Source organism: Capnocytophaga sp. oral taxon 336 str. F0502 (genome assembly GCF_000411575.1).
Classification (GTDB): domain Bacteria; phylum Bacteroidota; class Bacteroidia; order Flavobacteriales; family Flavobacteriaceae; genus Capnocytophaga; species Capnocytophaga ochracea.
In genome coordinates this window covers 293,358-408,700 of record NZ_KE150488.1, presented here as the reverse complement: position 1 = coordinate 408,700, position 115,343 = coordinate 293,358, and the positions used below count along the sequence as shown (strand labels likewise).

The following is a 115,343-nucleotide window of genomic DNA, read 5'->3' as shown; positions in this document are numbered from 1 at the left end:
TCCAACAGTTTTAGTCAAGTACCCATTCCAGTGCCTACCGGTACGAACTACACCTACCGCAACGTCTATCAAATTACCAAAGATTGGGATAATTCCTTTTGGCTTGCTACCGAGTTGGGGGCAATTAACTACCAGCCCGCTACGGGTGTTTTTACCCCGCTATTTGAAAGTAAAAACATCATCTACCCCGAAGATAAAACCCACGTAATTCACCGCGACCAAGACCTCCTTTTGTGGGTAGGTACCGAAAAAGGCTTGCGTTGTTACACCCGCGACCTAAAACTCAAACACACTTATACAGCCCTGAAAAACAACACACACGCCCTGAGCAACGACTTTATTACGGCTATCCACGAGAGCAAGGACGGCACCTTGTGGATAGGCACCAAAGGAGGGCTACACAAGTTCGACAAGAAAACCCAACGCTTTGAACTCATTCGCCGTAAAGGCACCGACTATGGCGACCCTATTTTCGGTTTGGCAGAAGACGATAAGGGCAATCTGTGGATGAGTACCCCTTCGGCAGTACTGAAATACACCCCAAAAAGCCAACAATTTCAAGTGTTCAACGAGTACGACGGATTGCAAAATTCGGGCTTTCAATTAGGAGCTTTTGCACAAGCCAAAGACGGCGAGTTGCTCATTGGAGGAAAAGACGGTTTTAATACTTTCTATCCTCAACAGCTTACCCTTAACCAAACCCAACCCAAAGTAGTAATTTCCGATTTTCAAATATTCAACAAATCGGTACGACCAGAAGAAGGCGGGGTGCTCACCGAGGTAATAGACGAGACCCAAAGCATTCACCTAAAACATTGGCAATCAGTAATATCGTTCCGTTTTTCGGCATTGAACTACCGCGCTTCTTTCAAAAACCAATACGCCTATATGCTCGAAGGTTTCGACAGCGATTGGATTTACGATGCTTCCGAGCGCATCGCTACCTATACAAACCTTAACCCAGGTACTTACATTTTCAAAGTAAAAGCCACTAACAACGACGGGGTGTGGAGCGAAAAACCTACTACGATTAAGATAATAGTAGCCCCTCCGCTTTGGCGAACAACTTGGGCTTATATCCTCTATACCTTGCTGGGGGTGGGCTTGCTCGTGCTTATTGTGAAGTATTACACCATCAAGGAAAGAGACAAGCAGAACCTGCGTATCTCGCAATTGGAAGCCCAGCGTATGTACGAAATCAACGAGATGAAAACCAACTTTTTCTCTAACATCTCTCACGAGTTCAAAACACCGCTTTCACTGATTGTAGGTCCGCTAAACCAAATGGTAGATGATGAGAATTCTCCTAAGCAGCACAAAGAGAAATATACAATGATGTTGCGCAACGCCCAAAAACTGATGCGCCTCATCAACCAATTACTCGATTTTAGAAAGTTAGAAAAGAACAAATTAGAGCTGAATTTACAATACGACGATGTAGTGAAATTTGTAAAAGGAGTGAGCGAAACCTTTGCTTATCTGGCTTTAGAAAAACAAATACAATACACTATCAAGAGTACAATGCCCAGCTTGTGGATGCCTTTTGATGCCGATAAATTAGACAAAATTCTCTACAATCTCATCGGAAATGCCTTCCAATACACCCCTGAAAAAGGTGCAATCACCGTGCTCATTGCTACTGTGGTGCAAAATCAGCAGAAGTTTTTGCAAATCAAGATAGCCGATACAGGCATTGGCATCTCCAAAGAAGAACAAAAACAGCTCTTTACCGCTTTCTTGCAAGGCAAACGCCAAAAAGAAATCCACAACGAGGGGGCTGGCTTAGGGCTCGCCTTCACCAAAGACCTCGTCGACCTACACCAAGGACATATAGAGGTGGAAAGTGAAGAAAAACAAGGGGCTACCTTCACGGTATTGTTGCCTATTTTAGATGTGCCACAACTCCACGACGAGGCGTCTATCACCTTGCAACAGATAGACACTACCCAAGCGGTAAAAGAAATAGCTCCACAAGAAAATGCAACCGACAAGGAAGAGACTATTTTGGTAGTGGAAGACAACGACGATATGCGCGATTATATACAGCACATTCTCAACGAGCATTTCCACGTACTATTGGCACGCGATGGTGAAGAGGGCTTAGAATTGGCTATTACCCATATCCCCGACCTTATCGTATCGGATATTATGATGCCCAAACGCGATGGCATTTCAATGGTAAAAGAACTGCGCGCTAACGAAAAAACAAACCATATTCCTATCATTCTGCTCACCGCCTTAGACAAGGAATCACAAGTGGTAGAGGGCTACAGTTTGGGTGTGGAAGACTATATCACCAAACCTTTTTCGGCTAAAATACTCAGCAAACGCATCGAAAATATACTGCTTTCTCGCAAGAAGCTGTGGGAACAGTACAGCTCTTCATCTGACCTGAATGTGTACCGCGAAAAACTCATCGGGCAACCTTGGAAAAAAGAGTTTGTAGATAAAGTGAACAACATTGTAATGGAACACCTCAGCGACCCTGAGTTTGGTATCGATGCCCTCGCCGATGCCCTAAATATGAGCACTAACCAACTCTTCAAAAAGGTAAAAGCCATTATGAACACCACCCCTTACAACGTGATTGTACAAATACGTATGACCGCCGCTGCCCAACTGATGAAGCAAGGCAATTTGAACATCTCAGAAGTAGCCTATAAGGTGGGTTACCAAGAGCTATCAAATTTCAGTCGCTCGTTTAAGAAGTTCTACAATGTCTCACCGAGAGAGTATTTAAAAGGGGAAAGTGAAAAGTGAAGTGTATAAGCTAATTTGATAAGTTTTCTAAAAGAAAAGATAAGTGGATAAATACTTTATTGCCTTACCTTTGCAACACAAAATGTACCACCAAAAAAGTATTTGTATGTTTTTAAGAAGTTATATATGGCTTTTATTAGTTGGGATTGCCTCCATCACTACCACTGTGAAAGCGCAACCCTATGTATCACCCATTGGTGCACAGGTGTTCATAGAGCCTGGTCAAAGTGATGAGGAGATAAATACTTGGTTCAAACTCCTCAGCGAGCACCAAATGAACTGTTGTCGCATTCGTATGTTTGAGAACTATATGAAGCGCCCCGACGGTACTTGGGATTTCTCGCTGTTCGACAAGGCTTTTAAAGCAGCAGAGCGGTACAATGTGAAGATTGTAGGCACGCTCTTCCCTGCTGCCCCCGACAATTCATTAGGCGGCTTTAAGCACCCTTATTCGCAGGCACATCTACAAGAAATTGCTACCTATATCAAGCAAGTAGTAACCCATTTCAAAACCTCACCTGCCCTCTATGGTTGGGTGCTGATGAACGAACCTGGAACAGGGAGTTGGGTGCCTGACGACGCTTTTGCCAATACCCAAAAAAGTGAATGGCTCAAAACACTACAACCTACTGCCTACAACAGCAAAGGCTACCCACAAATAGTAGATTTTACCCCTCAACAATTCTTGCTACATTACAACACTTGGTACCTGCAATGGATTGCCAACGAGGTAAAAAAATACGACCCTAATGCCTATTTGCACGTCAATTCTCACCAAATATTCAGCAATATTGCCGAATACAACTTCCCCGCTTGGCGCAACTTCCTCAATTCGTTAGGCGCTTCTGCTCACCCCAGTTGGCATTACACAATGTTTCACAGAAATCAGTACGCTACAGCTTTGGGAGCGAATTGCGCTATCATACGTTCGGGAGCAGATGAATTGCCTTTTTGGGTAACCGAATTGCAAGGAGGCAACAACACTTACAGCGGTTATAAAGCCTTCTGTCCTACCAAAGAAGAAATCACCCAATGGCTGTGGACGAGCATTGGCAATGGTGCTGAACACATCTTGTTTTGGTGCTTAAACCCGCGTGCTGTGGGTGATGAAGCAGGCGAATGGGCACTCGTAGATTTCCAAAACCAACCTACCAACCGACTCATAGCTGCCTCCGAAGTTGCCAAAACACTCCGAAAAATCAACAGCAGCAAATTTAAACCCGTAGTAGCCAACATTCACATCCTTTATACCCGCGAAACACTTTGGGTAGAAAAGAAAGCGCAACTAAATGATAATACCAACAATGATTACGAGGGCAGAAACACGGGAGGTGCTATGAAATCGGCGTTTGCAATGTACGAAACCCTACTTGAAAACGGTATCAATAGTCAGTTTCAGTGCTTTGATGAGTTCAATTGGAACAAACCCTCTTACAAAGGCGAAACCATTATTTTATCAGGACAAATAAGCCTCCCATCGCGTTATTGGGAACCCCTGCGCAACTTTGTACGCAATGGTGGCAAACTGATAATGGAAGGACTCAGCGCGTTCTACGACGAAAATATGTTTGCCCTACATCACACAGGATTTCCGCTACAAGATGTATTAGGGGGAGCGCTGAAAGAAGTAAAATGCCTCCCTACCGATTTCAGTGTAAATTACCAAAACGCACCCCTGCCTGCCCACCTTTGGAAAGGAAGCATCTACAATACTCAAGGGAAAATCGTTGCCCAAGAGGGGAATAGTGTGTTGGCAACGCGACATCGCTTTGTGAAGGGAGAGACCTTTTGGTTTCCATCGCTATTGGGGTTGGGCGCTTTGCGAAGTGACAAAGGGGAAGCGCTTTCGCGTTTGCTACTCGCCGAAGCGCAAGCTACAGTGCCTTTTCAGTTTGAAACTTACCAAAAAGGAGTGCAAATGTATACAATGCAAAAAGGCAATCAATACCTTACGATCCTCATCAACAAACGCCCACAAGCTACCACAGTGGCATTGCGTTGCCCCAAAGGAGTAAATCCTTCGGTCGTTTTTGCGGATAAGGGAGGAAGTGCAACAGCCAACACCGCACGCCTATCCTCTGAAGAGACCTTAGTAATTCTTTGGAAATAGATACAAATTAATATTGATGTTTTTTCCTAAAAAAGCTGTACGAGTATAGTTACATCGTACAGCTTTTTTGTTATTCGATGTAAAAAAGTGTAGCTTATGCTACAGAAATCTTACAAATCTTAAAAAAATCAAACAAATGGATAGCTTTGATATTTTAAATGTCTCGCACAGATTTCACGAATTACACGGATTTGACACAGATAAATCTCTATTATTATCAGTTGTGATGCGCACGGATTGGTAGCTTTGCTACTGGAGATTCACACAGATTGTAATACAAATATAATTGTAAATCAATATTGTATATATCGAACTGACGTTATTCAAGATTTTCTTTGATATCGATAAGCATTTGCTTTACACGCTCTAACTTTGTAACCACATCAAGGTTTGTAAGAGGTTTCTGCTTGTCTTCTTTAAGACGCTGACGCGCCCCTTCAAGGGTGTAGCCTTGTTCTTTTACCAAATGATAGATGAGCTGGAGTTTCTTAACATCGTCGGGAGAGAATTTCCTGCTTCCCGAACTCGTCTTTCTCGGGCTGATAATAGAAAATTCCTTTTCCCAAAAGCGAATAAGAGAAGCATTCACATTGAAAGCCTTGGCTATTTCTCCTATGGTGTAATATAGTTTATCGGGTAATACAATATCCATTTCTCTAAGAAATTATCAGTTATCAGTTACATTCACACAGCCCCAGCCGTCGTATTCTCCTTCAAAAGAAGAAGCGAGCTCTATCAGTTCCCATACGATATTATTGATATCTAACGGACTATCCTCACGTGTGGCTTCGACGGTGTAAGGAAAAGTATGACCTTCGGATTTTCGTTCCTCTACTGTTTTCTCATCACTCAAACGCACTTTATAGCCTTTTTCGGCTACTTTCTCGGCAAAACCTTGTTGTTGTGCCTCACTTTTGAAGTAGATAAAATGGTCGATTTCACGAGGCACTTCCATCTTATCTCCTTTCTTCTCAAGTTGCATTAGCACTTTTCTGTTCTGCATCGTTTGATAAGAAAACTCATCAGGATAAAGAAAGTCGAAATAATCTTCCCATTGGGCATCTTCAGCGGTATTATATCCCGATTTATACCCCTCAAAAGCTTGTAACGCTTCTTCGCAAGTCTGTGCTAAAACTTCCGCATTATTACAGTAAAACCAAAGCTCTAAAAAGCCTTCGGATTTTACCACACCTGCCAATACTGCTCCTGTGGCTTCGGCTTTCTCGTTTATGGCATCTTCTATATCACAGAGGATAGGATACTCCTCCTTTGAAGGAAATCCATCAGGAGTAGGATTTTTCATTTTTATATAAAACTGTAAACGTTGCGATAAGCCCTCGAGAGGAGCAAGCTCAAACAAGGCTAAATTGGTGCGTATAGAAGCTGGGACGCCTTCGATATGGCACATAAAGAAGTCCCAATTCTGGGGAAGATTATGGTGAGTCATATGGGTTTAATTAACAAAATACTATTTCCAATCATCTTAGTCAAGCGATTGATTTTCTTGGGTAGAAACGTGTAGCATCTCGGTGTATTCGCTCGGGGTAAGGTTGCCATAATAGAAGTGTATCGGGTTGATGTGTTCGCCGTTCTTTATCACTTCGTAGTGCAGGTGTGGAGCTTCCGAGCGACCGGTACTTCCTACCCTTCCTATGAGGTCGCCACGCTTGACGTGTTGCCCTGCACGCACGTTGTAAGCCGAAAGGTGTCCGTAGAGAGTTACATAGCCATAACCGTGGTCGATGCGAATGTGGTTACCATAACCTGAGGCATTGCTGTCGGCACGTGCTACTACACCATCGCCCGCAGCATATACAGGAGTGCCTTGGGGTGCAGTGAAGTCCATACCATAATGGAACTTACGCGCTTTGGTAAAAGGGTCGATACGCCAACCATATCCCGATGCCATATGCTTTAAATCTTTATTATTAATAGGCTGAATGGCAGGAATAGAAGACAGGAATTTTTCCTTTGCCTTAGAAAGTTTAGCAATCTCATCTAACGATTTCGACTGTACGACCAACTGTTTTCGCAATATGTCTAAGCGTTTGTTTGTATTGGCAACAAGTTTGGAGTTTCCGTATTTTTCGAGGTTTTTATAGCGGTTAGGGTCTTTGAGGCTTTTGCGAACACTATCGGGGATAATAGGAGCATTGAAGTAAAGGCGGTACATATTATTATCGCGTTCTTCAAGGTCGGCAAGCACATCTTCCGCCAATTCCATCTTTTTGTTCAGGATTTGGTAGTTGGTTTCATAGGTTTTAATCTCGCGTGCTAATACCACCTCGCGGGGGGTGAAAAACAAGCGCGAGTTAATCATTATAAAAGAGAATAAAATCCCGAAGAGTGCAGCAGCTGTAAGAAAAATCAAAGCATTGCGCACCTTTGTACGCTTTCGGGAGAGGATGCGTTTATACGAGAGCGTATCGGGGTCGTAATAATATTTTACCTTTTTCATACGGGCAAAAGTATAAAAAAAATATGATATTTGCTGTTTTATGACAAAAAAAATGTAATTTTGCAGTGAATAGGCCATAGGCAGTAGCCCATAGGCCATAGTGTTAATTATCAATTGTTAATTGATTTTATGGGGTTTTCAGAAATTATATTCATACTTTTTATGGTTTTAATCCTTTTTGGAGCTGATAAGCTCCCAAGTATTGCGCGTGGTTTAGGAAAGGCAATGCGCCAATTGCGCGATGCTACCGATGAGATTAAAACCGAAATACAACGCGGTGCCGAAAAGGCAGGTGTAGATACTAAAATCGTAGAAGAGACTCAAAAAGAAATTGAAAAAATGAAAGAAGATTTTAAGGGTTAGAAGTTTTTTTTGAGTTTTTTAGAAAATCTCTAAGAGATATAAGGCGTGAGATGAAACTTTTATAATATAAACAATAGACTCCTACAAACTCAATATTTGTGGAATTTCTCACAATATAAGGATAAGATACTATAAAAGCCCTTTTTATTAGAAATTAAGAAAGGGCTTTTATAATAATCAATAAATAACTTTAATTTTTACCAATAGCAACAAACTCAGCATCATCAAAAGCTATAGCTTCACCTAAAGGACGCCATTTATTAAGTTCTTCCTTTTCTTCTGTTCTTTTAGCTTCTAAAAGGTCATAAGCATCTTTTCCTAATACGAGTCTCAAAGGAGGTTCCTTATCATTGATAGCTTTGATAATAACCTTTGCTGCTTTCTCTGGATCTCCTTGTTGTTTTCCATCACTTCCGTAAAGATAATTGCGCAGAGGTACAATAGTATCGTCATAATCAACAATATGATTTTCAGGGCGTAAATTACCTGCTCCAGCAAAATGAGTCCTAAGAGCTCCTGGTTCTACTATTGTTACTCTGATACCTAAAGGTTTTACTTCGTGGTAAAGTGCTTCAGAAAAGCCCTCTAAAGCATATTTTGCAGCTCCATAAAGTGAAAATCCACCAATATTTACGCGTCCTCCAATACTTGATACATTTACAATATTACCACTTTTTTGTCGGCGCATTATAGGTAATACCAAACGAGTAAGCTCAATAGTTGCAAAGAAATTGATTTCCATTTGAGCACGTATTTGCTGACTTGAAAATTCTTCCAAAGCTCCTAAATCGCCTCTTCCTGCACAATTTACTAACACATCTATTCTACTAAATTTAGCTATAGCTGTTTGTATTGCCTCTTGTCTTTCTTTTTCATTAGTAATTTCTAATGAGACAACCAATGTGTTTTCTCTAAAAGTATTTACTAAATCAGTTACTTTTTCTGGATTGCGAACAGCAAGTACTGCTACATTGCCTTCTTTCAAAGTTTGCAAAGCAATTGCTTTACCTAAACCACTGCTTGCTCCTGTTATAAAATACACTTTTTTCATTCTGTAATTAAATTATAATTTTAATAATGAAGCAAAGATATAAATTAGATTTCTCTTAGCAAGTTAAAGCAATGTTAAAATTCTGTTGAAGTTAAATTTGATATGGTTTTAATGCTTTTTGGGGCTGATAAGCTCCCAAGTATTGCGCGGGGTTTAGGAAAGGCAATGCGCCAACTGCGCGATGCTACCGATGAGATTAAAACTGAAATACAACGCGGTGCTGAAAAGGCAGGTGTAGATACTAAAATTGTAGAAGAGACTCAAAAAGAAATTGAAAAAATGAAAGACTCAATAGGGAAATTGGGAAATTAGATGTAAGGCCACAGGCCACAGGCACTAGGAAAGCGACGCAAAAGCGATAGGTAGGGAAGATTTTTGTTAATCAGATAGGGTGTTCACATTTAGAAGCCTACCTCCGTTCCTCACATACTCTGCTCTCGCAGACTTTCCGAAGAGAAGGGGACAAGCCACAAAAGCGACTTTTTGAGTAAAAAATCTTATACTTCTTATTATTATAGATTTTATTCTCAAGATATAGGTTGTTGTTTTGAACTTCTAAAATATTGGATTTCTTTAAAAACATCGTCATTGCTTGTAACCATACCGAGATTTCCTTGCTCTTTTGAGAGCGCAATAGCTTTGAGGTCTTCAGGGTGCGAGCCGCACGGGCAATAAACTTTGCCAAAGGTGCGAGCCGCACAGGCAACTTTGGCAAAGTATAGCGACGCAAATTAGCTAATGAGCAAATTGCAACCTCTGATATCGGCGTTGTCGAAGCGTCCTAATACTTCAAAAGTACTATCGGGGTGTAGCTTTCCTAAATCTTGAGTAGCAATAAAACTACACGACTCTCTATTAGCCAAATCGATGATATTAAGTCCGCCAGTTTTGCCAGTAGGCAAATAGCTCAGCGCATCATTCGTATCGCGTATAAGGACTTTGAGCCAAGGTACACACTTATAAATTCCCTTACCAGCAGAATAGGCTTGCGAGAGCAGTTCGGTCATTCCGTATTCGGAGTGAATCATTTCGACACCAAAGCCTTTGCAGAGGAGCGCGTGCAATTCTTCGCGCACGAGTTCTTTACGACGACCTTTCATACCACCTGTTTCCATTACAATCGTATTTTTTAAAGAGAAAGTATGCTCGGTTATAAGGTCGAGTAACGCAAAGGATACCCCTATGAGCAGTACTTTCTTGCCCGAAGCATCAAGGGTTTGCAAACGCTCAGCTAAGCGGTCGTATTCGTTGAGATAAAAACCACTGTACTCACTACCTGAGCGCTCAATAAGGTCGGCTACCATAGTGATGAGGGAAGAGCCGGTGCGTTCTAAATACGAGGGAAGAAGAGCTAAAACTACATAATCTTCAACGTTGCCATAGAAATGTTCAAAGCCTTTACGAAAGCTTTGTTCATACAAGCTAAGGTCTTTCACATAGTGTCGGGAGGTTTGTGCGCCTGTTGTACCACTGCTGGTGAATATCTGCTGAGGTGTGGTGTGACCGCAGTACACTTTTTCAGTTTTAAAACATTCGATAGGAAGAAAAGGTATTTTTTCGAGTGTGTTTACCTCATTAGGAAGGCAGTTCAATAGGGTACAAAAGCGATGGTATACCTCGTTGTTTTCGTATTGATAACGAAAAGTATCCAAGGCAACAGCTGTAAAATCTATGTTTGCTGATAGTTGAATTTTGTCGTTCGTTAAAATGAAGTATCGCTTGGGCTATAGAAATTAATCAAAAAAATTAAGTTTTTGCCTCATTGATAGACTTTACCAAAGGCTTAGCACTTTGACAAAGTGTATATCGCAAATTTTATTGATTATTCAATTTATATTTATCAACTGTGCTTAATTAAGGCAAAAGTCCTTTTAGGAGACCGAAAGAAGGGTTTAGCAAGATGGTGTTTAAAATGATGACAAGGACTACAAGCACAATTTTCACCCAAGAGGAGTACTGTTTTTTGGGAGATGCTAAGAAAGTGTCGTACTCTTTACGGGTTTTTACGGTAGCGATTTTCTGTTCGAAATAAATATCTATCAAAGAGGGCAAATCCTTTACGGTACGAGCTTTTGAGGAGGCGCTATTTTTTTGTGAGGTTTTCTTTTTAGCTTGTTTTTTGGGTTCTTCGGTTTTCTTTTGTCCTTTTAACTCGGCGGCGAGGTCGGCATCGTAGTCTTTACGACTTTCGGGGTCGGAAAGGACTGCGTAAGCTTCTTGTAGGCTTTTAAATTTTTCGGCAAAGAAATCGTCGCCCTGATGTTTATCGGGGTGATAGGCTTTTGCGAGCTTTTTGTAGGCGTCGCGTATTTGGTCGTCAGAAGCCTTTTGGCTAACTCCTAATATTTCGTAGTAATCCTTTAACATTATAATCTTGGTTTTTGAGAGGTGTTATCGTGGCTTTCCCAGCCGATGAGTTTGTTATTTTGGAATGTGAGGGTAAGGGTTTTGTAGTGCCAACGTTCGGTAGTAGAGCCTTTGAATCCTGCACTTTGGACTTCTAACGGTTTACCGAGCGCCATTTTCACCAAAAAGTCGGGCATACCTTCGGTATATACACCTTTTTCGACAGAACTTGTGGTGGGCTCACCGTATTCACTTTTGATGAGTTCCATAATTCTGTCTTTGGTATCTTCTTCGTCTACCAAAGCATTTTGCCATTTTTGGCGTTTTTCTTCAATGGATTTTTCTCTTTTTAAGTTGGTAGTTCCCTGCATTACAAGTATATAAATGAGGTAGGCTACGCTTATTGTGAGAATAGAATAATATATCATTGTATGCTTATTTTATTATATAATTCTTCACTGAGGGTGCAAAACTACAAAAACAATTTTTAATATACAAATTGGGAAATTAGAAAATTAAATGTGAGGCCTCAGGCCATAGGCCACAGGCACTAGGAATGGCGACGAAAAAGCGATAGATGTGAGGCTTTAGGCCATAGGCAGGGGGAAAATTGGGAAATTAGAAAATTAGGAAATTGGGAAATTAAATGTGAGGCCTCAGACCATAGGCCACAGGCACTAGGAATGGTGACGAAAAAGCGATTAGGTAAGGGGAAATTAGAAAAATAAAATAGGGATTTTCAAAAAGAAAAATATACTATGATATAGGTACCTTATACGAACCTTGAACGAATCTTGGAAGATTGGTATAGGATAAAAGGTGCTTTTTCGAAAGGTGGGAATCTATAAAAAGATGATTTTATGGTAATATATTCTGCTTTATTGGTAGATGAGTAGAATATATTTCCTATGTGGCTGGTAGCAACTCTGAAAGTCAAAAAAATATTCAGAAGGGGGTTGCTGGTTGGTAATTATTTTGTATCTTTGCTTGAATTAAAAAAAAGAGGTTGAAAAAGGGGTAGAACGACTTTTTTGTATTAAAAACTGATAACCTTGGAGGAAGGAGCAAAGAGAATATGATATTTAAGTTTAAGCAATTTAGCGTAAAGCAAGCACAAAGTGCGATGAAGATAGGCACTGATGGAGTGCTATTGGGGGCGTGGACGCCTATTGAGAATCCTAAAAGTATACTGGATATTGGGGCGGGGACGGGCTTATTGTCGCTAATGTTAGCTCAACGCTCTGACGCTCCTGTGATTGATGCCGTGGAAATAGACGAAAAAGCCTATATAGAATGCACGGAGAACTTCGAAGAGAGCCAATGGGGCGACCGCTTGTTTTGCTATCACGCTTCGTTTCAGGAATTTGCTTTGGAGATAGATGAAGTGTACGACCTTATCATCTCTAATCCGCCTTTCTATACCGCTGATTATAAAACAGCTGAAAAAGCGCGCAACACGGCTCGGTTTACTGATACGCTTTCGTTTTCGGAGCTCTTAGAAGGGGTAAGCCAATTACTGACGGACGAGGGTGTTTTTAGTGTTATTTTGCCTTATAGTGAAACCAAAGGGTTTATCGCTCTTGCGTCGGGTTATGGTCTTTTTCCTCAGAAAATCACTCATACGCGAGGCAATGCTACGGCTGAACTAAAACGGAGTATGCTACTACTGAGTAGAAAAGAGCTCTCCTCCTACCCTATCGATGTACTTATTATTGAGAAGGAACGCGGGGTTTATACTGAGGCGTACAAGTCGCTCACAAAGGATTTTTATTTAAATTTAGGAAATAGAAATTAGGGTCGAGCTATAAGGAGATAAGCTAACTATTAAATAGAAATCATTAACAATCAATATTTCTTATTTGCTCCTATCTTTTACTTTTGACCTACTTTGACCGAAAGTAAGGCAAAATAAGGTGTTAGAAAACTGAATATCAACAGAGAAAAGAGGTTCTAAGAAATACTGAAGAAAAATGTTGAAAATGTAAAATGATTAAAAAAAACTGCAAAATTAGTATATTACTGAATTAGGCAATTCGGTTAATTTTTCTTATCTTTGCTCTCTAAATAATAAACTCTAAAATGCTTAAATTCATTGCCTTTTTCGTCTCTTGCTTTACCTTTGCCCAACCTACTATTAAGGATATGATTGCCAAAGACTCCCTGCTCTATGCCGTCACAACCGACGGTAAAATCAAGTGCTGGAATCTTTCTACCGAAAAGAAAAAAACTGTAACTCATAATTCAAGATTTACTTTTACGGCAATCGGTTCGGACAAACAACAAAACGTAGTAGTAGGCACGAACAACGGTAAACTCTTCACCCTTTCTGATAAAGGCTTGCAATTACTGCACGCAATGCAAAAGCCTTATACTATAGAACATATTGTTTTCAATTCGCAAAACGAACCTTATCTCATTATCCGCAATGCGCTCTACGCACCACTTACCCATACTTATTGGACAGCCTTTCCGCAGCAGACCACTGTAGGTATTAGGATAGAAAAGCGCGCAAAAGAGTTCTTTCGCTTTCCTTCTTGCGTGTTCGTTGATGCGCACGACGTGATTTGGATGACCAATTTTTATGGTGAATTTGGCGGTAGCTTCCAATTGTTCGATAGCAAGGAACGCAAACCTCTTAACCGCTCTATCGAAAACCTTGAGCTAGGATTGTTTTTTCCACAGAGCATTTTCAGTGATGGCAAAACCGATGCCGTGTATATTGCTTCAGGTTTACAACATCTCATCAATTCGGGCGATATTTTTAAGATAGACAATTACACTGCCGAGAAAATACTCAATGATGATGATTTTGACCTAAACAACCGTCTTTTTATAAGAGCTTCCACCATTGACCCTGTGACCCAAACGCTCTATATTGCCACCCAAAAGGGTATTTACAAAACCTCTTTATCTGAAAGCGGAAAAATAGCCAACTTAGAACTGCTCTGCGAACCTAAGCTTCGCTGGGAGAGAGAGCCCTTGGCTATGGGTGCTAAAATGGCGATAAAGAAGTTGTTACTTGTGAGAGGCAAATTACTGTTCCTCACCTCCCAAAATGGGATAGGGGTTTTCGAGAACGGAAATATCAGCTACTTGAAGTAAAAGATTGTCTATTATTTATTATCTTTGCAACAAAATAATCACACTATGATAGTACCCATAGGAAAATTCAGCCTTTCCCTTACGGGGGAAAACAGCCACACCGTAAATATATCCGCTGGACAAGGGGGCTTTAGCATTGCTCCTAAAAAGATGGGCGAAAAAGCTGATGCCTACGTTGATGCCGATACGCCTATACAATGGACGGCTTTTAACGGTTTGGAAATACCCGCAGGAGGTAACTGGCCTCGCGGTTTCTATTACATAGGCAACGATAGTAGTTTTATAGAATGGTCAAAACGACACGAGATTGAAAATTTTGTTTGGAAGTTACTCGCTCCTGCTTCAGTAGATTTTACTAATGCTCAAATAAGACACTTATCTGTGCATAACAACGGATTCGAGTTTTCTATCAAGCTCGATAATACATACTTGCGAAGTGTTGTTCTTGGGGGGAATCCGGATAAGATAACAATAGAAAGCGCTATGGGGGTAAAGAATATTACTTTTGGTATTGAGACTGATAAGAAGAGTAATGAGCCTGTCGTTCTGCCTCACTTTCCTGCTTTGAAAGACATCGAGAGGATTGAAATAAGTATGCCTATAATAGGGCAAGCGTTTGACTGCGGGAGTCTGTTACAGTTCAAACAGCTTAAAAGTGTAACTTTATGGGGAAGCCTTTGCAACTTTGAGGCTTTGGCACAGATGCCCCAGCTTACTGCTATAGGGGTGCGCTACTGCCCTGATATGACGGGCTTCCCACCGCTGAGCACGTGGAAAGATCTCAATTATTTTATTGTTTGGAATGCCGAAGAACTCACGGGCAAGCGCCTGAAAGAAGAGCTGAAAGAGGTAAACAAGACTCATAGTTTTGAGTATGCTTCGGTATCGCAGTTGCGCAAGAAAACGTGGTTTGCCACCGAGTACAATATTCCATTTACTAATTGGGAAGGCAAAAACGGACGTGAAGCGATGAAAGCCTACAAAGCTGCGCTCAAAGCTATTAAAAAGGCTAAAGATGAAAAAGAGGCTAAAGGGTTTTTAGTAACGCTTATGCAGGTGATAAACAACCTGCCTAACATCGAAACTGAAGAACGTGCCGATACCGCTGAAGCTCTACAGCAGTTGGCTGCCTGCGCTCCTTTTGCTATTGAAGAAGAGAAGGTGCAAGAGTGGTTTGAGGAGTATATAGATTAGGAAAGAAGCTAGAAAGACCTTCAGAAGAAACCTTTTTGTTAATTGATAAAAGTTTTATATTTTTGCCTCAAAAAATACAGAATATTATGACTTATACTCTTACTATTACCAGTGATAGCCCAATGGCGATGAGCTTTATAAAGTACGCAAAAAGTCTTGACTTTGTAAAGGTTACCAAAACAAAAGAGGCTAAAAAAGTAATACCCGCAACAACTGAAGAAGTTGAAGAAGACGAGTACGGTATTCCAATTAAATACCGTGAAAAAATTATGGCAATGTCTAAAGAATCTAATAAAAACATTGCACGCCGTTGGGACGAAGACCTTGCAAAATTAGAAGAAAAACAAGCTATATGATAGTAATTTCGGACACCAACATTATTTATAGCTGTTTCTATAAACCAAAAGGAGTTATAGCTACCATATTGAGTGATAAAAAGAAAACAATTCAGTTTACCGCCCCTGATTATCTTTTAGATGAGGTAGAAGAGCACTTGCCTGAAATTATGAAAGACAATCATTTGTCTAAACAACAAGCAAATGCCCTTCTCAAAGAATTTATACAGAATATTACTTTTTTCAAAGTTAAAGATATTCCAAAGGAATATATAAACAAAGCTAAAGATATAGCACAATCAATAGACCCTGATGACTATCCTTTTATTGCACTTCACCTTGAGAAAGGACATAAAATCTGGACTTGCGACTTAAAACTATCGAATGGTTTAAAAGAAAAGGGATACGATATTTGTGTAACAACCAAAGACCTCAAAGCTAAACGCTACAAGAAGAGAACTTAAAACAACAATAGCTTCATATCACAAACAAAACTTGCCGTGCTACGACTGCTACGCTAAGATTAATTATTTGTTAATGAGTGTACTTGCTTATCTACTAATAATACACTACCTTTGCCTCGTTATTTTAGCATTTCACAGAAGATGAACCAAGAAGTATTTACTGCTCTGCAAAACAAACTGAAAGTGGGTAACCGTCGTGGCGTGCACCTCAATGCACTTCCTGGTGCTTCGCGCTATAAGTTTGATATCGCAAGACTTTCGGCTATATTCAAGAGCTTGCCCGAACGCTTTATCCTCGACTTACTGACCTTACGCAATCTCAACTTTTCGTTTTCTATTCACGATACCGAAAGTACGGATATTGATCATAGAGGAGCTGGCTCGCGAACTCCCGAAGAGGGACAAGCCGTAAAAGTGAATGAAAAAGAAGAAGAAGGAAAATCAGTAAAAGAAAAGGGTACAAGGGAAGCAGCGCTGGAAAAACTCGTAGATAGTATCGAAAACCTGATGTTTCAAAGCGAGGTTATCACTTCGGAAAAAGGGGTGAACACACTCGGCTTTGGTTTCCCCATACTATTGCGTCGGGATATGGGCGATGGACAACTCACGGCTGCCCCTATCCTGATTTGGTCGGTGAAGATAAAGCCAGCTAACCAAATGAATACGTGGGTAATAAGCCGAAGCGAGGAAGACCCTATCTACCTAAATGAGGTGCTCATCAACCACCTGCAAAACGATTCGGGCGTAAGCCTTAAACCTATCCCCGACGAGATGCTGGAAGACGGCAAAATCGATAAACCTGAACTGCACTCTCTTTGCTCGGATATCCTCAACCAACTGAAAGTTACCCAAAACTTGGATTTCTTGCTGAACAACTATACCGAGATTCTCCCTCTAAAAACCAAAGCAGCATACGAAGAACTTTTGCCTAACAAGGGTGATGCTTTTATAGAAAAAAGCGGTATTCTCTCCCTCTTTGAAGTGCAAAAACAGAACATTATCAACGATTACGAATCGCTGAAAAAGGAATTTGTACCTTTGCAGGCAACAGCCAACGAACAATTCCAATCGCTAAGTGCTATTGAAACCGACCCCTCTCAACAGTCGATTTTGGAATCGCTGAAAAGTCAACAGAAAATACTTATTCAAGGTCCCCCAGGTACGGGTAAGAGCCAAACGCTCACGGCGATTCTCATCAATGCTTTGGAAAACAAACAGAAAACATTAGTAGTCTGCGAGAAACAAACAGCCCTCGAAGTGCTCTACAACGTCTTGCAAAACAAAGGTTTGGGCAGGTATTGTACAATGATAAAAGATGCTATTGCCGACCGTAGGTTCATTGTTGATGCTGTGCGTAACCATATAGATAATGCCGAGTTTAAAAAAGAAACACCAGCCTTCCTCGAAAATCTCCTTGCCGAACAAGTGCAAGCAATGCGCAAAATCACAACAGATATCAATGCTATTCACCACAAACTCAACCAACCGCTCCTCAACCAACTGTCGTGGACAGATGTAATGGCGGAGCTAATGCGCTACGAAACAGATAGAGAAGAACTCGACCTCTCGGCTTTTTCCTTTCAGTTTACCGATGAAGAATTTGCCTCTCTCGCACCCCTTTGGCAACAAGGTGAGGCACTCTATCAGCGATATGCACCCTACGCCCAAAATCATCTGTTCAACCCCAAAAAACTCACCGCTACCAATCTGTTTAACACCCAGCAACAACTCGCCGAAGCCTTCAAGCAATACGCACAACAATGGGAGGTTATCCAGCAACAAATAGCTGTTTATAAAGCCTATTACTTGCACAAACGCAAAGAAGAATTTATACAGCAGCTGGACACATTAGCGCAATATCGCAATGAGTATGAGCTGATTACCGCTACCCTCCCTCCTACTTCACCTGTGTATCAACCAGAGGTGACCAAAGGATTTTTCTATAAATTCTCAGCACTCTTTTCTGCCGAGAAAAAGCAGGTGCTGAAAACTCAAAAACGCTTGCAAGAACTCTGTACTGCAATTAAAGCACTCAGTTTGCACCGCAATTTTTCGTCGATTGCTATTTCGGATAACTTATTGCTCAACAAAACTGTTATCGCCGAGTACACTTCTGCTATTGCCCAAGCGCAAACCGATTTCGACAGCAAAGCCAATGCTGATTTTGCTGCCTTAGACCTGCTGAATTACTACGAACGCTCGTTTGTAAACGCCGATTTAGACAAGCTCATAAGCGAAGTGAAATCGCTTAAAAACCGTATAGAAGCTGATAGTTGGCTCGACACTGTCAATTTTGGCAATACCTTTGCCGAGTTTGAAGCCTTTATCACCCGCAGTTTGGCGACTTACAGCAGCTATCAAGCCGATCCTGCACAGCCTTTGGTAGCTCAGTACGAGTGGTTTGCATTCTTCCAATCGCTCAACGATTTCCAAGAGCGCATTGTTTTATCACTTACCAAAGTAACCCATTGGGAAGCTTCCTTCCTCTACGCCTATTACACCTTGCTCTTGCAACGAAATGCCGATGATACGCTGAACTTCAACGAGCAAAATTACACCGACTTTAAAAAGAAAGTACACTACTTTGCCTCTACCCAAAAAGATTTTATCGAGGGCTACTGGAATACCCAGCAACGCAAAGCTGTAAAAACGTTTGAAGAGACCAACAAAGAGCTCACTGTGGCGAACCTCTACAACAAACGCAAAAGTGAAAAACACAACCGACTTACCTTGAGACAAATAGCGATGAAGGACACCGACCTCTTTACGAGTTTTTTCCCTATTATCCTCACCACCCCCGATGCTTGTTGCAATCTGTTTGAGGGCAAGAATTTCTATTTTGACAATGTGGTGTTTGACGAGGCAAGTCAGCTGAAACTCGAAGACAACCTGCCGGCTATGCTCAAAGGCAAGACAATTATCATCGCAGGTGATGAACACCAAATGCCTCCGTCTAACTACTTTAGCAAAGTATTCGACGGTAGTGCTGAAGATGAGGACGACAACGAGGAAGAAGATAAAGTGCTCACCTACAAAAATGCGATGCTGAACATAGAGTCGCTCTTGGATTACGCTTTGGAATACCAATTCAGTAAGAACCATTTAGATTTTCACTATCGTTCTAAACACCCTTATCTGATTGATTTCTCTAACCACGCTTTCTACAACGCCCGATTGCGTCCGCTACCCAGCACCGAAAGTCGTATCCCTATCCATTTCACTCAGGTAAATGGTACTTTTGATGAGCATATCAATCGTGAGGAAGCCACCGAAGTATTGCGTATCCTCTCACAAATAGAACCTCGTGCCGACGGTAGTTACCCATCGGTGGGGATTGCAACCTTTAATATCACCCAGCGCAACTACATACGCAAACAGATACTCCAAAAGCAAAACGACCCTACTCAAACGGCTTTCCGCGAGAAAATCAACGCCTTAGAGCAAGCAGGACTCTTTATCAAGAACTTGGAGAACATACAAGGTGACGAGCGTGATATCATCATCTTATCGGTAACTTATGGCAAGAAGAAAGGCGGCAAGTTCGTACAGAGTTTTGGTCCGCTGAACTTCTCCAAAGGCTACAAACTGCTAAACGTGATTATCACCCGAGCCAAGGAACAGATATACGTGTGTAACTCTATCCCCGAAGAATTGTTAGCCACCTATAAAGAGGCTTTAGCACAAGAAGGTGCTAACAACCGCCGCGCTGTGCTCTACACCTACCTCGCCTACGCCCGTGCTGTAAGCGACGGCAATGATGCCCTCCGCCGTGAAATTCTATCGGAACTCGACCTCTACGGACACAAACACACCGATATCGACCAACAAAGTAAAAGTGCTTTTAAAGAACAAACCTACCGTCAGCTCAAAGAAAAATACCCCGACCAGCGTATCACTATGGACTACGAGTTTGGGGGTTATACTATCGATATTTTGTTAGAGCCCAAAGAAGGTAAGCCCGTAGCTGTAGAATGCCTCAGCAAACCTCTTTACAACAACGATTTAGCCTATTTAGAAGACCTGCACAAGGAAAAAATATTGCTCAATGCCGGCTTTGACTACAAAAGAAAATGGGCAAAATGAGTGCACAGGCAGGTGGAATATCAGAAAGAACGTAACAAGAAAAATAAAAAAGCGACTCCTAAGGAGTCGCTTTTTCTATACGAAATTATATCTTTAGTTAAACGTTTATTTTACTTTTTCTACAATAGCTTTGAACGCTTCGGGGTGGTTCATTGCCAAATCGGCAAGAACTTTACGGTTGAGCTGGATGTCAGCTGCTTTAAGTTTACCCATAAATTGAGAGTAAGACAATCCGTGCAAGCGAGCTCCTGCGTTGATACGCACAATCCACAAAGCGCGGAAGGTTCTCTTCTTGTTACGGCGGTCGCGATAAGCGTACTGCATTGCTTTCTCAACAGCGTTTTTGGCTACCGTCCAAACGTTTTTTCTGCGGCCAAAGAAACCTTTGGCTTGCTTCATTATTTTTTTTCTACGAGCTCTACGAGCTACAGCATTTACTGATCTTGGCATAAATTCCTTTTTTTTAATTTTTGTAGCAGGTGGTTTGTGCTTAAAACAAACTCTTAGGGGTACCTACTCCACGGTTATTAATTTCCTACTATTTAAACAATTATTTTAAGCCTAATTGTTTCTTCACGCTTGCTTCGTCGTTAGAGTGAACGAGCGTAGCGTGGGTGAGTGCTAACTTGCGTTTTTTAGCTTTCTTAGTTAAGATGTGGCTTTTGAACGCGTGTTTTCTCTTGATTTTACCAGAGCCGGTGAGCTTGAAACGCTTTTTAGCTCCAGATTTAGTTTTAATTTTTGGCATTTGCTTAGATTTTTATTGATATAATTCCGTCCTCCCCCTGCCCCTCCCAAGGAGGGGAGTTATGGGAGTTTATTTTTGCCCTCACTTTTATCCTCCCCTTGGGGGAGGGTTAGGGAGGGGATTATTTTTTCTTGGGTAAGGGTGCGAGGAACATCGTCATACGTTTTCCTTCGAGTTTAGGCATTTGTTCTACTTTGCCATAGTCTTCGAGGTCGGTGGCGAGGCGCAAAAGGAGGATTTCCCCTTGGTCTTTATAGATGATAGAACGACCTTTGAAGAATACATAGGCTTTTACTTTGGAACCTTCTTTGAGGAACTTCTCGCCGTGTTTCTTCTTAAACTCATAGTCGTGGTCATCGGTTTGAGGGCCGAAGCGAATTTCCTTAATTACTACTTTGGTAGCTTTGGCTTTCATCTCTTTCTCACGCTTCTTTTGTTCGTAAAGGAATTTCTTATAATCGATTACCTTACAAACAGGAGGTGTGGCGTTTGGTGAAATTTCCACCAAATCGAGTTCTAATTCATTAGCAATTTCTAATGCTTTGCGAGTGGGGTATACGCCTCCTTCGACGTTTTCCCCTACCAAACGCACCTCAGGAACGCGGATATCGCGATTGATACGATGAGGTTGTTTGTCATCTCTGCCCGGTGTGTTACTTTTTTTTATGATGGCTATTTAAATTTTATCCCCACCCCAACCCCTCCCCCGAGGGGAGGGAGAAGGGCTATTGGAATTGTTTAATACTCTTATTTATTTCGTCGTTGATGAGTTTAGCGAAGGCTTCTACGCTCATACTTCCTAAATCCTCACCACCGCGTTTGCGCACTGATACGGTGCCTTCTTTCTCTTCATTCTCGCCTACAATGAGCATATACGGGATTTTTTGGGTTTCGGCTTCGCGTATTTTTTTGCCCATAGTTTCAGCACGATTGTCTATCAGGGTGCGAATATCGGAATTTTCTAACAATCTCAAAACTTTTTGAGCATAATTTTCATATTTTTCGCTCAATGATAGTACGATAGCCTGTGTTGGGTTGAGCCATAATGGGAAGTTTCCGGCAGTGTGTTCCAATAAAATGGCTACAAAACGCTCCATACTTCCGAAAGGCGCACGGTGAATCATTACAGGGCGGTGCATTTCATTATCAGCGCCTTTATACCAAAGGTCGAAACGCTCTGGGAGGTTGTAATCTACCTGAATGGTACCGAGTTGCCAGCTTCTGCCTAAGGCATCTTTCACCATAAAGTCGAGTTTGGGTCCGTAGAAAGCAGCTTCACCTGTTTCGATTACATAGCTCAAGCCTTTTTCTTTCGCAGCGTTGATGATGGCGTTTTCGGCTTTTGCCCAATTCTCATCACTACCGATGTACTTGGTAGGGTTTTCGGGGTCGCGCAACGATACTTGTGCCGTAAAATTGTCGAATCCAAGAGAACCGAATACATAGAGCACCAAATCGATTACGTGTTTGAACTCGTCGTCTAACTGTTCAGGAGTACAGAAGATGTGCGCATCGTCTTGGGTAAAGCAACGCACACGGGTTAAACCGTGTAACTCGCCACTTTGTTCATAGCGATATACTGTACCAAACTCGGCGAAACGCTTTGGCAAATCTTTATAACTCCAAGGGTGTGAGTTGTATATCTCGCAGTGATGCGGACAGTTCATCGGTTTTAGTAAATACTCCTCACCTTCGTTAGGGGTGGCAATGGGTTGGAAACTATCTTTCCCGTATTTATCCCAGTGACCTGAGGTTACATACAAATTCTTATGACCGATATGCGGAGTAACTACCTGCTCGTAACCGGCTTGTTTTTGGGCTTTGCGCAAGAAGGCTTCGAGGCGTTCGCGCAAGGCAGCTCCTTTGGGTAACCAGAGCGGTAAGCCTTGTCCTACCTTGTTAGAGAAGGTAAAGAGTTCAAGTTCTTTACCGAGCTTACGGTGGTCGCGTTTTTTAGCTTCTTCAAGCAGTTCGAGGTATTCGGTGAGTTCTTTTTGTTTAGGGAATGAGATAGCATACACACGAGTGAGTTGTGGGTTGTGCTCATCACCACGCCAATAAGCCCCAGCAGCGCTGAGTACTTTTACGGCTTTTACAAAGCCTGTGTTAGGGATATGCCCCCCACGACAAAGGTCGGTGAAGGTACTATGGTCGCAGAAGGTGATCGTACCATCTTCGAGGGCTTCGATAAGTTCAGTTTTGTACTCATTTTTGCCTGCGTAGTACGACAAGGCTTCGGCTTTGCTCACAGGGCGCATTTTGAAAGGGTGTTTGCCTCGTGCTATTTCCAAGAATTTAGCTTCGATAGCAGGAAAATCTTTTTCGGAAATCGGTTTGCCGTTGAAATCGACATCGTAATAGAAACCATTAGCGATGGCAGGACCTATGGTGAGCTTGATACCGGGATAGAGCTCTTCGAGCGCTTGTGCCAAGATGTGCGCTGAGGAGTGCCAGAAAGCTTTTTTACCTTCGGGACTATCCCAAGTGTATAATGTTAAACTACCGTCGGTCGTCAAGGGGGTAACGGTTTCTATGGTATTGCCATTGAAGCTGGCAGAAAGGACGTTACGCGCCAGTCCCTCGCTGATAGAGGCTGCGATTTCGGCGGGAGTAATCCCACTTTGGTACTCTTTTACAGAGCCGTCGGGTAGTGTGATTTTAATCATTTTTTTGTTGTTGAAAATTGGTGTTGTTGTGTTAGAAAGTGCAAAAGTACAAAATAATTAGTAATTGACAATAAATAATGAAGAAAATATTTAGAAAATGAGGATTGTCAGTTTATTCAACTTTGCCAAAGGTGCGAGCCGCACAGGCAAAAACTTTGGCAAAGTGTGTACCGCAAAAGTGATGTATTGGGACTATTAGGAGTTTTCGGAATGAAACGGAAAAGTTCGGAAGAGAGCTTATAGGAAGCTTATACGAATCTTGGACGATTGGTATAGAAAGGGTATATAAATAATTGATTAATAACTTAATACAACAAGGCTAAAAATGTTAAAAACGGGGTTTCGAGGCGAAAGAAAGAGGAAGAGGCACTAGGCCTTAGGCCATAGGCACTAGGGGGGAGTACGACGGAAAGGAGAAGGGATAATTAGGGAATTAGCAAATTAGAAAATTAGTAAATGCGGAAGTGTAATAGAAACCTCCCCCTAGCCCCCTCAATGAGGGGGAATGTAGTGACGGAAAAAAAGAGGGGTAGCGATAACAAGAGGAAGGCAAGATGAAGGAATGATTTTTGGTTGATAAACTTAACTGATAATTAATGTTTTGGTGGGCTAAGGTGAGATTAAGGATAAAAAAACACGGAAAAAATTTGCAGTTAAAAAAAACTGTTGTACTTTTGCGCCGTCAATCATTGAAACGTTCATCATTTGCGGGTGTGGTGAAATTGGTAGACACGCTAGACTTAGGATCTAGTGCTTCACGGCGTGGGGGTTCGAGTCCCTTCACCCGCACAAGAGCCTTAATTCATCAGTAGTGAATTAAGGCTTTTTTATTTTTATGGTAGGGTAAAGATAAAGGAGATTGGCAAGTGTTAGTATAAAGCCCCCGAGCCCCCGAAGGGGGACAATCTGCAAAAGCGAAGGGGGGAAGGGACACAAAAGTGATTTTGATTTGCTATAAAACAGACAATAACTATGCAGAAAACAACTATCATCAGTATTATTCCTCTGCTCGTATTCGTAGCATTATTTTTAGGTAGTGGATTGTATTTCGACAACTTCTACTCGCTACCTGCTCCTATTATTGCACTTTTTTCGGTGGTAGTGGCTTTGCTTATCTACCGAGCTCCTATGAAAGAGAAAATAGGATTGTTCTTTAAAGGGGCGGGTGATAGCAATGTGCTACAAATGTGTATGATTGCACTTTTGGCTGGGGCATTCGCTTCGGTGGCTAATGCTTTGGGAAGTACGCATAGTATTGTGAATATGGGTATGTATTACATCTCGCCAGAGTATTTTCCGGTAGGGATTTTTATCATTGCATCGTTTTTTTCATTTGCTACGGGCACTTCGGTGGGTACTATTATGACGCTTTCGCCGATAGTGTTTGACCTTGCTACCCAAAGCCAGTCGAACACGGCACTCATAGGCGCATCACTGCTATCGGGGGCGATGTTTGGCGATAACCTATCTCTTATTTCGGACACGACGATTGCCGCCACGCAGTCGGTTGGATGTCAGATGAACGAAAAGATGAAGGCGAATGCTAAAGTTGCGATACCAATGGCGATTCTGGCGGTTATCATACTGCTGTTGATAGGAAATCCTGACGCCGAAAATCACCTTCACAATCAGTTGTATAGCGATTTTAACGCTGTGCTTATTTTGCCTTATGTAGCAGTGGTGGTAATAGCGCTTTTTGGGGTAAACGTATTTGTGTCGCTTTTCTTAGGTATTCTTATCTCGGGGGTGATAGGGCTTGCGTACGGCAAGTTTCATTTCTTGCAATTTGCTACCGATATTCACAAAGGTTTTATGGGAATGGCTGATACCTTCTTCTTATACTTTATCATAGGAGGATTGGCGTTTTTGGTAGAGCATTTTGGCGGGATTCGGTTTTTGATGAACCTCATTACTCAGCGCATCAAAAGTGGCTCGTCGGCTCTTTTAGGGATGGGCTTTTTGGTGACAGTAGCCGACGTGTGCGTGGCGAATAACACGGTGGCTATTCTCATCGCTTCGAAGACGAGCAAAACGATTGCTGAACAGTTTAAAATACCGTTGCGCAGTGTGGCATCGGTATTGGATATCTTCTCTTGTTATGCCCAGGGGCTTATCCCGTATGGAGCGCAGGTAATTGCCCTATACAAATTTGCCGACACGATAGATTACCCCCAGCTGGTGATGTATGCTATTTACTTACATTTACTGCTGATAGGCACTTTGGGGTATATTTATGTGGGTAAAAAGTAATAAAAAAGTTGTTTTTACAGAGCATTAACAGTGATGTCTTCTACTTTATAAGTGTTTGTATTCTATTAAACTACATAAGTTTATCATAACAGACTATAAAATTATTGTAAAATAATTGCAAAAAAATTTGCAATTATCAAAATATTGTTTTAATTTTACGGCGAAATTCTAAACAAACAGATTAGCCTCTAAAAAAATAATTGATATGGATAAATTACTAGCTACATTTACATTACACAAAACAGGACAAACAATGAGTGCTGTGTTATGGGACAAAAATTCTTCCGGAGACAAGAGTATTATTAAGATTGAATGGGTTGACAATAAGACAGGGAGAGTTATCAAAGAAGCTCATTATCACGATGAGGTTTTTCTGTTAGCCCAAACAGATGGATTTGAAGTAGGGGAAACTATAGTAATCAAAATTAAAGAAAAAGACAATAAAGAGTTTGAAAAAGGCGTTTATGAGCTTATGCTTTTTGCAAAAGTAGCAGAAGATTCTTCTGTGAGATTTGAAGTGTCAATACCCACTACAATGCAAGAAGGCACTTTATACGTTGATGAAATAGAATGTGATACTTCTTTTAGAGAAGTTACTTTAAGAATCGAGGAATGTGTATGTAGGGATTGGGGAAACATAGCTCCTGTTATTAAGGTTTCACAACACGTAAACTGGAGTACTGCTTATACAGACGATCCTTCAAGATGTTATAAATTAGCGACACTACAATTGACTAAAGTAGGATACTCACCTTCAGGAAAATCGTACCAAATAGCAAAAATCGTAAAAGAAAATGGAGTAGAAAAAATAAGCTATGTTAAAGATTCTTTTAAGCAAGCAGTGAACTACTTGAAAAAAGCTCTAAAAAATAATACTCCTGTAATGTGTGGTGTAGAGCGTAAAACTGGTTCAAGTAGTAATGATGGGATATCAGACCATTTTATAGTAATAGTAGGAATGGGAACAGATGAAAAGGGTAATTACTTTCTTTTTTATGATAACGCAACGGGTAATACAGAAGTTTGCACTTCTTCAGATAACAAATTGTATTGTTATTGTAAAGAACACAAAATAGAGGGAGTTGGAGATGATAGAAACACTTACATTCTATCAGAAATATCATATAAAAAATATATATTGTCAAGAGTCATAGAATCAATAAAAAATAAGAAATGAAAACAATTGTTAAATACTTAGTAATTAATGTGCTAATTGTTACATATCTATCTTCCTTTACAGAGAGGAATAAACAATATCAAACTGAGGATTTTCGTAAAGATATAGTACTCACTAATGGGGATACAATCCCTATTATTGAAAATCTAAATTATTTCTATGAAAATAAAGCAAAGGTAGTGAAAGTCTCATCAGCGAAAATTAAAGTTGATATAAAATTCTGTGGCAAATCTGATGTGGATAAAATATGTATGAAGTTTGTTTCAATGGATAGAAATCTTAAAAAATCTATCTTGAGTTGTGGTACTGCTTATGTTTTGGTGCAGAATGGAAAGACCTATTATATCCATAGTACAAAAGAGTTTAACTGTGGTGAACAACAAAATGTAGTGTTAAAAGTTAAAATCTTAAAAATATTAGAACTCAGTACAGGAGAATACTATAACTTAATGGTAATAGATAAATGATATTTTTTATAAAAAACTATTTTTTCTTTTATACTGGAGGACAAAAAGATATGATTTATATTAAGGATGTAAAATCTATTGGTAAATGACGACTCATAAAGTGAAATATATTATTGTCTTTATGTACTTTTGTTCTTTTTCCTTGTACTCACAAGAAAAACATTGTATTGCTTTTACTGACAATACTTATGCTTGTAAGTCTTGTTATACTGATTATTATGCTTATACAGATATAGATGTTTACAAAATAGATTCTATTCATTATACTCAAAAAGAATTTAAAGCGAGTTTTTACCCTTGTGGAGATGGACAAAAGGGAGATAATTTTTTCTTTTTAGATACAGTAGCGCGTTTTTTGCCTAAAAAAATAAAGAGGAAAGTACATAACTATTATCATAAAAAAAGGCTCGACACCACTGCTTATTTATACAAGAAAAGGATTCTTTTCCAGCAGTTGTTTTGGAGAAAAACGCCCCTTTTATAGAGCGAATGGGCAAAAAAACAAAGTCAAAGAAGAGAGATGTAACAGCAACCTCTTTAGTTTTTTCTATATTTGTAAAAGGTAAAACCTATCACCAAATAGTAGTCGAAAAATTGAAAGAGTAATGAAAACAATTGTCAAATGTTTTGTAATTAATATACTAATTATTACGTGCTTATCTTCCTTTACAGAGAGGGATAAACAATATCAACCCGAGGATATTCGTATGGATATAGTTCTCACTAATGGGGATACAATCCCTATTATTGAAAATCTAAATCATTTTTATGAAAATAGGGCAAAGGTAATGAAAGTATCATCAGCGAAAATTAAAGTTGATATAAAATTCTGTGGAAAATCGGGGATAGATAAGATAAGCATGAAACTTGTTTCAATGGATAGAAATCTTAAAAAATCTATCTTGAGTTGTGGTACTGCTTATGTTTTGGTGCAGAATGGGAAGACCTATTATATCCATAGTACAAAAGAGTTTAATTGTGGTGAACAACAAAATGTAGTGTTAAAAGTCAAAATCTTAAAAATATTAGAACTCAGTACAGGAGAATACTATAACTTAATGGTAATAGATAAATGATATTTTTTATCAAATAAATAATATATTAATTTTACAGCGAATTTAATTGACTTACCTAAAAGCCAATCTTTTGACTTTTCCGTAGCCAGAATACCAAACCTTATGAACGACCCACTATTGCTACCATACCTCCCTGTTATTCAGGGAAGGCATCAGCACTTTATCGATGTCCTTCATAGAGTGCAAGGGGACGCTAAGTGCCTGGCTGATGCTTGTAATTCGCACCTCTACTACGGTCTGCACCGTACTCATACAGAATGGGTGCTACGCGAGTGGGCTCCAAATGCAACGGCTATCTTTCTTCTTTGTGATAGCAACGACTGGCAAAAAAACAAACACTATTCTTTCACTAAACTAAACGACCAAGACTGGGAATTGCGTCTTCCTGCTAATATCCTCCGCCACGAAATGCTCTACAAACTACTTGTGGAATGGGAAGGAGGCAGTGGCGAACGCCTCCCCTCACATACTACCCGCGCTGTGCAGGACGATTATACCAAGGTGTTTTCCGCCCAAGTGTGGTGTCCCGAGCACCCCTACCACTGGCAACACCCGCGCCCCAAAGCTGTTCCACACCCGCTTATCTACGAAGCACATATCGGGATGAGTACTGAACACCAGCGCGTGAGCACTTTTATAGAGTTCCGCCTCTATGTACTGCCCCGTATCGCAGCCTTGGGCTATAACACTCTCCAACTGATGGCAATACAAGAACACCCTTACTACGGTTCTTTTGGCTATCAGGTGGCTAACTTCTTTGCGGTGAGTTCACGCTTTGGTACGCCCGAAGAACTCAAAGAACTTATCGATGCTGCCCACGGCTTAGGCATACGTGTACTATTAGACATTGTACACTCGCATTCGGTAAGCAATGAGGCAGAAGGGCTCAGCCTCTTCGACGGTACCAACTATCTTTACTTCCACCGCGGTGAGCGCGGTAAACACCCTGCTTGGGACTCCCGCTGTTTTGACTATGGTAAGCCCCAAGTACTGAATTTTTTACTTTCTAACTGTAAGTATTGGTTAGAAGAATATTGCTTCGACGGTTTTCGCTTCGACGGCGTTACCAGTATGATTTATTACGATCACGGTTTGGGCAAAGCCTTTACCGATTATAGTTTCTATTATGATGGCAATGAGGACGACGACGCTTTGGTGTATCTCACTATGGCTAACCAACTTATTCACGAGCTCTACCCCGAAGCGCTGACCATTGCCGAAGAGATGAGCGGATTGCCCGGTCTTGCCTCGCCTATTGCTGAAAAAGGCGTAGGCTTCGATTACAAGCTGAGTATGGGTATTCCCGATTATTGGATTAAGCTCCTCAAAGAAGTCCCCGATGAACAGTGGCACGTAGGCAATATCTATTACGAACTGACTAACAAACGCGCCGAAGAACGCACCATCAGTTATGCCGAAAGCCACGACCAAGCCTTGGTAGGTGATAAAACGATATTTTTCTGGCTCACTGATAAGGAAGTGTATACGGGTATGAGCGTGTTCGACCACAGTCTCATCATCGACCGTGCGATGGCACTCCACAAGATGATACGTTTGGTAACTCTTGGTACCGCAGGTGGGGGATACCTCAACTTTATGGGCAACGAATGGGGACACCCTGAGTGGATCGACTTTCCGCGTGCTGGCAACAACTGGAGTTATGCCCACGCACGCAGGCTATGGAGTTTGGTAGACGACTCTAACCTGAAATTTAAATACCTTAACGCTTTTGATAGCGCGATGATACACTTTGCCACCGATAGTAAGTTCCTAGACCGAGAACCCCATATATTGGTGCGCGACATCGAGCGACAGCTACTCATATTCGAGCGCAGTGGCTACTTATTTGTTTTCAGCTTTAACCCCACTACCTCCTACACCGATTATCAGTTTGATGTGCCAGCAGGTAAATACACAACGGTACTGAATACTGATAACCCCGCCTTTGGAGGCGACAACCGCATCGATGAAAGCGTAGAGCATTTTACGCAGTACACCGGCAAGGAGAATTTGCTATCGTTGTATATACCCGCGAGAATAGGATTTGTATTGAAATTAGCAGATTAGAAAATTAGAAAATGAGTGCGCCTCACGTAAAGTGTGAGTTTGTAGCTCTGTTTATTAAGAATCAAAGAAACTACACAATTAGGAGAAATAATACAAACCTAAAAAACAGAATTATGTTTTCAAAATCATCAAACCTATTAACACAAGCTGATATTAAATCCTTAGAAGAAATAGTAGGATATAGCTTGCCCACCGACTTTATAAATCAATACCTTCATTTCAATGGAGGGGTTGCAGATAAAACTTATTTTTATGTGGAAGATGATGATGGGTATGTAGAAGTGAGTTTTTTCATTCCTATAAAGTACCCAAGTACTGATTTAGGCAATATAGATATCGCTACAAGCTATAGTCATCTTGTTAGTAAAGGAATTCCTAATAAATACCTTCCTTTTGCTGTAGATTGGGGAGGAAATCTTTTTTCAATAGATTTGGAAACAAACAAAATCGTTTTGTTATTGATGGATTTGGGAGATTTTACAGAGGAATCTATCAAATACTTAACAAAAGGGTTTCTAAACTTTATGAAGGCGTTAGAGGAAGAAGGTGATGATGAAGAAGATCTCTGAAATCCAAGTGTAGCTTGGTACTAAAATCCGTGGCACAAATAAACATTATAAAAAGAAATATCCGTGAAGAAATCTGTGAGATTCGTGAAATCTGTGTGAGATATTCCAGCGAAGCTGGCAAAGTATATACTACAACCTAAATTGTAAATTATTAATCGTAAATTGTTAATTGAAATATGAGTTATTTATCATTCAAAAAAGACCAACTTATTAATCTTGAATACTCTCTGGATAGAGAGTTTCTCGGTACGAACCGAGGGGGGGGCTACTGCTCCTCTACTCTCGTTTTTTGCAATACCCGTAAATACCACGGGCTACTGGTAGTGCCTATTGAAAAGTTTAGAGGCAAAAACTACGTGATGCTCTCCTCCTTAGATGAAAGTATCATTCAGCACGGACGCGATTTCAATTTCGGCGTTCATAAATACGAAGGTACCTATGAACCGCGCGGGCATAAGTATATCGTAGATATTTCCTACGAAAAAGCTTTTACCGTTACTTACCAAGTAGGTGGCGTATTGCTGAAAAAAGAAATCTTGATGATGCACAATGCTCCCCAAGTATTGATACGCTATACGCTACTAGAAGCCCATTCGGCTACCCTTTTGCGCCTAAACCCTCTCTTGGCTTTCCGCGATATCCATTCTCTTAGCAAGCAAAACCCCGTAGCCAACACCCAAGCCGAAGCAGTAGGCGGTGGTGTGCGTGTAAAACTATACCCAGAGTTTCCTTATCTCTATATGCAACTCAGCAAATTCGCTAATTTTGGCGGTGGGGCTTATTGGAACAACAACATCTATTACACCAAGGAAAAAGAACGCGGGTATGACTACCAAGAAGACCTCCTAAGTGTAGGGGCTTTCGAAGTGAGCCTCAAGAAAGGCGAAAGCATCGTCTTTTCAGCCAGCTTAGAGGAAGCCAACCCTAAGAACCTTGCAAAGGACTTTGCTAAGTACCTCAAAGAGCGCGCCGACCGCAATTCGTTTGAAGAATGCTTGCAGTACGCCGCCTCTCAGTTTATTATTCACAAGGCAGGCGAAACCCGTATCAAGGCAGGTTATCACTGGTTCGACAGCAATATGCGCGACACTTTTATTGCCTTGCCAGGTATTGCTCTATCGGGCAGTACAGCCAAGATATTTGAAGACGTGCTCACCTCTACTCAAAAATACTTCTACGAAGGGCTTTTTGCTAAGGAAATCAGTACGCACAATATACACCCTGAATATGATGCCGACACCTCGTTGTGGTTCTTTTGGACGCTTCAACAGTATGAAAAGGAAACTATTAAGAGTAAGAAACAAATTTGGAAGGAGTATGGCGATACAATCAAAAGTATCTTAAACACCTACAAGCAAGGCTCTCATAAGAATATCCGTATGGAAGCTAACGGGCTCATCTGGAGTGATGACCTTACACGTCCGCTTACGTGGTTTGATGCGCAAGGCGATTACGGCGCTATCGTGCCACGCAATGGTTATGTAGTAGAAGTGAATGCCCTCTGGTATAATGCCGTGTGTTACGCGCTTGCCTTAGCAGAAGAGGCAAAAGACAAAACCTTTCTCGGCGAATGGTTCTCGCTACCTGAAACCATCGAAAAGAGCTTTGTAGAGACTTTTTGGATAGAGGACAAGAAATACCTTGCCGACTATGCCAACCGCACGAATAAAAACGTAGATGTACGACCCAATCAGCTCATCGTTTGTGCGCTTGACTATGCTCCCATAAACGAGAAGACTAAGAAGAGAGTATTGGACATTGTTACCCAAGAATTGCTCACCCCTCGCGGATTGCGCAGTTTATCTCCTCAAAACCCTCGTTATGAAGGTGTGAGTGTAGGCAATGTATATGTGCGAGACAAAGCCACCTTCAACGGGTCAGCACACCCTTGGTTTATTGGGTTCTATATAGAGGCTTATCTGAAAATCTTTGGAGCACAGTACCTGCCAGAAGCGCAAGCTATCTTGGAAAACTTTGAAGAAGAGCTCAACGAACACGGCGTATGTACTATATCGGCTATTTACGACGGCAATCCACCATTCCACTCACGCGGTTGTATTGCCAAAGCTAAGAATGTAGCCGAGATATTACGTGCTCAATGGCTACTGAGTCAAATGCCTGCAACACTTTGAGAAAGTTACTTTAATATGATAAGAAATATCTTAATATTATTGATATGTATCTTGTGCTGTTCTTGCCTTAGTAAAGAAAGTGATTACACCAATAATGGAGTTAAAGAAGTACAAAAAGTGACACTTACAATTACAGGAGAAATGGGAGAAGCCTTTAGTTGGCCTGAAGTGAAATTCGAATGTTTTAAAGCACTAATAGGTAATAAAGAACTTTGTTTTGGCTACAACCAAATAAAAGGTATTACCCTTGAAAAAGGTTATAAATATCAGTTGAAAGTCAAGAGAATCATCTATGACTACCCTATTCAAGATGGTAACCTGCCCGATGATTATGAGTTAATCAGCATCATCTCAAAACAAAAATTAGAATAACGCTCTTCTTGCTCCCCGCGTGGGAGGGGATTGGGGAAGGAATAAATAAAAGCATATGAAGAAAGCAAGAGTATTAATGTTTGGATGGGAATTTCCCCCTCATATCAGTGGGGGATTAGGAACAGCCTGCTTGGGTATTGCCCAAGGATTGGCTAAAAACGGCGTAAAAGTGCTGTTTGTGATGCCAAAAGCCTCCGGTGATGAGGACGGCAATGTGGCTAAGATTATCAACGCTAGCGATGTAGAGATGTTGCAAAACGCTGAAAAGATTGAAGATTTCTGGAAACACATCAATTTTATGGAGATAGGTTCGAACCTCGTGCCTTACCTGGATCCCGAAACCTTTGCCCGCGAACGCGACCAGTACCTCAAAGAAGGCGAACACCGCGAACGCATTTCGTATCATAACAAATTTCAGTTTTCAGGCAAATACGGTGCAAATCTGATGGAAGAGGTCTACCGCTATGCCTTAGTAGCGGGTACGGTTGCCCAACGCTATGAGTTCGACGTGATTCACGCCCACGACTGGCTTACCTATAGCGCGGGTATCATCGCCAAAAAGATTTCCGGCAAACCCCTTATCGTACACGTGCACGCTACCGAATACGACCGTGGGGGCGAGTATAACCGCAACACATTGGTCTACGATATCGAAAAACGCGGTATGGAAGCTGCCGATAGAGTAGTAACCGTGAGCAACTGGACGCGTAATATCGTCATTGAAAAATACGGTATCCCTGCCGAGAAGGTGATTACTGTGCACAATGCAGTAGACTTTAAAGCCGAAACCGATGCCAAAGAAGAACGCGGTATTAAGGATAAAATCGTTACTTTCTTAGGGCGTATCACCTTGCAAAAAGGTCCTGAATACTTCGTTGAGGCAGCTGCAAAAGTGATGAAACGTATGCCTAACGTACGCTTTGTAATGGCAGGTAGTGGCGAGAAGATGAACCCCTTAGTGCGCCGTGTTGCACAATTGGGATTGGGAACCCGCTTCCACTTCACAGGTTTTCTCAGGGGTAACGACGTACAGCGTATGTTCCAATACAGCGATGTGTATGTGATGCCCTCAGTATCCGAGCCTTTTGGGATTTCTCCTTTGGAAGCAATGCGCTCAGGAGTACCTACTATCATCTCCAAACAATCGGGAGTGGCTGAGGTACTCCACCACGCTATCAAAGTAGACTATTGGGATATCAACGCCCTTGCCGATGCTATTTATGGCATTTTGGCTTACCCCACCCTCGCTCACTATATGCAACGTGAAGGGTACGACGAGGTAAACCAACTGAAATGGGAAAAAGCTTCCTTGAAACTTAAAAACATTTACGAATCTTTAATATAAAATAACCAACGATGAAAAAGTCAATTTGTATCTATTTCCAAATCCATCACCCCGAACGTCTTAGAAAGTATCAATTCTTCGACATCGGCAAGAAACATAATTACTTCGATAATTACGCCAATCGCTCTGAGCTTGAAGATTTGGCTGAGCATTGCTATCTACCTGCTAACACCTTGCTCTTGGAGCTTATCAATAAATACAAAGGCAAGTTCAAAGTAGCTTTTTCTATCACAGGAAGTGCTATCGACCAGCTCGAAATGCACACTCCTGAGGTGATACGCTCTTTCCAAGAACTCGCCCAAACCGGTAGTGTAGAGTTTTTGGCAGAAACTTATTCCCACTCTTTGGCTTCGCTCTCTGAGGATACCGATGAGTTCGAACAACAAGTAAAACGACATACTACGGCTATCAAACAGCTCTTTGGCAAGAAGCCTGTAACTTTTCGCAACACCTCTCTTATCTATTCCGATACCATAGGCGAACGCGTCGCAAAACTCGGTTTCAAAACAATGCTCACCGATGGAGCTAAGCACGTATTGGGTTGGAAGAGTCCAAACTTTGTCTACAAAAACGCTATCGACGAAAACCTCAACCTTTTGCTCAAAAACAGCAAACTCAGTGATGATATCGCCATACGCTTTTCCGATAGAAATTGGAGTGAATACCCACTCACTTCTGAAAAGTATATCAGTTGGGTGAAAAACAGCTTGCAAGATAGCGAGGTGCTCAACCTCTTTATGAACTACGAGGTAATAGGCTATTACAACAACGCCCAAAGCGGTATTTTCGACTTCTTGCGCTATTTCATCATTTATATGATGGAAGACGATAACTATGAGTTCTTATTACCTAAGGAAGTAGCCAAAAAGCACCCTGCTAAAGATGTCTTGCCTGTGCCCTACCCTATTTCGTGGACAGACGAAGAGCGCGATACCACCTCTTGGTTGGGTAACGAGTTGCAAAAAGAAGCCTTCCGAGAGCTCTTTAAGATACAACCAGAAGTAAGAAAGAAAAAGAACGCCGACCTGATAGACGATTATACTCGTCTGCAAGCCAGTGAGCACTTCTATTTTATGCGTACTAAGCTCTTTTCAGGTGCCGACTATCACAAGTATCGCTTACCCTACGATTCGCCCTACGAAGCCTTCATCAACTATATGAACGTGCTCAGCGATTTCATCGAAAGATGCAAACCGCACGAGCAAGAAGAGGTGCAAACCACACAAGTAACAAAGAAAAAGAGGCAGACAAGGAAAAAGTGAAAAGTCATTTTTGAGTCCCCTTCTCCCCCTATTTAAAAGAAGTCAGCCAGCTGGCGTAGCTGAGTATGTGAAAGGAGGGGAGGTTATCCTCTTTTGAGAAACGCTACCCCTCGAAACCTTTGCTCTATGGCGTGTGACCTAAGGACTAAAAGAAAGTTTAATAATAATTTAAAAGCAGACAAGATGAAAAATGTAAAAACAAGGAAAGACAATTTCTTTGAAGAGATTGTCGCTGAAGAACTGAAAGAACTGTCTGGAACCAATAAAGTTGCCGAGACGAACCCCGACGAGATGCCCACAGGACATCTAAGTAGCGAAGAGTTTCTCTATACCACACCTTTTAACGAGAAAAACTCACAGCTCGCCAAGAATACCGACAACGACTTAGTAGAAAACATTATTTACACTCCTTAAATAAAAAGCCCCTCGCTCACGCGAGGGGCTTTTTTGCTTTTTCTCAAATTTGCTATTTTGCTATTTTGTACTACCTTTGCAAAAAAAGAAGAATACAATGCGTTTTTTGAGTTATATCATAGCTTTTTTTACTCACCCCATCTGGCTCCCTATCTACGGAGCTATGGTGGTGCTTTTTAATATCCCTTTCCCTCTCCCGGTAGAGCAAATGAAGTTTACGTGGCTATTATTACTGATAGTTACCATTGCTATCCCTACACTCATCTACCTCATCTTGTTTGTAGTAGGCTGGTTGCAGAACCCTTTTATCATTCCGTTAGAAAAACAAAAATGGCTCTTGTACGGCTATATAGCAATGCTTTTAGGGGTAGCTTTCGGCATCACCCCTATCGACCCCTATCCTATCCTCTACTTCTACGTGATGAACTTAGCCATCAGCTGTTTTATAATTTTGTTTTTACATTTTCTGCGATTGCAAGTCAATATGTTTGCTATGGGAATGGGGGCGCTTACTACCTTCTCAATATTGCTTAGTATTGCCATAGAAAAAGATATGACCTACATAGTAGCCTTTTTCTTATTCCTCAGCGGAGCCTGTATTTCAGCACAAGCTTACCTCAACCAGAAGTCCTTATGGCTAATGTTTTTAAGTTGGCTCATTGGGGTTTTACCACAGCTCTCACTACTGTTATTGTTCAGAAATCTAATTTTCGCAATGTAGCAAATTAGCCATTTAAGCCTTTAAACAAATTATTCCTGTTATTCATTGCCTACCAATTACCTAAGTAGCACCATTTGCCCCCTTAATAATTTACATATTATTCACGGGTTCCCACCCCACTGCTCCCCATTTACTAATTTTCTAATTTGCTAATTCCCTAATTATCCCTTCTCCTTTCCGTCATACTCCCCCCCTATTGCCTATGGCCTAAGGCCTAGTGCCTCTTCCTCTTTCTTTCGCCTCGAAACCCTGTTTTTAACATTTTTAGCACTGTTGTATTATATTATGAATCAATTATTTATACACCCTTTCTATACCAATCGTCCAAGATTCGTATAAGCTTCCTATAAGCTCTCTATAAGCTAACCCCACCCTTCTTACACCCTTTTTTCATCAAATTTTCTCTTAGATCTCTTCCGATTTCTTCTGTTTCCTTCCGAATACGCCTAACAGTCTCAATGCGTCGCTTTTTCATCTCAAACTTTGCCAAAGTTTGAAACTTTGGCAAAGTTGGTTGTTTGGTATTATTGGCATTTACCTCATTTTCCCATTCTCTCATTTTCTAATTTGCTAATTTTCTCATTTCCTAATTTAACAGCCTGTGCGGCTCGCACCTTCTTGCTAATCTAACAATATTTTTTACCAAAAAAGTGATTTTGGAACGATTTTAGCTGTATTTTTTCTTATAAAGAAATAATCAGTTATTTTTATGAAACGCTTTCTATTTGCAAGTATCGCCTGCTCCCTGTTCCTATTGGGTTGTAACAATAGCAACAATAAAAACGGAGAAACTTACCTCCCCTCTTCAGTAGGGCAAATCAACACCCTCGCCGTGGTCATCGATAACGACCTCTGGGAAGGCGCCGTAGGCGATACCATTCGCCGTTACTTCGCCGCCCCTATCGATGGGCTACCTACCGAAGAACCCATCTTTTCGTTACATCAAGTGCCCCCTCAAGTATTTGAAGGCAACACCCGTAACAGTCGCAATGTGCTCATTGTGCATCGTGGTAATAAAAACGAAGCAACGATTAGCGACGATGTATACGCCAAACCACAAGTGGTATGCGAAGTACAAGGCAAACAAGTGCGCGATATAGCCTGTAAAGTCGAAGAATTTCACGACCAGTTTATCCTTGCGTTCAAGAACAACGACCTCAAAGAAACACGTCATCGTTTTAATAATGCCCTTAGCAAAGACAAACAAGTAGAACAAACCTTAGGCTTCAAATTCGTGATGCCCGCCGTGTACCAGGTGAGAAAATACGGCGACAATTTCTTCTGGATAGAACGCCCTATCAAAGGCGGGAGAGCAAGTATTATCCTTTACGAAATGCCTTTGGGAAGTATCCCTGCCGATGAAGAAGGGCGCACTAAAACTATCGTAAAGATGCGCGATTCCATAGGCAAAAAATATATTCCAGGACCCAAAGAAGGTATGTATATGGTTACCGAAACCTATTTGGCTCCCAGCATCAGCGAAACGAAAATAAAAGGACGAAAAACCATTGAAAGCAAAGGCTTGTGGGAAGTAAAAGATTTCGCCCTTGGAGGCCCCTATATCAATTATATTATTGAAGACAAAGCCCATAACCGTCTGGTAGTAGCCGAAGGTTTTTTATATGCCCCAGGCGTTGCCAAACGCGATATGCTCTTCGAACTCGAAGCCATTATCAAGTCAATAGAATTTAGTCGTTAGAAAAAGATTGTCAATTCAAAAAAGTTTTGTAATTTTGCACTATTATTATTTCTTTGTTCAGAATTGTCCGACAAGTTTGACAATTCCGACATACCTAACACTAATAACTAACAACTAAAATCTAATAACTATGCTAAGTATATTTTTAGGGGTAGTAGGTCCCTGGCAAGTAGTCATCATTGTAGCCCTTATATTATTGCTCTTTGGAGGCAAGAAAATTCCCGAATTAATGCGCGGTCTGGGCACAGGTATTCGCGAGTTCAAAGATGCTACCAAAGAGAATAACGATACCGACAAGAAAAAAGAAAATACCGAGAAATTAGAAAATTAGCAACGTTGTCGCTTTTGCGTCCCATTGCACACTCTCCTAACTCCTAAAATTCACAAATTGACAAATTGGCTCATCAACAAACTAACTTCTTGGTATAAAGTTGCGCAAAGGTCTTTGCCTTGGCGTGGCACCGCTAATCCCTATAAGGTGTGGCTCTCCGAAGTAATTTTACAGCAAACGCGCGTAGTGCAAGGTCTGCCTTACTACCAGCGTTTTATCAGTCGGTACCCTACCATCACCGATTTAGCCAATGCCCCCGAAGAAGAAGTGCTCAAACTATGGCAGGGCTTAGGCTATTACTCGCGCGCTAAGAATCTACACCACACAGCGCAATATATCGCTACTGAATTGGGAGGTGTCTTCCCCAAAACCTATAAAGAACTTGTAAAACTCAAAGGTATAGGCGATTATACCGCAAGTGCCATAGCTTCCTTTTGTTATAACGAACCTTGCGCCGTAGTCGATGGTAATGTATACCGTGTGCTCTCTCGTCTTTTTGGTGTTGCAACACCTATTAACAGTCCACAAGGCACCAAAGAGTTCAAAGCATTAGCTTACGAATGTTTAGACAAGCACAATCCCGGCACTTATAACCAAGCCCTAATGGAGTTCGGTGCCTTGCAGTGCACTCCCCAGAGTCCCGATTGTGCAAATTGTGTATTACGTGACCACTGTTGGGCTTTTCATCATCAGCAAGTAGACGTCCTACCCGTAAAAATCAAGAAAATCACTATTAAAAAACGCTATTTCAACTATCTCGTATGGCTCAATCCTTACGGACAAACCCTTTTGCAAAAGCGCAAAGGCAAAGATATCTGGCACGGGCTCTATGAGTTTCCACTACTCGAAACTCACGCTCCTGCTACTACCGAAGAAATAGTCTCTATCTTACCTTCTGCTACCGTGAGTTTGTATAACGAAATGCCTGTAATCCACAAACTCACTCACCAGCATATTTATACTTCTTTTTGGATAGTTACCACCACCGAACTCCTTGATAATAGCATACTTATTACCGATATACACAGCTATCCCGTATCAGCTCTCACTGCAAATTTCATTACCAAATTTTGGTAGTTTTAAAATTTTGTCGTACTTTTGGAGAATATTTAGATTATCAACTTTATATTTATATATCAATGAACGGAACTTTAAATAAAGTTATTCTCATAGGTCGTATGGGAGATGTTGTGAAGCTTACCTATTTCAGTGAAGGTAACTGCATCGGTCAGTTTCCCTTAGCCACTGATGATGAGTATACCAATCGCGCTACCAACGAGCGCATTAGCAGTACCGAATGGCATACTGTTATCGTACGCAACAAGCTGGCAGAACTCGTAGAGAAATACACTCACAAAGGCGACCTTATCTATGTCGAAGGGCGCATCAAAACACGTAAATGGCAAACGGAAGATGGCGTGATGCGCCAAACAACTGAAATCCACGCTTCCGATGTAACTTTTCTACCAAATCCTAAACGTGATGGGCAACCTAAACCAACTCCTAAAACAGCTGAACCTAAGGCTCCTGAACCGCCCGTAAGTACGGAGCCTCCTTTCTAAATGTGTAACGAAATAATAATATTTTGGAAACAGAACCTTTGTCGGTACTCTCATTAATGCCTTTTTTAAGCATTGACGTGGGTATCGTTATTCAATTTGCAGTGTTTATACTATTATTATTCTGCTCTGCTCTTATCTCAGGAGCTGAGGTAGCTCTCTTTTCGCTTACTCCTGCTGAGATTGAAACACTCAAAGAAGAAAAAACGCCTACCGGCAATATTATAGCCAAGCTCGCAGAGAATCCTAAAAAGCTATTGGCAACGGTACTTATTGCCAATAATTTGGCAAACATCACTATCGTACTCCTCTTTGCCGATATAGGCGACTTCCTCTTCGGAGGAATTAAAACTCCTTGGGTGCGGGCAGTACTCGATGTAGGTCTGGTTACCTTTGTGCTTTTGCTCTGCGGTGAAATTCTGCCTAAAATCTACGCCAATCGCAACAATATTTTGTTTTCACGGCGCATAGCTTACTTCATCTATTCCCTCGACACCTTCTTTACGCCCATCAGTATGCCGATGAAAAACTTTACCGTATGGATACAAAAGAAATTGGGCAAACAGAAAAGTAATATTTCAGTAGGACAACTCTCGCAAGCCTTAGAACTTGCCTCCGAAGAAGATACCACCAACGAGGAAAAGAAGATATTAGAGGGTATTGTCTCTTTTGGTAATACCGAAACCCGCGAAGTAATGGTTCCCCGTGTAGATATCTTTGCTCTCAGCGAAGAGCTCTCATATCAGGAGTTGCTAAACGAAATCGTGGCGATAGGCTATTCACGCATTCCCGTATACCACGAGAATTTAGACCATATCACAGGGGTAATTTACATCAAAGACCTCTTGCCACATTTAGACAAAACTGATTTCGACTGGAATAGTGTAAAACGTAATGCTTTCTTCGTTCCCGAAAACAAGAAATTAGACGATTTGTTGAGCGAGTTTCAAGAGAAGAAGATACACCTCGCTGTTGTAGTAGATGAGTATGGTGGTACTTGTGGAGTGATTACCTTAGAGGATATCATAGAAGAGATTGTGGGAAATATCAACGATGAGTTTGACGATGAAGATATAACACACTTCAAGATCAATGATAATGTCTTTATTTTTGAAGGAAAAACGGTTTTAAAGGACTTCTATCGCATTCTTGAATTTACTGATGAAGAAGAGGCTCTATTTGACGAAAATCGCGGTGATGCCGAAACGCTTGCAGGCTTTCTCTTAGAGATTTCGGGCAACTTTCCTCAGAAAGGAACACCTATCCTCTTTGGCAACTATAAATTCATTGTAGAGGCTTTCGACAAGAAACGCATCAAGCAAATCAAAATCATTAGAACGAACAATCCACAATAAATACATATGAAATATTCTAAAATAATTGACTCTATATACCAATCTGTTTTATCTGCTGATAATTTAGGTAAAGTTCCTACTTATATCCCAGAATTGGCACAAGTGAACCCCGATAAGTTTGGGGTATATTTTTATAGCCTAAACAAACAATCATATGGGATTGGTGATTGCGATGAAAAGTTTTCAGCACAGAGTATTTCTAAGGTATTAGCGCTTTCGTTGGCGTATAGTATTATAGGCGACCAACTATGGCGACGTGTAGATGTAGAACCTTCGGGCACTTCATTCAACTCATTAATACAGTTAGAAGCCGATAACGGTATTCCACGTAACCCTCTTATCAATTCAGGGGCTATTGTAGTTTGTGATATTCTCCTCTCTATCTTGGAAGATGCTCAAGCCGATTTCTTAACTTTTGTAAGAGAATTAGCTAATGATGATAGTATAAATTATTCTATATTAGTAGCCGAGTCGGAGAAATCAGTAGGATATCGCAATTTTGCCTTATGTTATTATATCAAATCATTAGGGAACATAGAGAATGACCCTATTGAGGTACTCAATTTCTACTTTAAACTCTGTTCATTAGAGCTTACTTGCAAATCGATGGCATATATCTTTTCGTTTCTTGCCAACGATGGTATCCGTATGCACGATAGAGTTCAAATCCTTACTGAAACTTGTACTAAACGGGTAAACGCTTTGATGCAAACGTGCGGTTTCTATGATGAGTCGGGGGAGTTTGCTTTTAAGGTGGGACTACCAGGTAAAAGCGGTGTAGGAGGCGGTATTGTAGCTCTTTTGCCTAATCATTATAGCATTGCGGTATGGAGTCCGAAACTTAATAACAAAGGGAATTCGTATAGAGGAATGAAGTTCTTAGAAGAGTTTACCGCACAAACACATACTTCTATTTTTTAGTAATAAAATATATGTCAAAGAATTATTTCAGTACCTTTATCAAATACTTTTTTCAGGGGATACTTATCATAGGTCCGCTGAGTGCTACTATCTGGATTATCTGGTCGATTTTCAAGAGTGTAGATAACCTTGTGCCTGATATCTCAAAGGCTTACCCAGGGTTAGTTTTTGCTTTGGTTTTACTTGGTACTGCTATTATTGGTTTTATTGGTAGTCGACTGATTTTAGGGAAACTGTTCGTGGGACTATTAGATTATTTAGTAGCTCATATTCCCGGTGTAAAGGTTATTTATTCTTCTATTAAAGATATTTTAGCTTCTTTTGTAGGTGACAAACGCAAGCTTACTAATCCGGTATGGGTAAAAGTGAATGAAACGCCCGAAATATGGCGCATTGGGTTCCTTACCCAACCTTCTATGGATTTTGCTGAACTCAGCGAAATGGTAAGTGTTTATCTTCCGCATTCGTATGCTATTTCTGGTTGGGTGATTGTTACTTCCAAAGATAACATAAAGCCTGCTGAAGGTTTTTCTTCCCAAAAAGCAATGGAGTTTGCCCTTAGTGGCGGAATCCTTTCTAATACCGGTAATACCAGTAATGCCAATAATACTGGTAATAAATAGTGATTTTATATAGTAGTTTATTCTTCGTTTAGGCTATTAGCTTTATGGTATTAATTACATTTTTCTTCTTCGCAGTGGCAATTATCAGTGTCTATTTCAAAAGTGCTGTGGGTAATCCCTTCGTGTGAGAGTTTGTGCTTTAACTCCGCTTTAATATTCATAAATTCTTTAAGCGTAATGCACTCTTTCAGTACAATATGAGCCGTGAGAGCGTTCTGTGAGCTACTGAGCGCCCAAATATGCAAGTGATGTACGCTCTCTATCATTGGGTGCTCTTCTATAAGATGCTGTATATGCTCCTTATCGATGTCGTGAGGCACTCCATCTAAAATGAGTTTTACACTTTCTTTAAGTAATCCCCAAGTGGAGAACAGAATCACGATACCTACCATAAAACTACTGATAGGGTCGGCTAAGTTCCAACCGGTAAAATATACAATTGCCCCTGAGATAATTACCCCTACCGATACCAAAGCATCGAGCATTAGGTGCAGAAAAGCCCCTTTGACATTGATATCTGTCTTCTGTCCTTTGTAGAATAGGAATGCTGAAACTGCATTGATTATTACTCCTATAAAAGCTGTAAGCATAATTGCTGAACCTACCATTTCGGGCGGATTAGCAAGACGCTCGAAGGCTTCGATAAAGATTTTTATCACAATATACATCAGTAGTACCGCATTGATGAGCGATGCGAGAATAGATGCCTTTTTGTAGCCATAGGTATAGAGCTGAGTAGCGGTGCGATGGGTGAGTTTCATACCGATAAGTGAAATCACTAAACTGGCGACATCGCTTAGATTATGACTTGCATCGGAGATAAGTGCTAAGGAATCGACGCGAAAGCCTACTGCAAACTCAATAATTGTGTAGAGCAGATTCAACCCAATGCCTATGTAGAAGGCACGATTGAGAGTACTGAGGTCAGTTACGGTGTGATGATGGTGGTCGTGACCGTGGTGATGATGGTCGTGTTGGTGGTGTGAATGTTCCATAATAATATTTTTTAATAAAAATAAAAGGTAAAAGGTAAAATCAGTAATGACTCACAGCTGGGTGGTGTGTGAGTAAAAGGTAACACGCGATGCAAAGGTACGAATTATTTTGTAATAAGGGTGATTTTAAGGTAAAAAATAAAAGGTAAAGCCAGCAAAACTGGCTTTACCTTTCTTGTTGTTACTCACTTTAAAGGATAAATTCCTTTGTGGTAACATTGGCAGGACGGTCGGTGGCTGTTACTATTACCTTATCGCCGGTAAGAGAAGCGTTTACCACAGTGGTGGTATACACCCACTTACCTTCTTGGAAGGTAGCATTCCCCTCTTCTACAAGTGTAGCATCGTGGTCGGTGATTTTCACTTTCACGCCTGTTACTTTAAAAGTGTCGGATACTTGTACGACAATCTTTTCTCCGGTAACGGAACCTGTATAGTTTGAGGTATCTACCGCGTCAATCACAGGAGCTTTAAGATAATCGGCAATTGCCATATTATAGGGGGTGGTACCTGGACGCTTTTTAGCTTCCTCGGCATAGCTTTGCTTAAGTGCACTATTTTGCAAAGCGCTTTTAGCATAGAAAGCTGCTCGGGCAAACCTTTGCTGATGTAGCTGTTGTGCTTGGCTTGCTTTCTGAGAGCGAACGGGGGCTTTCCCTACGATGGTTTGTCCTGCGCGTTGGCGGAATACGATTTGGCGAGCTAACATACCGCTCAATCCTTCGGTTACTACATTATTTTTGCTTTTTGCCATAATGATTGATTTTTTAGATAAGAGGTCAAAGAACTAAAAGATGGAAGGCGTCGACTTTATATTTACCTTTTGTCTTTCGGCTTTTCTCCTTATCAAGTTTTTACGGTGCAAAATTCTGGCGATAATTTTTTATGGGCAAATTCTTATTCAAGGGTTGTAAGATTTTAGGACAAGGATTGTGCGTTTGAGATACAAGGCTAAGAATTGAAGAAATGAAAGTAACACAGTAAATACAAGGAAAAAAGTCGCTAAGCGAGATGCTTAGCGACTTTTTTATTATCAAAATTAAAATCTAAAAAACGTCCTTGATGTGTTTCATACTGTTGGCAATACTGCCTTTGGCTTCTGCAAAGTCGCCTTGACCTATCTTCTTGATGATGTTGGTCGCAAAACCTTTCATCTGTTCAAAAGTGATATGAGGAGGCATCGCTAAGGTATCGCGATTGGTGTAGATATTCACCAAAGTAGGCCCGTCGTGCTCGAAAGCTGCTTTTACGGTGGCTTCGAGGTCTTCGGTTTTGCGCACTTCATAGCCTTTGATGTTCATCAGGTCGGCGAGTTTGTCGAAAGGTGGGTTTACCATATTGGTTTGCCAATCGAGGTAGCCCGATACTTCCATTTCGAGTTTTACCATTGCGAGCGAACGGTTGTTGAACACAAATATTTTCACAGGGTATTGGTATTGCATCAGGGTAGCCAAATCGCCTAAGAGCATTGATAGCCCGCCATCGCCACACATTGCTACCACTTGTCTGCCTTTGGAGGAAGCTGCTGCGCCAATTGCCATTGGGAGGGCGTTTGCCATAGAACCGTGGTTGAACGAACCGGTGAGGTAACGTTTGCCCGTACCTTTGATAAAGCGCGCTGCCCACACTACATTCATACCTGTATCGACGGTGAAAATAGCATCGTTGGCGGCGTATTTATCCAAAAGTTTAGCGGCATATTCGGGGTCTATTTGGTTCTCTTCGGTTTTCTTTTTGGTGTAATCATCTAATGATTTTTCGAGATCCAAATACTCTTTGTGAATGTCTTTGAGGAAACTATCGTCGGTGCGAGGGGTGAGTTTAGGTAATAAGGCAGTAATGGTGTCTTTCACATCGCCTGCAAAACCGTAATCTACTTTGGCACGACGCCCAATGATATCGGGGCGTTCATCTATTTGAATAATAGTGTTTTTCTTAGGTAAGAACTCCGCATAAGGGAAGTCGGTGCCGAGCATTACGAGCACATCGGCTTTGGCGCAAGCATCATAACCTGAACGGTGTCCGAGCAAGCCGTTCATTCCCGCTATATAAGGGCTATCGGTGCGGTCGAAGAATATTTTGCCACGGAAAGAAGCGACAATAGGCGCTTTAAGGGTTTCGGCAAGCTGTTCTACTTCTTTCACCGCATACTGACAACCGTGACCGCAGTAAAGGGCTATTTTCTTGTTTTTAGCGTCGTTTAGTACGGCTGATAATTTGTCGAGTTCACTATCGGAAGGACGTACTACTGGTTTTGCTAAGAAGGTTTGTGTAGCGGAAGGCACTTCCTCGAGGTCGGCACCTGCCACATCGCCAGGGAGTCCCAACACCGCCACGCCTTTCTCGTTGATAGCCGTTTGTATGGCGCGTTGCATCATTGTGGTGAACTGTTTTGGGGTATTGGCTACATATACGTATTTACTGCAATCTTGAAACAGCAAGAAGGGATTGGTTTCTTGGAACCAGTGGGTACCGAATTTATGGGTGGCACAGGTGCTGGCAATGGCAATCACAGGGTTGCCTGAGCGGTTAGCATCGTAGAGTCCGTTGATAAGGTGCACGTGTCCAGGTCCTGAACTTCCCATACAACAGCCTATGCCGTTTAGTTCGGCGTCCATAGAGGCTGCATAAGCGGCTGATTCCTCGTGGCGGACGTGTATCCACTCAAGGCGACCATCGCGGCGGATGGCGTCGTTTACAGGGTTGAGACTATCGCCGGTAATGGCATAGACTCTTTTTACGCCTGCTTGTACTAACATTTCGACCAATTGGTCGGATACATTTTTACTCATATGTTTTATTATTAATGGTTTTTTGTATGCAAAAATAATACCAATTAATACTTTTTTATTGAGGAAATGAGGAGATATGAGGCCATAGGCACTAGGGGTGCAAGTTTGAGTTAGAGGAATGAGGTGCGAGCCAAAGCCAGCGAGAGAAATGAGAGAATTAGAAAATGAGAAAATGAGAAAATTTGCTCATTAAGAAAGTTAAAGCAATAAAAAACCATCGCTGAGCGGGTAAATGTACAGCGGTGGTTTTTGTTTGATTATCTCTCTTTAGAAGACTCAAAATAAAAAGAGTTTTTTCATTGAGATAAAATAGTTATTTGAGTGTTAGTCATTCTTAACAAAAAATAATCAAATTATTTACCTTCTACTAAGTTTTTTAGCTTTTCAAATTCTTCGTCGTTGAGACTTTGTTTATACAATTCATTCACTAACCAAAGTCCGCTTTTTTTAATCTTTTCATTAGGAGAATAACTGCCTAACCAATTTTCAGAAGGTTTTATTTCACCTGCTTTTGCAGCATTGGAAAGGGTAGAAATGATTCTGCTCTCCCAGAAAAGTCGGTCGTCTTTAGTTTTTACTTCAAATACTACAAAAGAGAGGTTTTGTTGTATATATTCACTTATTCGCTTTTCTAAAGCCTTTTCAAAATTTACATCCAGCAAGTGAGCATATTTTCGTTTACCTTCCCTTGAGGTAGTATCGTATTCCCATTTTTCAGCATAAGGGTGATGAAGATCATCTTTACGCAACAGACTACGCCCTATATTTTTTCTAAAAATGCTTCTATTCTTATTCTCTTTTACAAAATGTTGTTTTAAGCGAGAATAGAGTTGGTTGTCTCCTGTATGGGTACCTACTCTGATGATTCTATCACAATCATTAAATTTTTCACCTTTCTCAAAGATGATATAAATACCATTAGTAGGAATTTCATTCTTATTTGCTTCAAAAGGGAAAGTAAAACGCTTTTGTTCGTTAAATAACTGATGTAATTGTACTGCTAATGAGTTCATTTTAAGCTGTTTTATTCGTTAAAAATTGTAGTCGTTCACCTATTTTCATTCCTTTTAAGGGGAGTTCGAGATGTTTTAGGTGAGATTGGATAGGTGTGAGGTAGTTTTCTCCTGCCAAAACCACAAAAGTATCTTTTTCTAAATTTGCCACTTGTTTAAGTTGCTCCACTACTTTTTTACCCCATTCTGTTCTTTCCTTTTTACTCATCGTATTGAGAGTAAGGTTATATGGGGCGGTTACTCTATCAAGGGGGAGCAGATGATGTAGTGCCGATAATATGTAAATAGCATCGGGTTTTAGCTTTTTAGCATAAGCTAAACTTTTCTTAAACAGAGTACTTTTATAGATTTTTTCAGCCTCCATTTTACTGTCTTCCTTTTGAGAAGCACACGAAATAAGTACAATTGTTCTCATTTTACAATTCATTTTTTTCAGAGGCAAAAGTATAATCGCTCCAAAAAATATGAAAGTCCAATTTTGTACAATTGTGCACGAAATTTCTGTACAATTTTATACAGCTTGGTGTTTTTTGTGTATATTTGCACCCCTATTATAAATACTTGACGTGGAAAATGACAAATGATTTAGCTACTGATAACGCTTATAAACAACACATTAACCGCTTACAAAACGAAGTAAACCGCTCCTTTGGGAAAACGGTTACTTCTATAGCTGACTTTGAAGAATTATCGGAAAAAACGCGTCTATCTACCCAAACCTTGCGACGCTTCTTTGGAAAAATTGATAAGGATAAACAACTTAGCACTACAAGCTTAAACTTGCTATGTAACTACATTGGTTTTGCCGACTGGCAAAGCTTTTGCAACAACACAACTCCTGCTACCCCTACACAACTGCGCGAGGTTATCAACTCTTTCTACGACACTATTGCTTTCTCGGACGCGAGTTTTTTCGATGCTAAACTGCGTGATACTCACGAGGCTTACGCTCCTATCATTTTGAACGATTTGCCTTATGCCTTTTCGTTTTTGGAGCGCTATAAAAACACCCCAAAAATCACTCAATCGCTTTATCCTTGGTTCCCATACTACGACTATATGGCACAAGCGAGCTATGTACACCTCATTGAAACCTATCTCGCTACTCAACCTTTGGAACACTTGAGAGTATGCCAGAATTCTTTTCTTGCTTATGGCGTGTTTTGCAGTACAAAATGGGGGGAAGGTGGAGCAGGTCTTGTAGAAAAATATACTAAAGAAGCTGATAAGTACATCGAATCGGTATGGCGAGATTATCCTGATAGTTTCTTTCATTACCCTGAAACGCGCTATACCATAGCCAAAGTAGTATTGGCTTACTTGAACAACAACGAACAAGAAGCGATTCGTGTGGCTGAAGCTGCCTTACATCGCAACCTACGCGCCAAACCCTTACACGTGTTTGATGAGGAATTTAACACTCCTGATATCCTCATTTCTAAACTGTGTAATGCTCTTATATGGATGGGGAAAGTGGATTTTGCAATAGAGATTTATAGTACTTTTAGCGAAGAACTTTTTCTAACGAAAGATTCTGTAGAAAATATGTCGCAGCGTTTTGTATATGAGCGCGACACTCAATTTGCTGCCCAAACGGTGGATATGTTGCGTTTGTTTGACCCTTCTATTCCTGAGCTTGTTTCTAAACGTCAGCCACATTGGAAAACGAGGGTATATGAAGAAATTCAGCAACTTCTCATCGATTTGAAGCGCTGTAAAAAAGGAGAGTTGAGCAAGCGTTTGACCTTAAAAGAGCGATTGCGCACCCTTGCTAAGCAAACAAACTTCGGGGTTATAGAAAATTTGATACAACTATTCCAATAAAAAAATGAATCTATCTGAAGAATTCTGTTTGTAGGGGCGTTTGCAAAACGCCCCTATAATGTAACTAAAGATAATTGATTATCAAGGTAATCAACTTTGCCAAAGGTCGTAGCACGACGGGCGAGAAAAATGAGAGAATGAGAAAATGAGAGAATGAGGAAATGGGGTAAAAGCTAATAATGCCAATAATACTAACAAGGGACGGGGCGGACTTTTCAGACGGGAGGTTGGAGAATTCGGAAGGAAACGGAGAAGTTCGGAAGAGGAGAGGGAGGATTTTTTGTCACGTCCTAAAAAAGGTTGTCATAATTAATTATTATTTTATTAGTCAAATTTTCTTATTAAGCTACCTTTTGAAAGTACACCTGATCAGGAGTTTTTAAGTTCAATGCATAGTGAGGACGTTTTTGATTATATGTCTTTATAGCCGAGCATACCGCACTAAGAGCCTGTTGTTCAGTATTAAAAGTAACTCCTAAATTAAACTCTTGCTTGAGAATTCCATTGATACGCTCCGCGTGAGCATTTTCATAACAGTGATTCTCCTGAGTCATACTAATTTGAATGTGCTCTTTTTGCAATAACAATATATACTCTTTGCTACAATATTGAACTCCTCTATCCGAATGATGTATTAAAGACTCTGACTTTTTCTTCCCTTTTAAAGCCTTCTTCAAAGCCTCTAAACACCCTTCAATAGATAGACTATAGACTATTACTTAAACAATATCCCACTATCCTTCTTGAATATAAATCAGTTATAAGCGATAAATACCTAAAACCTTCTAAGGTGCGAATATAAGTTATATCACTTACCCATACTTGATTTTTAGCACTCACTTCTACATCTTTAACAAGATTTGTCCACTTTCTAAAAGAATGATTAGAATAGGTCGTACGGGTATAACTCCTCTTCCTTTGAATAAGTAAATCATTATTATTCAATATCATAAAAAACTTATCTCTCCCTATTTTTGCTACCTGATGTATCTTATCTGATAACATATAATAAAGCTTCTTTCCTCCTATCTTGGGCAGTTCTCGACGTATTTCCTGTACCATCTCAATAATTATACTCTCTCTGAGTGCTACCTCCTTAAACAATTTAACTGCTTTATAATGAGCTTGTCTGCTAATACCAAAACACTTGCAAAGAGCGCTTATCTTTTCTGTTTTGGAAAGTACTTCAATAACTCTTGTTCTAACTTTTTTTTTATTTCATCGCCCATTCCTGTTTCCTGACCAAGAATTTGAAAAATAAGTCTTATAAACTTTATTCTCTAAAGTCGTTTCAGCAAAAGCCTCTTTAAGGGCTTTTAACTCCTTTTTAAGAGCTTGAAGCTCCCTGATTTCATCAATTGTTTCCACGCGTACTATTTTATTTAATAAGTGATTTTTACCATACTTTTTGAGCCATTTTTGAATCGTTGTACTTCCTCCAATGCCGTACTTGCGTCGGCAGTTTGCAATACTCAATCCGTTTTTCTCTATCTCTTCTACGATACTCAACTTAAACTGTACCGAACTGTTTCTTTCCTCCCTTTTGTCATATCTTTTTATGGTTTTTAGTGTAAACCTATTTCAGAATATGACAGACAATCTTCACTTTCTCATTCCCTCATTCTCTCATCTTCTAATTTGCTAATTAAAAAACAATTCGCGGTATTTCGTCAGTGTCCAAAGTTCGTCGTCTACCATAAGTTCTAACTTATCGCAATGGTAGCGTATTACCTCAAAAAAAGGTTTTACTTGCGTGCAATAAGCATCAGCTTTGGCTTCAAAGTCTGGAAGGTGATTAGCGTGCTTGCGCGCCTCTACCATTGCCTCTACCTGACTGTGGATCACCTTGATATGCTCGGAAATATGGCGTATGAGCTCTAATTGCTCGGCAGCTACTTCTTGATAGCTATCGCCGAATATTTCTTTTAAGCCTTTTACGTTCTCAATAAGGGTATTTTGATAACGCACGGCAGTAGGTACCACGTGATTGCGAGCAATATCGCCTAATACACGCGATTCTATCTGCACGGTTTTTACATATTCTTCTAAGCCAATTTCATAACGCGCTAAAAGTTCTACTTTGCTGAGGACTCCTGTACTTTCAAACAAAACCACAGCCTTCTCACTGATGTTTTCTTTCAGCGCTTCAGGAGTAGTTTTATGGTTTGACAGTCCACGACGGGCAGCCTCTTCCTCCCATTCTTTGCTATAACCGTCGCCTTCAAAGCGTATTTTCTTACTTTCCTTAATGTAGCGACGCAATACTTTAAAGATAGCATCTTCTTTCTTCTTGCCCCCTTCTATAAGCGCATCAACTGCTTTCTTGAAGTCGGTGAGCTGTTGAGCTACAATGGTGCTCAGTACCATTGTAGGCTTGCCACAGTTGGCTTTAGAGCCCACCGCGCGAAACTCAAACTTGTTGCCCGTAAAGGCGAAAGGCGAGGTACGGTTGCGGTCGGTAGTGTCGAGGAAGAGGTCGGGTATTTTGCCTACTACATTCAGTTTGAGTTCCGTTTTTTCCTCAGGAGATAGGTTATCTGATGATACTTCTAAGGCATCCAACACTTGGGTAAGCTGTTCGCCTATAAACACCGATACTATGGCAGGCGGTGCTTCGTTGGCACCTAATCGGTAATCGTTAGTCGCCGATGCTACTGAGGCTCTTAACAAAGGCTCATATTCACATACTGCCTTGATAGTGCAGATGAAGAAAGTGAGGAATTGCAGGTTCTTGATAGGTGTTTTGCTTGGCGCTAAGAGGTTTACGCCCGTATCGGTAACAAGCGACCAGTTGTTATGCTTGCCCGACCCATTCACCCCTGCAAAGGGCTTTTCGTGGAATAGGATTACAAAGCTATGACGTTCGGCTACCTTGCGCATCACGTCCATCAGCAGGGAGTTTTGATCGACAGCAAGGTTAGCTTCTTCAAAAATAGGCGCCAACTCAAACTGGTTAGGAGCGACCTCATTATGGCGCGTTTTGACGGGGATACCGAGCAATAGGCACTCTTGTTCCAAATCACGCATAAAAGCCAACACACGGCTTGGAATTGCCCCTAAATAATGGTCGTCCAGCTGTTGTCCTTTCGCCGCTTGATGTCCTAAAAGCGTTCTGCCGGTAATCATCAAATCGGGGCGGGTATTGGCAAGGGCTTTATCAATGAGGAAGTACTCTTGTTCACAGCCTAAGGTAGTGGTGACTTTGCTCACATTTTTGTCGAAATAGCGTGCAACCTCGGTAGCTGCTTGGTCGATAGCGCTAAGAGCTTTGAGCAGTGGCGTTTTGTTGTCCAACGCCTCGCCAGTATAGGCGATGAAGATTGTAGGGATACAAAGCACAGTGCCGTAGACAAAAGGCGGTGAAGAAGGATCCCAAGCGGTGTAGCCACGTGCCTCAAAAGTATTGCGAATTCCGCCATTGGGGAAGCTGGAAGCATCAGATTCTTGTTGTACAAGCTGTCCGCCCCCGAAGCGTTCGATAGCGCGGTCGCGACTAACGGGCTCAAAGAAAGCGTCGTGTTTTTCGGCAGTGCCCCCTGTAAGAGGTTGAAACCAGTGGGTGTAATGGGTAGCGCCTTTGGAGATTGCCCAATCGCGCATAGCGGTCGCCACTTGGTCGGCTACACGGCGGTCTATTTTAGTGCCATTGTGAATGGCGTTCATTACAGCGGCAAAGGCATCGCGGGTCATCAGTTGGCGCATAGCCTCTTCGTTGAATACATTTTGGGCAAACAGTTCGGAGCGTTTGCCATTTTCGGGTACCGCTACCGGTTTGCGGTTTTGTGCGGTAGTAAGAGCGGTGAATCTTAGCATAGGTAACAGGTAATAATTATGTGCTGAAGGGATACCTCAGTTTATTTTAAATTGCTATTATTATTTTCTTTCTATAATATTTTTTAGAAATGTATTTACAAATTTGTCACTTGAAAAACAAAGTCTGTCAAATTCCATTTTAATACTTTCTTTTGATAAATTTGAAATATTGTTTTTAGACAAAAAATCTCTATAACTACATAAATTCTCTGTCAACTTAGATAAAGATAGATTATCTATAACTTTTATATTATTATTTATATTTGCTGTAGGTTCTTTCTGATTATTATATTGTAATGAAACTCCATAAACATTGGAAATAGATACATATTTATCTTTAAACCACTGTATAGATTGCATCAGTTGCCCCATTTCCTCTTTTGAAATTATATTTTGAGTCTTTTTTTGAGATTTAGCCTCCATAATTAAAGCCGTTTCATTGTCTAATATCCATAAATTATCACAACCTTTACCATATTCTTTCTCAGGTCTAGAAGATTCAAAACCTAAAAAATCACCTAATTCTTTCAGTCCTCTCTCAAATTCATCTGCAGGATTTGACTCATTATAAACTAACTTTGGAAGTATTTCATTTAAAGTAGCTATAGCATCGTTAATTGTTGAGAATTTTTGAATAAAAGTCAAGGCTTTTTCAAATTGATTTCCTACTTTGAGCTGTTTTTTGCTATATCCTCTTGCTAGAAAAGGTTCAAACATATGACGTGAATAATCATTAGATTTTATAATCAAGTCATTAGATTTGTTTTTATCTATTCCATAAGTAATATAAGCAGATAGTGTTAAATAAATAGCTCTTTCTTCATCTGTTATATTTTTATTATTGAGTATGTTATCTACTAAACAAATAGCTTCTTCATATTTGCCTTTATTAAATAGCTCTATAGCATCACGTTCTATTTCTTTTATTTCTAAACTATCCTTTTTATTTTGTATAGGATTATCTGGCTTTTTGCTCATCTGTTTCTGATAAAATGTTAGCCAGTTAGCATTTTGTGATAAAACCTCATCTGTTATCTCACAGATAGTCTTCACTATGTTTTCTTTTTTTACATCAGCTGAGAGTGAATCTATTCCTATTTCAATTTCTTTTTTTGTATGGTTATTTAGATACTTGAAATTATCTTTTTCTCTTAAAAATTTAAGTATATTTCTTCCTAATAAATATACTACTCCAAAATCATTCCCAGAACGGACTATTCTACCCATTCCTTGTTCTATAGTTTGAGCTGTTAAATTTGAATTTAAAGTGTAGTTAATAGTTTCATAGTATCGCTCTTTTATAAATTTATATTTAGGCACATTGTGTATAATTAAGATATTACAAGCTTTACCTCCTAAATCAATACCTTCATATCTATTTACAACAACTACAAAATTTTTCTTAGTATTCTTCACTCTTTCAAGTTCTTCTTCAATATTTTCCTTAAGGACTTTAGCCCCCAATTGTTCCCATAAATTAGACTCTCTAAAACTTGGTACTAATACCAAAATATTTTGTTCTTTAGAAAGATGATATTGTATAATCTCTTTCATATCTTTGCTATTATCAAAGTCTTTGCAATATCTTTCGGGAGACAAAACTAATCTTTGTCCGTAATCATTTATGTTTTTGGGTTCAATAGGATTTATAATTGAATCAACTGAGAAATTCAAATCAAACAATAACGAATCATTATTTTCAAAAGTAGCCGATAGAGCATATATATGTTTTGCATCTTTGTATGTCCTAATACTATCCACAAAACATTTTAAAGGAGTAATTTCTATAGCAGAAGAATTAAAATACAATTCATATTGCTCATAATTACTGAAAAACCAATCTTCTTTGAAAAGCAATATATTCTGATTTTTTGCATAAGGTTTTAAAAGATTGATTACCTCTGTTTTTTTATCTAACCAAGACCAGAATGGTAATTTCATATAGCTATTAGGATTCTGGTCTATAAGACTAAATGTTCCTTCTGCTTGTCTCTTAAATTCATCTGAAAATAGCTGTATCAATTGTTTATATAAATCAATATTTGATGGTATTTTTACCGTAAAAGCATCTTTAACCTTTTCCACACATTTATGAGCATCATCTATTACAATAGAATTAACTATTATCTTATCTCTCTCAAAAATATTTTTACTGTTAAATAATCTTTGAATAGTTGTAATTAGAATGGCCTTATTGTTCAGAAAATCTTCTGGGAATTCATTAGAGTTACTTTCTTCAACAACACAAGTAGGAATGTCATATTTTTTAGATTGTTGATATGCTTGATCTACTAATTGATTATCAGGGCAAAGAAATATTACTTTTTCTTTTGTTTCTAACATCTTAGAATAAAGTATAAGAAGCCCTACAAGAGTCTTTCCTGCTCCTGTATTCATCTTTATTAATAGATATTTTTCTCCTTTCCTACTAATATAATTTTTTAAAACCTCTTTTTGTCCATTTCTTAAATTTTCTATTCCTTCCTCCTTTTTATTTAAAGAATAAAAAAGTTTATAGGGATCAGTAGGTAAAATAGATTCATTATTATTCTGTTCATTCAATTTTTTAAAGAAACTCATATTGTATTTTATATTCAAATTTATTAAAATGGCAGAAAAAGTAAGTAAATTTATTATATATTTTAGTTTTTAGGCAATTTTTGAGAGCGTTCAGCTATCATTTTCTCATCACGCGCTACTTTGCGCTCTAATTTCTTAATATCTTCGGCGGGAGGTAATTCTTCTGGTTTGATACCACGCTGTCCTAACATTTGTCGTACAGTTTGGTTATTTTGTACGTGCTCCTGTGTAATGGTAGGTTCGCCGTGCAAATCATTACTTTCCACATTGTAATTGGTCATTTCGGTAGCGAGGTTCTTAGCGGCAATCGTAAGTGTTGGTAAGAAATCTGCCAAAGGTCGGTTGGCTTTTATTCCTAACCGCAGCTTCATATCCTCAGTAGTATGTCCGCCAAAAAGAGCGGTATCGCCTTTGGAGCGGATACGCGCAAAGCCTTTATCATCAACGCCACGCTCATAAATATTCTGTGAGAGTTGCTTTTCGGCACTTCTGAGTTTATCGCGTGTTTCTAAACGAGAGAGTAAATTGAGCCGTTCTTCTATGAGTTCCGCCTTACGAGTTTGTACAGCAAAATAACTCTGAGCAAAAGCTACTTCCTCCTTTTTAGGGTCGCCATTCTGAGCAATGAGATAACAGGCGTAACGAGTAAGCATAAAATCCATAATTTCACGCTTGGAACCACTACCTAACTCGACCATTTTCGTGACCTCACGAAAATGGTCATCTACATTGATTTGTTGCGACTTACACGAAGCAACTGCTCGGTGTATCGCTACCGAAAAGTTCTCCCATCGGGCATAGCCCAATATGGTTTGTAACTCACGGGCAAACCACACTTCTATTTTCTCTTTGGCATCTTCACTTTCTATATAATGAGTAATGCCGTCAAACAGATTTTTGTACTGTAAAACACTGTTCTTATCCATAATGTTTTAGCGTTTTTAAGTTTCAAGGGGTAAACCTATCCGATAACTACTACAACGTAATTGTAATCGTTGATTTTTCTTTCGCTTTAAGGGTAACCGTTTTCACTGTTTTCAAACTGTTCTTAGTAATTTCAGTGCCCGAAAGATTTTTCTTCCCTGCATTGTCCTCAGTGTAATACACCACAAACTGATACACTTCTTGCTCATCAATCACATCTACACTCAGTACAAACGAGGCTATCCCCTCATCATCAGTCGCCGACCGCTTCGCGTGAAAAGTAGGGTGCGAGTCACTTTTGTGTTCCCACGCCCATTCATCGTAAGCATATACCTCCCAATTCTTTAAGGGCGTACCGTTGTTGTCTTTTACGTAGACGGTAACATCTACCTTACCTTCTAATCTCTTAATTTCCTCTTTACTACAAGAGAGTGCTCCAAAAGCAATAAGGAGCATTAAAATCGTTCTTTTCATTGTTCTATTATTTAGTTTTTAATTTTCACTCGTGAGTTCTTAGTTCTCAAATCGTTTTTCTTCCGCCTTCCGTGCTACGAATGTCTGTGTGGCTCACACTGCCTATATGGTTTACACTTCTTCATTTGCTAACTTACAAATTTGCTAATTTTTCACCTGTGCGACTGATACTGCTTGTCGTGCTACGACTTCTATTGCGACAAAAGTAATCATTTTCTTTTATATTGTCACCTTTTTTACAATTTATTTTGTATTTTTGCACTATCAAGACCATAAATATTACCCAAATGAAAAGATTTTTTTACATCACTTTAAGCGCTTTATGCCTTTTCACAAGTTGCCAAAAAGACAATAACAGCGAAGATAATGGCTCTCTTATCTCCAGCAACACCCCCTTTCCAATGATGGCGTGGATAGGACTCTCCCCTCAATCCTCTACTGAAGCCTATCAAGAGATGAAACAAGCAGGCTTAAATTACAATATGTACACCTATTATTCCACCCTCGCCCAAGTGAAAGAGGCTTTAAATAAGATGCAAAACCTACAAATGAAGAGTATTGTAAGTTGCTCAGAACTCTCTACCGATACCGAAGCAACCATCAAAGCTCTAAAAGACCACCCTGCTGTGGCGGGCTGGTTTATGGCAGACGAACCCTCAATGAAAGATTTAGATAAGATAGCTGCGAAGATGAAACGCTTTCAGCAAATCGATAAAAAAGGCATCTGCTATGTGAATTTCCTCTCAATAGACACTTCCGAAAAGCAATTAGGCGCCTCCTTTAATGCTTATCTTGAAAAAGCTACCCGCACCCTCCCTCTGCAAATGCTCTCTTCTACCTTCTACCCTATCGTACTGAACAAAGGAGCAAAAGAGAGAACCGTAAACGGATTGTGGTATAAAAACTTAGAAGTTTTCTCGGCAAAAGCCAAAGAATTACGCATTCCTCTATGGACGCTCGTGCTATCATCGTCCCACCCTCTCGGTGAAGGCGGATATCCAGAACCTACTCTTGCCGACCTCCGCTTGCAACTGTACACCAACTTAGCCTATGGTTCGCAACTGATGCAGTTCTTCACCTACACCACCCCCCCTAATAACCTAACTTACAAAGCGCCTATTGCGCCCGATGGCTCTAAAAATGCTACCTATTACCGATTAGCGCAAGCCAATGCCGAAGTACAGAAACTTTCCGGCGTGTTCGTAGGAGCAAAGATGCTCAACGTATGGCATACCGGCAAAAGCATTCCCGCAGGTACAAAAAGATTGGTATTGCCCCAAAACTTTGAAGTCCTCAAAACAGGCGATATAGGGGCAACTGTTTCGCTTTTGCAGAATGGGTCACGCTACTATTTGATGATTGTAAACCACAGTCCTCTCAAAACGTTGCCCTTAGAGATAAAAGCCACTGCCGAAGTACAAGAAGTAACCAAAGAAGCCCGCTTGCTCCCCGTCAATTGGACAACCTCTAAAACGTATACCTTAGAAGCAGGAGATATGCGCCTTTTCTCGTGGACAAAATAAAAGACTTTCTATCTTATAAACTTCCCGCATCTTACCTCCACCTTTCCGTCGCCACATTCCCCCTTTTGAAGGTAGCCAGCGACAGCTGGATATGTGCCCCGCGAGAGCGGAGTATGTGAATAGGGGGATGTTTCTATTACACTTTTCCCTTATTGCCTATGACCTAAGACCTCACACTTCCCCATTTACTAATTTTCTAATTTGCTAATTCCCTAATTATCCCTTCCCTTTTCCGTCACACTCCCCCCTAGTGCCTATGGCCTAAGTCCTAGTGCCTCTTCCTCTTTCTTTCGCCTCGAAACCTCGTTTTTACCATTTTTTGCGTTATTGTATTATACTATTAATCAATTTTTTACACACTCTTTCTATACCAATCGTCCAAGATTCGTATAAGCTTCCTATAAGCTCTCTATAAGCTAACCCCACCCTCCTTACACCTTTTTTTCATCAAAAATCCTCCCTCCCCTCTTCCGAACTTCTCCGTTTTCTTCCGAGCTCCTAAACCCTCCAAATTTGCTAATTCAACAGCCTGTGTGGCTCACACTGCCTGTGCGGCTCGCACCTTTGGCAAAGTATAGTGATAACAAATATCCCTCCTATCACATACTCTACTTTTGCGGGGCATAGACCCAGCTGTTGCGAACTGGCTCCAAAAGAGAATGTAGTGAGGGAGTGAGGAGGTTATATCTGATTGACAAATTTGCTCATTTGGTAATTGTTTCTTACCTTTGCACTTTGAAATATAAAGTACTGATGACAGATAATCAATTTAAGAAATATAACCTCATTGTGGGGTGGGCTGTTTTTGCCGTAGCTCTTATCACTTATGGGCTTACGGTAGAACCTACGGTTAGCTTTTGGGATTGTGGCGAGTATATTGCTACCTCAGCGAAATTGCAAGTGGGTCACCCTCCTGGAGCGCCTTTATTCCAAATGATGGGTGCTTTTATAGCTGCTTTTGCTCCCAACTCGGATAAGATTGCGCTGTTTGTGAATTATATGTCGGTTTTATCGAGTGCTTTTACGGTTCTTTTCTTGTACTTCATCATCGTAAATTTGACCAAGAAAATCGCTTTAAAGAGAACCGATTCTGTTGAAGAAAAAACGCCTGCTACGCTTACCCAAGGACAGTTTATCGCTGTTTTGGGGAGTGGGGTTGTAGGGGCTCTTGCCTATACTTTCTCGGATAGTTTTTGGTTTAACGCGGTGGAAGCAGAAGTGTATGCAATGGCAATGCTATTTATGTCGGCTATGTTTTGGCTGGGCATTAAGTGGACGGACAGTTTGCACGAACCACGTGGCGACCGCTGGTTATTACTGATTTCGTTAGTAGTGGGGCTTTCGTTTGGGGTGCACTTTATGGCGTTACTGACCATTCCTGCCATTGGTATGCTTTATTTCTTCAAGAGTAACTACAAGAAAACGGTAGTGAACTTCATCATTGCTAATGTAGTTTCTATCGCTATTTTGCTGTTGATATTTAAACTGATATTACCTTACACCTTGGCGTACTTTGGTTATTTGGAAGTGTTTTTTGTGAATAGCTTCGGTATGCCATTCAACTCTGGGACTATTATCGCGGGACTCTCGGTTATTGCGTTCTTCTATTTTACGCTGAACTACGCTTATAAGCAAAACAAAGTGCGCTTGCAAACGGGCGTTTTATGCTTGTTGTTTGTGTTTATAGGATTTTCGTCTTGGCTAATGATACCTATTCGCGCGAATGCTGATACGGTTATCAATGAGAACAGTCCGACTGATGCGCGTTTGCTATTAGCTTATTACAACCTTGAACAATACCCCGAAACGCATTTGTTCTACGGTCCTATGTATTCGGATAAATACGCTGGATTAGACGAAGAGAACCCGTATGAAGATGCGAAGCCAAAATACGAGCGCGATTATGCCTTAGGCAAATACATCATCGTGAATCAGTACAAAAACGCTCAGATGGCGTCGAATAGCAAACAAGAGGGTGTTTTGCCGAGAATGTGGAGTGCGCAACACGCGGCAAATTATATGAAACTCACAGGACTACTTACGTTTAGAATAAAAGAAGAAGCGTATAACGAGCCGAAGCTCTATCAGTTCTTACAAGAAGTGCAAAGGCAAATGCAAATACAACCGCTTCCGCCTGAGCGTTACGACCAATTCCTTACCGAATATCGGGACTATATAGAAGTAGAGAAGCCAAGTTTTTGGAAGAATATGCACTACTTGTTCGAGTATCAGTTTGGGTATATGTACTTCCGCTATTTTGCTTGGAACTTCATAGGTAGGCAAGACGATGTACAAGGCAAGATGGAGAATGACCACGGCAACTGGCTATCGGGCATTAAGCCTATTGATAGTTTCCGCCTTGGGTCGCAAGACAACCTTCCTGCCGACGTGCTGAACAATAAAGCTCGTAACACTTACTATTTCCTGCCTTTGCTCTTAGGACTCTTAGGGTTATTTTTTATGGCGACGAAGAGCGAACGCCAAACGTGGGTAGTGATGATGCTTTTCCTCTTTACGGGTTTGGCAATGAAAATATACCTCAACGAACGACCGTTTGAACCGCGAGAGCGAGATTACGCGTTAGTAGGTTCGTTCTACGCTTTTGCTATATGGATAGGAGTGGGTGTATACGCGTTATTCCACGCACTTAAGAAGGTGCTTTCGCCACGAATAGGGGCGCCTTTGGCAGTGGTAGCGAGTTTGCTTGCTGTACCTGTGCTGATGGCAAGTGAGAATTGGGACGACCACAACCGCTCGCAAAAGTATTCGGCAGAGTTTATTGCGGACGCTTATTTGAGCTCGGTAGCTAAAGATAAAGACGCTATGATATTCACCATTGGCGATAACGATACGTTCTTACTGTGGTATGCCCAAGAAATAGAAGGCTATCGCACCGATGTGCGGATAATTAATACCAGCTTGTTGCAAACGGATTGGTATATCGACCAAATGAAGCGCCAAGCGTACCAAAGTAGTCCTATCCCAGGTGAAATGGTGCACAAACAATATGCTCACGGGGTACGTGAAGGGGTGTATTTCCAAAAACGCACCGAAAACCGCTGGAACATTAAAGACTTTGTGAAATGGGTAACCAGCGATGACCCCAATACACAGCTCAGTAGCAGTAGTAGTGAAAGTAGAACCTTTAACTACTACCCTACGAACAAAATACGGATTCCTGTAAATAAAGAAAACGTACTAAAGAGCGGTATTGTAAGACCCGAAGATGCTGATAAAATAGTAGATTATATAGATATCACGCTCCCTAGTGCCATCGATAAAGCACGTATTGTGATGCTAGATATTTTGGCTTATAACGATTGGAAACGCCCGATATACTTCTCCGGAGGTAGTATGGACTCTGCTGAGTATATCTGGATGAAGGAGTACTTACAATTAGATGGACTGGTGTACAAACTTGTGCCTATTAAAACAGAAATCGATAAGAAGCACCCCTTTGATATGGGTCGTATAGACAGTAATTTGATGTACGACATCATAAAGAAATGGGATTGGGGCAATATGGGTAAAGCAGGTATTTACTTAGACCCCGAAACGCGTAAGAACAGTATTATCTTCCGCGGTAATTTGGCACGTCTTACCGAAAAACTGATAGAAGAAGGCAAATTAAATAAAGCCAAAGATATCTTGGATATCGGAATGAAGCATATGCCTTTGGAGGCTTATGGCTATTACTTCACTCTCGATCCTTTTGTACAAGGTTATTTTAAGGTAGGTGAGAAAGAAACCGCTCGTAAATTAGCTTTGCAGATATTTGGGAAATATCAAGAAGAACTGAATTATTACGCACACTTATCGCCAGATGAGCGATATGCTAATACTGCCAGAATACAGTATACCATAGACCGCTATGGAGAATTATTATTGCTCATAGCGCCTTTGGATAAGGATTTTTACGAAAGACAAGTAGAGGTGCTCAGAGCGAAGGCAAGTCCGTTTATGAAATCGCAAGAGCTTGATGAGTATATGAAGATGCTAATCGATGAGGAGGTGGATACGCTTGTTCAGGCAGGAGCAGAGGAAGATAGTGGAAATTAGGTAATCATTGCAGTTTATCATTAATGATTCTATTCATAAAATCTTGCATAAAGGCACGCAAATCAGCGATGCCTTTTTTCATTTCTTCATTATGGGCGATTTGGTCTTTGAGGTTGTGGGTGAGGTTTAAATCATCCTTAGCATATACACCAACTACTTCTCCTTGGAGGTCTAATACATAGATAAAATTACCTTGAATAAGCTGATAGAACTGCGTATTGGTAACAAAAGCACGAGGAGTTTCATCTGCTTTGTTTGCTAGCAAGCTACGCCCCCAAGAGCGGAAAGGTTTTTGGTACCCCATCAAATCTACGAGAGTAGGAAAAATGTCTATTTGTTGCCCCAATACATCTGAGCTCCCCTGTGGGATAAGTGCTTTATTAGGGCTAAACAAAATAATAGGCAAACGGTGGTGTGCTATCTTCTGTTTGTAATAATCATAATAATCTTCAGTAGTATGGTCAGGGATAATGGCAAAGATAGTGTTCGTATACCAATCTTCTTTTTTTACGGTATCGAAGAATTTTCCGATGGAATAATCGGCATATTCCACTACGTTATGCATAGGCATATCGCCGGTATTAAAACGCTTGTTGAGGGGTTCGGGCACTTTATAAGGACCGTGAGAGGAAAGAGTAAAAACCGTTGCCAAAAACGGACGCTTCATTTGGTTGATGTTTTTTGCGAAATACTGCAAGAAGGGTTCATCGTCTATACCCCAACTGCCATTATAGTAGCGCTCATCGTTGAATTCAGTGCGCCCTAAGTAAGTTTCATATCCTATTTGGTGAGTATAGCCATCGAAATTCATAGAGCCATTGGTAGCACCGTGCGCAAAGAGCGTTTGGTAGCCCAAAGAGCGTGCGATTTCGGGCAAAGATGACACTTTGCGCTGAGCATAGCCCGACCTTACCCAAGCGGTTTGGAAGGTAGGCATACCTGCCGTTATAGCCGAAATGCCTTCAATAGAATGAACACTATTGGCATAAATATTAGTAAAATAGAACCCTTGTTGTGCCAAAGAGTCTAAGAAAGGCGTGTGAGTGCGGTAGTTTGGAATATGAGTATTTTGATTCATCACTCCGAAATATTCAGCGCCCATTCCTTCGAGAATGATGACTACTATGTTAGGCTGTTTAGTAATATTACGATGATATTGTTTGATTGGTTTGATATTTTGGGTAATATAGTCTTCGGTAGTAAATTTAAACTCTTTAAAACCTTTGTTTTTGCCCATAGTGCGCAGAATGGTAAATGGTGTATTGAGTAGTACATTCACTTGAGAGATATCGCGGGCATATTTGCTAGCGTCCATCACAGTAAGTGGAATCACCCCTTTTTTGAACGAGAAACCACGTATACCAAAAATAAGCATAGGCGCCAATAGCACCAACACCACTACCGATGTGATAAAGTAAGGCTTTCGATGCATTACATTTTCTTCTTTCACACGGAGTTTCTTGTAGAGGAATACCCATAGCACTACTGATACTAAAAAGACAGCAAAAATAGCCCAATACTGCACCAGGAAGCCTGCGAGTAGCGTCAGTGGGTTGTGTTCGTTTTCTACCAAAGCCCAATCGTTAGTCGTAAGGCGTGTTTTATTATATGAAAAATAAGCAATATCGATAAAATTGAGCAGATAAGCAGGTATATTGCAAATGAAGTACACCCAGAAGAGGACTTTTTGGAAAGTAGGCTTGGTATTGATAAGCAGAGGGAGCACACTTAGGAAGATGAACAGAAGGTTCACGTAGATAATGGCGGTAGTATCGAATAGCAAGCCGTAGAAAGCGAGGTGCAAGAAGTCGGCTATACCGCCTACACTGAGGTGCGCCTGATTGAAACTATAAAAGGCGATGCGAGCTAAAAAGTAAAATAGGTAGACTAAAGCTAGTCGGTAAGTAAGGATTTTGTATTCGGTAGTGCGGAAAGATTTCATAAGTAATTACAATATGGTTTTAAACAATTCGTCCCATTGTTTTACGATTGTTTCTATACTATAGTCATTTGCTTTAGGGAGGATATTTTGTTGGATTTTGTTTCTCAAAGAAGCGTTATGCATCAATTCGGAAAGTTGGTGAGCGTAATCGTTCATATCGAAAGGTTTTACAAGTATACCATTCACCCCATTAGGGGCGAGGATACCTCTTACCCCAGCAGAGCAGTCGAAAGCGATAGGAACGACACCAGCTTGTTGGGCTTCCATTAGGACAGTTCCTTGTCCTTCCATTTGAGAAGAGAGGCAGAAGATAGCAGCCTTATTGTAATAAGGATAGATATCATCGGTTTTACCGACGAAAGTAATGCGAGGTAGAGAAAGCTCTTCTACCATAGCGCGTAGTTTAAGGAGCTCTTTGCCGTCGCCAACAAGAAAGAATTGCCAATCAGAAAATTGCTCATATATCATTTCCCATATAGAGACTAATCGGTCTACACGTTTATCTTTATAGGACATACGACCTACGTATAGCAAAACGTTCTCTTTTTGCAAAGAGTAGGGAGTAGGTACTGAAGGGATAGAGGTAGAAATCGCTTTTAGTTTGTGATTATCGGTGAGTTGTAGAGCTTGGGTGAGTTCATCTTTATAAGCTTCGCAGAGCACGGTAAAGGCGTGGTAATGATTGTAGATAACGCGGTATTTTTCGATTCTAATTTTTCTGTACAAGTGGTAAGAAGGTATCTTGAATCCCCAGAAATAGAGAAAGTGTAATAGACTTTTCTTCGCTTTTTGCTTGAGGCTTTCCAATTCGTTTTCGGACTGCCAAAAGGTAGCTCCATAATGAGCAAAGATACATTTGCATTGAGTTCTCTTAAAGATACCTTCGCCAGAAGCGCTAAAACTCTTGCCTATGAAAACTAAAACATCGATACCTAATTCGTTTACTTTATCAGCTAAAGACACATTAGGGCGGGAAAACAGGCGGGTTTTGCCTATATCGACAAAAGTGATATATTGTTTATCTTCGTCGGTAAGCTCTTGGTGAGCGATGCGAGAAGAAAACACAAACACTTTATATCCTAAGGCTGTGAGATATGGCGCTATATTAGAGGTGATTTTCTCTCCCCCTCCATAAGGGAATCGACCGTGAACAAAACCGATGTTGGGCATAATATTTTTATTTGAAATGCAAAAATACAGAAAAAATAGTATCTTTGCAAAAAAATAATAAAATGTCACCTATATCTGAAAAAGTAAGCGGACTGATTATCACTTATAATGAGGAAAAAAACATAGCTGAAGCGCTGTCGTGTTTTGACTTCTGCGACGAAATCATAGTAGTGGATTCTTATAGTAAGGATGCTACTGTACGCATTGCTGAGTCTTTCCCGAAAGTAAAGGTGATACAGCATAAGTTTCAAGATTTTGCGAAGCAGCGCAATTTGGCGTTAGCGGAGGCAACCAATGATTGGGTGCTTTTTTTGGATGGTGATGAGCGCATTACTCCTAAGCTTAGAGCTGAGATTATACAGACCTTGAGCCGTACGGACAAGAAAGACGCTTACTATTTTCGGAGGTTATTTTTCTTTGCGGGGAAACCTATATACTATTCGGGTACACAAGGAGATAAGAATTTCCGGTTATTCCGCAAGTCAAAATGCCATTACGTGTCTGAGCGAAAGGTACACGAGACGCTTGCCGTGGAAGGTAGTATAGGGGTGCTTAAAAACAAACTGTTACATTACTCGGTAAGCGACTATGATTCGTACAGACAAAAAGCGGTGCTGTACGGCAAATTGCGCGGAGAAGAAATGTACGCTAAGGAGAAACATTACAGTGCCTTAAAGGTGTATACTAAAATGTGTTTTGCTTTTTTTAAGACGTATATACTCAAGTTAGGTGTCTTAGATGGTAAAGAAGGCTTTTTGCTCAGTAAGGTTTCAGCCTTATCAGTATATGAGAACTTTAAAGCTTTAAAACGAGAAGAAGAAAAGAATCAAAAATAATGGTAAAAAGAATTGAAAAATATTTTTCGTGGGGTAGTGTAGGACTACTACTATTAGCTATAACTTATACACTTTTTCAGTTGGATGAAGAAGCTCTTTGGGATGTACATTCTTTTAGAGGAATTCTATCTGTTATTGTTGTTGTTGTTGTAGCAGAAATCTATTTAAGACGAAAAATCCTTTTTGAAAAACTTTCTTTCTTTGAAGGACTCTTTGCGGTGGTGGCAGCAGCTATTGTAGCTTCTTATCTATATAATTTCAAACTTAATTTAGGGCTCAGTATAGTGTTGCTCTTGTTTTGTTTGGGGTATGGAATTTACAAACGTACTTTTTATAAGCCACACCCTATAATGCTCAGTTTGTTAGCTTTTACAGTAATGAAGCTATTAAGTGTTCTATGGGCAACAGATAAGACGACTGCTTTTGATCATATAGATTATTATTGCTTTTTTCTTTTCTTGCCAGTGATAAGTTGTTTTTATAGACCTGAAAAAACTATTCTCCGAGCGTTTATTTATATTCCTTTTTTTATTTCACTCTTGTTACTCCTACTCACAGTAGCCGATTATATCTTTTTAATGCACTACTTAGGGAAACCATTAGTAAGCTTCTTAACTCTAGACAAAACTTACTTAGGGCAACATCTTGATACAGGCTTTGCTACTTACTATCAACCAATAATTTGGAGTATTACCTTCCATCCCAGTAAAATAGCTTGGGGATTTTTAGTAATATGGACTATGGGCTACTGGTTATGGCGTGAAGAAAAAGGAAGGATTATCAATACATTTCAGTTTTTGCTGTATACTTTTTTGATGGCAATGATAGCGCTCATTTTACAAGCTCGTGTAACTATTTTAGGTATCTTTATACTGATGTCTTTATTCGTTTGGGTATCACTGATGAAACGGGTTAAAAAACCTAAACTGATTGCCCTTTTCACAGTAATAGTTTTTGTTATAGGAAGCTTGATTACTAAAGAAATTATTACTAAAACTACGTTTTTTAATGATGAAGGACGTGTTAAAGTCAATGAAGCTGCCTTAGTACATTTTAAAGAACACCCCTTTATAGGTGGAGGTGCAGGTTATGAAACCCAGCTAATTCACAGTTTAAACATCAACCTCAATAGCCTTCACAATGATTTCCTCACAGCTCTTTCTGACCAAGGTTTGTTAGGACTCTCCTTCCTATTACTTTTCCACGTTTTAGTAATATACTACGGACTCAAAAACAAGTATTTCTTAGGGATTTACGTACTCCTTGCCTTCGCTATCTTCAATGCTACCGAAGGCGTAATGGGCTTACCCATTTGCATTCCTTTTTTCCTCTTCTGCCTTATTCCTCCCAAACAAACTTAACCTCTCTTTGCTTCTTTTAAAAGTATTCCTCTATCAACCTCCTTTTATAGATTTTTATCCTATACTTCCCTTCTGTTCAGCTTTCTTATTCTCATAAAACTTTTTTCGCCATTCCCTTCTCTCTATCCACTTTTTTCACTACCTTTGCCCCCGAAATCTATTACCCACAAATCCACTGTTTACTGGTTTTACCTATTTTAAATGAATAAACTACTCATTCTCGGAAGTATCGCTTTCGACCAAATAGAAACTCCTTTCGGAAAAAGCAACGCTATTATGGGGGGCTCAGCTAACTATATAGCCCTTGCTGCCGCTCAGTTCGAAGTCCCCTCAGCTGTCGTCTCTATCGTAGGCGACGACTATCCACAAGACTACTTAAACCTCCTCAGCCAGCGCCATATCGACGTATCGGGCATTGAGATAGTGCACGGAGGAAAAACGCTCTTTTGGAGTGGCAAGTATCGTAACGATATGAACCAACGCGATACCCTCGACACCCAACTGAACGTGCTTGCCAATTTCAAGCCCGTAGTACCCGAAGCCTTCCGCGATGCCGAAGTGCTCTTACTCGGCAACCTCCACCCTACTCTGCAAATGGACGTACTCGACCAGATGCTATCGCGTCCCAAATTAGTGGTGATGGACACAATGAACTACTGGATGAACCACACTTGGGACTTGCTAATGGAGGTAATCGCCCGCGTAGATATGATTACAATCAACGATGAAGAAGCACGACAACTTACCAAAGAGTATTCTCTCGTGAAAGCCGCCCAGCGCATTATGGCAATGGGTGTGAAATTCGTAGTGATTAAAAAAGGCGAACACGGGGCGCTATTATTCCACGACGACAAGGTGTTCTTTGCACCAGCACTCCCCTTAGCCGAAGTATTCGACCCCACAGGTGCCGGTGATGCTTTTGCTGGCGGACTCGTAGGCTATCTCACCAAAACCCGCGACTATTCGTTCAGCAATCTAAAAAATGCTATTGTTCACGGCTCGAACATCGCCTCGTTTTGCATCGAGAAATTTGGAGCTGAGCGCCTGCTTACCCTTACCCAAGACGAGCGCCTTACCCGTTTACAACAATTCCGTGACCTTACTCAATTTGACATTCAACTTAAGTAAGAGATAAGAAGTAAAACTATCGTCTGTTGCCTCTTATCCCTTACCCCTTACCTAAAAAGATATGCTTTACAAAAGAAGTAGCGAACTATTCGCAGCCGCACAACAAGTACTCCCTGGCGGAGTCAATTCACCCGTACGCGCTTTCAATGCCGTAGGGGGACACCCTATTTTTATCAAAGAAGCCCAAGGCGCTTATCTCACCGATGAGGACAACCGCAAGTACATCGATTATATCGCCTCTTGGGGACCTCTCATCTTAGGACACGCCTACCCTCCGGTAATTGAGGCAGTAACCGAGCGCGCCAAGAAAGGTACTTCTTTCGGTATTCCTACTGAAGTCGAAGTCCAAATCGCCGAATTAGCGGTCTCAATGGTGCCTCATATCGATAAGATTCGCTTTGTGAATAGCGGAACTGAGGCTTGTATGAGTGCCGTTCGCTTGGCTCGTGGCTATACCGGTCGTGAGAAGATTATCAAGTTTGCCGGTTGTTACCACGGACATTCCGATGCTTTCCTCATCGAGGCTGGTAGTGGTGGCGCAACTTTTGGTAGTCCCAATAGTCCTGGCGTGACCCAAGGCACGGCTAAAGATACGCTTTTAGCAAACTACAACGATTTAGCCTCCGTAAAAACCCTCTTTGAAGCCAATCCACAGCAAATCGCTTGCGTAATTATCGAACCCGTAGCCGGAAATATGGGCTGTGTGCCTCCTGCCGAAGGCTTTTTGGAAGGATTGAGACAACTCTGTACCGAAAACGGAGCACTTTTGATATTCGATGAAGTGATGACCGGCTTCCGTTTGGCAAAAGGCGGAGCGCAAGAGGTCTTTGGTATCAAAGCCGATATCGTTACCTTCGGAAAAGTGATTGGTGGCGGACTCCCAGTAGGGGCTTTTGCCGGTAGCAAAGAGGTGATGAGCTATTTAGCTCCGGAAGGTCTCGTGTATCAAGCGGGGACTCTTAGCGGAAATCCTTTGGCGATGAGTGCTGGGTTGACAATGCTCACAGCTCTGAATGAACAACCAGAGGTGTTCGACAGTTTAGCGAAAAAGACAGCTTACTTGCACGAAGGCTTCGACAACGTACTGAAACGCGCAGGGTTCCCTTACCAAATCAATAGCTTTGGTTCGATGTTTACCCTCTTCTTTGCCGAAGAACCCGTAACCGATTTCGCCAGCTCGGCAAAGAGCAATACAGCACGTTTCCGCAAGTATTTTCACGGAATGTTACGCGAAGGTATCTACTTACCTCCAAGCGCTTTTGAAAGTTATTTCCTTAACGACGCCCTTACTTACGAAGATTTAGATAAGACCATCGGAGCTCTCAACAGAGTAATTATGGAGTTGTAACACTCATAGTTAGCGTCATACTACACTTTGTCAAAGTCTCTAACCACACGTACTGCTACGATACTTTTTGACAAAGTGTTTTTTTATTATAGCTTATCAAAATTGGTTTGCGAATTTTCGTCCTACACTTTGAAAAGAAATATTCCTCTGTTACATATCCAGCATAGAAAGATATCGGAGGAGTTCAGAAGAGGAGAGGGAGGATTTTTGATGAAAAAAGAGTATAAGAAGGGTGGGGTTAGCTTATAGAGAGCTTATAGGAAGCTTATACGAATCTTGGACGATTGGTATAGAAAGGGTATATAAATAATTGACTCATAATATAATACAGCAACGCTAAAAATGGTAAAAACGGGGTTTCGTGGCGAAAGAAAAGGAATCCTCACCCCGTCCCTCTCCCAAGGAGAGGGGGGGATATAGCGACGGAAAAAAGAAAGAAATGACGAGAGACGAATGACGAATGACGAAGGTAATGTGGTAAAAATATCTCTTTTCTAACATATCCAGCTGTCGCTGGCTACCTTCAAAGGAGGAATTAGGGAGGAAAACATATTCCTTTAAAGGGGGAATGTAGCGACGTGACAAGAGGCTGTTTGGAGCGTTAAAAGAGCGTTAAAATATTTGCTATTAGTTGTCAGTTATTATTTGTTTTATATCTTTGCGCCCTAAAAGTAACATAAATGACTATTCAACAGATTCAGAATGAGTTTATTGAAGACTTTTCGCTGTTTGATGATTGGACGCAACGTTACGAATATCTGATAGAATTAGGCAAGTCGTTACCTCTTATTGACGAAAAGTACAAGACGGAGGAGTACCTCATTAAAGGCTGTCAGAGTCAGGTGTGGTTACACGCCGAAGAGGAAGATGGTAAGCTTATCTTTACCGCCGATAGCGATGCAATTATCACCAAAGGGATTGTTGCTTTATTAGTGAAAGTGTTCTCTCACCAAACGGCTGAGGATATCCTAAAAGCGGATATGAGTTTTATTGATAAAATAGGACTGAAAGACCATCTATCACCTACTCGTGCGAATGGGTTGGTAAGTATGATAGGGCAAATGAGGGGATATGCTGCTAAGGTGTTAGGGAATAGATAAGAAGGAATACACCTGGCGGTGTAGAAATTAAACAAGTCTATTCAAATCAAACAGATATATTTTTATTAGATTTCTGAGGCGTTAGACTTATCTCTTTAAAAAGAAAAATTAAATGACTGAAGAAAGAAAAATAGAGCAATTGGGCGAGGAAATCGTTGAGGTGCTCAAAACGATATACGACCCTGAAATACCCGTAGATATTTACGAATTGGGGCTTGTTTATGACGTGTTTGTGAACGAAGACTTCGATGTAAAAATATTAATGACTCTCACTTCGCCTAACTGCCCCGTGGCAGAGTCTCTCCCAATGGAGGTGAAGGAAAAGGTACAAAGTATTGACGAAGTGCACGAAACGATTGTAGAACTCACTTTTGACCCGCCGTGGCATCAGGATATGATGAGTGAGGTGGCGAAACTTGAATTAGGATTTTTGTAAAAATTATAAATAAATCACTTATGAAAAGACTTTTATTTTCAACTTTACTATTGTCTTCAGTAGCTGTATTTGCTCAGGAAGACCAAACGAATGACGGTGTAGCACAAGACCCTACGGCAGCTCCAACAGAGGAAGCTCCTGCTCCTCGATGGACAAAGGGAGGTAACGCTTCACTGATGTTCTCGCAAGCCGCCTTCAACCACGATTGGACAGGAGGGGGAACTAACAACGTAGCAGCAAGCCTTGCGGTGAGCTATGCTTTTAACTACAAGAAAGACAAATGGGCGTGGGATAACAACGTATTTGTTGATTACGGGATTACTAAACTTGAAGGTGATGACTATTCAAGAAAAACCACTGACCGTTTTGAGGTGAACTCAGTACTCGGTTACCAATTGAACAACCCACAGTGGTACTATTCATTCTTCTTGAACTTCAAAACACAAATGACCGATGGTTACAAATATGAGAACACAGGTCGTACGCTCATAAACCAAATGCTTTCACCTGGATACTTACAATTTGGTCCTGGTATGTTGTGGAAGAAGAGCGATAACCTAAAAGTGAACTTGGCTCCTGCAACTTCTAAAATCACGACTGCTAAAAGCCGTTGGACAGAAACAGGTCCTTTCTACGGTGTTGAACAAGGAAAGAACATTCGTTATGAACTCGGTTTCTACTTGAACGGTTATGCTAAGTTTACTGTAATGGACAATGTATCTTTCGAGAATATCCTCAGCTTGTATAGCAACTATCTCGACAAACCACAAAACGTAGACTTGGATTATACTGCAAATATTGTGATGACTATCAACAAGTACTTATCAGCTAACTTTACTTTCCAAGCTATCTACGACGACGACGCTGCTAAAGCTTTCCAAATTCGTGAAGTATTAGGCTTAGGAGTAAACTACAAATTTTAGTGTGAGGTGCGAGTCGCACACACAGTTGTAGCACGTTAGCAATTAGTAAAAAATAGAGAAGGGACTACCTTAATGGTAGTCCTTTTTTGTTTTGTTATAGAGAAGTTGTGGATTATTCGGAGGAAGCATTTGTAAGAGCTAAGATTGGTATTTAGAAAAATAGTAGTACCTTTGCCTCACACATTATTGCTGAATAGGAGAAGAATTGGAGAAATTAATTGCATACATACAAAAAACCGTTCCTGAGCTAAAAATACAGGAACAGATGCTTAGAGAGGCTTTACAAAAAGAGAGCGTTGCTAAAGATGCCTTGTTGTTGGACTTCGGACAAGTGTGTGAGCATTATTACTTTGTAAACAAAGGGGCTCTTAGGATATTCTTTTACGATGAAGGAGAGGAATACACGAGCTGGATAGCTTTTGAAGATTACTTTTTTACAGAGCAATTTAGTTATACAGATTGCTTACCTTCTCGTTATGCTATTACAGCTATTGAAGAGACTGAAGTGCTGAAAATACATAAACAACAAATGCATTCACTTCTACAAAATAGCTATGAGTGGCAACAGTTCTTCATACAAAATGAGCAACAAACAATATTACGGCTGATGGAAACTATTGAACTCTTTCAAAGACAATCGGCTAAAAAGAGATATGAAGCCTTGTTCAGCTTTCCTGCCTTTATACAAAAAGTGAAACAAAAAGACCTTGCTACAATGCTCGGGATGACTAAATACTCTATCAGCAGGCTAAAATCTTACAAGTAAAGAGAGGAAGTTGCCAAATAGCAACTTTTTTGTGTATTGCTGTGCGTAATTTTGCATTTATAAAACAAATGTAAAATGAACCAAGAAGAACAATACAGTTTTAGTCCGCTGGATAGCTATCAGTGGATAAAGAAAGAGGCTTTCGCTTATATAAAAGCCCAACAATGGATAGATGAGGCACTGTTTGAAGACTTTTTAAACGCTTTTGAAGATTATTTTAAGCACTCATTACAAAAACTATCTCATCTTATCAAGAATGAGTTGGACGAAGGGAATGTGCAATTTGCGGTTTTAGTAGTAGCTTTGTATGAAGCTTTTGTGAAGATAGGCAAGGACGGAAAAGAGGCTTTCAAATGTGTGTGCCTTGCTATCAATGAGCCGATAGCCCCCTTTATGGAGCAGAATACTGAGGCTTTCTTAACAGCTTCGGAGTACCCTTTTAAGGCGATAGTGGAGATATCGAAAGCACGAGAAGCGTTTTATTTTGGCAAGAGTTTTGGCTTTGAACGCCTTATAGACGATGATTATGGCTATGTATTGCAAATTAAAAAGTGTTTGTTTCACGAAGTACTAAAAGCCCTTGAACATACTTTTTTGCAGAGAATTATATGCCAAGTAGACTGCGGTTGGATAAAAGGCATTAAAACAGAACTACACAACTTACATTTTGCACGACCCACTACTTTTGCTACGGGCAATACCTGCCAAATGTGGTTTATAAAAGAAGAAAAAATAGAAGACATACAATGACCCTAAACCTCGATTTCCTCAGTCAGTATTTTACTGAAGTACATTTCGATAAAGATGCCCTCATCACCCGTGCAGGCGAGGTAGAGCACTCGCTCTATTACCTCAGCGAAGGCATCGTGCGCTTTTTCTACTACAATCCCACAACCGACAAGGAAACGACGGTGGATATCCTCTTTGCTGAGCAGTTTTTTATGTCGTATGCCTCGTTTGTAAAGCGTGAACCTTCCCTCTTCTCTATTCAAGCACTGAAAGAGGTTACTGCCTATAAAATAGGGCGGGAACACCTTGAACACCTCATAGAGCAGCAAGAGTACCTACAAATAAAAGCTGATATTTTGGAGCATCTGCTGATTGAGAAGATGCAACGCGAGGCGCAGTTTTTATTGCAATCACCCGAAGAGATTTACTGCAATCTATTGGAGAAAGACCCTAAACTTATCCAAAATATTCCGCTGAAATATATTGCTTCTTATATTGGCATTACCCCCCAAGCGCTGAGCAGGATTAGGAAAAGAATATTTTAATGGTTAATTATCGTTATTTTATTTTAGTAAAGTATAGCGTTACTAAGCTATTTTGGCTTTGTGTGCTGTAGGTGAACTTGGTTTTATTATCTGAAAAGACAAACGGCAAGTCTACTTAGTTTTGAGGATTGGTAACGTTATAATATTTGCCACCCTCTTTTGCCTAGTAAAATGAATAAAATTGTGGCAAGGAGCGCCGAAAAAATAAGTTTTTTCATAGAATTGTTATTTTAATGTACCACACACACATAACAAATTATCCTTTGTCAAATGTTCTTTGTCAATTACTTTTACATTCTTTCTATATTTTTCGTTACCACTTTCTTTTTATTTTGTTGTTTATCAAACAGCTACATTTTTACTTATCTATATTTTCACTATCCAATGTTTTTAGTATATCTTTAACGTTTTATCTTTGCGGCAGAATCAGGTATTAGGGGATAGGTGTCAGGTGTCAGGCACAAACTCTTACCTCTTAACTTTTAACTAAGATGAAAGGAAAACAAAGAACTTTATTAAACAGTATTGGCAAGCTGGCCTTGCTACTACTTTTTAGCTTGCTTTCTACCGCCCTTTCTGCCCAAAACAAAAAGATTAGCGGAAAGGTAATCGATGAAAAACACCAGCCCGTGCTGGGGGCATCGGTGGTGGTGAAAGGCACTACTAAGGGTACTACTACCGATTTCGATGGGAATTTCACAATAGAAGTACCTGCTAAAGCCACGCTATCAGTTTCGTTTATAGGGTATCACACCCAAAATGTAGCGGTAGGCAACCAAAACCAACTCACTATCGTGCTCAAAGAAGAACAAGAGCAGCTAGACGAAGTGGTGGTGGTAGGTTATGGTACCGTCCGCAAGAAAGACCTTACGGGGGCTGTCTCTTCAGTGTCTAACAAAGCCCTCAAGGAGAAACCTATTGCTAACGCTGGGGAAGCACTCCAAGGGCGTGCTGCTGGGGTGCAAGTAACCTCGGCGGGAAAACCTGGTGACAACGTGTCGTTTCGCATTCGCGGTATCAGCACAATTAACAACAGCGAACCGCTACTCGTTATTGATGGGGTACCTACCGACCTCGGTATCAACGCGCTCAACGTAGATGATATAGAAAATATCGATGTGCTGAAAGATGCTTCGGCAACAGCGATTTACGGTTCTCGTGGTGCCAATGGGGTGGTGCTCATCACTACCAAAAAAGGAAAAAATGGCGACGGCAAACTATCGTTCAGCACCAATGTAGCCCTTCAACAAGCTACCAACTTACCCGTGATGCTCAACGCGCGCGAGTTTGCTTCTTTTCACAACGAAATGATTGCCAACTACAACCGCACCCCTGGGGTGAGTCCGCTTACACAACGCCCTGATTTTGCCAATCCTGAGGACTGGGGGGAAGGCACCAACTGGCTCAAAGCGCTTTTCCGTCCTGCTTTTATGCGCAACTATTCGCTTTCATACTCAGGCGGTAACGACAAGAGCAATTACTACGTATCAGGAGGTGTGTTCGACCAAGATGGGATTATCCTCAACACTTCTTACCGCCGTTATACAGTGCAGTTCAATGGCGAGTCGCGCGTAAAACCGTGGATTAAGTTTGGCAACAACCTCACCCTCAGCCACGACGAAAAGAAATCTGGCGACTACAACATCCGTATGGCGATGGCTTCTTTGCCTACACAACCTATTTACAATGAAGACGGTAGCTACTCAGGTCCTGATTCGCCTGCTCACCAGTACAGCGATATCCGCAACGTGATAGGTACTGCCCTTATCAACGGACAAAACACTACCAAAGGCTATAACATTTTGGGGAATATTTTTGCCGAAATTACTCCTGTGAAACATTTGGTATTCAAAACCACTGGAGGGCTCGATTTTAAATATTGGGACAACCGCAGTTTCTCCCCTAAATACAACTGGAAACCAATACCTAATCCGCTCTCTAACCTCTACCAAGATGCTAACAAGAGCACTACCCTCCTTTGGGATAACACACTCACTTATACCAATACTTTTGCCCAAAAGCACTTCCTCAATGTGATGGTGGGCACCAGTGCGCAAAACAACGTGTATAGCAAAATCAACGCGAGTGTGAGCAACTTCTTGAGCGACCAGCAAAACCAACTCAGCAAAGGCTTGGAAAACCCTACGGTAGGTGGCACAATGAACGATTGGGCTATCCTCTCTTTCATCGGGCGACTCAACTATACCTATGCCGATAAGTACTTGCTCACTGCTACGGTGCGTCGCGATGGTTCTTCGCGTTTCTCCAAAGAAAACCGCTGGGGTACTTTCCCTTCTTTCTCATTGGCGTGGCGTGCTTCAAATGAATCTTTCTTCCCTAAAAACGACTATGTAAACGATGTGAAATTGCGCGTGGGTTACGGTATGACTGGTAACCAAGGCGGTATTGATAACTATGCTTATTTCACCAAATTGCGCACAGGGCAATATGTATTCAACAACAATTTGGTTTCTACTCTCTATCCTCACGTGATGCCTAACCCTAATGTGAAATGGGAAACGGTAGAGCAATTCAACGGGGGTATTGACCTTGCACTACTCAAAAACCGCTTGAATCTCACTTTCGATGCTTATATCAAAAACACCAGTGATATGTTGGTGCCAATGGCGGTATCGGTAAGTTCTGGTTATTCGGATATCAACGTGCCGAGCATCAATGCTGGTAAAGTGGAAAACAAAGGGGTAGAGCTCACGGTGTCATCAGTGAATGTGAATAAAAAAGATTTCCAATGGAATACTGATGTAAACGTATCGTTCAACCGCAACAAAATTGTGAAGATGAACGATGGGGTGCCTTTGTTCACTGGTTTTGAAGCGTTCCTCACCAAATTGCAAATCCTCTCCGAGGGGCACCCTGTAAATTCTTTCTATGGCTATGTAATGAATGGACTTTTCAAAAACCAAGCTGAGGTAGACAACTATGCTACCCAAGTGGAAAACGGTACCGCCCCTGGTGATGTGAAGTTCCGCGACCTCAACAACGACGGGGTCATCAATGCCGAAGACCGTACTTATATCGGTAATCCATTCCCTGAATGGACGTTCTCTATGAACAACAACTTCAACTACAAAAACATCGATTTACAAATATTTTTACAAGGCGTAGCAGGCAACGATATCTACAATGCTAATCGTATATGGCAAGAGGGAATGTCGGTGCCACAAAACCAAATTGCCAAAGTAAAAGACCGTTGGACTGGCGAGGGCACTAGCAATAGCATTCCGCGTGCTATCTATGGCGACCCCAACCAAAATGCGCGTCACTCTACCCGCTTTGTAGAAGACGGTTCGTATTTGCGCATCAAAAACGTAACTTTGGGGTATACACTTCCTAAAGAGGTTACTCAAAAATTCCACACCGATATGTTGCGCATATATCTGTCTTGCCAAAATCTCTATACGTTCACCAAATACAGCGGTATGGATCCCGAAGTAGGCACTGGTGGCGTTGATGGCGGTACTTACCCTGTAACCCGCACAGTTAGCTTTGGATTAAACGTGCAGTTTTAATAACCCCCGTTCCCCCGAAGGGGGACAATCTGAAGAAGTGAGTATTTAATTCTTACTTATTATCTTTGGAGATTGTTTCCTTCTCTTTGAAAAGTCCGCGAAAGCGGAGTATGTGGGAAACGGGTGATAGCAATAAAAACACAATTATAAACCATAAAACAATTTTACCCCTATGCAGCCTTTGTGGCTTGCCCCCCTCTCCTTGGGAGAGGGGGAACGGGGATGAGGATCAATACTATGAAAAAGATATTATACATCACCCTATTAGCATTTCCGCTCTTCACGGCTTGTTCTAAGTTTTTGGACAAGACCCCTTATGAAGATTCAAGTGCTGAAAACATAAGCGATGCGGCATCGGCAATTGCCCTTACCAATTCGGCTTATAAACCCTTGCAACGCTCTAACCTCTACAATATGCGCCTCTGGACGCTCGACATCGTAGCAGGCAACAGCATCGTAGGCGCTGGAGGTGGTAACGACGGACTCGAAACTATCACTCTTTCCAACTTCAACGCAACTGCCGATAACCCTTTGGCGCTCGAAATATGGCGCGGTTGTAACCCTGGTATTCTCTATTGCAATACAGCTCTAAAGGCTTTGCCTTCTGCCAATATCCCTGAGGATATCAAAAACCGCTGTATCGGTGAAGCCAAATTCCTCCGCGCGCACTACTATTTCCTTTTGGTGCAACTCTTTGGCGATGTGCCTCTTCAGCTCGACCCTAAAGAGAGTTTGACTAACAAAACGCCTTTCCGTCAAAGCAAAATGAAGATATACAACGAGGTGATTATCCCCGACCTCAGAGAGGCTTTCAACCTATTGCCCACACGCGAGCAATATAGCAATGCCGATAAAGGTCGCGCAACCAAAGGTGCTGCAGCGGGTATGCTTGCCAAAGTATACCTCACTTTGGGCAGATATAGCGAAGCTCTTGAAATGTGCAACGCTGTCGAAAACCTCGGTTATACCCTTAATCCTGATTATTCCGATTGTTTTGGCGCTGCCGAACGCAACAAAAACACTGCCGAGTCTATCTTTGAAATTCAGTATTACGGACTTACCAAAGACGATTTCTGGGGCGAAGAAAACCAAGCCTCTTGGCTCAGTACCTTTATGGGTCCTCGCAACAGCGGTTGGGTAGGTGGTGCTTATGGGTGGAATCAGCCTACACAAGAGTTTGTAGACCAATACGAGGCGGGCGACCTCCGCAAAGATAAGACGATTCTCTACGAGGGTTGTCCTAATTTTGAAGGAAATGTATACCGCGCTTCAATGTCTAACACGGGCTACAATGTGCGCAAGTTTTTAGTGCCACTAAGTCAGTCTCCCGATTTCAATACCAACCCTGCCAACTTTGTAGCGCTCCGCTTTGCTGATGTACTCCTAATGAAAGCGGAAGCCCTTAACGAATTGGGTCGCACCACCGAAGCCGAAGTGCCTTTGTACAAAGTGCGCACCCGCGCAGGGCTTACCAGTCGCGCCGATATAGAGAACCTCACCCAAGCGCAAATGCGTGAGAAAATACGTCACGAACGCCGTATAGAACTCGCTTTTGAAGGACATCGCTGGTTTGATATGATTCGCTGGGACAACGGTCAGTATGCACTCAATTTCTTGCACTCCATAGGTAAAACCAACGCCCGCGAGAAACACCTGCTCTTGCCCGTCCCTCAAAAAGACCGCGACGCCAACCCCAACCTCACCCAAAACCCTGGTTGGTAGTGCGAGCCGCACAGGCAATTAAAACAAATTACTTAATTAACAAATAAAAACAATTTCACCCTTGTCACTTTTGCGGCTTCCCTCCCCCTCGCCTTCGGAGAGGGGGAGAACAGAGGGGGTGAGGACACAAACTAATATGAAACCATACTATCTAATATTAACCCTCTTACTGCTCCTTATGGGATGTAAAAAAGAGGACTATATGGAGCTCTTCAAAGAGGAAAAACCCTTTGAATTGAAAGCTCCTAAAGAAAATGTCGCCTTAGATGCTGCCAACCCCGAACAAGAAGCGATCAAGTTCACTTGGACGGCGGCTTCCAATCACGGCACCAATGCCGCTATCACCTATACCTTCCAAATGGATGTGCAAGGCAACAACTTTGCGGGAGGTATCAGCGAGAATGTAGGTCGTGAAGCCTATGAGAGAGTGTATAAAAACGAGGAACTCAACAACCTCTTGCTCAATACTTTCAAGGTTGCGGCAGACACCGAAGTTACGATGGAAGTACGCATCATTGCTCAAGTAGCCTCTGGCGAGGGAATGAAACAACATACCAATGTGAAGACGGTGGTTTTCAAAACGCATACCCCTATCAGTAATACGTTGTATATCATCGGTAGTGCCGCTCCTCACGGTTGGAGTGCCGATCAAGCCGAAGAGATGAAACCCGTTGAGGGTACTCCTAAAGCCTTTGCGTGGTCAGGACGATTGTCTGCTGGCGAAATCAAGTTCATCACTACCAAAGGTCAGTTTATACCATCGTATGGCAAAGGCAGTAATAATAGTGAGTTGCACTTCCGCAAAACCGATGCCGATACGAGCGATGAGAAATTTACAATTGCCGAAAGTGGTGTCTATACCGTGAAAGTGAACCTTATCAACCTCACCATAAGCATCACCAAGGGCGAAGCGCCTGAATATACCGAGTTGTGGTTCGTAGGTGAACCTACCGGTTGGAGCTTTAAGAAAATGACCATAGACCCTGCCGACCCATTTGTGTTCCACTACAACGCCGATTTAGGCAATGGGGGTGAGTTCAAAATAGGCACTAAAGAAGGCGATTGGTTAGCAGTTTTCTTCCGTCCTAAAGAAAATAATACTGCTGAGGGTAGCGACCTCCCTGTGAAGAAATGGGCAGGCGACCCCGATAACAAATGGAAAATTGCAGCAGGTACTTACAAGATTACGCTCAACACCCGTACGATGAAGATTGACATTGTGCCTTTCACTCCTTATACAGGAATGTATATGATTGGTAGCGCTACCGATGCTGGTTGGGATATCAACAATCCTATTGCAATGACTGTCGATAACAGCAATCCTAATGTCTTTACGTGGGAAGGCGACTTGAAAGCGGGCGAACTCAAATTCTCTTGCGACAAGAAAAGCGATTGGGGTGGCGACTGGTTCTTGGCTGCTAAAGCTGATAAAGCTCCCGCCGGTGTGGAAGAACCGATGATTTTCAGCGCCCACGGCTCTAACCCCGATAACAAGTGGAAAATCAGCGAGGCGGGCACCTACAAAATCTCCCTCAACCAACTTACCCAAAAGGTGATAATCAAAAAGCAATAGTCCCCTCCCCAGCCCTCCCCCAAGGGGAGGGAGTTTAAGAGAGTTCAAGAACAAAACATCTTTATACGTGTTAAACAACCCTCCTTTCCGTTCGCATCTGCGGATTGCCCCTCTCTCCTTGGGAGAGAGGGAACGGGAGAGAGGCATAATCATTAATTGAAAATGAAAGTTTTATATACTTTATTCTTCGCCACTACGCTCAGCCTCTTCTCTTGCGAGAAGAACGATACGCCGAGCAATAACCCTATTACTTATGGCGAAACTTATTTGAAAATAGATATCAGCACCGATAAGGCGGTCTATACCCCTGGTAGCACGGTGCACTTCACCTTGGCGAGTATGCCTTCTGGTTCCTACAAAGTGCGCTACTCTCACTTAGGCGAAATCATTAAAGAAGAACCTCTTACCTCCACCTCTTGGCAATGGGTAACCCCTGCCGATGACTATCGAGGTTATTTGGTGGAAATCTACCAAGAAGCAGGCGGTAAACAAAATACTTATGGCAGTATCGCTGTGGATGTATCTTCCGATTGGACAAAATTCCCTCGCTACGGCTTCTTGTCCTCTTACGGCAAAAACGAACCTATCGAGAAGAATATCAACTTTATGAATCGCTGTCACATCAATGGCATCCAGTTCTACGATTGGATGTACGACCATCACAAACCGCTGGCTGGCACCTCTCAAAACCCTGCTAATGAGTGGCCAGACCTCTTCAAACGTCCCACTTTCCTATCTACCGTACGTGGCTATATCAGTGCTGCTCATAGCAAGGGTATGAAAGCGATGTTCTACAATTTGGCTTTTGGGGCGCTCAAAAATGCGGAAGCCGATGGTGTTTCCAAAGAGTGGTTTCTCTACAAAGATAACCAGCACAAAGAGAAAGATGCACACCTATTAGGCGACTTTGCTCGCAGTAGTATCTACCTCACCAACCCTGGTAATGCGCACTGGCAAAACTACTTAGCAGGACGTAACAGCGATGTCTATGCCGTTTTTGGTTTCGATGGCTATCATATCGACCAACTCGGAGGGCGTGGCACGGTATACGATTACAATGGCAATAGTGTAGACCTCTTGCCTCAGTACGCTTCGTTTATCAATGCGATGAAAAGCGCACACCCTGATAAACGCCTTGTGATGAACGCGGTAGGGCAATACGGTCAAACCGAAATTGCAGGTACCAATAAAGTGGATTTTCTTTATACCGAAGTATGGGACGAAAAAACCTACGACCAATTGGCAAAAATTATCCTCGACAACTACAATCGTAGCAACAACCAACTCAAAACCGTGTTGGCTGCCTATATGGATTATGAAAAATCTAAAAATGCAGGTTTTGTAAACGAACCTGGCGTATTGCTCGCCAATGCCGTGATTTTTGCTTTTGGAGGGGCTCATTTAGAGATAGGCGAACACTACCTCGCTAATGAGTATTTCCCTAACAAAAACCTTCAAATGAAAGCCGACCTCAAAAAAGCGCTCATCACCTACTACGATTTCTTGGTAGCTTACCAAAACCTCTTGCGCGATGGCGGTAGCTATACCTCAACGCAGGTAACTGCCGAAAATGCTACAATAGTAGCTTGGCCTGCTGCAAAGGATAAAGTGGCGGCTCTCACCAAAACCGTGAACGGCAAGGATATAGTGCATCTTATCAATTTCAACGGGGTAACCTCTATGGACTGGCGTGATACCAACGGTACTCAAAAGAAACCTACTACAGTAACCGATCTTAAAACTACCGTTGCTGTAACCGCACAACCCAAAAAAGTGTGGTTCGCCAGCCCCGACCTCTTTGGCGGTGCTCCTCGTGCCGTAGAATTTACCTATAACAACAACCAAATTACCTTCACCCTCCCCTCCCTCAGCTATTGGGATATGGTGGTGATAGAGTATTAATGAAAAAATTAGCAGATTAGCAAATGAGAAAATTTGCTAATTTGCTAATTAATAAATTTGCTAATTTATGAGATTTCTTACTTTCATAACAATAACTATCCTCTCCTGTGCTACAGCAGTAGCGCAGGAGTTATTTTCGCCTAACAAAGCACTGAAACTCTCTTTTTCGCTCAACGCGGAAGGCACTCCTACCTATTCGCTTTTTTACAAGGGAAAAGAAGTGGTTAAACCGAGTAGATTAGGTATTGAACTATTTAGCTCCAATGAAGTGAAATTTGGCGCTGAAATCACCAAAAAAGAGGGAGCAAACACCTCTCTCTACCATAACTTTGAAGTGGTGAATACTCAAAATACAACCGTTGATGAAACTTGGCAACCCGTATGGGGCGAAAGCCAAAACATTCGCAACCACTACAACGAACTATTGGTGAGCCTCAAACAGAAGGATACCCACCGAGAAATGAACCTGCGTTTTAGACTGTTTGACGACGGCTTAGGCTTCCGCTATGAGTTCCCCGAACAAAAGCAAATGCCTTACTTTGTGATTAAAGAAGAACGCTCCGAGTTTGCAATGACGGGTGATCACCGAGCGTGGTGGATACCCGGCGATTACGATACCCAAGAGTACGACTATCAGCAGTCACGCCTCTCCGAAATACGCGCTATCAACCAAAAAGGACGTCAGGCGAATTTAGCACAAACAGGCTTTTCAGATACGGGCGTACAAACCGCTTTAATGCTCAAAACTGACGATGGTTTGTACATCAACCTGCACGAGGCTGCTTTGGTGAACTACGGAGCGATGCATCTCAATCTCAACGATAAGACCTTCGTGTTCCAATCGTGGATTACCCCCGATGCCAACGGTGCCAAAGGTTATATGCAAACCCCTGCCCAAACACCTTGGCGCACGGTAATTGTTAGCAACGATGCCCGCGATATTTTAGCTTCGGATATCACCCTCAACCTCAACGAACCTTGCGCTTTGGCTGATACTTCGTGGATTCACCCGATGAAGTACGTAGGAGTATGGTGGGAAATGATTACCGGTATGAAAGAATGGTCGTATACTTACGATGTACCCAGTGTGCATATCGGTAAAACCGATTACACTACCCTCAAACCCCACGGCAAGCACGGGGCTACTACCGAAAATGTGAAGAAATACATCGACTTTGCCGCCGAAAATGGTTTTGATGGCGTACTTGTAGAAGGTTGGAACATAGGATGGGAAGATTGGTTTGGACATTCCAAAGATTTGGTATTCGACTTCCAAACACCTTACCCCGATTTTGATATCGAAGCTATTCACCAATACGCCAAAAGCAAGGGAATTAAGATGATTATGCACCACGAAACCTCCTCGTCTATCCGCAACTACGAGCGTTTTATGGATAAAGCCTATCAGCTGATGAACAAATACGAATACCCTGCCGTAAAAAGCGGTTATGTAGGGAATATCATTCCGCGAGGCGAAAACCATTACAGTCAGTGGGTGAACAATCACTACCTTTATGCTATTAAAAAAGCTGCCGACTACCGCATTATGCTGAATGCTCACGAGGCTGTGCGCCCTACGGGTTTGTGTCGTACCTATCCTAACCTCATAGGCAACGAATCGGCGCGCGGAGGTGAGTACCAAGCCTTTGGCGGAAGCAAGCCCAATCACGTGTGCGTGTTGCCCTTCACCCGACTTATTGGCGGACCAATGGACTATACCCCTGGGGTGTTTGAAATGGACATCAGCAAGAACAATCCTAACAATCATTCACACTGCAATGCTACTTTGGCAAACCAATTGGCATTGTATGTAACGATGAGCAGTCCGCTGCAAATGGCATCTGACCTTCCAGAGAACTACCGCCGTTTTCCCGATGCGTTTCAGTTTATCAAAGAGGTTGCCCTCGATTGGAGCGAAAGCCACTATTTAGAAGCCGAACCAGGGGCTTATATCACTGTGGCGCGCAAAGCCAAAGGCACTCGCAATTGGTTTGTAGGCAATACAGCTGGCAAGGATTTTACCTCCAAGATTCATTTCAGTTTCTTAGAACCCAAAACTACTTATGTAGCCACTATCTACGCCGATGCCAAAGATGCCAACTATCAAACCAATCCCCAAGCCTATACCATTCAAAAAGTATTGGTAACCAACAAGAGCAAACTCACCCTGCACTCAGTAGCAGGCGGGGGTTATGCCATTAGCTTGTACCCCCTCACCGATAAGACACAAGCCAAAGGATTAAAAAAACGATAGCAATTACAGTAATAATAGTGAAATAGAAATCTGTCCGAAAAGTTTTGTTTTGTGAAGGCGATTTGCAAATCGCCCCTACAATGTAACTAAAAGCAATTGATTATCATAATCAACTTTGCCAAAGGTGTGAGCCACACAGGCAAAAACTTTGACAAAGTATAGCGATGCAAATGTGATTTTGAGACTTTTCGGACAATCTATTTATTTTTTGTAACCACCAAAACAAATTTGCTATTTTGCTAATTTTTCTTACTTTTGCCTCTGAAAATTAATGTTTGAAAATGAAGTACAAAAGCCTTATCATAACCCTCCTACTACTCCCCTACTGTGCTTTGGCTCAAATGGGGCAAAATCAAAAGCTCATTCACAACCTCACTGCACTTATCAAACAAAAAGATAAATACACCCAGCAGAAAGAACGCAAAATAAAGGAAGCTATCGACTTGTTACGAGTACCCAAAGCCTCTGCTGAGCAACGTTATGCTATCAACCAACGCCTCTTCGACGAGTTTAAAACTTATATCTCCGACTCGGCGGTGTACTACGTGAAAGAGAATATCCGCATTGCTGAAGAACTCCAAAAACCCGACCTCCAAAACGATTCCCGCCTTTCCCTTGCCTCTCTGTACATCATTTTGGGCAACTACTTAGATGCTGCCGACCTGCTCAGGGCTATTGATAAAGAGCAACTGCAAAAACCTCAGCTCATTCAGTACTACAACTGCTATCTCAACCTCTACAACAACTACGCTTTCAACAACCCCGATGCCAAAACCTATATCGCCAAAAGCAATGCCTACCGCGACCTCCTCCTCAATTTAGTAGATAAGAATTCCACTCACTATATCCTCCTCTATGCGGGCGTGCTCACCGATGCCGGTTGTTACGACGAAGCCGAAAAACTCCTCCTCGGCCGCTTCGCCCTAATGCACACCGATGAACACGAAAAAGCCGTATTAGGCTATGTGCTCGGCACGCTCTACAAAAAGAAAAAGAATGTCCCTAAACAAATAGAATACTTTGCTATTTCGGCGAGTTGCGACATCAAAGATGCTATTAAAGAAAACGCCTCAATGCTCGAACTTGCCTCAGCGCTCTTTCAATTAGGCGAAGTAGAGAACGCTTACACTTGCATCAAATCGGCGATGGAAGACGCTACTTTTTGCAATGCTCAACTGCGTTCCGATGAGGTGATGAAGATTTTCCCTATCATCGAAAAAGCCTATCAGGAACGCATTCACAGTCAGAATACCAAATTGCGTAACGCCTTACTGTTAGTAGGGTTGTTTGCCGTTTTCCTCATCATTGCCGTAGTATTGGTTACCCGCCAAATGAAGCGCATTGCCAAAATACGCAAGAAACTCTACCTCAAAAACCAAGATTTAGAGCAACTCAACGAACACCTGCGCGAGGTAGTAACCCAACTCAACGAAAGCAACGAGGTAAAAGAAGCCTATATAGGCGAGTTTTTCAACTTGTGCTCGGTGTACATCAGCAAATTAGAAAAATATCAAAAAATGCTCACCAAAAAGGCAAAAGACCGCAATTGGGACGAACTCAACAAAGTACTCCGCTCTACCGAGATGATAGAGCAAGAGCTGAAAGAGTTCTACAAGCTGTTTGACGATATTTTCTTGCATCTATTCCCACACTTTATCACCGAGTTCAACGCTCTATTAGCCGAAGACGAGCGTTTTGCCCCCAAACCTCACGAAATGACCCCCGAGTTGCGCATCTTTGCCCTTATCCGCTTAGGCATCACCGATAGCTCTAAAATAGCCACTTTCTTGCACTATTCCACCAATACGATTTACAACTATCGCACCCGTGTGCGCAACAAAGCTATCGTACCGAGAGAAACTTTTGAAGAAATGGTAATGAAAATAGGCAAGAAATAACACAAAAAATAAGCTACTTTATTGCTAATCATTTCTTTTTTTGTACCTTTGTGGCGATAAAATAAAAACAACCAAATACAATTAGTATAAAGAATGAAAAAAATAGTAGTAACTGGCGGGTTGGGCTTTATTGGCTCTCATACCGTTGTAGAATTACAAAACGCAGGCTTTGATGTGGTTATCATTGATAACCTTTCCAATGCCCAAGAAAATGTAAAAGACCACATTGCGAAAATTACAGGTAAAATGCCGGTGTTCGAGAAATTTGACCTGCGTGATAAAGCTGATGTACAAGATTTCTTCAAGCGTCATCGCGATGTACAAGGGGTGATTCACTTTGCTGCCTCTAAAGCGGTAGGTGAGAGCGTGGAGAAACCACTTTTGTATTACGAAAATAACCTTACCAGCCTTGTATACCTCTTGCAAGAACTGAGCAAGTTGCCTAAAGCACACTTCATTTTCAGTTCGTCTTGCACCGTGTACGGTCAGGCAGATGAGTTGCCTATTACTGAGAATGCTCCTGTGAAAAAAGCCGAATCACCTTATGGTAATACCAAACAAATCAGTGAGGAGATTATCAGCGATACTTGCAAGGTTACTCCTTCGCTCAACGCGATTGCCTTGCGCTACTTTAATCCTATTGGGGCACACCCTTCAGCTGAAATAGGCGAACTGCCCTTAGGCGTACCTCAAAACTTAGTGCCTTATATCACCCAAACGGCTATAGGTTTGCGTGAGAAACTCTCGGTTTTTGGTGGCGACTACCCTACCCCCGATGGCACTTGCATTCGCGATTATATTCACGTAGTAGATTTGGCGAAAGCTCACGTGATTGCCCTCCAACGCCTATTAGAAAGCAAGAATACTGAAAACTACGAGGTTTTCAATATAGGAACAGGTAAAGGTAGTACTGTTTTGGAAGTAATCCAAAGCTTTGAACGGGTATCGGGCAAGAAATTGAACTACCAAATTGTAGGTAGACGTGCTGGTGATATCACCGCTGCTTATGCTAACACTGATAAGGCTAATAACGTACTCGGTTGGAAAGCCCAAAGCTCTTTGGACGATGCGATGCGCTCGGCTTGGCAATGGGAACAGAAGGTACGAGGTAGGTCGGTGCGAGCCGCACAGGCAGGGGAAAAATTAGCAAATTAGGGAATTAGGTGTGAGCCACACGGGCAGTCGTAACACGACAGGTAGTAATGGAGTTCTCGGACGATTCGGACTTGTCGGACGGAAGTAAGACGAGATAGAAGGCTTTATTGGGAAGAGTTAAGGAGATAGAAAGATATCGGAGAGATTCGGAAGGGAGAAATTAGGTGAAAGGTAAAAGATGAGCTGTAAGATGGGTGGGGTTAGCTTATAGAGAGCTTATAGGAAGCTTATACGAATCTTGGACGATTGGTATAGGAAGGGTACACAAGTGATTGACTCATAGTATAATACAGCGATGCAAAAAATGGTAAAAAGAGGGTTTCGAGGCGAAAGAAAGAGAATCCTCACCCCGTCCCTCTCCCAAGGAGAGGGGGAATGTAGTGACGGAAAGGTAGTACGAACTACATAGGCAGGTATGAGGTTGTAGCACGACAGGCGATTTATTATTAACTTTGCCAAAATTTGAAACTTTGGCAAAGTGTTATGACGTATAGGCACTAGGGGATAACATCTCTTTATTCACTTACTTGGCTATCGCGGACAACCTTTTAAAAGGGGAATGTGGTGACGAGAAGGTGAAGGGAAAAAGATAAAAAAGTAAATAACAATTTTTGGATTAAGAAAGGGAAGGGACTGACTGAGGAAACTCAGATAGTCCCTTTACCGCTCATTATATGATTAGATTATGAACGAGCTTTTAAACGATTTTTCTAATACACACTTCATAGGAGAACTCTCCCTTGGGGTGGTGTGCTTCCGCTTGCTTTTAGCAATAGTCTTTGGCGGATTGGTAGGCTTCGAACGTGAACGCAAGCACAAGCCCGCTGGCTTTCGCACGTATATACTTGTGTGCTTTGGCTCTGCGGTAGTTTCGATGATTCAAGACCAATTACGCATTAGTCTTATTGACTTTAACGCACATTTCCCTGAACTGGCAGCTCTTTTCAAAAGCGATTTAGGGCGTTTGGGCGCGCAGGTGATTAGCGGGATAGGCTTTTTGGGAGCTGGTAGCATTATTAAAGAACGCGGAGAAAGTATTGCGGGAATGACTACCGCAGCGGGTATCTGGGCTACGGGTTGCGTAGGCTTGGGTATTGGCTGGGGTTTTTACAATATTGCTGTGGTGGCTATTGCTTTTATGCTTATTATTATGATATTCCTCAAAAGAGTGGAATCACAGCTCATTAAGAGAAATTTTGTAGGAGTTTTTCAAGTTACTTATGAGGAAGAAGAACTAAATGTGGCTGAAACTATAGAAATCTGCTCGGCTATCTTCCGACGCAAGTCAATGAGTATAACAAAAGTAGAAAAGGACGTCGAAAATCACACGCTTACCTTTACGATTGCTACCGCTGATGTTTTGAGTATAGGCAGTGTGGTGAGTTTGCTTTCGGCTAAAGAAGGGATTGCGGCAGTTTCGCAAATACAGTAAGAGCGCATCGGTATGTACGATTTTATTATTATAGGCGGAGGCTTAGCAGGTGTTACTTTTGCTAACTTTTTGGAAAAACACGGCAAGAGCTTTTGTTTGATAGCCGACCGCTCACAAGTAGCTAGTTTGATTGCGGGAGGAGTGTATAATCCGGTAGTTTTAAAGCGATTTACTCCCATATGGCGAGCTGAAGAGGTAATGAGTATGATTGAGCCGTTCTATACGGAAATAGAGGCTAAAACGGGTGTTTCTTTTCATATATCAATGCCTGTGCTCCGAAAGTTTGCTTCGGTAGAAGAACAAAACAACTGGTTCACTGCTGCTGACCAACCTTTGCTTTCGGGTTACCTCAGCACTACATTAGTACCCGAAACCAATCCCGCAGTACCAGCTCCTTTTCTTTTTGGAGAAGTAATGCGTACGGGGAGAGTGGAAGTGAAGAAGTACTTATCGGAATGCCTCAGGCATTGGCAGGAAGAAGGAGTTTATCACGCTAAGACTTTCGATTATGAAGCACTTGAGATTTGCGATACACACGTGGTATATCAGGGAGTGGAAGCCCACAACATCGTGTTTTGTGAGGGATGTGGCATTAGTAAAAATCCTTATTTCAATTCTTTGCCAATGCGTCCTTGTAAAGGTGAAACTCTTACCTTTTACGCTCCCGATTTACAGTTGCACACTATCCTAAAAAGTGATGGTAGTATCATTCCGTTAGGAGGAGATACTTATATTATGGGAGCAACTTATGACCCCGAAGACCTTACAGATACCATTACAGAGAGAGCTCGCAAAGAACTATTAGAGAAACTGCGCAAGATGGTGCGTTGTTCTTTTGAAATTATCTCACACCAAGCGGCTTTACGCCCCACGGTAGCTGATAGGAGACCTTTAATAGGAAGCCACCCATTGTATCCTCATCTTTGGGTGCTCAACGGTTTAGGAACAAGGGGAGTGCTCAATGCTCCCTTCTGTGCTAAGATACTTTATGAAGCGGTGTACGAAGAGAAAGAGATTCCTAAAGAGATGAACATAGTGCGTTTCGCTAAACGACTTAGAAGATAAAAAATAGGGAAGAGTTGTGTTCTGCAACTCTTCCCTATTTTTTCTTAATACTTAACCTTTTTAAAGGTCTTTCCCAATGTCTTTTCGCCAGTAAGCACCTTCAAACTGTATCTTACTGATATTGTCGTAAGAGCGTTGTAAGGCTTCTTTGAAATCATCGCCAAGCGAAGTAATGGCGAGTACGCGACCACCAGCGATGAGGAGTTTGCCGTCCTTCAAAGCAGTGCCTGCGTGATATACAGTGCTACCAACAGCTTTTTCTGTGCCTGTAATCTCTTTTCCTTTCTCATAATCCTCAGGATATCCACCCGATACCATTACCACCGTAGTAGCACTCTGTGGGGTTACTTTCAGCTCTTGTGAAGCCAAAGTGCCGTTGTAAAGAGATTGAAAAAGCGGAATGAGGTCGCTTTCTATACGTGGCAATACGGCTTCGGTTTCGGGGTCTCCCATACGCACATTGTATTCTATCACGTAAGGCTCGCCGTCTACTTTTATGAGTCCGATAAACACAAAACCTTTATATACGATACCTTCCTTGTGCAATCCTGTAATAGTAGGTTTTACGATGCGCTCTTCAATCTTCTGCATAAAGGCTTCATCGGCGAAAGGTACCGGCGAAACGGCACCCATACCGCCAGTGTTGAGCCCTGTATCACCTTCGCCTATGCGCTTATAGTCTTTGGCGGTAGGCAATATCTTATAGTCTACTCCATCGGTGAGGACAAAGCAACTGAGCTCAATACCGTTAAGGAATTCTTCAATCACCACCTTAGTACTTGCTTTCCCAAATTTTTCGTTGATGAGCATACGGCGCAATTCGGCTTGGGCTTCTGTTAAGTTATCTAAGATAACAACTCCTTTACCGGCAGCCAAACCATCAGCTTTCAGTACATAAGGGGCTTTCATCGCACTGAGGAAAGCACAACCTTCTTCCACTGTATCCTTAGTAAAGCTCGCATATTTAGCTGTGGGAATATGGTGACGTACCATAAACTCTTTAGCAAACTCCTTACTACCTTCAAGGGTAGCACCTTGCTGTGAGGGACCTATCACTTGCACGTGAGCAAGGGCAGGGTCGGCAGTAAAGAAATCGTACACTCCTTGCACTAAGGGGTCTTCGGGACCTACCACTACCATTGCAATCTGTTTTTCGAGTACAAAGGCTTTCAGCGCTGGGAAGTCGGTAGGGCTCATAGCCACATTGGTAGCTACGGTGTGGGTACCCCCATTACCAGGGGCAATATACAAGGCGTCGCATAGCGGACTTTGGTGTAGTTTTACGGCAAAGGCGTGTTCGCGACCGCCAGAGCCTAAGATAAGTATATTCATTTTTTTAATTTGCTGCGAGCCACACAGGCATATAATCTATCTATTTACTAATTTTCTCATTTGCTAATCTTACAATACGGTATGGGTTGCATTTTGTGTTGGTTAGCACGGTTGAGGCGGGTATATATCTCGAATACTTCACGCTCTCTACCCCTAAATTCCTCTGCTTTTTTGCCTTGCTCAGTTTGGAGCATTGCCCATTCAAGCTCATCATAAGAGGCTTTGAGCTGGTCTTCATCGCTGCGGTCGTCGCCAAAAAGCCCGTCGGAAGGTTTTGCTTTGAGAATGCTTTTTGGGATATGCAGATACTCACCGAGTTTGTACACTTCACTCTTCATCAGGTCGGCTATGGGGCTGATGTCTACCCCACCGTCGCCGTATTTGGTAAAGAACCCTACTCCAAAATCTTCAATCTTATTGCCCGTGCCTACTAATATATAGCCTTCGAGTCCTGCAAAATAGTAAAGGGTCGTCATTCTTAGGCGTGCACGAGTGTTGGCAAGTGCCATTTCGTAAGTAGATTTATCGGTAGGGGGTATTTCTGTCACAAATTGGTCGAATACAGGAGTGAGGTCTACCCTCAGATTGTTCACATTAAGATAATGTGCTTTGAGAAACTCTATATGCTCCTCAGCGCGGCTCACGTGGCTTTCAGCTTGGTGAATGGGCATTTCGAGGCAGAGAGTAGGTAAACCTGTACGCGCACAAAGGGTAGAGACTACTGCCGAGTCTATCCCGCCCGATACGCCTATCACTAAACCCTTTACACGAGCGTTCTCGGCGTAGGTCTTTATCCAATTAATTATTTGAGAAGCTATATTTTCCATTATATTGAAGTGTTTAACTCTTATGGCGACAAAAATACTACATAATTACCAAATCAGCAAATTTATCATTCACCATTAGAAAAGCCTTTCGTCCAAAAGACTCAAATACTCTTTCTCGGTAACAATTACGTGGTCTAAGAGTTTGATGTCTAACATATCACCTGCTGTTTTTACTCTCTGGGTGAGTTCGATATCTTCCTTGCTGGGGGTGGTGTTACCCGAAGGGTGGTTGTGCACTAATATCAACGCAATAGCTCCTTGCTCCAACGCTGTTTTGAAGAGCAGTCGCACGTCTACGGTAGTCTGGGTAATCCCTCCTGAAAAAAGTCGTGCTTTGTGTATCATACGATTGGTGCTATTGAGGTAGAGTACCCAAAATTCCTCGTGGGGCAACTCGCCTATGAGAGGTTGCATTAGGGTAAAAACGTTATGAGCTACCTCTATTTTGGGCTGTGGTTCGGGGGTTTCAGCAGCGCGTCGTCTGCCCATTTCGGTAGCAGCGAGAATGGTAATCGCTTTTGCCTGCCCAATACCTTTGAAGGCTTGTAGTTGTTGCAAACTCTGTTTGCCCAAAGCCGTCAAGCTATTATTCACCGAAGCCAAAATGCGCCTACTCAGCTCCACAGCACTCTCATCCGCCGACCCCGAGCCTAATAGTATCGCCAAAAGCTCGGCATTACTAAGGGCTGTTTTCCCTTGAGCCATCATCTTCTCACGAGGCTTATCGGTATCTTCCCAGTTTTTGATAGTCATAATTTAGTTAGGGGTTTAAGGTTGTTTTAATAATACTCTATGATTCTCTTTTTTGTAGTTGTGAGTTTGCCATCTTCGTATTCTTTGACTACAATAGCACTGCCTTGGGTATCGTATTCATACTGGTAAGTGGTAGTAACAATAAGACCAGTAAAATATTTCTGCTCACGCTTTTCTAAATAGCCCTTGCTGTTGTAAGTATATGTAGAAGTTAAAAAAAGCTCATCTTTACTACCTGAGTAAAAGGCTCCTTTAATGACTTGTCCTTTTTTGTTATAGGTTAGTACATTTTTCTGTTTATTTCCGTCCTTGTGTTCAATATTTATTTCAGTCTTTAGATTGGTATGGTCATAAGTGTAGTTCATTACAATCTTTTCGTCATCTTTTTTAAAAACATCTGTTCGGGTAAGCTCTAAGCCTTCTGGGTTTAGCTTACTTATGCTTTGGTATAGGATATCTCCATCGCTGTTGTAAGCGGTTGTTTTCACTTCGTCAGCAGAGCGAGTAACATATATATTTCTGGGCGTCTGTTCAGCCTCGTTATCATCAGGAGGGGTTAAGTGAACCGCTTCAGTATAATAGCCTTTTTCATCAAAAGTATACAATACTGAATCAGAGGCTTTGGTTTTCTCTTCAAAATAAACTCTATCAACATTGCCGTAGTAATAGGTTAGTTCGAGCATTTGTTTTACTTTGCCGTGCAATTGGTTTTCTTCTAAATCTGTAGAAGGTTTAATGTGTGTTTTACAGCCTACAAAGGCTATTAAAATCATTGAGATAATTACTGTTCTTCTCATAAGGGTTAGTTTTTAGTTATTAGAGAGTATTGGATAAACTTCGGGTATATTGTTCATTTCTTGATATTTCTTGTTGTTACTCACATACCCAGCTGCACCAACTCCCTCGCTTTACCTGAGACCTGAAACCTGTTACTTGTTACCTATTACCTGATAACTTATTCGCCAGCCAGCTCACATAAAACAGCTGAAAGCTGTGATAAAGCATTATCGGCAAGAGGAACATCACTTTGTTATCGTCGGGAATACCCAATACCATCATAAATAAACTCCCGTGTACTAACGATTTCTTCGAGCCACAAAAAGTAGTAGTAATTGTATCTTCGCGGTTAAAGTGCAAACGGTGCGACGCCCATTGCAAGAGATAGTATACAATGAAAAACATACCCACCACTGCTACTGCGATAATCGCAAAAGTAATCGGTGGGACACTGCCAAATATACGGTTTACAAAAGCGGTCGAAAAGCTCTCGTAGACAATCAGCAGGATAATAAGCCTATCAAACTTGCCTATCAGTTTGCCGTAACGCTCTATAAACTTCTTGCACAGCCGATTAAGCAAGAGCCCTAATACTATCGGCAACAGTACTTTTAATAATAATTGCTGTATAATTGCTACTTGGTCTACTGCCCCACCACTATTGTTTTCCATAAAAGGGTGCATTAGCATAGGGGTAGCAAAAATACCTATGAGCCCCGAGATAGAAGCGTTAAAAATCGCTGAGGGCACGTTCCCTTTTGCGATAGACACCATCACTACCGATGACGATACGGTAGACGGCAAGCAAGCCAAAAAGTATATCGAAAGCCACAACACGTAGAATTCTGTGCTCTGTGCTATCTTGTAAAAAGGCATTACCAAGAGCGGAAACAGCACAAAGGTAGCTATTTGTACCAGCAAGTGTAGCTTCCAGTTCTTAACGTCATTCAGCACTTCTCGCAAGTTCAGTTTGAGTCCGTAGAGCAGGAAGATAATCACAATCCCCCAATCGATAAAGGTTCCTAAATTAAAGTAAGCGTTATAGCCTTCTCGATAAGGAATAAGGTAGCCCATAAGTACCATTAGTACCAAGAGCCACAAGAATGCGTTTTTAACAAAAAATTTGTGTAAGTTTGTCATTTGCTTTCGTTTTAACTATTGTTTTAGTTCCCGTAAAAAACTGATATTTAAATATTTATATACCTTTTCTATACCCATCTTCCAAGATTCGTATAAGCTTCCTATAAGCTTTCTATAAGCTAAGACCACTCTTCCTGTACCCTTCCAAGTATTCTGAACCGTTTCGTTTCTTTTCGTCTCCATCTCCCAATCTGTTAATTTCCTAATTCTCTAATTTTCTCATTTGCTAATTTTCTCACTTTCCCCGCATTTATCAACTATTAAAGCTACTGCTCCGTCACCCGTTACATTACAAGCCGTGCCAAAGCTATCCATCGCTATATAAAGTGCAATCATTAGTCCCTGTTGCGCCTCATTAAAACCAAGAATACTGTTCAGCACCCCCAAAGCAGCCATAATAGCCCCTCCCGGCACCCCAGGAGCAGCAATCATCACCACCCCCAGCATCATTATAAAACCAGCAAACAGCGAAAAGTCATAAGGCATTCCTTGAAGCATCATCAGGGCAAGCGCACAAGCCGTAATCTTCATCGTACTGCCCGAAAGATGAATCGTAGCACAAAGCGGAATCACAAATCCCGCTATCCGTTGCGAAATGCCTAATTTCAGTGCCTGCCTCAACGTTACAGGAATGGTAGCAGCCGACGATTGTGTACCCAAAGCCGTCGCATAAGCCGGTAGCATCGTAGCCAGTGCCTTAAAAGGATTCTTCCCTGCAATACTTCCCGCAATCAGGTATTGGATAATGAGCAAAGCAATGTGCATCAAAAAAAGAACCAAAATCAGTTTAAAGAATACCTTCATTATTGCCATTACCTGTCCGTTAAAGGTAATTTCAGCAAAAATACACATAATATAAATAGGCAATATCGGTATAATAGCCCTAACGATAAGCCATTTCACAATATCGCCAAACTCTTTAATCACCTCTGTAAGTTTCGATTCTTCTCTAAACGACAACCCAATCCCGATGATAAAAGAAAACAGCAAAGCACTCATCACATCAGCCAAAGGAGGCATCTCAATAGTAAAATAAGGAGGCAAACTCTTTCCTTTATCTACAATGGCACCCAATTGTTCCCCCTGCAATAGCGAAGGAAAAAGAGATTCGCCCACCAAGTAAGTAGAAAAACCCGAGAAAAGCGTAAAAGCATACGCAATTCCTATGGTAATAAGCAGTAACCTACCTGCATTTTTACCCAAATCACTAATCGAAGGCATAATAAGCCCTATCAAAATCAGCGGTATTGCAAACTTTAAAAAGTTGCTAAACAACACCTGAAAAGTAATAAGAATGCGGTACAACCATTCAGGTGCATAATAGCCCAACGCTATCCCAAACAGGATACCACAAACCACCTTAAACAAAAGATTATTAAAAATATTTTTCATTTTCTAGATATTAAAATTATGCTTAAAATAAACCTACTACAACTATCAGCCTCGTACGACTCACACTGCCTGTCGTGCTACGACTCGTGCTACGACTTCTGCAGATACTCCCATTTCTTTTGTAGAAAATAATCGGCATATTCACTGTAATCACTCGTTTCATAAAAAGAAAGCAAAGCCTTACGGTACGTATTGATATCCTCTAAGCGAGTCGTATGAATCGGTACGATATCGTCGTTCATCAGCACAATACTCTCAACCAAGCGCGAAGTGCGCTTATTGCCGTCAATAAAAGGTTGCAAGCGCGCAATATTGCAATGCAAAAACACCGCTTTCTCTAAAGGATTTTCTATTTCAGCCTGTTCCTCCATTATCTGGTCTAAGGCTTTTTCAATAAGGTGCTCCCCAGCAGGAGGTGTGTAATCCGTTCCAGTAATTCGCACAGCGCGTTTGCGGATAATACCCCTCTCGCGGTTATCTATCAAATCAGCAATCAAGCGAGAGTGTAGCTCAAAAAGCAATCGTTTGTTAATCTCTTCGGTATTCCCTTTTTTGATATACTCTACTTCCGAAATAAAAGTGTTGTAAAGATTTTTGAGCATTTTAGCCTCTTCATAGCGCTTGGGTGAAGTAATACCATCTTTTAAGAGCGTTTCCGTCTCCACAAAAGTATAAGTATTGCCTTCTATCTTCCCAGAGTAAAACGACCATATCACCGCCAAGTCTTGTATTTCCGAAGAATATAAGTCACTTAGGGGTGAAAAATGGTTATGCTCCAAAATACGAGCTGCCAACACTTGCTGTTCTGTTGTAAAGATGTGTTTCATTAAACTTTTAGGTTTTACGTGGCAAATGTACGATATTTTGCCTTCTTTCAGCAAAAGAACTCGTGAAATTCACTAAAAAGAAGAAAGTATAAAACCTATATATATTGATAATCAATATTATAAATAAGCACAATTAAATATTTTTCTAAAAAGAATTGCGAATATTTTTTTACAGAAAAATATAAAGATAACTTATCAATTTACCAATTTTGAAGACTATGTAATGATTTGAAAAAAAATCTAAAAATATTAAAGAATAATTGAAAAGAATAAAAGATGTAGCTTGTCGCACTTAACGAAATAAACAATTTAAAGCTTCTATCTGCTCTTCAAAAACCTCTTTGCTCAGTAATTTTTGTTTGTACAAATATCCTAAAAAACTAATTCCTTGGTTCAAAATCTTTACCGCCTGTAAGGACTCTCCCATATGCTGATACATACAAGCCAAATTCTCACACGAAAAAGTGTATATTTCTACAAACGGAATCTTTAGCTTTTCACATCTATCAGCGTGAGTTGCTAATACTTCTGCCCTATAAAAAGCCTCTCGACTATGCGAAAGCGCTTCCATATACGCCTCTTGCATAAATTCTTCTGTTGAAAGATCCATAAGCTCCTGCCAGTAACTCTCGATATGACACATACAGTAATCACTCATAATATTTTAATTTTAAAAGATATAACCATTGAAAGCGCAAAGGTAAAAATATTTTTTAGATAAGCCTAAAAATATATGATTAATTTTTTTATTAGAGTGTTTGCAAACACTCTAATAAAAAAATTATTTGTTAGTTAATATTGACAATCAGCAATTTTTAAAATAAGAAACAAAAAAAATCTTCACTTTTATTTGCCTTTTTTAAAAAAGTCCCTACATTTGCACAATATTTAGGTTTCTGCCCATAGGTCTCATATTTCAGACCTCAGCTTCTAAAACCATAACACCTACAACCTATGGCTTAATGCCTATGGTCTAAACAACTAAAAATAAAAAAGAATGTTACAAAAAGGAAAAGTAGCACAAGTAATTGGACCTGTGGTCGATGTAGAGTTCGCTTCTGATAATGAACTCCCACGCATTTATGATTCCTTGGAAATCACAAGACCCGACGGTACCAAACTCATATTAGAAGTACAATCGCATATAGGCGAAGACGTGGTGCGCGCCATTTCTATGGACTCCACCGAAGGACTTAGCCGCGACACCGAAGTGATTGCCACAGGCAGTCCTATCAAAATGCCCGTAGGGCACGATATCTACGGTCGCCTCTTCAACGTAATTGGTGACGGGGTCGACGGACTCGGCAACCTGCCCAAAGACGGCGACAACGGCTTGCCTATTCACCGCGAAGCTCCCAAGTTCGAAGAACTCTCCACCACTACCGAAGTACTCTTCACCGGTATTAAAGTCATCGACCTTATCGAACCTTATGCCAAAGGAGGTAAAATCGGTCTCTTTGGCGGTGCGGGTGTAGGTAAAACGGTGCTCATTCAAGAATTGATTAATAACATCGCCAAAGGACACGGCGGTCTATCAGTATTCGCTGGGGTAGGCGAACGCACCCGTGAAGGAAACGACCTGCTACGCGAGATGCTCGAATCGGGCATTATCAAATATGGCGAAGGCTTTATGGAATCGATGGAAAAAGGCGGTTGGGATTTGAGTAAAGTAGACCGCAAGGCACTTAAAGAATCAAAAGCTACCTTCGTTTTTGGACAAATGAACGAACCTCCTGGAGCACGTGCGCGTGTAGCCCTCTCAGGACTCACTATTGCCGAGTACTTCCGCGATGGTGCTGGCGAAGGTCACGGTAAAGACGTGCTTTTCTTCGTCGATAATATCTTCCGTTTCACCCAAGCAGGTTCTGAGGTATCCGCCCTTTTAGGACGTATGCCATCAGCGGTGGGTTACCAACCTACGTTGGCTACCGAAATGGGTGCGATGCAAGAGCGCATCACCTCTACCAAGCACGGTTCTATCACCTCAGTACAAGCGGTATATGTACCTGCCGACGACCTTACTGACCCCGCTCCGGCAACTACCTTTGCCCACCTCGATGCGACCACCGTATTATCGCGTAAAATCGCCGAGCTCGGTATCTACCCTGCGGTAGACCCTCTCGATTCTACTTCGCGTATCCTTACCCCCGAAATTTTGGGTAAAGAGCACTACGAGTGCGCACAACGCGTGAAAGAGCTCTTACAACGTTACAAACAATTGCAAGACATTATCGCTATCCTCGGTATGGAAGAGCTTTCAGAAGACGATAAAGTAGCCGTTGCTCGTGCACGTCGCGTACAGCGTTTCTTGTCACAGCCTTTCCACGTAGCCGAGCAGTTTACAGGCTTACCAGGAGCTTATGTAGATATCAAAGATACTATCAAAGGCTTTAATATGATTCTCGACGGCGAACTCGACCACCTTCCAGAAGCTGCCTTCAACCTTAAAGGTACCATCGAAGAAGTAATCGAAGCAGGTGAAAAAATGCTTGCCGAAGCACAAGCTAGTTAATAAGAAAATTAGCTAATGTTAAATAACAACAAAAAAGCCCGTATGGCTCGCACTTATGTTAGTAGAAATCTTTACTCCTGAAGCCCTTTTGTTTAAAGGTGAAGTAACCTCGGTGAAGGTGCCTGGGGCTAAAGGACCATTTGTAATATTAAATCACCACGCCCCTATCATCTCATTGCTTACGGCAGGCGAGGTAAAGCTCTTTGAGGGCAAAAAAGAACTGCAACATTTCACTATTACAGGAGGCACCTTGGAGTGCAACCAAAACAAAGTAGTGATTTTAGCAGACTAAAAGAAAGTTTTTTTTGTTTCATTGTAATTAAAAAATTAAATGTAAATAACCGACTCTTGTAAATAAAGCAGTCGGTTATTTGTTTTTTGCTTTTCTGAAAAGAATGTTATATCTTTGCATTGTCAAATCTATAATCAAATACACTTATTAAAATAATAAATATAACATAACTTTCTTGTCTCTTAACTAAGTATCTTTATGAGCCCACAAACTGTACAGAAATTCTCTGATGAGTTCCTTCCCGAAGAAAAGGAACTTATCGTGCTCATTGAAAGTCCTACCAATGGAGCAACTTATTATAATGGAGCTTGGGTACCTTCTAACGAGCCTTTGGCATTTATTGATGTAAAAACAGGTGAACTTTGCGAAGAGAATATCCGTTTGGAATGGTTGGTAGCTGATGAAAGTAATTGGCAGTATTACTTCGCTCCGTTAGAAGCTTTCCGCATCAAAGTACGCCCTAAGAAACCTGAATTCTCACACCCTGAGCAACGCTGCTTTATGTTGGTAGCAGTCTTAGAAGAGAATGTAACCGAACCTCGTTTCGACCCTATTATTGAGGAATACAACACCGAAGTTACTTATCAAGATGAAGACTTTAGTTTAGAACTCAACCGAGAATACGATTGGTTTGAGGGTGAAATCCTCTACACCGATGAAGAAGTGCAGTTCACCGTAGAAACTACCGAACTAAGTGAGCTACAAGATATCTTAAAATCTTTCAAAAATGCTACTAAGGGCAAATTCGACAGATGGGTAGCAACCCTCAAAACCTTTGCCACTGAAAAGCTTACTCCCTTAGCTAACAAATGGCAAAAAGAAGCAGATGCTACTGCCCCTGAGATTACTCCCGAGCGTTTTGCTCAGCGTATGAGTATCACAAGTATCATTCTTTTTGAGGACAAGCGTTTCTGTATCTATTTTGATGACGACGATATGTTCTGGGGGCACGCCATTGCCGTATACGGGAACCTCAACGGCGAGCTCGAAGAGGCTACTATCGAGGGGTAAAATAATTGACAAACAAATAAACCCTATGGACTCACAGTTTCTCATATACCAAAATCAAGAAGGAGATGTTAAGATAGATGTACGCTTCCAAGATGAAACAATATGGCTTTCACAAGCCGAAATGTCTGTTCTTTTTAGTAAAGATAAGCGAACTATAAGCGAACATATTTCCAACATCTTTAAAGAAGGAGAATTAGATAAAAATTCAGTTATCCGGAATTTCCGGACAACTGCTACTGATGGAAAAGAATATTGGGTAAAATATTACAATCTCGATGTGATCATCTCAGTAGGTTATCGAGTAAAATCACAACAAGGAACGCGTTTTCGTATTTGGGCAACTCAGCAACTCAAAGAGTATTTAATCAAAGGTTTTGTGTTAAATGACGAGCGTTTTAAGCAAGGTACTGCGATGAACTACTTCGACCAGCTCCAAGAACGCCTCCGCAAAATACGAATCTCTGAACGGTTCTTCTACCAGAAGATTAAAGATATATACAAAACCAGTATAGACTACAACCCTCAAGATGAGCAAACCATAAAGTTCTTTAAGGTAGTGCAAAACAAACTCCTATGGGCGGTTAGTGAGCAAACAGCAGCCGAGATAGTCTATAATCGTGCTGATGCCTCTTTGCCCCTTCTGGGAATGCAATCCTACGACAAAACAGCTACTGCCACTATTAAAAAAAGTGAAGTAAGCATCGCCAAGAATTATCTCAACGAAGAGGAAATAAAGCTTTTGGGCTTGCTTGTAGAACAATATTTAGCTTTCGCCGAAACTATGGCACAACAGCAAACGCCTATGTATATGAACGACTGGATAGCCCGCTTGGATATTATCCTGCAACTCAATGGCAGAGAGCTCTTACAACACGCTGGTAAGATTTCACACCAAATGGCTATAGAGAAATCTGCTCAAGAGTATGAAAAATACCAAACTAAGCAACGCCAAATAGAACGTGAAAACAGCCTTAAAGAATTAGAGGACGACCTGAAACAATTAACAAATTAACCCTTTTCTTCCTTAATCTAAAAAACAGTGATTTCAAAAAACACTATCGATAAAGTATACGACCAGATGCGGGTGGAGGAAGTCATCGGCGACTTCGTCCAACTAAAACGTGCAGGCTCTAATTACAAAGGTCTGAGTCCGTTCTCCAATGAGCGGACACCCAGCTTTATGGTCTCACCCGTAAAGCAAATATGGAAAGACTTCAGTAGTGGCAAAGGCGGGAATGCTATTGCCTTCTTAATGGAGCACGAGCATTTCACTTACCCCGAAGCTATTCGCTATTTAGCTAAAAAATACCATATCGACATTGAGGAAACCCAGCAATCTACCGAAGAAAAAGAAAAAGCCGATGAGCGCGAGAGTCTCTATATTGTCTCAGAATACGCACAACAATATTTTCAGGATACCCTCTTCAATACCGAAGCCGGTAAGGCTATCGGTATGACCTATTTCAAAGAGCGCGGTTTTACTGAGGAAACAATCCAAAAATTCCGCTTAGGCTTCTCCCCCGACGAGTGGACGGCCTTCACCGATAACGCCCTTGCCAAAGGCTATCAGTTGGAGTTCTTAGAAAAAACCGGACTCACCATCGTCAATGGCGATCGTAAGTTCGACCGCTTCAAAGGGCGCGTAATGTTCCCCATTCACTCTATGAGCGGACGCGTATTGGGCTTCGGAGGGCGCATCCTCACCAACGACAAGAAACAAGCTAAATACCTCAACTCTCCCGAAAGTGAGATTTACCACAAGAGCAAAGTGCTGTACGGCATCTTCTTTGCCAAACAAGCCATTGCCAAAGCCGATAACTGCTATCTGGTTGAAGGCTATACCGATGTGATTCAAATGCACCAAAAAGGCATCGAAAATGTGGTAGCATCGAGCGGAACCGCACTTACGCAAGACCAAATCCGCCTCATTCACCGTCTCACACCCAACATCACGGTGCTGTACGACGGTGATGCCGCTGGCTTACGTGCTTCTATTCGCGGGGTAGACCTCATCTTGGAGCAGGGTATGAATGTGAAGGTCTGCACCTTCCCCGAAGGAGACGATCCCGATAGCTTTGCTCGCAAAACTGCCTACGAAGACCTCGTGCTATACCTCGAAAGTAACGCCACCGATTTCATTCGCTTCAAAGCCTCCCTCCTAATGCAAGAGGCGCAGAACGACCCTATCAAAAAAGCCGAAACCATACGCGATATGGTAGAGAGCATCTCTAAAATCCCCGACCTTATCAAGCGGGAAGTATATGTGCGTGAATGCGCTACTATTATGGATATCTCGGAACAAGTGCTCTTCTCTACTTTGGCGCAAATTCTCAAAAAGGACTTTTATGAAGGACAAAAAGTAGAGCGCAAGCAATCTACTATGCAAGTGGTACAAACGCCAGAAGAGACTCAAAAATGCACGATAAACCGTTTGGAGGTGTTAGAGCACGATTTAATAAAGATTCTTCTTTCTAAAGGGAATGAAGACTGTGTTTTCACCGATACTATTCTGGTAGAAGAAGAAAACGGCGACCTCAAAGAAAAACAAGTACAGCAAACTCTCAAAGTTTACGAAAAAGTATTCCTTGAACTTCAAGAAGACGAAATAGAGTTCGCTAACCCTGATTTTAAGCAGATATATGACCAACTAATGACAGTGTTCCAAGAAGATGCTTCCTATGATGTGAGTAGGCTTGCAAACGAACTTCCTGTGGAACTCAGTGCTAAGGTATCCGATTTGGAAATGGAAGACGAGTTTAGACATTTAGACAATTGGTTAAAACGAGATATTGTCGCAAAGGAGAAAGACAGAGACCTCAACAGAATTATCTCGGATATCATTCTAAATATTCGTTTGTTATTGATAATGCACCTCATCAACAATTTAGCAGAGAAAACACGTACTGAAATAACAGATGAAGAACGCAAAAGCATTATGGAAGAGGTCATAGGATATAACCAACTAAAAACAATATTAGGCAAGCGCTTAAATGTGATAGTAAATTATTAAATCTTCACCTTTTTGCCATTCTTCATTATTTTTGTACTTTTGCACTTTGTAACGAAAACTATAATATTTAGAAATTATTTGCTTTATGTTACTTGCAATTTACTTTTGCTTGCCAGAAAGACATTCTCTTAGAAGAAAACAGCAAGGAATACCCAAAGCTATTCGTTCGAACAGTCTGACAAGCCCTATAACTAACCTCTTAAGAACTAACGTCTAAAATATATATATGAAGCCCATTGAACGAGCGGCACGCCTTTTTGCCGATATCAACGAACTGCTAATTTCCAGCGGTGCCAATACCCGTAGGGTAGAACGCAATGTAGAACGCATTTCTAATGCACTGAACTACCATTGCGAGAACTTCTATTCGCATTCGGCTATCGTGCTAACAATACAGGACAAAAGCACAGGCGAAAAAGAAACTATCGTGCGTTCTATCCCGCATCACGGAGTGAACTTCAGTGCGATTTCTGATATCAGTATCCTATCGTGGGAGGCTATCGAAAAGAAACTCCCTATTGAGGAAATCGAAGAGCAGGTAGCTACCATCAAGGCACGTCCGCATTACAATATGTATGTAATGTGGTTTTTTGTATCGATTGCAGGAGGCTCATTAGCCTACGTATTTGGCAAAGAAAACGCAAGTTATGCCGAGTTCGCTATGTCGTTTCTCGCTACTTTATTAGGGTTAGCAGGCAGACGTATTTTGCAGTTGCGCAAGTTCAATGTGTATATCTGTTGGGGTTGGGCAGCTTTCGTATCAGTAGCTGTGATGAGCATCTTCCGCTTGCTTGGCGTACAAGACTATCACAATGCCTTGGCAGCTTGTGTATTGTGGTTAGTGCCTGGGGTACCTCTTATCAATGGCTTTATCGATATGCTCTCAGGTTGTATTGTAGCAGGAATTGCTAAACTCACTCACGCTGCTATTTTAGTGTTTATGATTTCATTAGGTTTTTATTTAGCTTTACTATTATTCGGTTATGAACTTCCTTGATATATTTTTAGGTTTAGCAGAACGCATCTTTTGGTCGATGTGGATTTCTATCGGCTTTGCTTTATTGTTTAACACACCACGTCGTGCTTTATGGATAACAGGTGTATTAGGCGGTATAGGGTGGGGTATTAAGTTCATTCTATTAGCAACCTTAATGCCCGAACAAATCGTGATTACTTCTTTTCTGGGGGCTTGTGTGGTAGGGCTCTTAGCGGTGTATTTCGCCCACCGTGTACACACACCTCCTATTGTGTTTACTATCCCCGCCGTAATTAATATGATTCCTGGTAAATACGGCTATGAGTTTATGATGAAAATCATACAAATAGTAACCGTTGAAACCCCACAAGACGAAACATTAGATTTACTCTACCAAACCTTCAAATTAGGCTTACAAACAGGCTTTATTACTATGTGCTTAGCCTTTGGGGTGATTGCTCCTATGCTGTTATTTAACACCTACTCGGTAAAAGGTAAAGACCTAAACGACCTCATCAAACGTCGCCTCTTGCGCAAGAAAGCTGAAGGCAATTTACCAAAGGAAGAAGTGGAGAATGAACCGATATAGTTAATTAATAATTGACAATTAAAAATGGAAAATATATTACAAAACATCGCTTTAGTACAACAACGTATTACCAACACTTGTGAGCGGGTAGGTCGCAAGCCGGAGGAAGTAAAATTGCTTTTGGCTACTAAAACGGTAACTCCTGAGCGCATCAAAGTAGCATTAAATGCAGGATATACGCTCATCGCCGAAAACAAAGTGCAAGAGCTCAAGGAGAAGTATGAAGCGCTGAAAGATACCCCACATACCAATCATTTTATAGGTCATTTACAAACGAATAAGATAAAAGATATTTTACGTTACGAGGTGAGTTGCGTAGAATCGGTAGACCGCCTCGATTTAGCCCAAAAACTCCACAACCGTTTGGAGAGTGAAGGTAAGGAACTCGACATCTTTATTCAGGTGAATACCTCTAACGAAGAAAGCAAGTTTGGTGCCGACCCCTCTGAGGTGCTCAATCTTGTAAAGCAAGTGGCTACACTGTCTACCCTACATATCAAAGGACTGATGACTATCGGACTGTTTAGTGCCGAAACCGAAAAGGTGCGCGCCTGCTTTAAACTCCTTAAACATCTCCAACAAGAGATTATTGCTCTCAACCTCCCTAATGTAGACCCCCGAGAACTCTCAATGGGAATGAGTGGCGACCTCGAAACCGCTATTGAAGAAGGTGCCACTATCGTGCGGGTTGGTACCGCTATCTTCGGTAAGCGCATCTACCCCGATAGCTACTATTGGAATGAAAAATAGTCGTTAGCCGTTAATGATTATTCTTTAAGCCTTTAGCTATCGGTATCGAACACATTCGAATAGTCTGACTCGTCCGTATCAAAACTTTGGCAAAGTTTCAACTGTCCTTCGTGCTACGACCCTCCCTCCATTTTCTAATTTTTCTTCCTCTTTTTCTTATTCCACTGGCGCGAGCTTTTAACTCGTGTCCTTATTATTAATTTCTTAATTTTCTGATTTTTAACTTCTAACACCTAACATCTAATATATTTCATAAATAAACCTTTAAAAAGTTTTCGTTTTTGTTGTGTTTTATATTTTCTTTATTTACTTTTGCCCCACTATTTCCTAAATACAGTAGTTAATAGGAGAAATAAGTAATTTCTAACAACTAATTTCTATCTCCTATTCCCTATTTTCTAAAATAATAAATAACTAAAAATAATGGAACACCAAAATCAACAAAACAAAAGTTACGCATTACCCATTGCGATGATGTTCGCCTTATTCTTTATGATATCATTCGTAACGGGCTTACAAAACCCTTTCGGGGTAATTGTAAAAAACCAATTTATGGCAAGCAACCTCGAATCACAATTGGGGAACTTAGCCAATTTTATCGCTTATGCCTTTATGGGGATTCCCGCAGGGCTAATGCTACAACGCATCGGTTATAAGAAAACTGCTTTAACAGCTATTGCCGTAGGCTTCGTTGGCGTTTGTATTACTTTCCTTTCAGGTAATATGGGTAGCTTTGGAGTATACCTTACTGGGGCATTTATTTCAGGCTTCTCTATGTGTATGCTGAACGTGGTAGTAAACCCAATGCTCAACACCCTCGGTGGTGGTGGCAAACGCGGTAACCAACTCTTGCAATTCGGAGGCGCTATCAACTCTATCGGGGCAACTATCGTGCCCGTATTAGTAGGGTACCTTATCGGTACTATCAGCGCCGGTACTTCTATTGCCGATGCTAATCCTGCCCTCTTCTTAGCAATGGGTATTTTCGCTTTGGCATTTATTGTACTTGCCCTAATGCAAATACCCGAACCTCACGCAGCAGTAAAACAAAAAGATGTAACCGATAAACACAGTCCACTATCTTTCCGTCACTTTATATTAGGAGCGATAGCTATCTTCCTTTACGTAGGGATTGAAGTAGGAATTCCCAACATCGCAAACCTTTTTATGACCAGTAGTCCAGAAATGAACGGCTTAGCAATAGATACCACTATTGCAGGTTCAGTAGTAGGTACTTATTGGTTCTTGATGTTCATCGGTCGTCTTACCGGGGGTTCATTAGGAGCGAAGTTTTCAAGCAAAGGAATGCTTACTTTTGTATCTTCCTTAGGAATTCTTTTTGTTATCTTAGCTATATTAATACCCGAAACACAAATGGTAAATATGCCTGTGTTCAAATCGGATATTTCTTTTGGGTTAGCCGAAGTGCCAATAAGCATAATGTTCCTCATTCTTTGTGGCTTGTGTACCTCAGTAATGTGGGGAGGTATTTTTAACCTCGCTACCGAAGGTTTGGGTAAATATACAGCCGCTGCCTCAGGTATCTTTATGGCGATGGTATGCGGGGGTGGTATTTTGCCAGCTATCCAAGGTTGGGCTGCCGATGCTTTTGGTTATATCCAAAGTTACTGGGTAATTGTATTAGCATTGCTATTCCTCTTGTATTATGCCCTCGTAGGTAGTAAAAATGTAAATACCGATATCAACGTAGATTAATAATCAAATTTCCCTAAGTTAGAAGAAAGACTGCTCCCACTTTTAGTGGGGCAGTCTTTCCTATTTTCTCTCCTAAAATTTCTTTTAAGCTTCTCTCATACAGCAAATTTTCCCTTCGTTCTATCTTCACTCAAAGCCCGTCATTCGCAATTTGTCATTGATTGAGTATTATTGGCATTTCTAATATTGTGGCGTTAAATACGTTTTGTCTTTCCTTGTTACAATACTTTGCCAAAGTTTTAAATTGCCTATGCGGCTCGCTCCTTTGGCAAAGTTATACTGTATCTCGTGTTACGACCTCCCATTACCTTCGTGATTCGTCATTCGCCCCTCGTCATTTCTTTCCTTCTCCGTCACTACATTCCCCTTCTTGAAGGTAGCCAGCGACAGCTGGGTATGTGCACCGCGAGAGCGGAGTATGTGTAAAGGAGGAGGTTTCATTATTTTTTCCGTCACTACATTCCCCCTTTGAAGGGGGCTAGGGGGATGTTATCCCCTATTACTTATGGCCTAAGACCTCACACTCCCCCCATTTACTAATTTTCTAATTTGCTAATTCCCTAATTATCCCTTCTCCTTTCCGTCGCTACATTCCCCCTCTCCTTGGGAGAGGGACGGGGTGAGGATTCCTCTTTCTTTCGCCTCGAAACCCCGTTTTTACCATTTTTTGCATCGCTGTATTATATTATGAGTCAACCACTTATATACCCTTTCTATACCAATCGTCCAAGATTCGTATAAGCTTCCTATAAGCTCTCTATAAGCTAACCCCACCCTCCTTACACCCTTTTCTCATCAAAAACCCTACTTCCCCTCTTTTGAATTTCTCCGTTTCCTTCCGCTCTCTCTAACCTATCCAATTTGTCCAACAAGTCTGACCCGTCAAAAAACGATTTTTATCACTCTTATCCAAAAGTATAACTCCACTGCCGATATAGAATAGACAAATGTAAAATTAGCAGATTAGCAAATTATTATTATCTTTGCAAAAAAAATAGAATATGAGAACTGTAAATTACAATAAAATGGTCAATTACAATGTGAGTATCCCTGAGGGAGACGTGCCTATGTTTGAATCTCTTTTCAAGAAATATAATGTGATAGTAGAACCTACTATAGTAGCCGAACCTGTAGAGGAATATATTCCTAATAAAGAAACTATAAAAGCTATTGAGGAAGGAAGAACAGAACTCGCTAAATATAAAAAGGGACTCGTAAAAGGTTATACAAATGCTCAAGAATTGATTAACGATATCTTATCTGAAGAAGATGAATGACACAAAAGAAAATAAAGATTTGTATCGTATTGTCTATGCTACGACCTTTAAAAAGGAACTAAAAAAATATAAAAACCAACCTATTAAGCTATCAAAAATTATAGAAATAATTAATATTTTAATAGAAAAAGGTTCTGAAGGTTTCCCAATGGATAAAAAACCTCATCTTTTAACAGGAAATTATAAAGGTTGTATGGAATGTCATATAGAACCTAACTTACTACTTATTTGGGAACAAGATGATACTGAAAAACAATTATGTTAGATAGAATAGGTAGTCATTCAGAGCTTTTTTATAAAAATAAGAAATAATAAATACTTTTTCACTTTTTCACTAAAAAATATGGCAAAAGAAACCCCCTTGATGAAGCAGTACAATCAGATAAAAAGCAAATATCCTGATGCTTTACTGCTGTTTAGGGTAGGCGATTTCTACGAAACCTTCGGTGAAGATGCCGTAAAAGCCGCTCATACCCTCGACATTGTGCTCACCAACCGCAACAACGGCACCGAGCGCAGTGAATTAGCGGGTTTTCCTTACCATTCTATCAATACCTATCTTCCTAAGCTCGTAAAAGCGGGCTACCGCGTGGCAATATGTGACCAGCTGGAAAACCCTAAACTTGTGAAAGGTATTGTAAAGCGAGGTGTTACTGAACTCGTTACCCCAGGAGTTGCCCTCAACGACGATATATTGCAAAGCAAGAGCAATAACTTCTTAGCCTCAGTATGGTTGGGCAAACAAGGCTGCGGTGCAGCTTTTCTCGATGTTTCTACGGGTGAGTTCTTGGTAGCACAAGGCGATAAAACCTATATCGATAAGCTCTTGCAGAACTTCCGCCCTAGCGAACTACTCGTTGCTAAACACCAAAAAAAGGAATTTGCCGAGCATTTTGGCGACGATTTCCACTGTTTCTACTTGGAAGATTGGGTTTTTAAAGATGATTATGCCCAGCAAGTACTTACCAAACACTTTCAAACCAACTCTCTCAAAGGCTTTGGTGTAGACGAACTCACCGAAGCGATTCTTACCGCAGGGGCTATTCTCTACTACTTATCCGAAACCCAACACCACCAACTCCAACACATTACTGCCATTCAGCGCATAGCCGAAGAGGCTTATGTATGGCTCGACAAGTTCACCATTCGCAATTTGGAACTCTATGCGGGCAATACCACCCCCTCGGTGAGTTTGCTCGATGTGATTGATAAAACGCTATCGCCTATGGGTAGCCGTACCCTCAAACGCTGGTTGGCGTTACCGCTGAAGAAGTTAGATAAAATCCGTCAGCGTCACGAGGTGGTCGATTACTTTTTGAAGCACATCGATGTATTAGAGCAGGTGAAAACTGCCCTCAGTCGTATGGGCGACATCGAACGACTGATTTCTAAGGTTGCTACCCTGAAAATCAATCCGCGGGAGGTAGTGCAATTGCGCGCTTCTTTGGAACATATCCCCCTGATAAAACAATTGTGTTTGGCTTCTGCCAATGAATCGCTTACCCTTTTGGGCGATAAACTTCACAGTTGTGAACAGCTCAGCGCACGCATTGCTGAAACACTCAATGAAGATGCCCCTGTGAACATAGCCAAAGGTAATGCTATTGCCAAAGGTTTTTCGGAAGAATTGGACGAACTACGCGGACTCTCACATTCGGGTAAAAGTTATTTAGACGATTTGCTCTTGCGCGAAAGCCAACGCACGGGTATTCCTTCTTTGAAAATAGATAATAACAACGTGTTTGGCTACTATATCGAAGTGCGCAACACTCATAAAGATAAAGTCCCGTCTGATTGGATACGCAAGCAAACTCTTGTAAATGCCGAGCGTTATATCACCGGAGAACTTAAAGAATACGAAGCTAAAATATTAGGAGCTGAAGAAAAAATCGCTCAATTAGAGCAATCGCTATACGCCGAACTGATTGCTTTTATCAGTGAATATATCGGTCAGGTACAAACGAACGCCACACTTATCGGTCAGCTGGATTGCCTCTGTGGTTTTGCTACTTTGGCGATGGAAAACAACTATCACCGCCCCGAGATGAACGAAGGGTATGCCATTGAGATTAAGGAAGGTCGCCACCCTGTGATTGAGAAGCAACTACCCGTTGGTACGCCCTACATTGCCAACGATGTGTATTTAGACCGCGAACGCCAGCAAATCATAATGATTACCGGACCTAATATGTCGGGTAAATCGGCTATCCTGCGACAAACTGCCCTGATAGTCCTCTTGGCACAGATAGGCAGTTTTGTGCCTGCTGCTAGTGCTCAATTAGGTATAGTCGATAAGATATTCACCCGCGTAGGGGCAAGCGACAACATTTCTATGGGTGAGTCTACTTTTATGGTCGAGATGAATGAGGCAGCCCTCATTTTGAACAACATCTCCGATAGAAGTTTGGTGCTCTTGGACGAAATCGGGCGTGGTACCAGCACCTACGATGGCATTTCCATAGCGTGGACAATCGCCGAATATTTGCACGAACACCCCAGCAAAGCTAAAACCCTTTTTGCTACCCACTATCACGAACTCAACGAGATGAGTGAGCAGTTCGAGCGCATCAAGAATTACAATGTATCGGTAAAAGAAACCAAAGACAGCGTACTTTTCTTGCGCAAACTCACCGAGGGTGGTTCAGCACACAGTTTTGGAATACACGTAGCGAAGATGGCGGGAATGCCCCAATATGTGATTCAGAAGGCGAATAAAATGCTTAAAAAGCTCGAAGAGAGTCATAATGTAGTCCCCACTGCCGAAGTGGTTAAAAACGCCCAAAAAGAAATGCAATTGAGCTTCTTTGATATGAACGACCCACTTTTAGAAGCCCTAAAAGAAGATTTACTCAGTCTCGACATCAACACCCTCACCCCCGTAGAGGCACTGATGAAGCTCAACGAAATGAGAAAACGAATTAGCTAATTAGCAAATATGAAAATTAGCAAATAAGTAGTGCTACAAATTTTGCCAAAGTTTCAAATTGCCTGTGCGGCTCGCACCTTTGCCAAAGTTAGAAACCTACCCCCTGACACCTAACACCTAAAAAACAATAATAAAAATAAAAAAAACAATTTACACACTTTGTGCAGGCGTATTTGCACTGCTTACAATTGTTGGATGCTCTAAATCAGGTGACAACGACAGCAAAAAGGACAAGGACAAAAATACTACTGAAGTTACAAACTTCAACATTCCTAAGGAAGCTAAAGCCATTCTGCCCGACAAAACTCTTACCGAAATGGTTGCCAACGGAATGACCATTCACGAAGGAACTAATCCACCTAATATCGAGGGTATCTATTTGCTCGACAACCTCAAATTCCTTT

Annotated in this window: 99 protein-coding genes, 1 tRNA gene and 1 pseudogene (2 of these 101 cut by a window edge); 66 read left to right on the top strand and 35 right to left on the bottom strand. The window is 41.3% G+C overall.

From position 1 onward, the window contains the following. Positions 1–2,760, top strand: the 3' portion of a protein-coding gene (locus tag HMPREF1528_RS01895; RefSeq protein ID WP_016478411.1) for a hybrid sensor histidine kinase/response regulator transcription factor. The gene continues 1,284 nt to the left of window position 1, outside the view; only the last 2,760 of its 4,044 coding nucleotides appear in the window; the start codon falls outside the window, past its left edge; its stop codon occupies positions 2,758–2,760. 43 nt (positions 2,761–2,803) lie between these two features. Continuing rightward, complete coding sequence (locus tag HMPREF1528_RS01890; RefSeq protein ID WP_016478410.1) at positions 2,804–4,870, top strand: beta-galactosidase; 2,067 nt, start codon at positions 2,804–2,806, stop codon at positions 4,868–4,870. Between the two features lie 319 nt (positions 4,871–5,189). Here HMPREF1528_RS01890 and HMPREF1528_RS01885 read toward each other — a convergent pair whose 3' ends face one another. The 3 genes from HMPREF1528_RS01885 to HMPREF1528_RS01875 are packed head-to-tail and all read right to left on the bottom strand — an operon-like array spanning position 5,190 to position 7,328. Further along, a complete protein-coding gene (locus HMPREF1528_RS01885) occupies positions 5,190–5,522 on the bottom strand; it encodes a MerR family transcriptional regulator (protein WP_009411004.1) in 333 nt (110 codons plus the stop codon). Positions 5,523–5,537: 15 nt separating this feature from the next. Beyond that, complete coding sequence (locus tag HMPREF1528_RS01880) at positions 5,538–6,317, bottom strand: DUF695 domain-containing protein (RefSeq protein WP_016478408.1); 780 nt, start codon at positions 6,315–6,317, stop codon at positions 5,538–5,540. A gap of 36 nt (positions 6,318–6,353) precedes the next feature. Then, the gene (locus HMPREF1528_RS01875; protein WP_002675822.1) at positions 6,354–7,328 is read right to left on the bottom strand and encodes a M23 family metallopeptidase; all 975 of its coding nucleotides are present in this window, start codon (positions 7,326–7,328) and stop codon (positions 6,354–6,356) included. 129 nt (positions 7,329–7,457) lie between these two features. Here HMPREF1528_RS01875 and HMPREF1528_RS01870 point away from each other — a divergent pair, with 129 nt between their 5' ends. Further along, positions 7,458–7,691, top strand: a complete 234-nt coding sequence (locus tag HMPREF1528_RS01870; protein WP_015782219.1) for a twin-arginine translocase TatA/TatE family subunit — start codon at positions 7,458–7,460, stop codon at positions 7,689–7,691. 190 nt (positions 7,692–7,881) lie between these two features. Here the strand turns inward: HMPREF1528_RS01870 and HMPREF1528_RS01865 are convergent, their stop codons facing one another. Further along, complete coding sequence (locus HMPREF1528_RS01865) at positions 7,882–8,742, bottom strand: oxidoreductase (protein ID WP_009421835.1); 861 nt, start codon at positions 8,740–8,742, stop codon at positions 7,882–7,884. A 102-nt stretch (positions 8,743–8,844) separates the two neighbouring features. On the opposite strand from HMPREF1528_RS01865, the gene HMPREF1528_RS01860 reads away from it, so the two are divergent. Next, the gene (locus HMPREF1528_RS01860; RefSeq protein ID WP_016478407.1) at positions 8,845–9,054 is read left to right on the top strand and encodes a twin-arginine translocase TatA/TatE family subunit; all 210 of its coding nucleotides are present in this window, start codon (positions 8,845–8,847) and stop codon (positions 9,052–9,054) included. A gap of 419 nt (positions 9,055–9,473) precedes the next feature. Here HMPREF1528_RS01860 and HMPREF1528_RS01855 read toward each other — a convergent pair whose 3' ends face one another. From HMPREF1528_RS01855 to HMPREF1528_RS01845, 3 genes are all read right to left on the bottom strand, one after another. Then, positions 9,474–10,394 carry a hypothetical protein gene (locus tag HMPREF1528_RS01855; RefSeq protein WP_016478406.1) on the bottom strand — a complete coding sequence of 307 codons (921 nt, stop codon included), beginning with the start codon at positions 10,392–10,394 and terminating at the stop codon, positions 9,474–9,476. A 202-nt stretch (positions 10,395–10,596) separates the two neighbouring features. Continuing rightward, the gene (locus tag HMPREF1528_RS01850) at positions 10,597–11,109 is read right to left on the bottom strand and encodes a J domain-containing protein (RefSeq protein WP_016478405.1); all 513 of its coding nucleotides are present in this window, start codon (positions 11,107–11,109) and stop codon (positions 10,597–10,599) included. After that, on the bottom strand, positions 11,109–11,516 hold the full coding sequence (locus HMPREF1528_RS01845) for a hypothetical protein (protein ID WP_016478404.1): 408 nt from the start codon (positions 11,514–11,516) through the stop codon (positions 11,109–11,111). The genes HMPREF1528_RS01850 and HMPREF1528_RS01845 overlap by 1 nt, the downstream gene beginning before the upstream one ends. Before the next feature lie 647 nt (positions 11,517–12,163). Here HMPREF1528_RS01845 and HMPREF1528_RS01840 point away from each other — a divergent pair. From HMPREF1528_RS01840 to HMPREF1528_RS01815, 6 genes are all read left to right on the top strand, one after another. Next, the gene (locus HMPREF1528_RS01840; RefSeq protein WP_016478403.1) at positions 12,164–12,883 is read left to right on the top strand and encodes a tRNA1(Val) (adenine(37)-N6)-methyltransferase; all 720 of its coding nucleotides are present in this window, start codon (positions 12,164–12,166) and stop codon (positions 12,881–12,883) included. A 284-nt stretch (positions 12,884–13,167) separates the two neighbouring features. Next, entirely contained in the window at positions 13,168–14,190 is a 1,023-nt protein-coding gene (locus HMPREF1528_RS01835; protein ID WP_016478402.1) for a hypothetical protein, read from the top strand. Positions 14,191–14,235: 45 nt separating this feature from the next. Then, on the top strand, positions 14,236–15,384 hold the full coding sequence (locus HMPREF1528_RS01830; protein ID WP_016478401.1) for a hypothetical protein: 1,149 nt from the start codon (positions 14,236–14,238) through the stop codon (positions 15,382–15,384). A gap of 86 nt (positions 15,385–15,470) precedes the next feature. Next, positions 15,471–15,740, top strand: coding sequence for a hypothetical protein (locus HMPREF1528_RS01825; RefSeq protein ID WP_016478400.1), 270 nt, complete (start codon positions 15,471–15,473; stop codon positions 15,738–15,740). After that, positions 15,737–16,183, top strand: coding sequence for a PIN domain-containing protein (locus tag HMPREF1528_RS01820; protein WP_016478399.1), 447 nt, complete (start codon positions 15,737–15,739; stop codon positions 16,181–16,183). Before HMPREF1528_RS01825 ends, HMPREF1528_RS01820 begins: the two co-directional genes overlap by 4 nt. A 141-nt stretch (positions 16,184–16,324) precedes the next feature. Beyond that, positions 16,325–20,266, top strand: coding sequence for a DEAD/DEAH box helicase (locus HMPREF1528_RS01815; protein ID WP_034567761.1), 3,942 nt, complete (start codon positions 16,325–16,327; stop codon positions 20,264–20,266). A 105-nt stretch (positions 20,267–20,371) separates the two neighbouring features. On the opposite strand, the gene rplT is transcribed toward HMPREF1528_RS01815, so the two are convergent. The 4 genes from rplT to thrS all read right to left on the bottom strand — a co-directional run bounded on the left by rplT (position 20,372) and on the right by thrS (position 23,680). Beyond that, positions 20,372–20,716 (bottom strand): 50S ribosomal protein L20, encoded by a 345-nt coding sequence (gene rplT / locus HMPREF1528_RS01810; RefSeq protein WP_002674637.1) that lies wholly within the window; start codon positions 20,714–20,716, stop codon positions 20,372–20,374. A gap of 100 nt (positions 20,717–20,816) precedes the next feature. Beyond that, entirely contained in the window at positions 20,817–21,014 is a 198-nt protein-coding gene (gene rpmI / locus HMPREF1528_RS01805; RefSeq protein ID WP_002674635.1) for a 50S ribosomal protein L35, read from the bottom strand. Positions 21,015–21,135: 121 nt separating this feature from the next. Beyond that, a complete protein-coding gene (infC, locus tag HMPREF1528_RS01800) occupies positions 21,136–21,633 on the bottom strand; it encodes a translation initiation factor IF-3 (RefSeq protein ID WP_106096058.1) in 498 nt (165 codons plus the stop codon). 106 nt (positions 21,634–21,739) lie between these two features. Next, positions 21,740–23,680, bottom strand: coding sequence for a threonine--tRNA ligase (gene thrS / locus HMPREF1528_RS01795; RefSeq protein ID WP_016478397.1), 1,941 nt, complete (start codon positions 23,678–23,680; stop codon positions 21,740–21,742). A 707-nt stretch (positions 23,681–24,387) separates the two neighbouring features. Between thrS and HMPREF1528_RS01790 the strand changes: the two genes are divergently transcribed. The 14 genes from HMPREF1528_RS01790 to HMPREF1528_RS01725 all read left to right on the top strand — a co-directional run bounded on the left by HMPREF1528_RS01790 (position 24,388) and on the right by HMPREF1528_RS01725 (position 37,532). Then, a tRNA-Leu gene (locus HMPREF1528_RS01790) sits at positions 24,388–24,469 on the top strand. 183 nt (positions 24,470–24,652) lie between these two features. After that, positions 24,653–25,930, top strand: coding sequence for a Na+/H+ antiporter NhaC family protein (locus HMPREF1528_RS01785; RefSeq protein WP_016478396.1), 1,278 nt, complete (start codon positions 24,653–24,655; stop codon positions 25,928–25,930). Between the two features lie 205 nt (positions 25,931–26,135). Beyond that, positions 26,136–27,107, top strand: coding sequence for a papain-like cysteine protease family protein (locus HMPREF1528_RS11940; RefSeq protein WP_016478395.1), 972 nt, complete (start codon positions 26,136–26,138; stop codon positions 27,105–27,107). Then, positions 27,104–27,574, top strand: a complete 471-nt coding sequence (locus tag HMPREF1528_RS01775; RefSeq protein ID WP_016478394.1) for a hypothetical protein — start codon at positions 27,104–27,106, stop codon at positions 27,572–27,574. The genes HMPREF1528_RS11940 and HMPREF1528_RS01775 overlap by 4 nt, the downstream gene beginning before the upstream one ends. Positions 27,575–27,674: 100 nt before the next feature. Beyond that, the gene (locus HMPREF1528_RS01770; RefSeq protein ID WP_232211450.1) at positions 27,675–28,058 is read left to right on the top strand and encodes a hypothetical protein; all 384 of its coding nucleotides are present in this window, start codon (positions 27,675–27,677) and stop codon (positions 28,056–28,058) included. A 121-nt stretch (positions 28,059–28,179) separates the two neighbouring features. Further along, complete coding sequence (locus tag HMPREF1528_RS01765; RefSeq protein WP_016478391.1) at positions 28,180–28,650, top strand: hypothetical protein; 471 nt, start codon at positions 28,180–28,182, stop codon at positions 28,648–28,650. 102 nt (positions 28,651–28,752) lie between these two features. Then, positions 28,753–30,717 carry an alpha amylase C-terminal domain-containing protein gene (locus HMPREF1528_RS01760; protein WP_016478390.1) on the top strand — a complete coding sequence of 655 codons (1,965 nt, stop codon included), beginning with the start codon at positions 28,753–28,755 and terminating at the stop codon, positions 30,715–30,717. Positions 30,718–30,830: 113 nt separating this feature from the next. Then, the gene (locus tag HMPREF1528_RS01755; RefSeq protein ID WP_016478389.1) at positions 30,831–31,286 is read left to right on the top strand and encodes an SMI1/KNR4 family protein; all 456 of its coding nucleotides are present in this window, start codon (positions 30,831–30,833) and stop codon (positions 31,284–31,286) included. 176 nt (positions 31,287–31,462) lie between these two features. Further along, positions 31,463–33,418: a glycogen debranching enzyme N-terminal domain-containing protein gene (locus tag HMPREF1528_RS01750; RefSeq protein ID WP_016478388.1), complete on the top strand. Its 1,956-nt coding sequence runs from the start codon at positions 31,463–31,465 to the stop codon at positions 33,416–33,418. Between the two features lie 15 nt (positions 33,419–33,433). After that, positions 33,434–33,790, top strand: coding sequence for a DUF4377 domain-containing protein (locus HMPREF1528_RS01745; protein WP_016478387.1), 357 nt, complete (start codon positions 33,434–33,436; stop codon positions 33,788–33,790). Positions 33,791–33,845: 55 nt separating this feature from the next. Then, complete coding sequence (locus tag HMPREF1528_RS01740) at positions 33,846–35,135, top strand: glycosyltransferase family 4 protein (RefSeq protein ID WP_009411518.1); 1,290 nt, start codon at positions 33,846–33,848, stop codon at positions 35,133–35,135. A gap of 11 nt (positions 35,136–35,146) precedes the next feature. Next, positions 35,147–36,397 carry a glycoside hydrolase family 57 protein gene (locus tag HMPREF1528_RS01735; RefSeq protein ID WP_016478386.1) on the top strand — a complete coding sequence of 417 codons (1,251 nt, stop codon included), beginning with the start codon at positions 35,147–35,149 and terminating at the stop codon, positions 36,395–36,397. 183 nt (positions 36,398–36,580) lie between these two features. Next, positions 36,581–36,811 (top strand): hypothetical protein, encoded by a 231-nt coding sequence (locus HMPREF1528_RS01730; RefSeq protein ID WP_002675780.1) that lies wholly within the window; start codon positions 36,581–36,583, stop codon positions 36,809–36,811. A gap of 97 nt (positions 36,812–36,908) precedes the next feature. Continuing rightward, entirely contained in the window at positions 36,909–37,532 is a 624-nt protein-coding gene (locus tag HMPREF1528_RS01725; protein ID WP_016478385.1) for a hypothetical protein, read from the top strand. Between the two features lie 355 nt (positions 37,533–37,887). Here HMPREF1528_RS01725 and HMPREF1528_RS12845 read toward each other — a convergent pair whose 3' ends face one another. After that, on the bottom strand, positions 37,888–38,091 hold the full coding sequence (locus HMPREF1528_RS12845; protein WP_016478384.1) for a hypothetical protein: 204 nt from the start codon (positions 38,089–38,091) through the stop codon (positions 37,888–37,890). A 150-nt stretch (positions 38,092–38,241) separates the two neighbouring features. Between HMPREF1528_RS12845 and HMPREF1528_RS01715 the strand changes: the two genes are divergently transcribed. From HMPREF1528_RS01715 to HMPREF1528_RS01685, 7 genes are all read left to right on the top strand, one after another. After that, positions 38,242–39,231, top strand: a complete 990-nt coding sequence (locus HMPREF1528_RS01715; RefSeq protein WP_016478383.1) for a DUF4837 family protein — start codon at positions 38,242–38,244, stop codon at positions 39,229–39,231. A 130-nt stretch (positions 39,232–39,361) separates the two neighbouring features. Then, a complete protein-coding gene (gene tatA, locus HMPREF1528_RS01710; RefSeq protein WP_002674610.1) occupies positions 39,362–39,562 on the top strand; it encodes a twin-arginine translocase TatA/TatE family subunit in 201 nt (66 codons plus the stop codon). 57 nt (positions 39,563–39,619) lie between these two features. Continuing rightward, entirely contained in the window at positions 39,620–40,639 is a 1,020-nt protein-coding gene (mutY, locus tag HMPREF1528_RS01705; RefSeq protein WP_016478382.1) for an A/G-specific adenine glycosylase, read from the top strand. Between the two features lie 62 nt (positions 40,640–40,701). Beyond that, positions 40,702–41,124, top strand: a complete 423-nt coding sequence (locus HMPREF1528_RS01700) for a single-stranded DNA-binding protein (protein ID WP_016478381.1) — start codon at positions 40,702–40,704, stop codon at positions 41,122–41,124. A 56-nt stretch (positions 41,125–41,180) separates the two neighbouring features. Next, positions 41,181–42,476 carry a gliding motility-associated protein GldE gene (gldE, locus tag HMPREF1528_RS01695; RefSeq protein ID WP_016478380.1) on the top strand — a complete coding sequence of 432 codons (1,296 nt, stop codon included), beginning with the start codon at positions 41,181–41,183 and terminating at the stop codon, positions 42,474–42,476. A gap of 6 nt (positions 42,477–42,482) precedes the next feature. Next, on the top strand, positions 42,483–43,397 hold the full coding sequence (locus tag HMPREF1528_RS01690; protein WP_016478379.1) for a glutaminase: 915 nt from the start codon (positions 42,483–42,485) through the stop codon (positions 43,395–43,397). Between the two features lie 11 nt (positions 43,398–43,408). After that, entirely contained in the window at positions 43,409–44,020 is a 612-nt protein-coding gene (locus HMPREF1528_RS01685) for a DUF502 domain-containing protein (protein WP_016478378.1), read from the top strand. Positions 44,021–44,070: 50 nt separating this feature from the next. On the opposite strand, the gene HMPREF1528_RS01680 is transcribed toward HMPREF1528_RS01685, so the two are convergent. From HMPREF1528_RS01680 to HMPREF1528_RS01660, 5 genes are all read right to left on the bottom strand, one after another. Next, the gene (locus HMPREF1528_RS01680) at positions 44,071–45,015 is read right to left on the bottom strand and encodes a cation diffusion facilitator family transporter (protein WP_016478377.1); all 945 of its coding nucleotides are present in this window, start codon (positions 45,013–45,015) and stop codon (positions 44,071–44,073) included. Between the two features lie 190 nt (positions 45,016–45,205). After that, the gene (locus HMPREF1528_RS01675) at positions 45,206–45,769 is read right to left on the bottom strand and encodes a hypothetical protein (RefSeq protein ID WP_002674601.1); all 564 of its coding nucleotides are present in this window, start codon (positions 45,767–45,769) and stop codon (positions 45,206–45,208) included. Positions 45,770–46,061: 292 nt separating this feature from the next. Next, the gene (locus HMPREF1528_RS01670) at positions 46,062–47,807 is read right to left on the bottom strand and encodes a thiamine pyrophosphate-dependent enzyme (RefSeq protein WP_016478376.1); all 1,746 of its coding nucleotides are present in this window, start codon (positions 47,805–47,807) and stop codon (positions 46,062–46,064) included. 353 nt (positions 47,808–48,160) lie between these two features. Beyond that, positions 48,161–48,820, bottom strand: coding sequence for a hypothetical protein (locus HMPREF1528_RS01665; RefSeq protein ID WP_016478375.1), 660 nt, complete (start codon positions 48,818–48,820; stop codon positions 48,161–48,163). A gap of 1 nt (position 48,821) precedes the next feature. Then, entirely contained in the window at positions 48,822–49,235 is a 414-nt protein-coding gene (locus tag HMPREF1528_RS01660; protein ID WP_157464888.1) for a DUF6884 domain-containing protein, read from the bottom strand. Positions 49,236–49,393: 158 nt separating this feature from the next. Between HMPREF1528_RS01660 and HMPREF1528_RS01655 the strand changes: the two genes are divergently transcribed. Further along, entirely contained in the window at positions 49,394–50,644 is a 1,251-nt protein-coding gene (locus HMPREF1528_RS01655; protein WP_016478373.1) for a hypothetical protein, read from the top strand. 341 nt (positions 50,645–50,985) lie between these two features. Here the strand turns inward: HMPREF1528_RS01655 and HMPREF1528_RS12840 are convergent, their stop codons facing one another. The 7 genes from HMPREF1528_RS12840 to HMPREF1528_RS01620 all read right to left on the bottom strand — a co-directional run bounded on the left by HMPREF1528_RS12840 (position 50,986) and on the right by HMPREF1528_RS01620 (position 58,435). Further along, positions 50,986–51,225 (bottom strand): integrase core domain-containing protein, encoded by a 240-nt coding sequence (locus HMPREF1528_RS12840; protein ID WP_255348472.1) that lies wholly within the window; start codon positions 51,223–51,225, stop codon positions 50,986–50,988. Positions 51,226–51,349: 124 nt separating this feature from the next. Then, complete coding sequence (locus tag HMPREF1528_RS13170) at positions 51,350–51,595, bottom strand: DDE-type integrase/transposase/recombinase (RefSeq protein ID WP_410492501.1); 246 nt, start codon at positions 51,593–51,595, stop codon at positions 51,350–51,352. A gap of 267 nt (positions 51,596–51,862) precedes the next feature. Continuing rightward, a complete protein-coding gene (locus HMPREF1528_RS11935) occupies positions 51,863–52,153 on the bottom strand; it encodes a hypothetical protein (protein WP_232211449.1) in 291 nt (96 codons plus the stop codon). 132 nt (positions 52,154–52,285) lie between these two features. Then, on the bottom strand, positions 52,286–54,457 hold the full coding sequence (locus HMPREF1528_RS01635; RefSeq protein ID WP_016478370.1) for a glutamine synthetase III: 2,172 nt from the start codon (positions 54,455–54,457) through the stop codon (positions 52,286–52,288). A 60-nt stretch (positions 54,458–54,517) separates the two neighbouring features. Further along, positions 54,518–57,019: a DEAD/DEAH box helicase family protein gene (locus tag HMPREF1528_RS01630; protein WP_232211448.1), complete on the bottom strand. Its 2,502-nt coding sequence runs from the start codon at positions 57,017–57,019 to the stop codon at positions 54,518–54,520. An 80-nt stretch (positions 57,020–57,099) separates the two neighbouring features. Beyond that, positions 57,100–57,963 (bottom strand): DNA damage-inducible protein D, encoded by an 864-nt coding sequence (gene dinD, locus HMPREF1528_RS01625; protein ID WP_016478368.1) that lies wholly within the window; start codon positions 57,961–57,963, stop codon positions 57,100–57,102. Positions 57,964–58,012: 49 nt separating this feature from the next. Then, complete coding sequence (locus HMPREF1528_RS01620) at positions 58,013–58,435, bottom strand: hypothetical protein (RefSeq protein ID WP_016478367.1); 423 nt, start codon at positions 58,433–58,435, stop codon at positions 58,013–58,015. A 287-nt stretch (positions 58,436–58,722) separates the two neighbouring features. Here HMPREF1528_RS01620 and HMPREF1528_RS01615 point away from each other — a divergent pair, with 287 nt between their 5' ends. Together HMPREF1528_RS01615 and HMPREF1528_RS01610 are read left to right on the top strand one after the other, a co-directional pair. Next, complete coding sequence (locus HMPREF1528_RS01615; RefSeq protein ID WP_016478365.1) at positions 58,723–59,958, top strand: hypothetical protein; 1,236 nt, start codon at positions 58,723–58,725, stop codon at positions 59,956–59,958. 753 nt (positions 59,959–60,711) lie between these two features. After that, complete coding sequence (locus tag HMPREF1528_RS01610) at positions 60,712–64,017, top strand: DUF2723 domain-containing protein (RefSeq protein WP_016478364.1); 3,306 nt, start codon at positions 60,712–60,714, stop codon at positions 64,015–64,017. A 4-nt stretch (positions 64,018–64,021) separates the two neighbouring features. On the opposite strand, the gene HMPREF1528_RS01605 is transcribed toward HMPREF1528_RS01610, so the two are convergent. Together HMPREF1528_RS01605 and HMPREF1528_RS01600 are read right to left on the bottom strand one after the other, a co-directional pair. Then, positions 64,022–65,959: an LTA synthase family protein gene (locus HMPREF1528_RS01605; protein ID WP_016478363.1), complete on the bottom strand. Its 1,938-nt coding sequence runs from the start codon at positions 65,957–65,959 to the stop codon at positions 64,022–64,024. Positions 65,960–65,965: 6 nt separating this feature from the next. Beyond that, positions 65,966–67,129, bottom strand: a complete 1,164-nt coding sequence (locus HMPREF1528_RS01600) for a glycosyltransferase (RefSeq protein WP_016478362.1) — start codon at positions 67,127–67,129, stop codon at positions 65,966–65,968. Between the two features lie 62 nt (positions 67,130–67,191). On the opposite strand from HMPREF1528_RS01600, the gene HMPREF1528_RS01595 reads away from it, so the two are divergent. From HMPREF1528_RS01595 to HMPREF1528_RS01505, 19 genes are all read left to right on the top strand, one after another. Next, positions 67,192–67,965, top strand: a complete 774-nt coding sequence (locus HMPREF1528_RS01595) for a glycosyltransferase family 2 protein (protein WP_016478361.1) — start codon at positions 67,192–67,194, stop codon at positions 67,963–67,965. Continuing rightward, on the top strand, positions 67,965–69,326 hold the full coding sequence (locus HMPREF1528_RS01590) for an O-antigen ligase family protein (RefSeq protein ID WP_016478360.1): 1,362 nt from the start codon (positions 67,965–67,967) through the stop codon (positions 69,324–69,326). The genes HMPREF1528_RS01595 and HMPREF1528_RS01590 overlap by 1 nt, the downstream gene beginning before the upstream one ends. A 201-nt stretch (positions 69,327–69,527) precedes the next feature. Continuing rightward, positions 69,528–70,454, top strand: coding sequence for a PfkB family carbohydrate kinase (locus HMPREF1528_RS01585; RefSeq protein WP_016478359.1), 927 nt, complete (start codon positions 69,528–69,530; stop codon positions 70,452–70,454). A gap of 61 nt (positions 70,455–70,515) precedes the next feature. Then, a complete protein-coding gene (gene hemL / locus HMPREF1528_RS01580; protein ID WP_016478358.1) occupies positions 70,516–71,802 on the top strand; it encodes a glutamate-1-semialdehyde 2,1-aminomutase in 1,287 nt (428 codons plus the stop codon). A 680-nt stretch (positions 71,803–72,482) separates the two neighbouring features. Then, entirely contained in the window at positions 72,483–72,902 is a 420-nt protein-coding gene (locus HMPREF1528_RS01575; RefSeq protein ID WP_016478357.1) for a SufE family protein, read from the top strand. Between the two features lie 112 nt (positions 72,903–73,014). After that, complete coding sequence (locus tag HMPREF1528_RS01570; RefSeq protein ID WP_016478356.1) at positions 73,015–73,338, top strand: iron-sulfur cluster assembly protein; 324 nt, start codon at positions 73,015–73,017, stop codon at positions 73,336–73,338. Positions 73,339–73,358: 20 nt separating this feature from the next. Next, positions 73,359–74,261 (top strand): DUF3078 domain-containing protein, encoded by a 903-nt coding sequence (locus HMPREF1528_RS01565; RefSeq protein ID WP_016478355.1) that lies wholly within the window; start codon positions 73,359–73,361, stop codon positions 74,259–74,261. Between the two features lie 205 nt (positions 74,262–74,466). Beyond that, on the top strand, positions 74,467–75,027 hold the full coding sequence (locus HMPREF1528_RS01560; protein ID WP_034567757.1) for a Crp/Fnr family transcriptional regulator: 561 nt from the start codon (positions 74,467–74,469) through the stop codon (positions 75,025–75,027). A 75-nt stretch (positions 75,028–75,102) separates the two neighbouring features. Then, entirely contained in the window at positions 75,103–75,777 is a 675-nt protein-coding gene (locus tag HMPREF1528_RS01555) for an L-2-amino-thiazoline-4-carboxylic acid hydrolase (RefSeq protein WP_016478353.1), read from the top strand. Continuing rightward, on the top strand, positions 75,774–76,301 hold the full coding sequence (locus HMPREF1528_RS01550) for a Crp/Fnr family transcriptional regulator (RefSeq protein ID WP_016478352.1): 528 nt from the start codon (positions 75,774–75,776) through the stop codon (positions 76,299–76,301). The genes HMPREF1528_RS01555 and HMPREF1528_RS01550 overlap by 4 nt, the downstream gene beginning before the upstream one ends. Before the next feature lie 491 nt (positions 76,302–76,792). Next, a complete protein-coding gene (locus HMPREF1528_RS01545; RefSeq protein ID WP_016478351.1) occupies positions 76,793–79,831 on the top strand; it encodes a SusC/RagA family TonB-linked outer membrane protein in 3,039 nt (1,012 codons plus the stop codon). A gap of 237 nt (positions 79,832–80,068) precedes the next feature. Further along, positions 80,069–81,553 carry a RagB/SusD family nutrient uptake outer membrane protein gene (locus HMPREF1528_RS01540; RefSeq protein WP_016478350.1) on the top strand — a complete coding sequence of 495 codons (1,485 nt, stop codon included), beginning with the start codon at positions 80,069–80,071 and terminating at the stop codon, positions 81,551–81,553. A gap of 136 nt (positions 81,554–81,689) precedes the next feature. After that, positions 81,690–83,126, top strand: a complete 1,437-nt coding sequence (locus tag HMPREF1528_RS01535; protein ID WP_034567755.1) for a SusF/SusE family outer membrane protein — start codon at positions 81,690–81,692, stop codon at positions 83,124–83,126. A gap of 162 nt (positions 83,127–83,288) precedes the next feature. Further along, the gene (locus HMPREF1528_RS01530) at positions 83,289–85,028 is read left to right on the top strand and encodes a glycoside hydrolase family 66 protein (protein ID WP_016478348.1); all 1,740 of its coding nucleotides are present in this window, start codon (positions 83,289–83,291) and stop codon (positions 85,026–85,028) included. 67 nt (positions 85,029–85,095) lie between these two features. Beyond that, on the top strand, positions 85,096–87,282 hold the full coding sequence (locus tag HMPREF1528_RS01525; protein WP_016478347.1) for a glycoside hydrolase family 97 protein: 2,187 nt from the start codon (positions 85,096–85,098) through the stop codon (positions 87,280–87,282). Between the two features lie 281 nt (positions 87,283–87,563). Continuing rightward, the gene (locus tag HMPREF1528_RS01520; protein ID WP_016478346.1) at positions 87,564–89,180 is read left to right on the top strand and encodes a DUF6377 domain-containing protein; all 1,617 of its coding nucleotides are present in this window, start codon (positions 87,564–87,566) and stop codon (positions 89,178–89,180) included. A 93-nt stretch (positions 89,181–89,273) separates the two neighbouring features. Continuing rightward, positions 89,274–90,335, top strand: a complete 1,062-nt coding sequence (galE, locus tag HMPREF1528_RS01515) for a UDP-glucose 4-epimerase GalE (protein ID WP_016478345.1) — start codon at positions 89,274–89,276, stop codon at positions 90,333–90,335. Between the two features lie 685 nt (positions 90,336–91,020). Continuing rightward, positions 91,021–91,767, top strand: a complete 747-nt coding sequence (locus HMPREF1528_RS01510; RefSeq protein WP_016478344.1) for an MgtC/SapB family protein — start codon at positions 91,021–91,023, stop codon at positions 91,765–91,767. Positions 91,768–91,779: 12 nt separating this feature from the next. Beyond that, the gene (locus tag HMPREF1528_RS01505; RefSeq protein WP_016478343.1) at positions 91,780–92,832 is read left to right on the top strand and encodes an NAD(P)/FAD-dependent oxidoreductase; all 1,053 of its coding nucleotides are present in this window, start codon (positions 91,780–91,782) and stop codon (positions 92,830–92,832) included. Between the two features lie 60 nt (positions 92,833–92,892). On the opposite strand, the gene purD is transcribed toward HMPREF1528_RS01505, so the two are convergent. The 8 genes from purD to HMPREF1528_RS01465 all read right to left on the bottom strand — a co-directional run bounded on the left by purD (position 92,893) and on the right by HMPREF1528_RS01465 (position 100,538). Then, positions 92,893–94,164, bottom strand: a complete 1,272-nt coding sequence (gene purD / locus HMPREF1528_RS01500) for a phosphoribosylamine--glycine ligase (protein WP_016478342.1) — start codon at positions 94,162–94,164, stop codon at positions 92,893–92,895. Between the two features lie 56 nt (positions 94,165–94,220). After that, positions 94,221–94,991, bottom strand: a complete 771-nt coding sequence (nadE, locus tag HMPREF1528_RS01495; protein ID WP_016478341.1) for an NAD(+) synthase — start codon at positions 94,989–94,991, stop codon at positions 94,221–94,223. Between the two features lie 75 nt (positions 94,992–95,066). Continuing rightward, entirely contained in the window at positions 95,067–95,744 is a 678-nt protein-coding gene (gene radC / locus HMPREF1528_RS01490) for a RadC family protein (protein WP_009411437.1), read from the bottom strand. A gap of 26 nt (positions 95,745–95,770) precedes the next feature. After that, positions 95,771–96,541, bottom strand: coding sequence for a hypothetical protein (locus HMPREF1528_RS01485; RefSeq protein WP_016478340.1), 771 nt, complete (start codon positions 96,539–96,541; stop codon positions 95,771–95,773). A 139-nt stretch (positions 96,542–96,680) separates the two neighbouring features. After that, on the bottom strand, positions 96,681–97,661 hold the full coding sequence (locus HMPREF1528_RS01480) for a bile acid:sodium symporter family protein (protein ID WP_016478339.1): 981 nt from the start codon (positions 97,659–97,661) through the stop codon (positions 96,681–96,683). A gap of 219 nt (positions 97,662–97,880) precedes the next feature. Then, positions 97,881–99,053: a dicarboxylate/amino acid:cation symporter gene (locus HMPREF1528_RS01475; RefSeq protein ID WP_016478337.1), complete on the bottom strand. Its 1,173-nt coding sequence runs from the start codon at positions 99,051–99,053 to the stop codon at positions 97,881–97,883. Positions 99,054–99,142: 89 nt separating this feature from the next. Continuing rightward, positions 99,143–99,880, bottom strand: coding sequence for a Fic family protein (locus HMPREF1528_RS01470; RefSeq protein WP_016478336.1), 738 nt, complete (start codon positions 99,878–99,880; stop codon positions 99,143–99,145). A gap of 292 nt (positions 99,881–100,172) precedes the next feature. Then, entirely contained in the window at positions 100,173–100,538 is a 366-nt protein-coding gene (locus tag HMPREF1528_RS01465; protein ID WP_016478335.1) for a hypothetical protein, read from the bottom strand. A 339-nt stretch (positions 100,539–100,877) separates the two neighbouring features. Between HMPREF1528_RS01465 and atpD the strand changes: the two genes are divergently transcribed. From atpD to HMPREF1528_RS01420, 9 genes are all read left to right on the top strand, one after another. After that, the gene (gene atpD, locus HMPREF1528_RS01460; RefSeq protein WP_002674457.1) at positions 100,878–102,392 is read left to right on the top strand and encodes a F0F1 ATP synthase subunit beta; all 1,515 of its coding nucleotides are present in this window, start codon (positions 100,878–100,880) and stop codon (positions 102,390–102,392) included. Between the two features lie 55 nt (positions 102,393–102,447). Further along, entirely contained in the window at positions 102,448–102,684 is a 237-nt protein-coding gene (atpC, locus tag HMPREF1528_RS01455) for an ATP synthase F1 subunit epsilon (protein WP_016478334.1), read from the top strand. A 198-nt stretch (positions 102,685–102,882) separates the two neighbouring features. Then, positions 102,883–103,695, top strand: coding sequence for a DUF2262 domain-containing protein (locus HMPREF1528_RS01450; protein WP_016478333.1), 813 nt, complete (start codon positions 102,883–102,885; stop codon positions 103,693–103,695). Position 103,696: 1 nt separating this feature from the next. Next, positions 103,697–104,707, top strand: a complete 1,011-nt coding sequence (locus HMPREF1528_RS01445) for a virulence RhuM family protein (protein WP_034567800.1) — start codon at positions 103,697–103,699, stop codon at positions 104,705–104,707. Between the two features lie 27 nt (positions 104,708–104,734). Then, on the top strand, positions 104,735–106,705 hold the full coding sequence (gene dnaG, locus HMPREF1528_RS01440; RefSeq protein WP_016478331.1) for a DNA primase: 1,971 nt from the start codon (positions 104,735–104,737) through the stop codon (positions 106,703–106,705). Positions 106,706–106,931: 226 nt separating this feature from the next. Further along, the gene (locus tag HMPREF1528_RS01435; protein WP_002674442.1) at positions 106,932–107,702 is read left to right on the top strand and encodes a threonine/serine exporter ThrE family protein; all 771 of its coding nucleotides are present in this window, start codon (positions 106,932–106,934) and stop codon (positions 107,700–107,702) included. Next, complete coding sequence (locus tag HMPREF1528_RS01430) at positions 107,689–108,270, top strand: threonine/serine exporter family protein (RefSeq protein WP_002674440.1); 582 nt, start codon at positions 107,689–107,691, stop codon at positions 108,268–108,270. The genes HMPREF1528_RS01435 and HMPREF1528_RS01430 overlap by 14 nt, the downstream gene beginning before the upstream one ends. 24 nt (positions 108,271–108,294) lie before the next feature. Further along, positions 108,295–109,020 (top strand): YggS family pyridoxal phosphate-dependent enzyme, encoded by a 726-nt coding sequence (locus HMPREF1528_RS01425; RefSeq protein WP_016478330.1) that lies wholly within the window; start codon positions 108,295–108,297, stop codon positions 109,018–109,020. A 423-nt stretch (positions 109,021–109,443) separates the two neighbouring features. Further along, entirely contained in the window at positions 109,444–110,736 is a 1,293-nt protein-coding gene (locus tag HMPREF1528_RS01420; RefSeq protein WP_009411503.1) for an MFS transporter, read from the top strand. Positions 110,737–111,027: 291 nt separating this feature from the next. On the opposite strand, the gene HMPREF1528_RS12560 is transcribed toward HMPREF1528_RS01420, so the two are convergent. After that, positions 111,028–111,177, bottom strand: a complete 150-nt coding sequence (locus HMPREF1528_RS12560; RefSeq protein ID WP_157464886.1) for a hypothetical protein — start codon at positions 111,175–111,177, stop codon at positions 111,028–111,030. 560 nt (positions 111,178–111,737) lie between these two features. Between HMPREF1528_RS12560 and HMPREF1528_RS01415 the strand changes: the two genes are divergently transcribed. The 4 genes and pseudogenes from HMPREF1528_RS01415 to HMPREF1528_RS01400 all read left to right on the top strand — a co-directional run. After that, positions 111,738–112,013, top strand: a complete 276-nt coding sequence (locus HMPREF1528_RS01415; RefSeq protein WP_002674416.1) for a hypothetical protein — start codon at positions 111,738–111,740, stop codon at positions 112,011–112,013. Next, positions 112,006–112,325, top strand: a pseudogene (locus HMPREF1528_RS01410) (type II toxin-antitoxin system YafQ family toxin). Before HMPREF1528_RS01415 ends, HMPREF1528_RS01410 begins: the two are co-directional and overlap by 8 nt. A gap of 31 nt (positions 112,326–112,356) precedes the next feature. Next, positions 112,357–114,939, top strand: a complete 2,583-nt coding sequence (mutS, locus tag HMPREF1528_RS01405; RefSeq protein ID WP_016478328.1) for a DNA mismatch repair protein MutS — start codon at positions 112,357–112,359, stop codon at positions 114,937–114,939. 316 nt (positions 114,940–115,255) lie between these two features. Further along, a protein-coding gene (locus HMPREF1528_RS01400; protein ID WP_016478327.1) for a hypothetical protein crosses the window boundary here: on the top strand, positions 115,256–115,343 show its 5' portion. The gene runs 395 nt beyond the window's last position; 88 of the gene's 483 nt are visible here — the first part of the coding sequence; it begins with the start codon at positions 115,256–115,258; the stop codon falls past the right edge of the window.

Coding starts and splice junctions, on each gene's coding strand:
- HMPREF1528_RS01885 (WP_009411004.1), bottom strand. CDS start 5,522: ATGGATATTGTATTACCCGATAAACTATATTACACCATAGGAGAAATA.
- HMPREF1528_RS01880 (WP_016478408.1), bottom strand. CDS start 6,317: ATGACTCACCATAATCTTCCCCAGAATTGGGACTTCTTTATGTGCCAT.
- HMPREF1528_RS01875 (WP_002675822.1), bottom strand. CDS start 7,328: ATGAAAAAGGTAAAATATTATTACGACCCCGATACGCTCTCGTATAAA.
- HMPREF1528_RS01870 (WP_015782219.1), top strand. CDS start 7,458: ATGGGGTTTTCAGAAATTATATTCATACTTTTTATGGTTTTAATCCTT.
- HMPREF1528_RS01865 (WP_009421835.1), bottom strand. CDS start 8,742: ATGAAAAAAGTGTATTTTATAACAGGAGCAAGCAGTGGTTTAGGTAAA.
- HMPREF1528_RS01860 (WP_016478407.1), top strand. CDS start 8,845: ATGGTTTTAATGCTTTTTGGGGCTGATAAGCTCCCAAGTATTGCGCGG.
- HMPREF1528_RS01850 (WP_016478405.1), bottom strand. CDS start 11,109: ATGTTAAAGGATTACTACGAAATATTAGGAGTTAGCCAAAAGGCTTCT.
- HMPREF1528_RS01845 (WP_016478404.1), bottom strand. CDS start 11,516: ATGATATATTATTCTATTCTCACAATAAGCGTAGCCTACCTCATTTAT.
- HMPREF1528_RS01840 (WP_016478403.1), top strand. CDS start 12,164: ATGATATTTAAGTTTAAGCAATTTAGCGTAAAGCAAGCACAAAGTGCG.
- HMPREF1528_RS01835 (WP_016478402.1), top strand. CDS start 13,168: ATGCTTAAATTCATTGCCTTTTTCGTCTCTTGCTTTACCTTTGCCCAA.
- HMPREF1528_RS01830 (WP_016478401.1), top strand. CDS start 14,236: ATGATAGTACCCATAGGAAAATTCAGCCTTTCCCTTACGGGGGAAAAC.
- HMPREF1528_RS01825 (WP_016478400.1), top strand. CDS start 15,471: ATGACTTATACTCTTACTATTACCAGTGATAGCCCAATGGCGATGAGC.
- HMPREF1528_RS01820 (WP_016478399.1), top strand. CDS start 15,737: ATGATAGTAATTTCGGACACCAACATTATTTATAGCTGTTTCTATAAA.
- HMPREF1528_RS01815 (WP_034567761.1), top strand. CDS start 16,325: ATGAACCAAGAAGTATTTACTGCTCTGCAAAACAAACTGAAAGTGGGT.
- rplT (WP_002674637.1), bottom strand. CDS start 20,716: ATGCCAAGATCAGTAAATGCTGTAGCTCGTAGAGCTCGTAGAAAAAAA.
- rpmI (WP_002674635.1), bottom strand. CDS start 21,014: ATGCCAAAAATTAAAACTAAATCTGGAGCTAAAAAGCGTTTCAAGCTC.
- thrS (WP_016478397.1), bottom strand. CDS start 23,680: ATGATTAAAATCACACTACCCGACGGCTCTGTAAAAGAGTACCAAAGT.
- HMPREF1528_RS01785 (WP_016478396.1), top strand. CDS start 24,653: ATGCAGAAAACAACTATCATCAGTATTATTCCTCTGCTCGTATTCGTA.
- HMPREF1528_RS11940 (WP_016478395.1), top strand. CDS start 26,136: ATGGATAAATTACTAGCTACATTTACATTACACAAAACAGGACAAACA.
- HMPREF1528_RS01775 (WP_016478394.1), top strand. CDS start 27,104: ATGAAAACAATTGTTAAATACTTAGTAATTAATGTGCTAATTGTTACA.
- HMPREF1528_RS01765 (WP_016478391.1), top strand. CDS start 28,180: ATGAAAACAATTGTCAAATGTTTTGTAATTAATATACTAATTATTACG.
- HMPREF1528_RS01760 (WP_016478390.1), top strand. CDS start 28,753: ATGAACGACCCACTATTGCTACCATACCTCCCTGTTATTCAGGGAAGG.
- HMPREF1528_RS01755 (WP_016478389.1), top strand. CDS start 30,831: ATGTTTTCAAAATCATCAAACCTATTAACACAAGCTGATATTAAATCC.
- HMPREF1528_RS01750 (WP_016478388.1), top strand. CDS start 31,463: ATGAGTTATTTATCATTCAAAAAAGACCAACTTATTAATCTTGAATAC.
- HMPREF1528_RS01745 (WP_016478387.1), top strand. CDS start 33,434: ATGATAAGAAATATCTTAATATTATTGATATGTATCTTGTGCTGTTCT.
- HMPREF1528_RS01740 (WP_009411518.1), top strand. CDS start 33,846: ATGAAGAAAGCAAGAGTATTAATGTTTGGATGGGAATTTCCCCCTCAT.
- HMPREF1528_RS01735 (WP_016478386.1), top strand. CDS start 35,147: ATGAAAAAGTCAATTTGTATCTATTTCCAAATCCATCACCCCGAACGT.
- HMPREF1528_RS01730 (WP_002675780.1), top strand. CDS start 36,581: ATGAAAAATGTAAAAACAAGGAAAGACAATTTCTTTGAAGAGATTGTC.
- HMPREF1528_RS01725 (WP_016478385.1), top strand. CDS start 36,909: ATGCGTTTTTTGAGTTATATCATAGCTTTTTTTACTCACCCCATCTGG.
- HMPREF1528_RS12845 (WP_016478384.1), bottom strand. CDS start 38,091: ATGAGAGAATGGGAAAATGAGGTAAATGCCAATAATACCAAACAACCA.
- HMPREF1528_RS01715 (WP_016478383.1), top strand. CDS start 38,242: ATGAAACGCTTTCTATTTGCAAGTATCGCCTGCTCCCTGTTCCTATTG.
- tatA (WP_002674610.1), top strand. CDS start 39,362: ATGCTAAGTATATTTTTAGGGGTAGTAGGTCCCTGGCAAGTAGTCATC.
- HMPREF1528_RS01700 (WP_016478381.1), top strand. CDS start 40,702: ATGAACGGAACTTTAAATAAAGTTATTCTCATAGGTCGTATGGGAGAT.
- gldE (WP_016478380.1), top strand. CDS start 41,181: ATGCCTTTTTTAAGCATTGACGTGGGTATCGTTATTCAATTTGCAGTG.
- HMPREF1528_RS01690 (WP_016478379.1), top strand. CDS start 42,483: ATGAAATATTCTAAAATAATTGACTCTATATACCAATCTGTTTTATCT.
- HMPREF1528_RS01685 (WP_016478378.1), top strand. CDS start 43,409: ATGTCAAAGAATTATTTCAGTACCTTTATCAAATACTTTTTTCAGGGG.
- HMPREF1528_RS01680 (WP_016478377.1), bottom strand. CDS start 45,015: ATGGAACATTCACACCACCAACACGACCATCATCACCACGGTCACGAC.
- HMPREF1528_RS01675 (WP_002674601.1), bottom strand. CDS start 45,769: ATGGCAAAAAGCAAAAATAATGTAGTAACCGAAGGATTGAGCGGTATG.
- HMPREF1528_RS01670 (WP_016478376.1), bottom strand. CDS start 47,807: ATGAGTAAAAATGTATCCGACCAATTGGTCGAAATGTTAGTACAAGCA.
- HMPREF1528_RS01665 (WP_016478375.1), bottom strand. CDS start 48,820: ATGAACTCATTAGCAGTACAATTACATCAGTTATTTAACGAACAAAAG.
- HMPREF1528_RS01660 (WP_157464888.1), bottom strand. CDS start 49,235: ATGAGAACAATTGTACTTATTTCGTGTGCTTCTCAAAAGGAAGACAGT.
- HMPREF1528_RS01655 (WP_016478373.1), top strand. CDS start 49,394: ATGACAAATGATTTAGCTACTGATAACGCTTATAAACAACACATTAAC.
- HMPREF1528_RS13170 (WP_410492501.1), bottom strand. CDS start 51,595: ATGATATTGAATAATAATGATTTACTTATTCAAAGGAAGAGGAGTTAT.
- HMPREF1528_RS01635 (WP_016478370.1), bottom strand. CDS start 54,457: ATGCTAAGATTCACCGCTCTTACTACCGCACAAAACCGCAAACCGGTA.
- dinD (WP_016478368.1), bottom strand. CDS start 57,963: ATGGATAAGAACAGTGTTTTACAGTACAAAAATCTGTTTGACGGCATT.
- HMPREF1528_RS01620 (WP_016478367.1), bottom strand. CDS start 58,435: ATGAAAAGAACGATTTTAATGCTCCTTATTGCTTTTGGAGCACTCTCT.
- HMPREF1528_RS01615 (WP_016478365.1), top strand. CDS start 58,723: ATGAAAAGATTTTTTTACATCACTTTAAGCGCTTTATGCCTTTTCACA.
- HMPREF1528_RS01610 (WP_016478364.1), top strand. CDS start 60,712: ATGACAGATAATCAATTTAAGAAATATAACCTCATTGTGGGGTGGGCT.
- HMPREF1528_RS01605 (WP_016478363.1), bottom strand. CDS start 65,959: ATGAAATCTTTCCGCACTACCGAATACAAAATCCTTACTTACCGACTA.
- HMPREF1528_RS01600 (WP_016478362.1), bottom strand. CDS start 67,129: ATGCCCAACATCGGTTTTGTTCACGGTCGATTCCCTTATGGAGGGGGA.
- HMPREF1528_RS01595 (WP_016478361.1), top strand. CDS start 67,192: ATGTCACCTATATCTGAAAAAGTAAGCGGACTGATTATCACTTATAAT.
- HMPREF1528_RS01590 (WP_016478360.1), top strand. CDS start 67,965: ATGGTAAAAAGAATTGAAAAATATTTTTCGTGGGGTAGTGTAGGACTA.
- HMPREF1528_RS01585 (WP_016478359.1), top strand. CDS start 69,528: ATGAATAAACTACTCATTCTCGGAAGTATCGCTTTCGACCAAATAGAA.
- hemL (WP_016478358.1), top strand. CDS start 70,516: ATGCTTTACAAAAGAAGTAGCGAACTATTCGCAGCCGCACAACAAGTA.
- HMPREF1528_RS01575 (WP_016478357.1), top strand. CDS start 72,483: ATGACTATTCAACAGATTCAGAATGAGTTTATTGAAGACTTTTCGCTG.
- HMPREF1528_RS01570 (WP_016478356.1), top strand. CDS start 73,015: ATGACTGAAGAAAGAAAAATAGAGCAATTGGGCGAGGAAATCGTTGAG.
- HMPREF1528_RS01565 (WP_016478355.1), top strand. CDS start 73,359: ATGAAAAGACTTTTATTTTCAACTTTACTATTGTCTTCAGTAGCTGTA.
- HMPREF1528_RS01555 (WP_016478353.1), top strand. CDS start 75,103: ATGAACCAAGAAGAACAATACAGTTTTAGTCCGCTGGATAGCTATCAG.
- HMPREF1528_RS01550 (WP_016478352.1), top strand. CDS start 75,774: ATGACCCTAAACCTCGATTTCCTCAGTCAGTATTTTACTGAAGTACAT.
- HMPREF1528_RS01545 (WP_016478351.1), top strand. CDS start 76,793: ATGAAAGGAAAACAAAGAACTTTATTAAACAGTATTGGCAAGCTGGCC.
- HMPREF1528_RS01540 (WP_016478350.1), top strand. CDS start 80,069: ATGAAAAAGATATTATACATCACCCTATTAGCATTTCCGCTCTTCACG.
- HMPREF1528_RS01535 (WP_034567755.1), top strand. CDS start 81,690: ATGAAACCATACTATCTAATATTAACCCTCTTACTGCTCCTTATGGGA.
- HMPREF1528_RS01530 (WP_016478348.1), top strand. CDS start 83,289: ATGAAAGTTTTATATACTTTATTCTTCGCCACTACGCTCAGCCTCTTC.
- HMPREF1528_RS01525 (WP_016478347.1), top strand. CDS start 85,096: ATGAGATTTCTTACTTTCATAACAATAACTATCCTCTCCTGTGCTACA.
- HMPREF1528_RS01520 (WP_016478346.1), top strand. CDS start 87,564: ATGAAGTACAAAAGCCTTATCATAACCCTCCTACTACTCCCCTACTGT.
- galE (WP_016478345.1), top strand. CDS start 89,274: ATGAAAAAAATAGTAGTAACTGGCGGGTTGGGCTTTATTGGCTCTCAT.
- HMPREF1528_RS01510 (WP_016478344.1), top strand. CDS start 91,021: ATGAACGAGCTTTTAAACGATTTTTCTAATACACACTTCATAGGAGAA.
- HMPREF1528_RS01505 (WP_016478343.1), top strand. CDS start 91,780: ATGTACGATTTTATTATTATAGGCGGAGGCTTAGCAGGTGTTACTTTT.
- purD (WP_016478342.1), bottom strand. CDS start 94,164: ATGAATATACTTATCTTAGGCTCTGGCGGTCGCGAACACGCCTTTGCC.
- nadE (WP_016478341.1), bottom strand. CDS start 94,991: ATGGAAAATATAGCTTCTCAAATAATTAATTGGATAAAGACCTACGCC.
- radC (WP_009411437.1), bottom strand. CDS start 95,744: ATGACTATCAAAAACTGGGAAGATACCGATAAGCCTCGTGAGAAGATG.
- HMPREF1528_RS01485 (WP_016478340.1), bottom strand. CDS start 96,541: ATGAGAAGAACAGTAATTATCTCAATGATTTTAATAGCCTTTGTAGGC.
- HMPREF1528_RS01480 (WP_016478339.1), bottom strand. CDS start 97,661: ATGACAAACTTACACAAATTTTTTGTTAAAAACGCATTCTTGTGGCTC.
- HMPREF1528_RS01475 (WP_016478337.1), bottom strand. CDS start 99,053: ATGAAAAATATTTTTAATAATCTTTTGTTTAAGGTGGTTTGTGGTATC.
- HMPREF1528_RS01470 (WP_016478336.1), bottom strand. CDS start 99,880: ATGAAACACATCTTTACAACAGAACAGCAAGTGTTGGCAGCTCGTATT.
- HMPREF1528_RS01465 (WP_016478335.1), bottom strand. CDS start 100,538: ATGAGTGATTACTGTATGTGTCATATCGAGAGTTACTGGCAGGAGCTT.
- atpD (WP_002674457.1), top strand. CDS start 100,878: ATGTTACAAAAAGGAAAAGTAGCACAAGTAATTGGACCTGTGGTCGAT.
- atpC (WP_016478334.1), top strand. CDS start 102,448: ATGTTAGTAGAAATCTTTACTCCTGAAGCCCTTTTGTTTAAAGGTGAA.
- HMPREF1528_RS01450 (WP_016478333.1), top strand. CDS start 102,883: ATGAGCCCACAAACTGTACAGAAATTCTCTGATGAGTTCCTTCCCGAA.
- HMPREF1528_RS01435 (WP_002674442.1), top strand. CDS start 106,932: ATGAAGCCCATTGAACGAGCGGCACGCCTTTTTGCCGATATCAACGAA.
- HMPREF1528_RS01430 (WP_002674440.1), top strand. CDS start 107,689: ATGAACTTCCTTGATATATTTTTAGGTTTAGCAGAACGCATCTTTTGG.
- HMPREF1528_RS01425 (WP_016478330.1), top strand. CDS start 108,295: ATGGAAAATATATTACAAAACATCGCTTTAGTACAACAACGTATTACC.
- HMPREF1528_RS01420 (WP_009411503.1), top strand. CDS start 109,444: ATGGAACACCAAAATCAACAAAACAAAAGTTACGCATTACCCATTGCG.
- HMPREF1528_RS12560 (WP_157464886.1), bottom strand. CDS start 111,177: ATGAAACCTCCTCCTTTACACATACTCCGCTCTCGCGGTGCACATACC.
- HMPREF1528_RS01415 (WP_002674416.1), top strand. CDS start 111,738: ATGAGAACTGTAAATTACAATAAAATGGTCAATTACAATGTGAGTATC.
- mutS (WP_016478328.1), top strand. CDS start 112,357: ATGGCAAAAGAAACCCCCTTGATGAAGCAGTACAATCAGATAAAAAGC.